This window comes from Rickettsia rhipicephali str. 3-7-female6-CWPP, from assembly GCF_000284075.1.
GTDB classification, from domain to species: domain Bacteria; phylum Pseudomonadota; class Alphaproteobacteria; order Rickettsiales; family Rickettsiaceae; genus Rickettsia; species Rickettsia rickettsii.
In genome coordinates, this window is record NC_017042.1 from 865073 (window position 1) to 980415 (window position 115343).

The window sequence follows — 115343 nt, forward strand, 5'->3', positions numbered from 1 at the left end:
GCCGAATGGTTAGATAAGCTCAACAAAGTATATAATATTGCCGATATAATTGTTGCAAAACATCGTAACGGACCAGTTGGAAATGTTCCGCTTTATTATGATAGTCAATTTTCTAAATTTGGTAATTTGGAGACAAGAACTTTTAACTCTAATTAAATCAGAATTGCTTTACGTCATTATTGCGTGGATACCAAATCGTCATTGCGAGCGAACGTTAGTGAGCGTGGCAATCTCAGGCATTTTCCCAAGATTGCTTCGTCAGTTACTTCGCGTACCTTCCTCGCAATGACGATGTTTATCTTTTATTTTTTTCTGTCCATCCTATTGCTTTATCAAGCATCTCGTTATTATTGTTCCTATAAAGCCACATCTCATTATCAGGAATGAACTTACCTGGCTTTATTATTTTATAGTACCGTCACTTAAGGTTAAAACTTGTATCTGTTTTCATGCATATTTCTTCCCCAGGGATATTTGTCCGTTATTTCCTACATGTTTGATTGTTTCTATATTATTTCCTATTATCATAATATTTATATTTACAAAATTCCTATTTTTCAAAATTACTAGTATATTTATAAATAATAAATAGCCTTATTATTTAGTTACTATATTAACAAGTTCATAGCCCATTATAAGCATTTCGACAATTACGCATATAATAATTAGATATTGTTTTTGTAATTCAAGATAATAAATTATTTATCTTTGCTTTATATAACAGATAAACCGGTAATAAAATTGCAATAATTACAAGAATCATACCAGCAAATCCTAAAATTGTAATAAAAGCATTAGGTACTACTACTGCTACAATATAAGCTGGTAATATAGTAACAATAGAAGCGGTCATATTACGCATTACTACATTCGGTATCGAATTCATAAACATAGTTTTAAGGGCATCACATAGCCCTACTCCTACTCCGAGTATTGATGTAACGATAGCAAGAGCTGAAATTATCTAAACTAATAATTGTACGGACGGCCATTTTGCTATATTACTTAATTAAATCTCCGACTTCTATATTACTGGTAATCATTTGTTGATAAAATGTCGGATTATTATGATGTGCTACAATAAGAATACTACAAGTCCAAATTATATATACTATTGCAGGAATTAAGCTTCCAAATAAAAACGCCGTCTTTAGCATTTTTATTACAATAATTAGTTAAGATATGGAAGATTACTTGGAAACCAAATGAAGTAAAAACTACCGGAGTTACTTACACCCCATATATAGATATTTCTTTATAATTTGGTGAGAATAACGGTAAATTATCCCACTGAATCATAGAACCAAGTCCAATAACTAAAATTGCAATTATTATAAGCAATCCGATTAAATAGTACCCGATTTATATAATCTACTAACTTTAGAGGTAATAATAATATTAGAATATTAATAATAATACACCATGCTCCTATATAAGTTATACTTTTAAAGCTAATAACTTCTGTAATATTGAAGAGCCTCCGTATATAAATACTGCAAGTAAAGCATATGAAAGGAGCTTAAGGCTTACCGTACCGATGATTTGAGCAGTATGTCCTGAAAAATATTTTCCCAATGCCCAAGTGTTAAGCCTTTACCCGCTTAAAGATTAAGCTCTAGGTTAATTAAAGAAGTATAATACATTATAAACCAAATTATAAACATCAATATTATACTAGGTATTATACCTAATTTTGCTAATACCATGGGTAGTGCTATCACAAGTACCTGAAATTAACAGTATTAAACCAATAAGTTTTTGCATAATTTAATGAAGTTTAGATTAAAGCAAAGGACTTAATTTTTGCTAAAAAGAAAATCAGCTAAAAAAAGAAGATAAGAATTTTAAAGAATAAAAAGTTTTGATAAGTAAAATTAACATTCGTATAATTTTGTTAAAACATATGTAGCGGTATAGTATAATTATATTAATAATTTATGTAAAATTATTAATATTGCTTTTTAAGGGTATTTTTATATATTCTTATTAGACCTCTGCCCAAACCAGCTTATAGAGAGGAATTTAAAGGAGACACGGAACACAGCACCACAGCATATATAGAAATACGTGAAGATGCGAGTACCGGATCGACGTATAAATTACCTCTAGAAGCGACGCTTGGGAAGAGGTCTATTGAAATTTACTACATTTAAAAATGCATAGATTAGCTAAAATAATTAGTAATGCAGGAGTTTGTTCTAGGCGTGATGCTGAAAAGCTGATAGTTGAAGGACAGGTAAAAGTAGACGGCATTACAATTTTATCACCGGCTACAAATGTTGATATTAGTAATCAAATTGAAGTATCAGGCACATTAATCAATAATATACACAAACCAAGGCTTTGGATTTATTACAAACCTGTTGGTTTAATTACCACTCATAAAGATCCTTTATCTCGTAAAACGGTGTTTGAACAGCTAACCGGTTTACCTCATGTTATTTCAATAGGTAGGCTGGATTTAAATAGCGAAGGTTTGTTATTACTAACTAATAGCGGTGATTTAGCTCGTCAGTTTGAGCTCCCCTCAAGTAGGTTAAAGCGAGTATATCATGTTAGGGCGTATGGGAAGTCTGATATTCTACTAAAAAGCAATTATAAAAATTTAGAAATTGACGGGATATTTTATAACCCTCATTCGATAAAATTACTTAAGCAAAATAAGAGTAATTCTTGGTTTGAAGTAGTTTTATTTGAAGGAAAAAATCGTGAAATTAGAAGAATATTCGAGTATTTTGGACTAAAAGTTAACAAATTAATTAGGATTCAATATGGTAGTTTTACAATAGATAATCTAAAACCCGGAGATTATAAAGAAATAAATAATAAAATATTGGAAAAATAATTAGTAATGTGTTATTATTAATGTATTTTAACTAATAATATAGAACACATATGACAAATCTTAATATATATAAATGTGAAGAAAAAGACCTAAACGATTACCTTGGTTATATAAAAGATAACCCTAGTGTCTTGCTAAATGATTTTATCAAAAATAAATATTTCGCTGAAGATAATGATAAAATTATCATTACTAGTTTAGAAAATATGGAAATTAACGCAGATTTAGCCAATGCTAATTTCCAAGGTACAATACTAACAGATACCGTATTTAATAATTGTGACTTAACAAATACCATATTATGTGATTCAGATTTAACAAATGTAAAATTTAATGATTGTACATTTATCGGTACCGACTTTAGAGGAGCAAATCTTCATTATACAGATTTTAATTATAAAGATTATGATAACTATAAAATCCCCAATCTTAAAGATAAAATACGAGATATAAAACTATCTTTTTCAGATCTTGAAAGATTAAATCAATATATAGATAAAGATTTAGAAAAAGAACATATCAAAGAAATAGTAATAGATGAAGCTACGAAGAAAAAGAAATATATTTTGGCTGGAGAAGACGAAAAAACTTTATGGGAAATCAAATCAAAAGAGCTAAAGACTAAGCAAGAAGAGTTAGAAACTCTAAAGCAAAATTTAGATAATCCTGGGATTGCTACCAATCTTTTAAATGCTTTTTGGAATAGTGCAGAAACTATTGCTAGAAACCGACAAAACGAACTAGAAAAAATCAACAAGTTACAGCATGAAGTAAACAAATTAGAAACTGAAGTATATGCTTTAGATAATCTTAGAATGTTCTGCGGTAAGGGTTTAGATGGTATTTTTGAGCAGTTAAAAGACGAAGAAATACAAATAAAACTAGACCCATCATATATTATAGGTTCGACTGCAAAAGAGCGAGATATACCGAAAGAATATATAAAATTAACTTCTGCAGAATTTGATCTATATTTAGCTGAAGCAGCAAAACAATCCAATACAAAATTATCTCTTACCGAATTTGTTAGAAAGCAAAAAAATCTTTCAGAAGATTTAAATATAGTTCCTGATCTTTCAGCGACTAATTTATCAGGTAAAATTCTTACTAATCTTAACCTGAAGAATACATTATTTGCTTCAGCCAACTTAGAGAATATCAAAATCTCAAATTGTAATTTAGATTTTACTAATTTTGAAGGAGCTAATTTACAAAATGCCATTTTTCAAAATGTTACAGCTCGTAACGCAGGATTTCTTTTTGCTGATCTTAAAAAGAGCAAAATTGAAAATAGTGATATGTCGAGAGCTTACATGCCTAAAGTAGATTTATCTGAAGTAGAGGTAACAAATAGCAAATTTAATGCGGTTATGATGGTTAATGCCGATGCCGAAAAGTTAATTATTAAAGATTCAGAATGGAAAAATTCTAATCTTACCGGTATATCGCTTGCTTATGCAGATATGCAAAGAGTTCAAATGCAGGGGGTAGTTTTAAATAATGCACTTCTAGATCAAGCAAATATCGTTTCCACTGATCTTGAAAATGTTTTTATGAATAAAACACATGCATTAGAAGCAAAATTTAAAGAGCAATGTAACATGCAAGGCATAACTGCAAGAAATGCCTATTTTAGCGATGCTGAATTTGAAAATATACTATCTTTAAAAGAAGCTGACTTAAGAGAAGCTATAATGCAGCGTGTTAAACTTAAGAACGCTGATTTAACAAAAGCACAGCTTGATAAAGCAAATCTTGAATATGCCGATCTTACAAACGCTACGCTTACTAATGCAACTGCACAATTTGCTAAGTTAAGTAATGCTACTTTAAAAAAAGCAGAAGCCGAAGGATTAAATATTTCGGATGCTATTGCTAAAAATATTAATGCTAAGGAAGCTAACTTTAAAAATGCAATTATGCAGCGTGCCGATCTTACTAAAGCCAATTTCACTAAAGCAGTGTTGGAAAATGCCGATATGCAAGCAGTGGAAGCAGCTGAGGCTATAGTTAAAGAAGCAAATCTAAAACAAGCGAATCTAAAAGCAGCAAATCTAGCTGGAATTAATAAAGAAGGAGCAGATTTTGATAAAGCAGAAATCAACAATGCTACAAAGATGCATGATACTAAAGGTGAGGCTAAAGGGAATTTAGATCATCAAGATAAAGACGGTAAAAAAACATCTGTCAATGTTAACGAACATGCTAAATTACAAGATAAAATTCATGCAAGAGAGAAAAGCGGTTGGTTTCTGAAAACCGGAGTAGGACAGCTTTGTACAAAACTTGCTAAAAGTACTATATCAGGAATTAGCCGCGTAACAAATTTTTTAGCAAGTAAAAAATTTTTAGTAGGACTTGCCGTAGTAGCGGGTCTTGCAGTAGCAGCTACACCTTTCGTAGCAATGCCTGTGTTATTGGTCACCGGCACAGCCCTTACTACTAAAGCTGTCATTCTAGGAGCAGGTATTTTGGCCGGAGGGCTAGTCACTGCCGGAACTTATAAACTTACTCAAAAACCTTTACGCAATCTTCAGAAATCATGTGAAAACTTAACTAGTAGTATAGCTAAATATATCTCACCGCCTCCTGAAAATATTGATGAATTAGTAACAGCAAAACAACAAGCAAGACAAAAAGCTGAGACAGAAAAATCTAAAGAAAGGGAAGAAAATTTAAATAATGTAAATAATAATATTGATAAAGCTAAAGAACAAGATCTTTTAAAACAAGCACAAAATAATTTAAACCAAGAAACGCCAAAAGTAGAAATAAAAGAAAAGAAAGATAAAACTGTAGAAAAACAACAAGCAAAATCTAATACATTCGCAGCAAAATTTAAGCCTAACACTAAAGGCAAAGGATTTGCCACAAAAATAAAAGACGAAAAAAAATCAAGCTTAACAAAAGCAGCATATAACTAAATAAGTGTTAAAAATAATATCCGGTAAATATAGAAACCAAATTATACCTACCGCTAAAAATATCAAATATCGACCTTCCACCGGTAAGCTCAAAGAGGCAATATTTAGTATATTAACCTCCGGTGAGTTTACCGGTAATAAATTATTTAACGAAAATACTCACATTCTCGATTTATTTGCCGGTAGCGGTAGCCTTGCTTTTGAGAGCCTATCAAGAGGAGCAGGTTTTGCTACCTTAATTGATATTGATACATCCTCATTAAAAATAGCAGAAGGATTTGCTAAATCTCTAAACATTGAAAATAATGTTAATTTCGTTAATATTAATGCTTTAAATCTACCGAAAACTACTAGACATCTTTTTAAACCAGCTTATAGAGAGGGATCTAAAGGAGACACGGAACGCAGCACCGCAGCGTACACACTAGTACGTGAGGATGCGAGTACCGGATCGACGTCTAAATTACCTCTAGAAGCGAAGTCTGGTAAGATGTCTAATAAATCATTTGATCTTGTCTTTATAGACCCCCCTTATCATAAAAATATAGTGCCTAAAGTAATGAAACTGCTGATAAAAAATAATTGGCTCAAAGACGGTGCTATTATAGTTATTGAGATGGCTAAAACAGATAATTATGTTTTAGATGAAAATATTGAAATTATACGCGAAAAACTATATGGTAAGAGTAAGCTGTTGGTTTTGAGCTTTACCGTCATTCCTGCTTTCGTGGGAATGACATAGAACCGCGTAACAAAACATTAAAAAACAAACATGACCAAAAAGCATTACATATGTTCTAACTGTGGAAATATTAGTCCTAAATGGTCAGGGCAGTGCTTTGATTGCGGTGTATGGGGTAGTATTGTCGAAGAGATAGTAAGTGCAAATCAAGCAATTGTTAAAGTCGGTAGCAAGCAAGACTTCGATAAGCTTTCAGGGCATGTAACCGAGCAGTTACGCATCCCTACCCCTATAGGTGAATTAAATAGAGTACTAGGCGGCGGTTTAGTGCTTGGTTCTGCTATATTAATAGGAGGAGACCCTGGTATAGGCAAATCTACTTTGTTACTACAGCTCGCAGCAAGTAACTTTGCATCAAATATGAATTGCTTATATATAACGGGCGAAGAATCGTTAGACCAAATAAAATTAAGGGCCATAAGGCTAAATCTAACTAACTATAATACCGATATTTTAGCAGCTACTAATTTGGAAGATATTATTGCGAGTATAGAAGCTAATAAAAATAATATTGATTTAATAGTGATTGATTCTATTCAAACAATTACCACAAAAGAATTATCATCGCCTCCAGGTACTGTTGCGCAAATTCGTACATGTGCAAATGAGCTTGTTAATTATACTAAGCAAAATAATATAATTATTTTATTAAGCTGCCACGTCACTAAAGACGGACAACTAGCAGGTCCTAAGATACTTGAACATTTAGTTGATACCGTGCTATATTTTGAGGGAGATCATAATAATCATTTCCGTATTTTACGCTCATATAAAAATCGTTTTGGCGGTGTGGGTGAAATAGGAGTATTTGAGATGAGCGGCAGCAAGCTTATTGAAGTAACAAATCCGTCTGAACTATTTTTAATGAAGCGAGAACAAAACGTTATAGGTACGTCTATTTTTGCAGGAATCGAAGGTTCAAGACCGTTACTTATGGAAGTACAAGCCCTTATAGTACCCTCAAATATGGTAACTCCTAGACGCTCTGCGGTGGGCTGGGATGCTAATAGGTTATCAATGATACTTGCCGTGCTTAGTAGTAGGATAGGACTTAATCTTGCTAATTATGAGGTATATTTAAGCATTGCGGGGGGACTTAAAATTGCCGATCCTGCTTCTGATTTAGCAGTAGCCGCAAGCTTAATATCTGCTGCAACCAGCAAACCTGTACCCGAACATAGCGTCTTTTTCGGCGAAATAAGCTTATCGGGTGAAATAAGAAAAACCGCAAAAGCAGAAACAAGAATAAAAGAAGCCGTAAAACTTGGATTTAATAAGATTATCTGCTCTAAATTTGAAAATTTAACGTATGACTTTATATATTCCGTCTCACATTTAAAGGACCTAAAAGAGATAATTAAATGAGTATAGTTTATGAAATAAGAAATTTGGAAGAAGCACGTAATTTTTTATCTAGTGTAGAAGAGCAGCTGATATTAACAAATCATGCCTCTAGCGTAAAATATTACGGTATACTAGCAATTGATTACATGTTTAAAACTCTAAGTAAAGAATTTCCGGAAAAAGTTTTAGATCTTACCGTAAATGTAGGAGAGGATCACGCCGCTTTATTTACTGCAATCAAACTAGGGTATAAGAATATATCATATACAGGGAATTCTGAGGAAGCTAGGGGATTGTTGTACGGATATCAAACCGTCATTGCGAGCGACTGAAAGGAACACGGCAATTCAGAAAATAATTAAAAAAATGCTAAAAATGAGCATTTTTAACTGGATTGCTTCGTCAATTACTCCGTAATTTTCCTCGCAATGACGAAAATTTAATAATAAAAACCATGAATATCAAAGATATAGGAGTAATAATTGCTAAAAAACCTTTGAAAGAAAATACATTTATTATTACGGTTTTTACTAAAAATCATGGTTTATATTCGGGAGTTGTAAAAGAATTTTCTAGAAAAAGTAAATTTACATATCAGGAAGGGAATATTGTAGATTTTCTTTGGCAGGCAAGATTACATGAACATCTTGGCATGGCTAAATGTGAACTCATTAAATCTTACACCGGTTATTTTATCACAAATAAAGCTAAATTATATGCCTTTAATTCCGTTATATCTTTAATCAAAGAGTTATTTCATGAAAGAGAAGAACATTCTAAATTTTTTTCATTTCTAATTAACTATTTAGATAATTTATCAAAGAATTTTTGTTTTCGTGATTATATTAATTTTGAGCTAGCTTTACTTGCCGAGACGGGTTATAAGCTTGATCTTACCAAGTGCGGCGTGAGCCACGTTACAACTGATTTAATCTATGTATCACCTAAATCAGCTAGAGCATTATCATATGAAGTAGGAAAACCTTATAAAGATAAATTATTGATGTTACCAAGATTTTTACTTTCAGATAATAGTGAGATTACATTAGAAGAAAAACGGCAAGCTTTAGCTCTAACAAACTATTTTTTTAATAGATATTTATTTCATAATAATAGACAGGTTGAAGCACGCCAAACTTTTATTGAATATACTTTAAATAATTTTTAGAGACTATATTTTATTTTTCTTATTTTATGATATACTTACTTAAGTAAGTATGTAATATGATTAGACTAAGCATAGATATACCAAACGAATTACATCATTTTCTTAAAGTTTACACTGCACATAAAAATGATACTATTATGAATTTTGTAAGAGAAGCGATATATCATAAAATAGAACAGGAAAAAGAATTAAATGCAGAATCAATAAAAATATTAGAAGAATCAGCAAAAGGTTTAAATATTAATAAATATTCTTCGTATAAAGAAATGTATAAAAAGCTTAATTTAATATGATTCTGCAAACCTCTACTATTTTATTCCATGTCATTCCCACTTTCGCGGGAAATGACATAAGGGCTTTTCAAAATTTCCCGGTATACTATATACATACCGGTACACATAGTGACTTATTCAAATAATAATCTATGAAAATACTAGCATTTGACACAGCCAATAATACTGCATCGGTAGCAATATCCGAAAATGAGAATATCCTTGCATGTATAGAAGAATTACGTCCTTCTATGCAAGCAGAAAATCTAATGCAGATGATAGAAGACGTGATGAAATCAGCTAAATGTTCATATGATGATTTAGATTATTTAGCGGTAACTAACGGACCCGGTAGCTTTACCGGCATTAGAATAGGACTTGCTAGTGCTAAAGGTATATTATTTTCCAAGGAGAATATTAAAGCAGTAGCGGTTAGCAATTTTGAATATGCTTATTTTAGAGCTATAACTCAAGTTAAAGATTATGATAAAATATATGTCTTTTTAAACGCTTATCGCTCACAGCTTTATATGCAAGTTTTTCATAAATCAGGAAAAATAGAAGAGCCGTTATTGATAGATTTCAAGTATGCTATAAAACTGCTTACAAATGAGAAAGGGAATATAGTTTGTTGCGGTAGCGGACTTGAATTTATATATCACCAAATTATGCATTTGCCGAATATAATAACCTTGCCACGTTTTGCACGAGTTAAAGCTTGGGTGACCTGTAGATATATTGCTAGTAGATTGTCGAGCGATATAAAATTAAATAGCTCTATCGAACCACTATACATACGCCCTCCTGATGCTAAAATCGCAATCAATTATGCCATTCCTAGTTAAAAGTAGGAATCCATTTACTGGATTTCTGTAATCAACGAAATGACATAAGAGCTTTATTATACGCATACTACATCATCTTCATAATTAAAGACTCCAAAATAATTGTAAGATAATTCCACCTGATAACTTATAGTAAAATCACTATTAGAGTGTTCTACTTGATTGTCTGATACTTCTATTTCATCTTCACAATCAGAGAATCCGGAATCACTATCAGATACTGCACCTGATTCTTGCTTTACACACTTCTTGTCGTGTATTAAGGCTATTATTTGCCCAACTAATGATTTCGATAAATCATGATTATCCGATTCAATAATATCAATGGATGCTTACTAGACTTTCATCTGAGGCGTGAGAAATTATTGTTGCTAGCTTATCATTTGAAATATTACTTGTGATTCTTACTAAATTTTTATGTGGAATAATATCAAAATTTTCTACAAGTGTTTCTTCTCCTGCTAAAATAATTATATTTTCAAGCTGTTCATCAGAAATATCCTCATCTGATAATTTTTTTAGTTCCTGCTCGGTAAGCTCTTCTAAAGAAAGGGTAGTATCTATATATGCATTTAATTTATCTAATGGAATAAATTTCATTAATTTTTCAAAATGCTCCGGCAAAATATAATTAACTAATTTTTGTGCTTGTTCATCGGAAATATTATTAATTAATTCTACCAATTTTTTATATGTCATCTTTTCAAAAACTTCATCTAATTCATTTTCAGACGTGTTTAAAATTTCTTCTACTAACTCATTATCAGAAAGAGTTTCAAGTCGATCTAATAAGAGATTAAATGTTTCTTCAGCGTTATTATTTAAACAAGAAAAAACTTTATTACTCACAAAATTAAAAGTTTCAGCAACTTTAGAAGAAAGAATACTAGATGTATTTTTTATAATATTAAAACTCTTTAATCCAAAATCATAAACTATTTTTAATGATGAACTAAATGTACTGAAAAAACCTTTACTTTTAGAATTATTAACTTTTTATTATATTTTACTTAAAATTGATTAATTTATCAAAAAGGGATATTCTACTAAATGTCATGCCCGCGAAAGCAGGGCATTGTTGCGTGGTTCTAACTTTTCGTCATTGCGAGGAAATTACGAAGTAATTGACGAAGCAATCTCAGGAGTTTGTTATTATTTCATGAGATTGCCATGCAGTCTACGACTACTCGCAATGACGATTTAGTAGTATCTATGCAACAACGCCGCAGTACTTGTATGATAATGTAGCCAATTTTTGAAGTTCAACGAGTATATTATAATTGTCTTTGTTCTTGAATTAGCTCAAAAACTTCAACTGTGTCTCCTTCTCTAATATCTTCGTAATTTTCAAATGCTATACCACATTCATATCCTTCTCTAACTTCTTTAACTTCATCTTTAAAGCGTTTTAAAGTTTTGAATTTTCCTTCATGAATGACTACATTATCACGTAATAAGCGTACGCCCGCTCTTTTCTTAATAATTCCTTTAGTTACATAGCTACCGGCGATTTTGCCGACTTTGATAATATTAAATATTTGTCTAATTTCTGCGCTTCCGATATACTGCTCTCTAACAATCGGATCAAGCATACCGCTCATAATGGCTTTTATATCATCAATTAAATGATATATTATACTATAATATCGAATATCGACTTTTTCTTTTTCTGCGGCAGTTAAGGCCTTTGCCCCTGCTCTAACGTTAAAGCCGACAATAATAGCCGAAGAAGCATGTGCAAGAGATAAATCGGATTCCGTTATCGGACCTACGCCGCTATGAAGTATACGAAGCTTTATCTCATCACTCGGTAATTTTAATAAGCTACCTGAAATAGCTTCAACCGACCCTTGAACATCACCTTTAATAATTAAAGGTAATTCCTTAATTTTACTATTACCGGAAGCTTTTAAAAACAAATCTTCTAAACTTGAACGCGGTGCAATAGATATTTTTTTTTCTTTAGCAAGACGCATTCTATATTCGGCTATATCTTTTGCTTGTTTCTCATTTTGTACTACGTTAAATTTATCGCCGGCAAAAGGCACCTCATTTAAACCCTGAATTTCTACAGGAACAGACGGAGTTGCTTCTAATATTTCTAGTCCCTTATCATTAATCATCTTTTTAACTTTACCGTAAGAAGTACCAGCTATTATAATATCACTGTTTCTTAAAGTACCTCGCTGAACTAATATAGTGGTTAGCGTTCCTCTTCCTTGTTCAATTTTTGACTCGATTACAACACCGGCAGCTGAACCGAAAGGATTTGCCTTTAAATCCTGCATTTCTGCAATTAATAAAATTGCTTCTTCAAGTTTATCTAAGTTAATTTTCTTTAGTGCCGAGATAGGAATCACCATAACGTCACCACCTGCTTCTTCGCCGATAATTTCGTGGACATATAATTCGTTCTTTACACGCTCAATATCAATATCAGGCTTATCAATCTTATTAATAGCTACAATTATAGGAACGCCCGCTGCTTTCGCATGATTAATTGCCTCAACAGTTTGCGTTTTGATTCCATCATCTGCTGCGACCACTATAATAACTATATCCGTTACTTTAGCACCTCTTGACCGCATTTCCGAAAAAGCTTCATGCCCCGGAGTATCAATAAAAGTAATTGCTCTACCGTCTGCAAGAGTTACTCTATAAGCTCCAATATGTTGTGTAATTCCGCCTAGCTCACCTGCAGCAATATCTGTAGACTTAAGAGCGTCAAGCAATGAGGTTTTACCATGATCGACATGACCCATTACCGTCACAACCGGAGCACGCGTTCTTAAATCCTCAACCTTATCATCACTAATTAAAACATTTTCAACATCTGACTCTTGAACTCTTTTTACCGTATGCCCTAAATTTGTTGCAACTAGTTCTGCCGTATCGGCATCTATTGTTTGGCTAGCATTTGCAAGAATACCGAGTTTCATTAATTCTTTAATTACATCAGCCACTCTTTCAGACATAGCATTTGCAAGATCGCAGACTCCGATAACTTCCGGGATCGTCACTTCTCTATATACTTTCTCAGGTGCTTGTGATACTAATTTACGCTTTTCTTTTTCTCTAGCTCTTTTTATAGAAGCAAGACTTCTAGTTCTACCGCTGCCGCTTTCGTCGTCGCTAAGCATATTGAAAAGATCGGCCTTTTTGAATTTTTTTGACTCTTCTAGCTTAATTTTTGGTGCGACTATTTTCCTATCTGTTGTTTTATCTAATTCTTTCTCTGATTCTATACCGTAACGTGTTCGCATTCCTACTAAAGGAGACTTTACAAAAATGTCTTCTTTCTTTTTAGGTATTTGTGACGGTATATCTTCATCATCTTGAACGATTTTAGCACTAACTTCTACTTTATTTTCTTCGGTATTTTGCTGTTCTGGTTCAACTTCTTTATCAGTTTCTAGCGGTTCTATTTTTGAGTTAGCAGACTGGTTAATATTTGCAAGTTTACTTAAAGTGCTTATTTTTGAAGGGTCATTTAATTTAGATTGCTCAGCAGCTTTTTTAAGAATAGATAAACGTCTGTTAAATTCTTCCTTATTAGCATCAATAACAGTTTGATCTAAACTATTCCTTTCTTTATTTAATGAAAGGGTAGTAGCACTACCGGTAGAGCTTTTTCTAACTTCTACTAGCGTTTTAGATTTAGCATTAACAAAGCTTTGAGCTCCTGTAAGAGAGTCAAAAGACTTATTAAGCGATAATTTTGAATTGCCAAGTGTCAACTTTTTGGGTTTGATTTCCTGGTTATCCGTCATATTTAAAACCTTTGTGTTTCTGTTTTTTCCGTCTACTACTTGATTATGTCATTCCTAACTAAAAGCGGTGTTGCTCGCATGACTCGTTTATGTCATTCCCGCGAAAGCGGGAATCCACTAAAATCTATAAAAAAACTTGTTTTTATAGGTTTATATCAAGGACGCCCTAATTACTAAGCTATTTATTCTGGATGCCTGCTTTCACAGGAATGACATACACCCTACATTCAACCCACTAACTATCCTTCAATGCACCATGCTGTCTAGCAGTTTTAATCAGCAATTTAATATTTTCGTCCGTTATATTAGAATTTGGAGCTAAATTTTTAAATTCATTTACGCTCATCTCTCCTAAATCTTCTATGGTCTTTATACCATATTCGGCAAATTTTAATATTAATTCAAGCGATAATTCTAATATATCTATTAATTCTTGCTCAACTCCTAGATCCTCTAGCTTTTTGATAATCTGTTCATTCTTAAGGTCGACGTAATTAATAGCTCGATTTTTAATCTCTACGGCAAGTTCTTCCTCAAAGCCTTCGATTCTTGTTAAAGTACTAATCTCACTACTAGCAATTTGTTCTACTGAATTAAATCCCGTTACCGATAAAAGCTGACCTATAACTTCTTCAACATCTAAAGCTTCCATAAATAATTCCGTAGAAGTTAAGAACTCTTCATTTCTTCTTTTTGATTCTTGCTCTTCGGTCATTATATCAATATTCCAACCTGTAAGCTGAGAAGCTAAACGAACATTCTGCCCTCTTCTACCTATTGCAATACTTTGATTTTCTTGCGAAACTACTACTTCTACCTTATGCCTATCCTCATCAATCAAAATTTTTGTGATTTCCCCAGGTGCAAGCGGTGCAAGAGCATTAACTATAAACTGTGCAAGATCATTACTCCATAATACTATATCAATTTTCTCTCCGTTTAATTCATTTGTTACGGCTTTTACTCTATTACCTCTAATACCTACGCATGAGCCTACGGGATCTATACTACTATCCGAAGCAAATACCGCTATTTTTGCTTTTGAACCGGGATCACGTGCTACTGATTTTATTTGAATAATAGCTTCAAGAATTTCAGGTACTTCTAGCTTAAATAGTTTAACTAGCATCTGGTTATCTACTCTAGACAAGAAAATCTGCGGTCCTTTTGTTTCTTGCCTTACATCCTGTACATATGCTTTTATACGATCATTAGGTTTAAAATTCTCACCCTTAATTAATTGATCTTTTTTTATTATTGCTTCAGCACGACTCAAGTCAACTATTATATCACCGTATTCTATTCTCTTAACTATCCCGTTTATAATTTCGCCTTTTCTATCTTTAAAGTCATGATATTGTTTTTCACGTTCAGCTTCTATAACACGTTGAGTTATAACTTGTTTTGCAGCTTGAGCCGATACTCTAGCATGATCAATCGGCGGTAAATATTCATATATCTCATCACCGATTTTAGCTTCCGGATTCTTTATTAAAGCTTCTTCAAGTGAGATTTGCGTTAAGTAATCTTCTACATCTTCTACTATTTTTAAGATCCTTAAAAGATTTATCTCACCGGTTTTCCTATTTATCTGAGCTTTAATATTATATTCATTACCGTATTTTTTTCGTCCTGCTGCTTGTACCGCTTGTTCAACCGTTGAAATCAAAATTTCTTTTGATATTCCTTTCTCACGGGCTACAGAATCTATAATTTGTAAAATTTCTACATTACCTATATTAGACATACATTATCTCTTATTGCTTTAGCAATTTTTTAAATACTTCTTCAGTTAAAACTAGATTAGCATTTTTAATTAAATCATAATCTATTAGTACTTCTTGTTCTTCACATTTTAAATATATTTTATTATTTTCGGCTTTAATTATTTTACCCTGATAACGAGTTTTGCCGTTCAATAATTCTTTAAGTTTGATTTTAACTTCTCTTTCTAAAAATCTATTATAATTTTCAAATTTTACTAACGGACGTTCAAGACCGCTTGATGCTACCTCTAAAGAATATGCAGCTTCTATTAAATCTTCAACATCTAGAATAGCGGAGATAGTCCTACTTGCTTTAGTACAATCTTCCACAGATATTCTTTCGCCGTTTAAGCTATCAATCAATATCTCGACTACTTTAGGGTTAACACCTTTAAACTTAACAAGAACTAACTCAAACCCCATATCCGTCAAGGATTCTTCTATTACGTTTGTTATTTGTTGTTCAATAGTTTGCATATTTGATATTTATAATAAAAAAGGTGGGATAAACCCACCTATCTATAATTTTTATAATGCTTATCCGTAGCAAAAATACACTAATTAGAATATATAAGCAATATTTAACTTTATATTTTTGTAAAACTACATATTCATAAATGGGTAAATACTCGATAATCCCTCTTGTCCGCTCAGAGATGGATCATAGTCTCCTTCTGATAAACAAAATGCTTCTACATGAATTTGAGTATACATAACCCCCACTTTCGCTTCTAATATATGCTACACATGATCGTTAAAAGAATGAGGACCACAAATTTCATCAGTTTCACCTTTTAAAAGGCCTAATAAAAATTCTTCAGCTATTTCTACCGGTATGATAATGTATCACTGTTTTTATTTCTAGTAGAGTGAATAATGTGCATAACGGCAGGAAGCTTAACATTTTCTTCATTTGTTATACTATTAATTCTAGAAATAGAATGGCTTTCTCCCGACCAGCTGCTGATAAGAACGAGATCTTTATTGTTTTCTATATCCGATTCAATATATGAAGGGTGTACTTTTACCAGCTGATTTTCAGAATCAAATAGATAATTTGTTACAGTTCCATTAGGATTTTTCTTTATTAAGCATTCATAATAATGACTTTCTTCATCATGACAGGTTTTTATAACTGTAAATTCACTGTATTTTTCTCCTACTTTAACAGTAATAATTTGCCCATGTTTGTGTGGTATTACTTTTTGTTCATTTTGTCTATAAAATTTTATTTTTGCCGTATTTTTATCAGCACTTTCTATTTCGATTTTTATTTTATGACTTTCAAAACTCTCTATATTATACTTTGCTTTTAATTCATTATATTGCTTCTTTTCAGCACTTACAAAATGCTTTCCTACTATATTTAATATTTCCGTTACCAACTTGTTACCCTCATCTACATTTGATATAAGCTCTTCAGCAACAGGTTGATATAACGCTGAAGGAATATTACGCCCTACATGTATACCAACAATTTTTGATACCGCCCTTTTAAACTTATGATCATTCTCTAATGCTGATTGGATCACTCCTAAAAGATCTACTTCATCTGTTGCGCTATATGAACTTAAAACCTTTAGAATACTACTGCTGGTAAGATTTAAAAAATTTTTCATTGCATTTGGCTGTATTCCTTTCTCAGGTTTTTCAGTATTAAAACTATTACTATTAAAAAATTCATTTACCACTGCTTCATATTTAGTTGCTAAATTTCCATAAAAATTTAAAGATTTAGTAATATCAAAATTCTTAAATAGCTCAGCAGCTTTTCTTATTTCTCTCACTATAGTTGTTCTAGACATTATTACTCCTTTTTTAATAATATAACTTTTACTAAAATATGCATTTAAAATACATATTATGGTAACTAGACTTATATAGACGTTTTTTTATATATTCAAGGTAAAAATAAATAAAATTTTTATGCAGTTAACAAGTTTTACCGACTACGGGTTACGTAGCCTTATATATCTTGCTTCAAAACCGGAAAGAATTTGTAGTGTAAAAGAGATATCAGAGTACTATAATATTTCCCTTAATCATTTGATAAAAGTGATTCATAGATTAGCACAATTAGGATATATTAATAGTAGTAAAGGAAAAGGAGGAGGAATTAAGCTAGCATTTAGCCCTTCTGCCATGAAGTTGGGAGATATAATAGAAAAATTAGAACCTAATATGGATATAGTAGAATGTTTCAATAAAAATACTAATAGCTGCAGAATTACAAATTCATGCCAATTTAAACATTTTATTAAAGAAGCAAGTGAAGCATTTATAAAAACATTGAATAATTATACATTAGAAGATGCAATGATTACTAAAACAATTCAAATTAAGGATAAACTATAGAAAAATAACCGTTTTTCTTTTTCCGCATATTAAAAACTCTTGATTCCCCTTAGCTCCTAGTATTGGACTTGCTATTATACCGAATATTTTAAAATTATGCTCTTTCTCAAGCCAATCTTTGATTTTATCGCATACTTTTTGATGTAAGAGAGGATTTTTAATAATTCCTCCCTGCTCTACTTCATGCTTTTCGACCTCAAACTGCGGTTTTATTAAAGCAATAAGCATGCAATCTTCTTTAACTAAATTTAGTGCAGTCGGTAATATAGTAGTTAAACTAATAAAGCTGGCATCGCAAACAATTAAATCAGGCTTCGTTATTATTTGTTTATCGGTTAAATATCGTGCATTAGTCTTCTCAAGCACCTTAATGTGTGGATTGTCGCGTAATTTAGGATGAAGTTCGCCATAACCAACATCTACGGCAAAAATTAATGTTGCTTTACGCTCAAGTAACACTTCCGTAAAACCGCCGGTGCTACTACCGATATCAATACACACTAAATTTTCGGGATCAATTTTAAAATAATCCAAAGCGGCAATTAATTTTAATGCCCCTCTTGAAACATAATTATGCTTCGGTAGCTTTACCTTAATGTCGGTGTTATTTATATTAACCTGTATCCCAGGCTTAATTAACTGCTCATGCTTATTATGTACTTTACCTTGGATAATCAAGCTTCGTGCTATGGTAATATCTGTTACAAAACCTTTTTGCAGCAAATATTCATCAAGCCTTATTTTAGTCATTACTGTTTCAATTTGAATTTAACTTATGTTATAAGGGCTCATGAGATAGAAAATATACAATTTGTCTAATTGAAAGTTGCAGTTTCAATTAGACATAATATATTTGAGCCATACAATAATGCTGCAACTGAAGGGAACATGGTAATCTAGACAAATATTCAAACCCTAACCAATATATGTCTTTTCTTACCGGCAGAGAGCTTTATCACATTTTTATCGAGTAAGAAATTAGTGTTAATTATCATATTTTCATCTTCGACTAATCTATCATTTATCTTAGCACCATTCCCTCTTATAAGCTTGCGTGCTTCCGATTTAGAGGTAGCAAGCCCTGCTTCATGAAATAATTCATATGCACTAATACCTGCTTGTAATACTTCCTGCTCTAAAACAACGGTAGGTAAATTCTCATCGATTTGTCCTTCTTCAAATATCTTTACTGCAGTTTCTAGAGCTGATTTTGCTGCCTGCTCCGAGTGACAAAGCTTAGTTAGCTCATAAGCAAGCTGTTTTTTAGCTGCATTAATATCTTCTGCCGCTAAACTCTCAAACCTATTAAGCTCTTCTTGAGTGAACTCGCTATATAATTTGGCAAATCTAACTATGTCGGCATCTTCGCAGTTACGCCAATATTGGTAATAATCATACGGGCTTAGCAAATCTTCATTAAGCCATACCGCTCCTGCAGCAGTCTTGCCCATCTTAGCACCGGAGCTAGTCGTAAGTAGCGGTGTCGTCATACCGAATACTTCTTTGCCGCTTATTTTACGAATTAAATCCGCTCCCATTACGATATTGCCCCACTGATCACTACCGCCAAGCTGCAAGCTGCAATTGTAATGCTTGCTTAAATAGTAAAAATCATAGGCTTGCAATAACATATAGTTAAATTCTAAGAAGCTTAAATGCTGCTCACGCTCAAGCCTTAGTTTTACCGAATCCATAGTCAGCATACGGTTTACCGAGAAATAGCTACCGAAATCCCGTAGAAAATCTAGATAATTGAATGAATCTAACCACTCTGCGTTATCCAGCATAATAGCATCACTTTTACCGTCACCGAATTTGATAAACTTCGACAAAGATTTTTTAATGCCTTCGGCATTTTTAGCTATATCTTCTTTGCTTAAAATTTTGCGCACTTCGTCTTTCCAAGTAGGATCACCGATTTTACTTGTACCGCCGCCGATAATTACAATAGGCTTATGCCCGTACTGCTGAAGCAATCGCAGAATCATTATCTGCATTAAACTACCGATGTGGAGTGATGTAGCAGTACAGTCAAAGCCTATATACGCAGCTATTTTTGTTTCTTTCGTTATAGCAGTTAACCGATCCAAATCGGTACATTGATGAAAATATCCTTTATTTATAAATTCTTCTATAAAACGCATATATTATTTCTTATTTTTTAAAAATTCCTTTTTGGCTTTTCTGCTAGGAAATAAAGTGTTAAGGAAAATAGCATCTTTATCACCTTTTATATAAAGTACTGCATATACTTGCGCAATCATTCAAACATATAAAATTTTTTGACCTTTATATTTCTCTTGATTATGATGTAATTTAATATCTAATAAATTACCATCAGCAATCGACTGTATTATTTCTTCAAAGCCTATACCACGCTCATGCAATAACTTAACGTTCTTTTCATGATTATATCTATACTTGGTCATAATATTTAGAGTTTAGTAGCGTCTGAATGAATTAGCATATTAAGATAGGTCTGATAAGGCAAACCATGCTTAGAAGCTTTAATTTTTATTGCTTCTATGTCATGTTCTGCAATCCTAATAGTAACAGATCTTTTTTTACTAAGATGTGCTTTTGCAAATTTTTAAAGCAAAGCTATTTCACTTCTATCATCAATTTTTTGCTGCTTTTCAAAATTATCTTCAATATCTTGTTCGTAAGAATCTAGTTTGATACTCATAATACAACCATTTTCAATGTTATATTTATAATAAAAAATGTATGTACTTTGTCAATACTTGATATATTAGATTATCATGCGAATAGTTATAAATCTGTACATTGGATTTGGTGAAAGAAATTTAATTTAATCTATTTTTAGTTCTCTTTGCATCATAGGAAGTAAAATATAAATCAAAACAGGTAATAAAGCAAATTTAAGCAAAAGTGTAAAATTAAATAATATTGTTGAATTTTTTATTATAGGAAAAGTTTTATAAAAAAGAATAACCAGAATGAAACTAATAATTATACCTATAGTTTTTTGAGCATTATTTAAGATCAAATCAGTATTTAAAACAAATATATACGATACCATAACCCAATATAAGTTCCTATTGGTAATAAAAGCAGTAAGGGAAAAGGACTGTCTTTCCATAAAAAGAAACATATACCTATCACAAAAGCTAATATACAATAATAAGATTTAGCACTATTTCCCCATCTACTTATTTGTGCTTGCATAAAATTACTTCTATAAACTAAAACAATTAACACTCCAAAAATTATACCGCCTTATAACATCATATATACTATGTACTCCAAGATATAGGCGTGAAAGCATAATATTAATAATCATTGTGATAGATATTATTTTTAACGTTTTTGAATTAAATGATAAAAATATTATCATAAAGAAAATAGTAGCCACCTGTACATCTCCACTAGGGAAACCAAATGCTCCATCATTAATAGGTAACATATGTAATATACTAGGCGGACGAGGAATAGAAAAAGCCTTTTTAATAATAACATTCAATAATATTGCAAATGATATAAGCCAGCCTAAATCCAAAAATAATCTCTTTCTTGGATTTAACCAGTAAGCAATCGCAATAATTGTAATGTAAAAATAATCACTAGCGAAAAAGGGAAATATTTTAAACCAGCTAGTTAAATTTCACTTCTAAAATTCAATATCCATTCAGGATTTATTTTAAATAACATCATTACATATAATATTTTTTAGAATAGTATAGACATAACCACATATGAGATAGACGGTCAATGATAGAATATGGTTGTTAGGTATAGTAATAAAAATTTATTTTTTAAGAAATAATTAATATTTTCTCTTGACATGCGACAGTCTATTAGTGCGTAATGCACTTAAGACAAAAAAAGGAACTATCAATAACGCATTATAATATTCAGTTAGAATATATTAATTGATTATTACTTTTTTAGGTAAAAATTAAATTTAATCAAAATTTTTAAAGGGGAAAAATTATGTTTAGCTATCTATTTAAATACAGTTTCTAATAACATATCACCTGAAAAAGTAGTAAATAATTCGACTACATATGCAGGAGTAAAAGTGTCTGAAGCAACATTTGAGTATTTTGCTAATGCTACAGAAGCTGCTGTAGGTTGTGCTGCTACAGCAACCGGTTACGGTTATAAAGTACTTGGTAGTGCTTTTATGGGTGCTTGTGCTTATAAAGTAGTAGCCGGTAAAGTAATGACAGGACACGCTTTTGGATGGGCTATATCTACATTTGTAAAAGCAGCAATATCAACGGCTGCATGGAGATTTTATGCTCATCCTACAGTTGCCATGGGGATTTGTATTGGAGCAGCTCTTGCATATTCGCCGGAGAACACATTTGAGTTATTAAAAAATACGACTTATACAGGAATAGAAGCAGCAAAATTTGCTTATGCAAATACAGCAGGGATAGTGTAAACGGAATAGCCGACTTAGCTCATCTTGTGTATGATAACTTACCAAGCTACAGCGAAACTCCTCAAGTGGATCTAACCGGTAGCATAGAAATTTCATGGGTAGATGCTGTTGCATAAATCTCTAAAATAGCCAATAACTAAAAAAGCTGATTATGTCATTCCTGCAAACCAGGGACGTTGTTACATAAATCGGCGTCATTCCCGCAAGACATTGTTGCGTGAATCAGTAAAATCCACTGTGTCATCCCGTGGTTTGACCACGGTATCCAAAAAAAATAACTTAAAACACTGGGGGTTCCCGCTACTGCAGGAAAACATTGCCTGTGTGGATCGATTCCACCATTGTCACCCCGTAAGGCTGTACCTACTGGGTCCAGTTAAAAATACTAGTATTTTTTTATCATATTTATGGATCCCGTGGTCAAGCCACGGTATGACAACAGGAAATCGATCCACACAGGCAATGCTCCACGGGAATGACATAGAATAAAAACTGTCTTGTTACCTTACTGATATCTGTTATATTTTATAATAATAAAATTTTATTTCGTTGTTTTTAAATGCGTCTTTTTTATTCCTAAAACCCTTTTTCAAAGAGCTACAGTAATATTACCGGCTTGAGCCGTGTCCGGTCCTTCATTTTTTATTTTCTCTATATCCTTACTACTTGGTACTACAACTGCAATATGCCCTGCTCTTTTTGGATTAGAGCATTTTTATATACGGATACCACAAAATATCCTTGATTAGCAAATTTTTGTGCTTGAATAAAACTATCATCACGATTTCCTGCTTTAACAAAATTCCATCCGTTCTTTATTCCGTCTGTTTCAAGCCACTCAGCTTGCTTATTTGATAAAGTAGGTATAAATTCTTTATCGCTTTCAGGATGAGGAAGTCAAGACTGATTTGGAAGCCCCAAGGCTGCACTAGCAACATACGCAAAACAACTACAATGAGTCAAACGCTTTAACTTAGGAGAGTTATATTTTTCTGTTTCTTCTAATAAAGTTTCTCCCAACTTACAATTTATTACATTACCTTTCTGCCACTTTTCCTCAACATTTAAAGAGTTAATTACCGCTAAATTTTTTTTAGCACTTTCCGATATATTGTCTGCTTGTGCAGTCATATTAATCCAAAGTAAGTAAATTATGATTAATTTTATTTTATTCATTTTTTTCTCATATCAATTTATGCACCTCTATATACAATATATAATATGATAATTTATGATAATTCAACTATTAATTGATATTTTATTATTCAGAGAAACATAAAAGAACACTCTATGTTTCTTGACAAATGCTATGCTTTTATATATGCTTCTTCGTATGTTAGCAACAAGAAATAAGGCTTAGAAATAAGTACTTCAAACTTAGCACCCGTAGCTCAATTGGATAGAGTATATGACTACGGATCATAAGGTTAGGGGTTCGACTCCTCTCGGGTGCGCCATTCTTCAATTTCTTTCACTTTTATGAATAAATCAAACGGCGGACGTAGCATAAAATCAAGCTTTTCAGGTTTAAGTGTTAGGTTAGCAAAAACTAATAAAGGTGGTAGAAAAACGATGCGGGCAGCATTATATATGGCAGCTGTTACGTCTGTAAGATATAAATTCTGCAGTTAAACCTTTTTATAAAAGACTTGTAGAAAAAGGAAAAGCCAAAAAGTTAGCTCTTATCTTGACTTCTTAAACACAATTACCTATGTAAAGGATAAAGAACTTAAAGGCTTAGTGAAATGCCGTAAGCTGGAACGGGCTATATTTTGAGCGAGGTGGATTTAGCTTTACCAAGTGAAAAGAAACACATTTATTCCCGGGAAATAAAGATTTTTCTTCTATATAGAGTTATCTCCCAGTTGAGATATTTCTTTTTGACTGATCGTTTAAAGCTTTCCGTTGTACCATACTATTACCTTTAGTGCTTGCCCTTATGTTAACCATTCCTGTTGAAATGGCACTTCCCATATTTAAAGCTTTCTGTAGTATTTTCTAAGTATGTGACTAAATCCTATATCATGTTTTTACTGTTTTCTAAGTTTTTCTCTAAATTAACCAGATGACTAGAGCCGACACTTGCAATTACATTATATCCTTTACCACGCATCTCATTAATTACGCTCGTCATATATTGTTCACGATTCTCATTATAAAGCGGTGTATCTTTTAAGTGTTTTAGATTTTTACCTTCTAAACTGATAATTTTAATTTTATTTTCTTTAGCTATCTTATATAAAAGAGCATCTTGTAATATAGGTGTATTTTCTAGTTCTGCAGGTAGTGTTGTAGGAGTATCAGGATTTTTTTCATTATACTCTAATATAGTTGTTATTTTAATTACGTCTTGCATACCGAGATTTTCGCCATATTGCTTACGTTCAATAGCTATTACCGTATTTTTATTAATAGTACCTGCTTGAATTTCAGCGATTAGTGCTTTAGTGTTATTAGTATGATCAGTTAAATGATTATGTTCTGCTCTACTTTCTACTGAGCCTGTTTTTGCAGCTGCTTTTGTATCAATTGCTTTAAAATCTATATTTGCCGTAATTACCGCTTCCCTATCAAACTTATTCAGTAACTCTTTATTATCATTTACAGCCGCTAAACGCTCGGTTCAATTATATTTTCCATTTACATTTAGCTCTTCTTGTAATAATAAATTAGTAAGGTTTTCTTTTTCGACGCGAGTAAGATTACTAAACTGCAAGTTTTTGACTAGATCAAAAAGTATGGGCATCACCTCATCAAAGTTGCTTACTTTAAGTTTTTTACTTAACTGCTTCTTAACACTGCTATTAAGTGCCTCATCTTCGCTATCACTTAGCGTTAACTCTTCATTCTCACTGGCACTATGTTTGCGTTTATTTGTATTTATGCTAGAACTTTTACGTGGCGACTCATTATCCGGTAGGTAATATGTTCCTATTAAATATTAGTTCTTCCTCACTACTGCTGCTAGATAATAAGTCTTGAGAAGCGCTAGAGCTTTTACTTTACAACTCCTCAATACTGTTAGGTGTAGAGCTCATTTCATCACTTTCTACATCATCAGTAGCAACAGAGCTTGGAGTATCTTGAGGTGAGCTGCCAAGTGGTTGAAAACGGGAAGAAGTAGGATTTAGGCTTTTTGAAGGGACTGCCGTAATGTTATCATAAAAATTTATAGGTTTACGGATTATACTTAGTTCTTCGTCGCTGTTATTATCTTTTTTTAGGTTTATTTTGTGCTTCAGCTTCACTAGAAGAAGTGTCAGCAGTCAATTTCTTTTGTTTCTGTTTTTTCAAAGGTTCATTTTCTTTATCTTTGCTATGTTCTTTCTCCGGGTTTATTTTAAGCGGGGCGTCCTTAATCTTGAATTCCCCTTTTCCTATATATCTTACTATACCGTTAATTGCTATTTTCTTCTCCTGTTCTGATAAAGCGTTATATTTTTCATATGCTGTTTTACCTAGAAAATCTTCTAACCAGTCAGGATTTTTTCTTATAGCATCTATTAAAGCCCATTCATATCCTACTCCATTTCCTCCGCTAGTAGTAATATTAAGCGGTATTAAGTGTTTTTGTTTACTCTTATCAGTAAAATGCAAATCTACATTTTTCTTTATTTATAATTAAATCACAACTAATATAACAAAATTTAGACAATCCTATGTATATTTCCGCACTTAATTGATTATCATGATCTGGAAGTTGTGCTTTTATTACTGTATTATTCTCATTTCATCAAATCTCTTCTAGCTCTAGCTACTGCCTTAACTACTTTTGGACTTGCACTGGTTACATTACAGACTTTTTGTTGAACCTCTTGATTATTTATTCGGATATTTTTCTAGCTCTTGCAAAATGCGTGGTAATATACCCTTATGGTCACTATTATTTTTATAATAATATTGTGCAGCATCTAGAAGTAGCGCTTTTCGTTGAGTAGGAGTAGATAGATTTTGTTGTTGTAGAAAATTTTTTTTCTCTTCTGTAGGTAAAGCTGTGTAAGTAGCATAATCGTGTAAATATTTAAAAACTTTTGTGGTATGTGTCTCAATTTGTTCAACTTTATTTGTGTTCACAACTAGAATTATGTAATTCGTTGAACGCTACTAAAATTTGTTTGCCGTCAAAACATACGGCACTACATTGGCTATTATATTGAATTAACCTACCTAAGGCATCAAAGCGTCTATTTTGTAAAGGAGTATCATTTTCTTTTATAATCTTTGAGTTAAGTCGAGTACGGAAAGCATATGCAAAATTCTGCAGATTTGAGTTGTTGTTGTCATTTAATAGCCCATGGGTAGGATTCTCGTCAGCAAATCCAACATGAAATGCCATATAAGAAACAAGTTCTTTTGGAATAATCTTTTCTGTTTTACCTGCTAAAACCGCTAGAACTGCTAATTTTTTAAAACTTTCATCAAGGGCTTCACTATTATTTTTGTGTATTTTCTTATAGTGTTCAGTAAGGATTTTTAAGGTAGATATAGATTCGTTTAATATAATACTTTTTAATAAAGCCTCTCTCGATTTTTTATCTCTTATGATATCCTCTACTGTCTGGCTATCTACATATTTAACAAACTCTACTGTTAACCTTTCATTCTGTGCATTTGTTAGATTTGCCATATAAATATTATTTTATAATTTTAATTATTTTCTCCTAAAGCCTCAACGCTTTTCTCAAATATTGAATTATCAAATTACCGTCTACTAAAATCGTCATGTTACCTGGAATGCTTTTTAAGCTTTCCGCACCAAAATTGGTTATGTTATTATCTCTTAGATCTAATTCCTTTATATGTTGTAGGTGATCTTTGTGATAAAGAAATACTGTAGCAAGATAGATAGGCGGCTCCTAAATCTCCTAATTTAATGTTCATAAGAGCTAATTTTTTTAGAGAATTGTTTTTTGTAGCATGTTCGCTATTACTTCAAAACCTAGATCTCCTATTTCAATATTATTGCTTATTAGTAAAGTTTCTAACGCTTTATTTTCGGTTAATGCAGTAGTAAGTTCTTTTATATTATTATGGGTTAAATTATTGTTATTAAGATTTAGAGTTTTTAACCATGGCTTTAATTTTAAAGGAGATGCTATATATTTTATTCCATCCCCTAAGTTATTTGTTTTAAATCTAAAGTATCAATAGCTGTTGAGGTTAAAAACTTCTAATTACTTCTACACTTTTTTCGGAGATTCTTGTTTCATTTAATATTAATTATATTTTAGCCATTAAAGCATGAAGTAATTTTATGACTCCCTCGTTTCTAAGGTTATTATACCCTAAATTTAACGACATTAATTTTGCAATGCTAATATTATTTGCGATAACGTCTATCCCTTCGGCAGTAATATTAATTTGTCCTATATCTAAGGATTTTAACGGTAGTTTTGAATGAAACAACTCACTAATAATTGCTGCTCCTTTATTTCCTACTTCACTACTACCTAATGCTAAAGAACTTAAATTAGGGTGGTTTTTAATAGCATCTATTAATATTCTTAAATCTTCTATTTTCAGCGAAATAGAATTTAAAGATAAATATTCAAGAGAGGTATTATAATATCTAAAGAAGTAGAATTCAGGTTTAAATGTGATATTTAATTTAACTTTACAATTTTGCTTAGATTTTTTATATCATCGTTACTAAGGTTACTGCCATATAAATCAATTTCTTTTACTACAGTATTTTTCTCTAAAGTTTTAATTACAATTGACAAAAAACTACTATCTTCTTCATAAGGTAAGTTCTACACGAACAATTTCAGGATCATTATTCTTACTGCAACAATAAATCATTTCGACTGAGGTCAATTTTTTGTCTTTTGGGAGACTCATCTTTCTTAACATCATCTATGCTAGGTCAAACTGTTTATTCCAAAGGACGTTTTAAATCTTCTCTCTTCTTTAACTCTTGTACCACTTCTCTCATATTAAACTCTTGTTTTAAATTAATAATATTTTTCTAATTCTGTATTTCTATTTTAGAATTATTAATAAATTACTAAATTTTTTATATTTTTCAACTTATATTTTATGTTTATGAGATTATACTGATCATCTCTTCTAATATATTTAAGTAATGAAGTTAGATATGGTTTGAGAATTGTACGAAATTTTTAATGTTGCAGTGAATGGAAAATATGTTCTAATTAGCAACCAACGTAAATTGATCTTTCATGATAAGACTCCATATTACGCACTAATAAGCCAAACATAACTATAAATGTTATTGCCATTACAATTATAATTAAATCATAATCTGACAACAAAAATAATAATTTATTCTGACTTTATACTTTACTAGGAAGCTAAGCTAGATGAGTATTTATTTTTAAAAAAATTATAAGATATTTATATAAGTTAACACATAAATTAAATATTCTCAAATGTAATCTAAATAAAAAGTAATATAATTTAATAAACTGTAACTTTTTTAGCCGGTGGCTCCACTTCCAATGATGAAATGCCTTTAATTGGGTAAGCGGTACCACCATATATAGTACCGGACAATTTTTAAAAAGCCTTCGATGTCATCCCCGCAAAAGTAGGGAATGCAGAGAAAAAGCTTAATAGAAAAAAAGCAAATAACAAAACAGAATGAAGTTGCTTCAATATAAGGTAACCAATAGTTACTAATATATTTAAAGTTAAAAATTATTTTGTTATTACAATTTTATAATTTTTGCTTTAATTATAATCAACTATTATTAATAACAATAGACTTATTGCATAACTTGTTTCTAAAGGTAATTTGTACGTCAATCCGATGCTCAAATCCTCACGTACTATATAGTGTACGCTACAGTGCTGTGCTTCGTGTTTCCTTCAAATGCCTTTTTATTAAAACTACGTTATGCAATAAGTCTAATAAAAAATAACTTTTTACGGAAGATATAAACTCTTGGAAAGAAAAGTTTGAAGTTTGCGTTTATGCTAAGAAACTACTTGATAAACTTGAATATTTAAACACTAAAGCAAAAAACCCCGTCGATATAGAGGAAGTTAAAAAAGGCATTTTCTATACTCGTAAATATCACGGCTCACAAATGCGTCAGTCGGGCGATCCGTATTATTCGCATCCAATCGAAGTGGCGATTATGGTAGCAGAGTTTACAGCTTATAAAGAAACAAAATTTTTCACAGCCGATATTATTATTACTAGTTTACTACATGATACTATAGAAGATACTAATCTTACTAAAGAGATGAAACTGAAATTTTTAATAAAGATATCGCTCACAATGTAGAAGCATTAACAAGAATTAAAATTGATACTAAAATTAGTGCTGCAGATACGATCAACTTTTTGTATTGTAGTGCTAAAATAGAATTAATTATTGTAAAACTATTTGATCGTCTTTATAATTTACAAGCTTTAGGAGCAAAATCTATAGAAAAACAAATAAAAATTATTAAAGAAACACTTATTGCATTTTTACCTATTACTATAAGTTATCAGCTAGAAAATAAAATTGTTCATCTTTATTTAAATGTCTTAAGCGCGTTAGAAAATCATTATGATTTTTATTCTAATAATAATTTCCAGCATTTATCTCTAACTTTTTAAAATGATTTATACCAAAACCATAACCCACGAGAACAGGCAAAATTATAATTAATAGCCCCCAGTAAGCAAAATAATTTGTTAGGAAAACAATGCCAAAGCATACATTAAAGCACGTGAAATTGCAAAAATAACGCTAGTATATAAAAAACGTTTAAAAACAGGAAAGTTCATACAGAAAATAGCAAATGCTGTAAATCCTGTAGGAGCACATACCCCAATAAATGCTTGAAAAATAAATAATTGGTAAGCAGTAGTTATATTATTTAATAAAGTAGGGATAACTAAGGAAAAAAAAGCTAAATATAATTATCAAAAGTCTTTTTAATTCTTCTTCTAGCATCGACAAATTCAGGAGTTTCTCTTAAATTTGTTCTAGCTATAGAACCAATAAAAGCAACAATAGCACCACAAAAAATGCTAAACGCTAGTTTAAACTATAAGAGGTAACTAAGGCTACTATTCCTAGAGCAAATTTTGCTCCTAATGTTCCAAAAACTCCGATAATAGATACAGCCATGTATCTTGCAGGTAGCTGTATAGTTTCTGCTAAATATAATTCCGCACCTACTATTTCACCCATAGAAGCCATTCCTTGAATAACTCGACAAGCTGTTACTAAACCATACAGCTTTAATTCCTATTACTTCATATGAGGGCAAAGTAGCCATAATTAACAAGATATAGACATTATAGTAGTAATAATTGTTGTTTTACGTCCTATAGTGTCTCCTATCCAACCAAATATTAAAGCTCCAAAAGGTCTTAATAAATATGTTAAACAAAAAGCAGATGTAGAATAAATAATTAACATATTCAATCAAAGCTACTGAAGCGACAATTATAGCTAAATTAATAAAACGATTTAATTTTGATTGAGGAAAATCAAAATATTTAAACAGTCCCCCAGAAATAGTAAAACCGAGTAATCCCCAAAATACCGTCCATACCCAAGCAAGACAATTCACATCAATAATTTTAAGATAAGCTACCATCGGTACAGTTAATAGCCATAAAAACGCTCCAAACATATAAGGGTATTTTTGAATAATCTCTTCTTTGGTTACACTATATATAACAGCAATAACCATTATTCCAATTGTTATAGATGCAATAATATCAACCGGATAATGATAGCCCTTATTATAAATCAGCGAAAATCCCATACCGGTTAAAATCACTACTATTATTATTCTTAATAAGGAATATCTAATATTTGCAAAAAACCAACCGTAAAATACTACGCCGCTGCTCATATGACCGCTAGGGAAAGCAAAACCTTTAATATTTAGAGCAGGATTCAAAGGTATTTCAAATGTATATTTTAACAATATGAGTAGTAACTACTAACTCTGCTTGCTTCACATAATTAGCTTTAATATTTTCTAAAGTTTTTTTCTTTCTATCTAAACGCTTATCTTCTTTTACTTCTAAAGTTTCTTTTCCAACATTGTAAGCAACGGCTAATAAAGAAAGTGCAGCAAGCCCAACCCCGACGGGAGTGGGATTAAGGACTAACGATACTGCGATGCCGCCAATTCTAGCCGCACGTCTTACTGCTTTACTACCTAATGTTTTATATGTTTTCTCTAGAACATTTGCTGCAGTTTCACCACCGGGTAGTGTCCTGATTTTATTTAATGCCTTATCGGCTAAACCGGGACTTGGGGGACCTTTTTCTTTAATTTTTGCACCTTGCTGAAGTTTATCAACCGGATCATAAGCTTTTGCTACTTTTTCTCCCACGTTAATTACTCCTTCTACTAATATGAGTAGGACTAGCGATAACTTTGCTGCCCTCCTGTACCACTTCGATTGCTACTCCACTTGCAGCGATTCCAGCACGAGCAACTCTACTAGCACCGTAAAGTGCCGTATCCTCTTGCAGCGTTCTTTTTCCTGCTGGCTTATTTTACAATTGCCGTTCCTGTGGAGGCTCAGAAGCTTTTGTTTGTGCTGCTTCTAAAAGCTCTACTCTTTCAGGGGTATTTATTGAAGATTTAAGCTTATTATCTTCTGCTGCATTTTTTATTCCTTCTTCAGGAGTATTAATAGATGATTTACTGCTTAAATTTTCTTTACTCATGCATATCTCATAAAATTATGTTCTATGTTATTTCACATTCTATGTCATTCCCGCGAAAGCGGGAATCCATCTTTTAAAAAATATAAACAAACAATGCTTTTATCGATTCTTGATTACTGGATTCCCACTTTCGCGGGAATGACATCAGCACTAGCTAGAAATGATACAAAAGAACACTCACCTCTTCCCCATCGCATAGCTAGTAATCAAGTTTTTTACAGGTTTAAAATTATTTATCACCTTAAATCCTATTTGTCTTAAACATCTTAAATTTTTGGAATAATTTGAAAAAATATTATTTAACTCATCAGTCAGCTTATACATAATAAAATTATCCTCTTGCCTTAGCTTTTGATATTCTTGTAATGTGCCATTATTACTAACTATCATACTCAAAATCTCTATATCCTTTATGCCCTGATTAAGCCCTTGTCCGGCGAGCGGATGTACTGTGTGGGCAGTGTCGGCAATAAGCACTATACGGTTATGAAAATATCTATTTGCTATACGGGCTTTTAGTGGAAAGCTACTAATCTCACTATCAATAGTAATTTTACCTAGGGAATTACCGGCATTTCTTTGAGTTAAAAATCTAACTTCTTCTACAGGCAAATTAACAATTAAAACAGCCTGATCAGAAGAAGTGGACCATATTACGGATGAAGCATATTGATCTTTTAAAGGCAGCAAAGCAAAAGGACCAAGCGGCAGGAAATGCTCCATAGCACAATTTTCATGCGGCTTTTCATGCTTAATATTAAATGTAAGAGCAGTTTGATAAGGTTTCTCAATTTCATTAGCAAAGTAATAAGACCTCACTTTTGAATTTGCTCCGTCACATATAATTAATAAATTACACTTAATTTGTTTATCATCAAATTTTATAATCGAGTAGTCATTATGGCTTATAACCTCTTGATATTGATTATTATCAATTAATGTTATCAACGGATTATTAGTTATTTTTGACAATAGCATTTTTTTAAAGTCGCTATTCTTAACCACATATCCAAGTACAGCGTCAACGTCATTTCGTAAGTCTAATATCTCTGAATCCTTATTATCTACTACATATATGTCTTGCATTTCTGCTACACACTGCTCAAGCTCTTCCCATATATCAATAGAGAATAAGAAATTTTTAGAATGCGGCGTTAAAGCAGTAGTTCTTATATCTTTAAAAAACTCTGGGCTTTTTACCGATTTACTCTCAAATATAGTAGTTTTTATACCCTTTTGTGCAAAAGAAAGCGCCGTTAGCATACCGCTAAGACCGCACCCTAAAATTACCGTATTAGACATCTTCCCAAACTCTACTTCTAGAGGTAATTTGGAAAGATGTCTATCAATCTGTTTTTTTTTCATTCGATTCATTTATGAAATATTTTAAATATCCGTTTGTTGCTATAAAGCTTAGAAGAAAATAAATAATTGCTATATCCAAATATGAACTATTGCCTGAGTATAAACCTAAACAACAAATAAATAAACTCGCTAAAGTCGTAAAGCTATTTAAAATCAATAAATTTGTAAAAATATCCGTTTTGCTGATAAAGAGGTAGGTTATTAAGCAAATAAATAATGAAATAATAATTAAAAAGATGTTAAGCATAATTTTTAAAATCGGTTTTACTGTTGGATACACAATCGTCGTCGTCATTGCGAGGAAATTGCATAGCAATTAACGAAGCAATCTCAGGAGCTTGTCATTATTTCATGAGATTGCCACACTCCCTACGGTCGCTCGCAATGACGACTTGGATATCCTACCCCTCTCATTATATATAATCATTTATAACACTACAAACTGCAAATAAAATTAATTAAAATTCCTTAAATAATTTTAATATTATGTAATCTTAGCCAACCTTTACATTATAAATAGCTATTGTGACAAAAATGTTATAAAAAAATGTTGCTTTCTTTTACATTCGGCATTAACGTATATATATTTAGGTTCTTGCGTATGATTTCTAATTGATTTACTATTTCACGATATTTTTTGCTGCAATTATAAGATTTTTTTGAAATATGAATAACTAATTTTTTCAAAAAAATCTTATAATTTGCAGCAAAAAATATCGTGAAATAGTAAATCAATTAGAAATCATACGCAAGAACCTAATATTAATATTTTTAAGGTAAATTGTAATGTCACAACTAGATGTTTTAATAGTAGACGATGAAGAGAGTATACGAAATCTCATTGCTGCAAATTTGAAAGATGAAGGTTTTAACCCTAAGGTTGCCGCTAATAGTACTCAAGCCCTTAAAATACTTTCCGAAAAACCGGTCTCTGCAGTTATACTTGATATTTGGCTTCAAGGAAGCGAAATTGACGGGCTTGGAATTTTAGAGATAATTAAAAAACGCTATCCTTTAATGCCGGTAATAATTATTAGCGGTCACGGTACTATAGAAACAGCAGTAAATGCTATAAAAATGGGTGCTTACGATTATATAGAAAAACCGTTTAATAATGATAAATTAGTTATTTTACTTACAAGAGCTTGTGAAGTAACAAAGTTAAAACGCGAAAATATAGATTTAAAATCAAAGGTTATAGATAAAACTGAATTAGTAGGCGGATGTTCGGTAACTTTAAAATATAAAATGGAAATAGAAAAGGCAGCTAACTCTAGCAGTCGTATAATGATTCACGGTAAAGTCGGTAGCGGTAAAGAACTTGCAGCAAGATTAATTCATAAACAATCTAAAAGGGTTAATAATCCGTTCATTATTTTCAGCCCTACCTGTATGACTACGGAAAAAATCAATCAAGAATTATTCGGCGAATCGGAAAAGCAGGCAAATAATAATAAACGACGCCCTACTATCTTAGAATTTGCCAATAACGGTACTTTATATATAGATGAGGTCAGTAATATTCCTATTCCTATCCAAGTAAAATTATTAAAATTCCTTAAAGATCAAACTATTACAAAACCTTGCGGAAAAAATATTAAAGTTGATATAAAAATTATCACCGGTACTTCTAAAAATATCCAAGATGAAATTAATAACGGCAAATTCCTAGAAGATCTATATTATCGCCTTAATGTATCCTCTCTAAAAGTACCTTCATTATATGAAAGAAAAGAAGATATACCGCTACTCGTTAAATATTTTGTTAAGCAACTTTCAAAATTTTCAGGTTTAAAAGAACGTAGCTTTGCCGATGAAACTATCTCTGCTCTTCAATCCTATGAATGGCCAGGCAATATTAGACAATTACGTAACGTTGTTGAATGGACTTTAATTATGAATCCGTTAACTACAGGTAGTAAGGAAATTATCAAACCTTATATGATACCTTCTGAAATATTAGCAAATAGTACTAATCTTACAAAACTTGAAGATAGCTTTGATATGTTATCTATGCCGCTTAGAGAAGCTAGAGAAGTTTTTGAGCGTCAATATCTATCGGCACAAATGAGTCGTTTTAATAATAATATTTCAAAAACATCCTCATTTGTCGGTATGGAAAGATCGGCTTTGCATCGTAAATTAAAATTATTAAGCTTACATATACCTCCTACAAATAGAATACATGAAGAAGAATATGAGGAAGCAAATGCTTAAAGTCATATCAATAATTACTATTTATTTGTTATTAAGCAACTGCTCCGAATCTACTCGTGATGCGAACGGATTACTTACGGATAGCCAAAGCACGGTAATTCGGAATTATATAATATCGCAAAATGCTAAAAACCTTAAAGTGAACCTTAAAGAGAAGTTCGGTTCAAATTTAAAAGGAGTAAAATTAATAGGAGTAAAGCTAATAAATGAAGATTTATCAGGAATAGATTTGACTTCCTGCGAAATATTACGTGCTGATTTTGCAGGTAGCAATTTAGAAAAAGCAATACTTACAAATGCTATAATTCAAGAAAGTAATTTTGCAGATTCGGTAATAAAAAATATTTCCGGATATAATTCTGACTTTCAAGGTTCAATTTTTCACAATATAACATTACAAAATACAAATTTTGTTCAATCAAATTTTAGCGATACTGCTTTTAATAAAACTACTATAATAAATGTCAACTTTGAAAATTCTAAATTTAGTCATGTATTATGGAGCAATAATACTATCGACGGTGTTAATTTTCAAAAAGCTAACCTAAAGAATAACAGCTTTAAAAATACTAATATAACAAATTCAATATTTTACGGTACGAATTTAGAAAAAAGTGTAATAAATAATACCAATTTTACTAATAATTATTTTGAATCTAGCGACCTAAGTCAAACGAAATTAACAGCAGTAATAATTAAGGATTCTAACTTCACACAAAGTATTTTTAATGAAGTAAATTTTAATAACGTACAAAGTAATAACTCTTTCTTTTCATACACTTCCTTTCAAGATTCAACATTACAAAATATTAGCCTTACTAAATGTGATTTACAAAATAGTACAATTAGTAGTTCAGTTTTAAATCATTTTAAAATCGATAATGCTATATTAAATAATATGAGTCTAAACGATAATAAATTTAATAATTTATCAATAAAAAATAGTAATGCTAATTTTGTAAGGATTAATAAAACTAAAGGCTCAAATATTACTTTAGATAATATTAGCTATACTAATAATATTTTTAGCAATAATGATTTTAAACAATTTATAGTGATTAATAGTGACTTAAATAGCAGTGAAATAATAAACTCAAATATAACTAACGGACAATTTAATAATATAAATTTTTCTAAATCTTTAATACAAAACGTAAATTTTTCAGATGTTAAAATTACTTTAGGCAATTTAAACCAAGTAGCTCTAATAAATTCCAATCTAACAAATACTGTGGTTATTAACTCCATCCTTTCTAATTCGCAAATAAATAATATTAACTACCAAGCGTATTCCGGTTTTATTAATACTAATGTTTCTAATAATATTATTTTAAATAGTGATAATTCGAGCAAAATTCTACCAAATAATATAGTAATAAATTCGGTAAAAGATTTGCAAAAAATAACTCACTTAGCAAATATGAATTTAACAAATTTTGACTTGAGCAACTTAATATTTGATAGAGTAGATTTTTCAAATAGTATCTTTAAAAATGCTAACCTAACAAATACGGTAATAAAAAATTCCATTTTAAAAGAGGCTAATTTTTCTGCAGCAATACTTACTAAAACAGATTTTTCAAACTCAATATTAACAGATAGTATATTTAAATCAACTAAAATTGATCAGGCGCGCTTTAATAATTCCGACCTAACAAATACCGATTTTACCGAAGCAGCAATTAAAGATACTTCGTTTGATAAAGCTAAGACAAGCGGAATGAAAGGGGTAGAATAATTTTTAAATACCTTGGTCCTTATAAGAACATTCAGTATGTCATCCCCGCGTGGCATTGTTGCGTGGATCAGTAAATGCTCTTTATGTCATTCCGCGAAAGCGGGAATCCAGTAAAACATATAAAAAATTTTTTATATGCTTATTTTGTTAAAGGTATAATTTTGTCCAATATTAAGGGTTATTTTTCTAGATTCCTGCTTTCGCAGGAATGACATAGCATTTACCTTTGGTTGCTCTTTGAAGACCTTGCTTTATTAGTAGGAGTATTAGACGGTGTAAATGAATTATTATTTATAAAAGCAGTAGGACTTTGCTGCTTCATTCTATTAATAATTTGTTGTTGTTTAAGATTATTTATCTTTTGTTTTCCGGCTATCCTTATAGATTTAGTAATTTTGGCAGTTTCTACAAATATTTCCTTAGGAGTTTGTAGCTGATCAATTCGCTCATAATGTTTTTTAAGAAACTCTTCTTTTATCTTTGGCTTTATTCCTTTCAAATCAATATATGTTCTATATAACTTCTTTAATTTTATTTGTTGCTTGGAAGATTTTTGAGAAAGTGATTTAATCGAATTAACAAAACTACTACCTATTTCTTTTATAATATTAACTGCAGGCGCAGCTATTTTCTTTATTCCTTCATAAATTTTACCTAACCCACTAGCAATAACATCTAATAATTTAGGCGCATATTCTTTAGATATAGGGGGTATATCCCTAATAATATCTCTCGCTTCAGTTAGATTATTAGCTAAATGGAGTAATGCTTTTTTCTCCTCTAACTCGGTAGAGCGATTAGCATATGAACTAGCTATATCTGCCTGAGCATCTATAGTATCGGTAATTATTGATTTAGTATCATTAAAAGAAAGATCTATAGGTGTCTTTTTTTGCGTTATAGGGCTGTCTTCTCTTAATTTATCTAGCCTATCACGTATTGCTTGGTCTTTTTGATCATTAAGGCTTTTACTTTTTTGTTCTAGTTTAAGCTCAGATTGCAGCTGCTCAATTAGATCATCTACTTCATTACCGGATTTTTTCGTGGGGATATAAGGTCTATCTTGGAGCTTTGCAAACCTTTCTTCTAATTCTTCAAGTGATGGAGGAGTGCCTTTAAGTTTTGCTAGTCTTTCTTCTAATTCTTTTATTATTTGATCGTCCTGCTTTTTCTTAGACATATATACCTCTATAATAATTCCTAGGTTTTGTAAAAGAAAATTAATAAGATTTTTGCAATAATAGTTATTCCTATTTCAAAAAAATCTTATGATTTACAACAAAAAATAGATTAATTTAATTTTCCGCACGTAAAGCCTAGTTATTAATAACATAAACTACTAACTAAAATAAAGTATTTTTTGATATGAGTTAAGATATAATTATATAAAGGCTAGCATTACCCGCGTGGGTCAGTTCTACCATTGTCACCTAGTTTCTGGATCACGGAGTCTAGTTAAAAATACTAATATTATTAGTATTTTAAGTTGTTTTCTGGATACCGCACAATTCAGCTAATTCTGCACATACCTTATTTTCTCATATAACTTTAAACATTTTTCTTTTTTAACCATTCCCTAACTTCGTCAGTAGTGTAAGTTTTAAAATCAGGGGCATTAATTCTTTGCAAAGCAATTTTAGCATCTTCTGAATCTTTTTGTATTTCCTGTAGATAATATTCAATTGCTTTACGGACTATTATATACCCTTTTGATCTGTCTAAGTTTTTTGCTGACTATGTAAACTATTATTTAGTTCGTCCGGAGAACAGTTAAATTCAGTCTTGCCATCTTGTGACCTATCTTTAATTAATAACACATTACGACACATAATAGCACAAACTACAAACTGAAAAAAGCTATAAATACTTATCCAACACGTCCGACATAATTTTACGAGCTACAGGGGCGGCGGCTTTACTACCGCCTCCGCCATGATCAATAAAGACGGTAACAGAATAACTAGGATCGTGATAAGGAGCGAAGCCTAAGAACAAGGCATGATTACGCCTCTCCCAAGCAATAGATTTACGGCTTAAATCATCTTTAGCATTTAGTTTGCCTTGCACCTGCGAAGTACCGGTTTTACCAGCGAGCTGCTTATTTTTGCCTAAAATTCTATTATAATACGCCGTACCTCCCGCAACATTAACGGTATTATACAAACTTTCTTGGATTATTGTGATATTTTCGGGCTTAATATTGACATTATAAAATTCCGGATCATTTTTTAATATTCTAGGCGTATACAGTTTACCGTTACTTGCAATAGCCGTAATAAACCTTGCAAGCTGCATCGGTGTTACCCCTAAAAACCCCTGTCCGATTGCTAAATTAAAACTATCTCCTATTGACCAAGGAAGCTTTAACTTTTTCTTTTTCCACTCTTTTGACGGTACAAACCCGCTACTTTCAGGAGCTAAATCAATACCGGTTTTTGAGCCGAGGCCAAATTCTCTTGCAACTTCAAGAATTTTATCCGGACCTATTATTCTTGCTAATTCATACATATAAATATTACAAGAATGCTTTAAAGCAGACATCATATCTAACGTTCCATGTCCGCTATGATTCCAACATCTAAAACTATTAGTACCAAGAGCAGAGCTACCGTCGCAAAAAACGGTTTTATTAGGATTAATGCCTACTTCAAGAGCTGCAAGTACGGTAATTATTTTAAAAACCGAGCCTGGAGGATAAGAATTTTGTATTACCTTATTAATTAAAGGCTTATAAGGATCACTCGTTAAACTTTGCCAATAATTTTCCGATAATTTACTGAAATGATTTGATTCAAAACCCGGGGTGGAAGCACAAATTAGTACATGTCCGGTTTTAGTATCCATAACTATTGCCGAAGAACCTTTGGGATTTAAATATTGCTGGATATTTTGCTGAAGAGACGCATCGATATTTAAATGCATATCTTCACCCGATTTAGTAGGGATTCCTGCTATTTCTCTTACCTGCTTACCGTAAGCGTTTACTTCAACTTTTTTATAACCAAATTCTCCTCGTAGTTTGTTATCGTAATATTTTTCAATACCGGATTTACCGATATTAAAATTGCTTAAACTATGTATATTTAATTCCCGCTTCTCTTGCTCATTTATTTGACCAAGATAACCGATTAAATGAGAAGTAACGCTTGAAAAAGGATAAAACCTTAAATAACCTATATCAATAAATATTGAAGCGAGTTTATGCTTTTGTTCTTCAATCATTGATACTTGCTGCCAATCAAGCTGATCAAATATTATTAAAGGAGTGTGGCGACTAGATTTTTTAATTTTTTGCTTAATATAATTATATTTTTCCGGAGATAAATTTAGAATATTACTAATTATTTCTAATTCATCCCTATAATTACTATTAATGCTCCTATCTATTACTAGCTGATAACATGGTTTATTAGTAGCTAAAATATTGCCGTCTAAATCGTAAATTCTTCCTCTAGTCGGTGGAAGTACAACGAAATTAATACGATTCTTATCCGATAAAGTCTTATATTCTTCGCTTTTAATAAGCTGTAAATAAAACATTCTTATTCCAAGCAACGATAAAAATCCGAGTTTACCTAATCCAATTATAAATGCTCTTCGTGAAATTAACTCACCATGTAGTATTTTCTTATTTAGCATACTTTTTAAAGTAATTCATAGGAGAATCAAGTATAAGACGAATTATATTATAAGAAAATATAGTTGTTAAAAATTGAAAAAAAATTATTAAATATCCGTCTGCTTCTAGTTCTAGCTTCTTGATTGTTATTAGTAAATATTTAAAATTCAATATAAATAAACAATAAAGGCAAAAAATAATGAAATTTATTAAATAGTTTTTAGCTACAAAATATTTTGAAGATAATTTATAAATCGTATATGCCGATAAAAAAACTAGCGAATTTGTACCGATAGGCATACCGCTTATTTGATCTATAAATAGACCGAGAAAAAATATGCTAAAAATATTTAAGGAATATAACGACATAAAATAATAAATAAATATAATTTCCATCGCCGGAAAGATTCTGCTTTGAATACTTATTTTATAACTCACTAACGGAAATAATATTATAAAAAAACATAGCAAAGCAAACAGCAATTTTAATATTATTTGTAAGCTATTTTTATATATTTCCTGTTTTATCTTTAACATAAATAGTTTTTTGTTATATTAGTTTTGTACTGTGTCATACCATGGCTTGATCGGCAATTAGGTTGTCATCCCACGACTTGATCGCGGGATCTATATAAACAACATTTTGTGTGGTCATTTTTACTGGACCCCGTGGTCAAGCCACGGGGTGACAATAGAAAAATCGAAGCCACCCAATCACCATATCAACCGTATACAAAATATAAATTAATTTTCTATTTTGTACAGTTTTAAAAAATGAATATGGATTCTACAATAACTCACAACAACTAGAGTTAGGTCTTTTATCATTACCGCTAAGCTCTAATTCTTCTTGTTCCTCGGAACTTGTGGATATAAATAGTTGTTTTGATATAATATTATTTATTGTTGTCGTAGGATCAAATTAAGCTGTAGGATAGGTATACTAGGTTTATCTGTTATATTTTTATTTTTTGACATAAAAACCTCCTTTTTAGCTTATAAATGCGTCATTGCCAGAAAATTTAGGCTTTTTGTTGCACAGATCGTTTTATGTCATTCCCGCATAGGCGGGGATGACATCAAGTAGGTTTTACCGATCTACGCAACAATGCCTGCGCACAATGACAAAATCTATAATTATTAGGTAATATTTTAACTTTCTTCCTCACTTTGTTCTATCGGTTCTAAACCATATAAAGATATCATACGTTCAAATACTCTACCGGCAGTAGGGGCAGCCGTCCAGCTTGCGGTTGCAAAGCCAAAGCTTTCTTTAGTCGGTTTCGGCTCATCAAATCTAATAAAAATAATATATTGCGGGTTAGATGCAGGCAGCATACCTAAAAACGATGACGCTCTACTATTTTTTAGATATTTCTTTTTTCCCCCTGCCCCTTGTGAAAGTTTTTCTGCCGTACCGGTCTTACCGCCGATAAGATAGCCTTTGACCTCTGCTCTTTTACCGTTACCTTCTTTTACTACCGATCTAAATAATTTCTTCATTTGGGTAGAGGTATTTTCACTAAAAACTTTTGTACCTATTACTTTTTCATCCTTTCTTTTTAATAAAGTAAGATCATATAAAGTACCGCCGTTAACAACCGGTAACATTGCTCTAACAAAATGCAAAGGGCTAATCGAAATGCCGTAGCCGTACGACATAGTAACACTCGTTAACTCATTCCATCTTTTCTCAGAAGGAAATAATGGAGTACCTCGTTCAGGTAATTCTATTTGTAACTGATCTAATAGACCTAATTTCTTTAGGTATTTTTTAAAATTGCTTTTACCGATTTCAAGCATAATTTGACTTGTGCCAATATTTGAAGAATATAGAAAAATCTCAGGTACACTATGCCATCCTTGTCTTGGCGTATAATCCTTAAGCTGGAATCCTCCTACTTTCATATAGCTTATATCATAAGCATCATTCATATTTATTGCACCGGTATCAAAGCCGACTGCCATAGTTAATGCCTTAAACACCGAACCCATTTCGTAAATGCCGAGACTTGCTATATTAAACAGCTCTTCCGGTTTGGCTAAACTCGGATAATGCGGATCGAAATCAGGCTTATTTACTAATGCTAAAATCTCGCCATTATTTGGATCAGCAATAATGCCTACTGCTCCTATGGCCTTAAATTGCTTTAAAGTTTTATCAATCTCCTCACTTAAAATACTTTGTAATCTGATATCAATAGATAATTGAAGCGGTTCTTTCCGATTCTTTGGTTCGTTTAATTCATAATCAGAATTAGTTAAATACTTATCATAAGCGAGCTCTAAGCCACTAAGCCCTACCGAGTCTCTACCTACATAACCGACAACATGCGACAATAAATTAGAAAAGGTATAAATTCGTTTCTGCTCTTCTTCAAATTCAAAACCAAGTAACCCAAGGCTAGTTATCTTTTCTTGCTGACTAGGTAGTAAATCCCTTTTTACCCATATAAAGCTTTTATTTGACTTAAGTTCTGCAAGTAATTTAGCTTTATTAATATCAGGTAGAATTTCTGCTAGCTTTTTTACGGAAGTTTCAGGATCAAGTACTATTTGTGGATTAGCAAATAATGAGGCAGAAGGTAGGTTCACTGCTAATAAATTACCGTTTCGATCAACTATTTCTTTTCTAAATTGATGATTTTTTTTAAAGGAATTAATATTTTTATCGTAAACATTCGTAGCAACGATTATCAATCTGTAAGATAAAGTACAAAAAAGAAAAGAAAAGCCACAAATAACCATTAATAATCGGATTTTTATATTTTTACTACAAACATTCCAAATTATTAGACTTTTAATTGCAGGTTTCCATTTTTCCAAAATTTGTTTCATATGTTATTTATGGTGTTTCAAACACTAATATTTCCGCAATCCTTATGTCATTCCCGCGAAAGCGGGAATCCAGTACTTTTAAACCTTTTCAAAACTTGATTTGAAAAGTAAAAAATCTTTGAAATCAAGATTTTTTGAAAAGCTCGATTTATCTCGCTTTACCCTAGATTCCCGCCTACGTGGGAATGACATCGAACGCTTTTTCCAATCCATGCAACAATCCTACTAAGATACGAAGATCAACTTCAAAAAGAGCAAGGAATCCACAAGACGAGGAACAGAGCGTATACTTAATACGTGAGTACCGCAGTACTTGTAGGATGACGTAGCCAATTTTTGAAGTTCATCGAGTATCCTTCACTCTACTCGAAACAGTCTGTATATACTTATTATTTGTAATTCTTTTGTAACGCCATTTACTACTCTTGGAAATACTAATATTATGATTAAATTTAATATTTTGATCGATATTTGGCCCTAACGGATCTTTTATCATTTGATAAGATTTAACTGTTTCTAATTTTAAATAAGCCGCCGCAAGTTTTTCCAATCTAGCCGGCAAAAGTAGATAAGCTTGCTCTGCTTTTAAAATATGAATATTATTATTCTCACTATTTATCTGTTTTACAACGCTACTTAATTGATAATCAAGAGTTGAGACTCGCTCCTTTATGCTAAACAAACTACATATTGCTATAATTGTTATCAATAATGTTAAATAGTGAAGCTTTCTTATACTCATAATTAATTACTCATATATCGCTTTTGCTGCTCGCAGTTTTGCCGATCTCGCTCTAATATTTAGCCCTACTTCCTTATCTGACGATGCTAGAGCTTTGTTAGTAATAATCTTAAGCCATTTATTTGGATCAATCGTCATGTCGTCTTTAGCATATTTTGATCTTACTACCGGCTTTTCCGAATTTTCTTTAAAGAAATTCTTAACTATCCTATCTTCTAAAGAGTGAAAAGACACCACCACTAAACGTCCGTCTTTCTTTAATATATTTTTTACATTCACTAAAAACTGCTCTAACTCCCCAAGCTCATCGTTTACATAAATCCTAATGGCTTGAAAGGTTTTAGTTGCAGGATCAATTTTGCCTTTTCTAAATCCTATACTACTTCTAACAATCTTGGCTAACTTGCCTGTACTATCAATTCTCGCCGTTTTTCTATATTCTACAATTCTCTTAGCAATTCTGCGTGAAAAGCTCTCATCTCCGTATTTGTAAATTACGTCAGCTAGCTCTTTTTCCTCTGCCGTATTTACAAACTCCTCGGCACTAAGCCCTTGCCCGCTCATACGCATATCGAGTGGTCCATCATGCAAAAACGAAAATCCTCTATCTGCTATATCTAACTGCATTGATGAAACGCCTAAATCCAGCACTATCCCATCAAATTTTTTTTCCTTAAGCTTTGCAAAACTATCCGCAAAATTCGTTTCTACAAAATCAAATCTCTCACCGTAATTTTGCTGAATTTCTTCGGCTCTTTTAATCACGTTTGGATCACGATCCAAGGCTGTGACATAACAGTTACAGCTTTCTAATATTGCTTTGCTATATCCTCCTGCTCCAAACGTACAATCTAAATAAGACTCACCGTCTTTTGGGCTTAAGGCCTCTAACATTTCATTTAGCATTACAGGCACGTGAGATTGTATCATTAATGAGCATTCCTTAGAGTTAACCGCTTTTCATGAGCAATTTTTTGAGCGGCATTTAAATATTTCTCAAAATTCTGCGGCTGCCAAATCTCAAAAATCACCCCTTTACCTACAAAACATGCTTGCTCTTCGATTCCTGCATGCTTCATTAAAGATTGCGGCAATATCACTCTTCCCTCCCCATCAAAGGAAAGTTGTACAGCTTCCCCGAATATCATAGTCTCAAACGCATCACGCTCCTCAGAATAAGGATCAAGCGTCTCTATCATCTGCCTTAATTTCTCGATATGCGAAATACCGCACACCTCTATACAATTATTCCTAATCGACGGATAAGCAATTACACCGTTAAATAATTCTTTCCCTAGTACCGCACGGTAATTCGCCGGCACCGACACCCTATTCTTTTTATCAACACCATTTACATACTTAGATAAAAATACATTCATTGGTGTAATTTGGGTTAATTTGGGATTTAATGGAAAATTATAGGATATTATAGGAATATCAAGGAGTCAAGGGTTTTTAACAAGGATGAGTTAAATTATTAAGATGTCATACCGTGGCTTGACCACGGTATCCAAAAAAATAATTTAAAATACTAATATTAGTATTTTAGAATGGATTCCGCGATCAAGTCGTGGGATGAAAGAGGGGGAATTGATCCACACAACAACGCCATACAGGAATGACATCGAACCATACAACAAAGCTTAATCCAATGATTTTATGGATTTTTTTTAAGTGATTTTCACCTTGAAAATTCATATTATTTAATATATTAATTTAAGGTAAATGATTATAGTAATTTTACGGCTAAAGTTAGAGAAATAGAAACGAACATGGCTACTCTAATAACAGAACAAACATCTTCTTATAATACAGGTATGGTGTCTGGATGTTACCTTACTAGAGCAGACGACACCCTAACTCCTATTTCTTCTTCCAATTTTATCCCTAGCATTAGTTTATCAGCCATTCAAGAAGTACCACTGATATCTTCATCTTTTGCACAAGACTCCAGCTACATTACACTAGATAAACTATTCGAACAGTTTCACATCACTTACGGAGCTTTTACCAATCCAAGTTTTTTCAAACCGCTCAACTAAAACATCTTATAAAAAAGGCTTTAGATCAAGGTGATGATATCAATATTCAAAATTCGTTTAATCATACAGTTCTACATAAGGCTATTTACCGCAAACTTTATGATATAGCTGAATTTTTACTAGAAAAAGAAGCTTCAACAGAGTTAAAAGATTTAGATGGATATACACCTCTTCAATTAGTTATTCATGAAGGCTACACAGAAATGGTTAAATTACTAATAATATGGAGCAGATCATCGAGATAAAAAACTAATAGAATTAGTACCCGATGATAACCCTGAATTAAAAGCTTTTTTAAGCCTTGCAATAGCGTCTCAAAATAATAATTCTAGCACAATAGATAATTCTCCTGTTACCACTAAAGATATAGAAAAATTAAATGATACCACAAATTTCTATACCAGTTCAAGAATATCTAAAATTGTTGTGGTTGCTGATGAAAATCCTGAAGAGTTGGGACTTGAATTAGCTGGTGAAGTACATGAATAGGTTTCTTAAACATACTCAATAATGACCTATAGAACTATTTTAATATAGGTTAATTTAAAAAATATTGACTTATTAATTTTTATTATGTTTTATTTGAAATAATTATTGATTAATGTTAATAATGATTTTATTTTTTACATAAATAAAGGTTAATTATGCCACAACTTAAAATAGGTATTTTTAAAATACATAAATATTGTAAAAATATAAAAACTACAACTCAATCAAACGCTAACTATCCCCTAAAGAAAAAAACTACTGCAAAAAAATTAAACCCCACGGTAAGATATATAAATATGATCCCAACCAAGATATTTGGACACCGGATACTGAACTTCTTGAAACAGATTATGACACATAATTATAAATCTAGCATTCTTGCCTAAATATATATTGTGAACAAATGCTCAGTTTGAGCTTTAAAATCTAATTTATGTTTAATTTACCTATTGATAATATTATCGTATTCATATACCTAATATCTATTCTACTTATTGGTATATATTACCAAGCTAAACATAGTAGTTTTAAGAACTATGCAAATGTTGAAAGTAAAGCGCAAAATAGTAAGCTGTTATTAATAGCTACGATATTTGCAAGTTCTGTCGGAGGAGCCACCACTTTCGGCATTATGGAAAAGGCTTTTTTGGGGCATGAATATTATGCTTACGCTCTTATACTTACAATACCTATAGATATATTAATTGCAATCTATATAGTGCCTTTAATTGCCAAACATTACGGAGCTGAAAGCATCGGCGATATCCTGAGTACATATTACGGTAATATAGGTCGTTTTATCGGAGGGGTTAGTTCGGTTATCGTTTCAGTGGGGTTTTTGGCTGCTCAAATAAGCGTAAGCGGCTATATTTTTCAATATATCTTAGAAATAAATTATGTAAATGGGGTAATTTTAAGTTATAGTATAGTACTTATATATACTACAATAGGCGGTTTACAATCTATTGTTTTTACTAATTTACTACAATTTTTGGCGATGATAATCGCTATACCAACCATAACTTTTATCAGTTTAAATAAAATCGGTTTTGTAGATTTTATTAATAACCTACCTACGGAAAATGCAAATTTTGATCAGAGCAACCTACTTTCTTATACAATTGCAGCAGCTTTAAGCTTTAGCGTCATGAATCTATATCCTACATTTATTCAAAGAGCTTTAATTAATAAAAATCCTACGCAAACAACTAAAGCAATATATGCAAAATCCGCTATATATTTTTTCTTCTTGATTTGCATTACTTTAAATGGTTTAATTGCTTATAAGCTTTATCCAAACCAACCGTCAAATTTAGTATTACCTTATTTAATCAACCAAATCATCCCGACTTTAATTCAAGGGATAGTAATGAGCGGACTCTTAGCTGCCGTTATGTCTACTGCTGATTCTGATTTAAACGTTACTTCTATAGCTATTGTTAAAGATATAATCAATCCTATTTTTAAGGTTAAAAATCAGCAACAATTATTATTAATTGCTCGAATTATTAACGTTATAATAGGAAGTGTTGCAATAATTGTAGCTTTAAAATTTAGTAATGTAATTGACTTAGTAGTATTCTTCACTGGTTTCTGGGGACCGGTAATATTAATACCGTTAATAACAACGCTTTTTGGTATCAAAACATCTAAAACTATAATGATCTTATCATCACTTGGCGGAGCAGCTACCTTCTTAATATGGGAATATTATTCTTTATCGTTGCAATATTTCAACCTTAGAGGAGTGTTTATAGGGACGATGGCGAGTCTTGTGATATTTATTCTAGGATGGTGGTATTCTAATGTCATTACGAGGCAAGTCATATAAAATATATTATATATTTACTTGAAGTTTTAAATAATTTAATATATTAACTCAAGGTTAATAATTGAATTATGAGGATTTTATGTCTAAGCACAATAGTATTGAAGGAAAATATAGCATAATAATTCCTATTGAAGACGAGAATGGGAGAATAAAATTTAAGCTTAATTCACGTGATGACGTTAATGGCAGCACTTTAGCTGATAATAGCTACGTATTCAGAAAATATGCGTAATATGTATTACTCTACTAAGCAAAAAAATGATGCTGTTAACTCTTTAATGACAGGAGCTTTAAATTATTCTATTCATGGTACAATGACTCCATATTATCCTGACTTAACTAAATTTAACATTAATGATTTATCTCAGAATGATGAACCTAAATTAATAGGCGAAGCATGCCAAGAACTTAAAGATCCTATTAAGGATATAAAAAGCTAGCCTTATTGCATGAATCCAGAAACCTGCTCGATGTCATTCCTGAGGAAGCGGGAATTCAGTGACAAGTAGGATAAATCGAGCTTTTAATTTTTAAAATTTAGTATGTCTAGACTTTTTAGTGACTGGATTCCCGCCTACGCGGGAATGACATCGCAACTCATACAACTAGGTTTTTCATGAGTTATAATATTAGTTTTTTCTGTGCAAAACATTAAAAATCATCTCAGCAAGTGACTTGTTGATACCATTTACTTTAGCAAGCTCATCTATGGTTGCGTCGCATACTGCTTTATACGAACCGAAATAATGCAGTAATGCTTTTTTACGAGTTTCACCTACGCCCTCTATATCGTCAAGGCTTGATATTTTTATAGCACGTGATCTACCTAGTCTATGATTCTTTATGGCAAAATTATGTGCCTCATCTCGCAAGATTTGTAAATATTTCATAACCGGCAAATTCTTATCTAGAGTAAATATTTCCTTACCTATCACATGGAACTGTTCAAGACCGGCATTTCTATCTACTCCTTTTGACATACAAACAAAAGGAATATTCATTTCAAATTTATCCATCACCTCTTTAACGACGCCTAAATGCCCTTTGCCGCCGTCTATAATCATTAAGCTTGGCAATTTATGCGGCTCTTGCCTTAACCTTGCAAGCCGCCTTGTTAGGACTTGCCGGAGCATCTCATAATCGTCACCTTTTATGTCACCCCCGCAGTTCTTTATGCCATCATTCCCGCGAAAGCGGGGATCCATTAACCTTTTTGGATCCCCGCTTTCGCGGGAATGACATACGAGAGAGGGAGCATTGACATTAAAAACCCGATATTCTTTTTTATCAAAACCGACTTTACCAGCAACTACCATCACTCCAACCGCAAACTTACCTTGAATATGGCTATTATCATAAATCTCAATTCTTTCAGGAATTTCAGAAAGACCAAATAGCTCTTTAATTTCAAACATAATCTCTTGATTTTTTGCAAATTTCTTCAAATACTGCTCTAGAGAAAATAAAGCATTTGTCTCGGCATTTTGAACTAATTTAGCCTTACCACCTTTATTAGGTACTGTAATATTAAGCTGAAGTATATTGTTGATTTTCTTAATCGCCTCTATTACCTCTTTATCATTAATTTCATGATTAATTATAATTTCTGCAGGCACGTGTTGTTTTTGGTAAAATTGTAATAAAAAATATTCTAATACTTCTTCTTTGGTACTATTTTCAGTAGAAGTAGGAAAATAAGGAATATTACCACATGCTTGCCCTGCCCTATATAAAAACACTTCCACGCAATAATGCCCGTTCTTTTCCACAATAGCGATTATATCTGCGTCTTTAACGACATCTGAAACCCCTGCCTTAAGCTGCACATAACTAAGTGCTTTAATGCGATCTCTAATTTCTGCCGCCTCTTCAAAACGCATCTGACTACTTAGCTCTTCCATCTTTCTAGATAGGTTCTCTTGGAGTTCTTTAGTGCGACCTTGTAAGAAATCTTTAACCTGAGTTACTAAGTCTCTATAGACTTCCTTGTTTATTTTACCGACGCAAGGAGCATAACAACGTTTTATTTCATATTGTAAGCAAGGGCGAGTACGTGAATTAAAGTAATTATCCGTGCAGGAACGTAATTTAAAAATTTTTTGTAGTTCGGTCAAAGTAGTATTAACTTCCACACTCGAGGCAAAAGGACCAAAAAACTTCCCGTCACTTAGAGTTTTACCTCGATATTTTAGTAATTGCGGGAAATCATGATCTAAACGTAACTTAATGAAAGGAAAAGACTTGTAGTCCTTAAGAAGAATATTAAATTTCGGCTGAAATTTCTTGATTAGCTGTGCTTCTAAAAGTAGTGCTTCAACCTCGGAATTAGTGATGCTATACTCTAAAAAACAAGTATTTGCAATCATCCGAAGCGTCTTATTATCTAAATCGCTTTTAATGTAATTAGTAAGGCGTTTCTTTAAATTTTTAGCTTTACCGACATAGATAACTTGCTTGTTAACGTCAAACATTCGATAAACCCCTGAACGTTCAGGAGCATCTATAAGTTTAGATTTAATTAACTCACTTCCGGTAATTTCTAGGGTCATGTGTATAGTTTCCTATGTCATTCTTAGCTAAAAGCCGGAATCCAGAAAAAATAACCTTAATATTGATATAAAAATTATTTCCGCCTTTGCGGGCATGACATAGAAGAGTGAACCATGCAACAATAACCTTCAATTCCCCGTTTTATTATATGGATTATCATTTGCGACTTTAACATTCACTATTTTTCGTGTATTGTCATCAAAGAAAAAGGTTATTTTAAACTCATCTCCTACATTTAAATCTACTTTTGGGTCATAAAGCATAATATGCATGCCACCGGGCTTAAAATCAACATTAATATTACCGGCAATTGAAAATGGATAATCCACTTTTACCATTTTACTAACCCCTTGATCATTAATTGTTTGATGAATTTCTATTCCACTTATCTTATCTGAAGATATATTCACTAAATTATAACTCTTATTTCTACTATTTATTAATGTAAAATACATAGCAGAATTGCTAACTTTACCTTGCACATTTGTTGTAGGTCTTGCCCAAGGCTGTGCAAAGTGAACGGCTGCCTCTGCAGGTAAATCATCGGGCTGATCAGAAGAAGCATTTGTAGAATTAGGATTTTGAGCTGTTTGGTTATCAGCATAGCTTATTGCACAAATTAAAGTTATAAAACTAATTAGTAATGTTTTTAGCATAATAATACCCTTAATAAATTAAAATGAAATATTAGCATAGATTAAATATAAATCTAGTTTTTTAAAAGATATTTTTTGTACAATTCTTGTGGTAATCTCTCTATAGCATAACGAACTGCGGTTCTTGGCATTTGTAAACTATAGCGATCCCAAAAATCTATTAATTGTTTTTCATCTTTTTTTTCTGCTTCACGTAGCATCCAACCTACTGCTTTATGCATTAAATCATGTTTATCGTTTAAGAGTAATTTTGCTATTTCAAAAGTCGTATCTAATGTATTATTTTTGATAAAATACCAAGTAGCAACTATAGCTATTCGTCTTTCCCACAGAATTTCCGATTTTGTTAGTGTAAAGAGATAATCCTTTTCTTTATCCCATAAATAAGCTCCGATTATATGATGAGCTGATGCATCCACTAAATTCCAATTATTTACGTGTCTTCAATTATTTACGTGTCTTATATTGTTTAAATAAAAATTATACAAAAACTCTTTATCTTGTGCTGTCTGATATTGCATAATTAAAATAGCTAACGCTAAAAATCTCTCTTCATTAAATTCTGAAGTAATAAGTCGGCTTAAATCCTCCATATCCAAATTATAATAACTTTTAGCTATTGTACGTAAAGCCGGCACGGTAACACCAATAAATCGGTCATGCTCTCCATACTATACTATCCTTCTCTAGTTTTCAAGAATAGCGTTCTACGTTCTACAGGAATAGTAGCATTCTCAAGTAAAATATTTCTAATTTGTTGTAAATTTTCTCTCATGTTCAATAAGCCATTTTTTACGATGTAATCCCCCGCCATATCCTCCAAGTTCGCCATTGCTATTAATAATACGATGACAAGGAACAATGATTGCTAACTGATTCATACCGTTAGCATTTGCAACAGCTCTATAAGAAGTAGGTTTGCCCAAAGCTTTAGCCTGATTTAAATAGCTTCGTGTTTCACCGTAAGGTATATTCATTAGCTCTTGCCATACTAATTTTTGAAATTCGCTTCCTAAAAGATATATAGGAGTATTAAATTTTGGCAAAGTACCGCTAAAGTAAGATTTAAGCTCCTCTTCAATTGATATAATCGGTCTAGTGCGATCTTCAATAATAGCCGATTTTGTGTTAATCTTAAGTCTTTTAATTTTATACTCTAATCCTTTACTTTCAACAAAATCGAGCAAATAAAGCCTCTCTGTATCACTAATTGCCAGCATAGAACCAAGAGGCGTATCAAGCCAAGCGGATTTTAAACTCATTATTTTACCCTAAATTAGCTATTTTTGCTAACGTATTTATATCTTGGAAACTCATTTTATCTTGATAATGATTTGTAAAAGTATATTACTCATTTTCATAGATAAAATTAACTTTAGCATTTTGCCCCAAAGTTATAGGCATAGAAGGACATTCTTCGTCTAGTATTCTAAGAGCAATGCCTTGATATATCTTTATTACAAGAGAATCATAGGTGTTAAACTCTGCAATTTTTATAGAAAAATCCTCATCTACAATCAATTTAAAAGGTCTGTTATTAGATTTCTCAAGCTCTATTAGTTATATTAAAATTAACACGTGCATTATTTATGTCTATACTACCTAAGCCATTATAGTAATTCATAGTATCGGTGATACCTAAAAAATATTACTATTAGTATCTAAACTAAAAAGAGTGAGTAATATTATCACCTACAGTAACGCCAAGCCAACTATCAAGACCCATGCTTACTGCTCCCTTTGCATTTATATTTTTTGTTGTACCACTCATAGTCCTTATTTTTTTGTTAATTTATAAGAAAATAATATTAATAAGTCAATTAAGTTGTATTTAATAATTTATTATTCTCTTCACTACTATAATTACTGAGTTCTAGAAAAGCTTCGTGTATTTCTTTCTCAAGTAAATAGTAACCTAAGCTTTTGAGTATGTAGATTATATTGTTTTTGCCTAGATTTTGCTGTTATAAATACTTCCCATAACCAATAGTAGGTACAGAATATTTTTTTAGCAAGACATGGAGTGAAAATTAAAACAAAAGGAACATTCAAAGTTTTTACTAAATTTCAAAAAAACTTGAAATCCTTATCGGAAGTGGTGGAGGCAAAGGGAATCGAACCCTTGACCCTCTGCGTGCAAAGCAGATGCTCTACCCCTGAGCTATGCCCCCAATTATTTATTGGCGAGGTTTTTGGAAGTGAAAATATTAAGATAAGCTTTTAACTAATCCCCAAGGTAATGGCTGACCATTGCTCCCTACGACTAAATCTCCGGAAGATTCATATTCGGCAGCTAGAAAAGACTTTTGAGCAGCAATAAGCTTGACCGGTTTGATTTTCTGACCGTTATGAAAATATTCTTTAGCCTGTTCCCTAGAAGTCGGGTTATTTTTGGAAGCTGTTTTTGCTTTAGACATATACTATTAACTTTTTCTTAAACTTGTGAAGAATATAAAACTTTTTCCTAAACTTGTCAATAACTACCGTATCGATAAATAGACATTGCCTAGAAAAAGTTAATAATTTGAAAAGTTTACGTCATTGCGAGGAAAATTACAAAGTAATTGACGAAGCAATCTCAGGAGTTTGTTATTATTTCATAAGATTGCCACGCTCCTTACAGTCACTCGCAATGACGATTTGGTATCCATGCAACAGGAGCCTACAGCCGCTTACAATGACGGTATCAACGATTTCTAGACAATGCCTATAAATATGTTAAGATATCTCAAAACATCATTATTCTTCCGTTATTACTTCACTTTCACCGACGAATGCTATTTTAAATTCTACTATTTCTGATATCGTTTTTCCATCATATATACTAAACCCTACTCCTTTAAATTCTACTTTTGCGTTGATATCAGCACCATATGATACTAACAGCTCATATATTTCATCATCCTTAATATCTTTAGAAATACATCGAACGTTTTTAGCAACCGCACGCAAAGGTATTCCTCCGGATTTTCTTTGATCCACCTCAGCTCCGTTCTTAAGTAATAGTTTTGCTACATTAAAGTGCTTACCGCTTCATATAAAGGTGATCCTAGCCAAGCTCCATCGTTCCCGTTTACTGCAGCGCCTTTTGATATTAGATATTCTGCTACTTTATAATTTCCGTGACGTGCGTGCGGCTGAATTTCAAGGAGTATCCTTCAAAATATCACTACACATTAACATTTACTTTTTTTTTTCTTCAACTAACCATTTAGCAACTTTTAGTGCATTATTTGTAGATGCCAAAAATAGTTCAGTAGTAGATACTGCACGTAATTCATTTAAACTCCTTACTACGCCACTTTATCAAGAAAAATAGACTCTTTTAAAACATTTTCAAAGCTACATTGTTTTACATAATGTTCTAATATCTTGCACTACTCTATTTGACTTTAGCAACAGAGTTAAATTACTATTTAATAGTTCTTTTATCATATTCTACTTATTTATACTTTGTATTTCTTAAAGGTGATAAAGATCTCATGGTCATTCCTGCAAAAGGCTTGCTTGGATACCCAAATCGTCATTGTGAGCAGCCGTAGGCTGCGTGGCAATCTTATGAAATAATAACAAACTCCTGAGATTGCTTCGTCAATTACTTTGTAATTTTCCTCGCAATGATGATTAGACAGTCACGCAGACAATACTGAGAACTCCTACTGATTAATCCTTGCCGTGCAGATTCTTTCGGTGATTTCTTTCAACTTTTCTACTCTATCGATTAAATAAAGCAGCTGTTCTTTTGTAATTTTATAGTTTTTATCATATCTTGCGTCAACATAAGCTTTTTGAAGTCACTCAAAACCTTCTTTTTACTCAGGGATTGCTATAGGAAATACTTGCAATAACTCACTATTATAATTTTCTGCCATACTCCCTAATTCTTCTATATCATGCAATTTAGGTTTGTAATTGGAAAAAACTAACAAGATGCTACTGTAAAAACTCTCCGTAGCTTGATGAAGATAAAAAGCACTTTTGTTTAATTCCCCTCTTTCAAATGGATATTTGCAATCAATCAAAAACCCGCATCCACTTCTAAACCATTCTTCATAGTAATCTTTAGCAATTTCTTTCATCTCGCTCCAAGGGAAATCTTTAGCTTCGCTAAGTGTAAATTCCTTGCCATCATATAAAAGAATGCCTTCTTTTTTTATATCCGTATAAAAATAACGTCCTTTTTCTAACTGCCTGTTTACTTCATCTATTGATTCAAGAATTATTGATATTCGTGAGTCATATGGGATAATTTGAGGCTTTATTACTCCTGTCTTTTTTAATTTGGTATATATTGTATCTTTTAATCTTAAAGCAGTATATCCTTTATATTTACCTTTCTTCAGAATTATCAAAATATTGGTATCGCTATGGTAACCGTTAGGTAGATCACGCACCCAATCACCTCTTGCAAAAGAGCCATACAAGATAATCATAGCGATTTTATCTTGTGCAATATCTAGAATTTGCTGCACTATAAAATTAAGCCTAGCTTGGATTTTTAGAGAACGCTGAGGTAAAGTGGTTTTCATCTATTCATGTGCACCATGACAATATTTATATTTCTTGCCTGAACCGCACGGGCATAGCTCATTACGAGATACCCTACCCCAACTAGTAGGATCGTCAGGGTTTCTATCTTTTGGGTCAATGCGTGATACGACTGGTTTAAGGTCAGTCTCAAGGCTACTTCCTGCGTTATATTTACTAAATGCCGGATCTTCCCGACTCTCACGCATATTTTTCTGAAGTTTTTTATACTCAAGCGAAACATCTTCTTTTTGAACATGTTTTAAGTCAATATGGAAATGGTATACGGTTTGAATAAATAATTCTTTTAAATTATTAAGCATCTGCTCGAATAAGTTAAATGCTTCTCTTTTATACTCACTAAGAGGGTCTTTTTGGGCATAAGCTCGAAGAGATATGCCTTGTCTTAAATGATCTAAGCTATATAAATGATCTTTCCAAACTTGATCAAGGGTAGTTAGTAAAATATATTTCACGGCATTATGCATTAACTCACTACTATAGGCTTCTTCTTTTGACTTATATATATCATGAGCCATTTGTATAACGGTCTTCGTGATTTCTTCTTCCGTTACATCATTTTTACTTACTACATTATGATCAAATTTTATAGCAAAAACACGATGTAATTCTACGCTTAAATTCTCTATATCCCAATCTTCTCTATAAGAGCCTACCGGCATGAAAGTTAATACTATCTTTTTGGCGAGTTCCTCAGTAGTACTATTTAAGAAACCGTGACTATCTTTAGATTTAATAATTTCAGTACGTTGCTCGTATATTATCTTACGTTGGTCATTCATTACATCATCAAAACGTAATAAATTTTTACGCATTTCGTAGTTATGTCCTTCCACTTTTTGCTGCGCTTTCTCAAGTGAACGACTAATCATCGGATGGTGGATAGCCTCTCCGTCTTTCAATCCAAGTGTTCTCAGGACTCCTGATATACGATCTGATGCAAAAATACGCATTAAATCGTCATCAAGCGATAGGAAAAACTTAGTTTTACCAGGATCACCTTGTCTACCTGATCTTCCTCTTAGCTGATTATCTATCCTACGGCTTTCATGCCTTTCCGTACCTATCACAAATAAGCCGCCTGCCTCAATAACCTGCTTCTTTTCTTCGGCAATTTGAGCTTTTATTTTAGCTATTTTAGCTTCATAATTATGTTCCTTATCTAGCTGTTCTATTAACATTTCAGGATTACCGCCAAGCATAATATCAGTACCGCGCCCTGCCATATTAGTTGCAATCGTTACTGCCTTAAACCTACCTGCTTGAGCAATAATAAAAGCTTCCTGCTCATGAAATTTGGCGTTTAATACTTTATGAGGGATTTTTTCTTTATTTAAAACGCTTGAAAGTTCTTCTGACTTTTCTATGCTTATCGTACCGACAAGTATAGGCTGTCCACGATCGTAACAATCCTTAATTAGCTTTAAGATAGCATCATATTTTTCTTTTTTACTGCCGTAAATTTCGTCATCAAGGTCAAGCCTTGTAACTTTATTATGGGTTGGAACTGCGACCACATCGAGATTATATATATCTTTTAGTTCCGGTGCTTCGGTCATAGCCGTACCGGTCATACCCGATAATTTAGGATAATTACGAAAATAATTTTGGAAAGTAATAGATGCTAAAGTTTGGTTCTCATTTTGAATTTTTACATTTTCTTTTGCTTCTAATGCTTGATGTAACCCTTCCGAATATCTACGCCCTTCCATTACACGACCGGTAAACTCATCAATAATCATTACTTTACCTTCACGCACCAAATAATCTACATTAACAGTAAACATATTATGAGCTCTTAAGGCTTGGTTAACATAATGTACTAAAGTTAGATTCTCAAAATCATATAAACCGGTATCCGGTTTTATAATATTTTCTTTACTTAAAAGCGATTCTATATGTGTAATGCCGGTTTCCGTTAAATTGATAGTTTTTAATTTTTCGTCTTTTTCAAAATCACTTGCATTAAGCAGACGTACTATTTTATCAATTTTACCGTATAATTCTGAATTATCATTAACCGGACCCGAGATAACGAGCGGCGTTCTTGCTTCATCTATCAAAATCGAATCAACCTCATCGATGATAGCAAAATTAAAAGGACGAAGTACCCGCTCCTGCAAGCTATACTTCATATTATCCCTTAAATAATCGAAACCGAGTTCATTATTTGTTGCATGAGTAATATCGGCGTTATAGGCGGCTCGTTTTACCTCATCAGGCATACCGCCAACAATACATCCAACCGATAAACCTAAAAAATTGTAAATTTTACCCATGGAAGCAGAATCACGGCTTGCTAGATAATCATTTACGGTTACAACATGTACACCTTTTCCGGTTAAAGCATTTAAGTAAGCAGGAAGCGTTGCAACTAAGGTCTTACCCTCACCGGTACGCATTTCGGTAATCATGCCTCGATGTAATATCAGGCCGCCTATAAGCTGAACGTCAAAATGACGCATACCGCAAACTCTTCTAGCTGCTTCCCTAACTACCGCAAACGCCTCATATACTATATCGTCTAAAGTAGCTCCGTTTTTAAGCTTTTCTTTAAACTCCACAGTTTTATTCTTCAACTCCTCATCTGATAATTTTTGTATAGCAGGTTCAAGCGAGTTAATTTTTGTAATTTCGGAAAATAGTTTTTTTACAGTACGATCATTTGCAGTACCGAAAAGTTTTTTTAAAATAGAAAGCATTAAAGTCCTTATGATATTTTTAGTATTTTAGTACTTAAATATAGGTATATTTTATAAAATTATCAAATGTTATAATTTTATTTAAATGAATAATTTTTTATTGAAAGGCATTTTTTTACTACAAATATTTGCAAATTATTATTAATAAATAAAATATTCTCAAATAGCTGTTGACGGTTATATATTATTTTTATAAAATTTAAGCTTATATTTAATACAATTATGAGTCATAAATGAAAAAATTATCTGTTATATTTTTATCAGTTAGCATGCTTTCCGGTATTGCTTTTGCTGATAAAGACAAGGTAGTTGCTACCTATAAAGGCGGTGAAGTAAAAGAATCGCAAATTATGAAAGAATTTAAGCCTCAGCTTAATCTTCAATCAGGTGAAACAATCAAAAATTTTGATGATTTTCCACCACAAGATCAGGAAAAATTAATAAAAATTTATGTTAATAATCTTTTGTTAAAAGAAGAAGTTGCTAAGTCAAATATTACTTCTTCTAAAGAATTCCAAGAAAAACTTGAAAATGCAAAAAATCAATTAGCTCAACAAGAATTACTAGCAAACTACATAAAATCTAACATTACAGATAAGATGTTTGATGACGAATATAATAAATATGTCGGTAATCTTAAAGGTAAAGAACAAATAAAAGTCGCGCATATTTTAGTTAAATCTCAAAAAGAAGCTAATGATATAAAAACCAAATTAAGCAAAGGCGGAAACTTTACTAAGCTTGCAGAAGAGTTATCTCTTGATAAAGCTTCAGCTTCAAACGGCGGCGTTATCGGTTACATTCTACTAAATCAACCTGGGCAGTTAGTACCGGAATTTGAAAAGAAAGCTTTTGCTTTAAAAGTAAATGAAGTTTCAACTCCTGTAAAAACCGATTTCGGTTGGCATATTATCAAAGTGCTTGAGAAAAAACCTGTGCCTATTCCAACAAAAGAAGAAGCAAAAGTAACTATTGATAATATATTAGCTGCAGAAGTACTAAAGAAATATATTTCTGATTTAGAAGCTAAAGCTGATTTAAAAATCATGTTACCTAAAGCAGACAGCAAAGCCGGATCGTAATTTATATTTTGTCATTGCGAGAGCGGGCATTCCCCGCATACCAAATCGTCATTACGAGAAAAAACTGTAAGTTTTGACGAAGCAATCCCAGGAGTTTGTTATTACTGCATGAGATTGCCACGTCGCTTCGCTCCTCGCAATAACGGTTTGGGTATCCACGCAACAATGCCTCCGCGGGAATGACATAGGGTACACACAGTAACACCTCTACCCAAGAATAACATTATAACTACTCTCAACCACAGCAAATGCTACGCACACAGGATAATCATCAGCAAGAGAAAGGTGAATATTAAAAGGAGAGAGTTTGTTTGTATAGTTTGAGCTAACTTCTACTATAGGCTTACCTAAATCATTATTTAGTATAGTAATATCTTTAAAATTTATACCTTGACCTATACCGACTCCAAAGGCTTTACTAACAGCCTCTTTAGCAGCAAAACGCTTGGCTAAAAAAGCAGCATGGTTTATTTTCCCCAACAAAGCAAACTGTTTTAATTCCTGTGAAGTTAGAATTTTTTTGGCAAAAAGTTCCGGATATAAATGTAATATTTTTTTGATTCTAGGAATTTGTACTATATCAGTACCAACACCGATAAGCATTTACTTATCGGTTTTATAATCTTCGCCATTCTCATCAATAAAGATTTGATCATCTAAATCAGAATAATCTTCCCCAATATAAACTTCAGGTAAATACTCAAATTTTTCTTCTACATCTTCTGATTCATCTTGATTAACAAATGACTCTATCATAGTTCTTGTACGCAGACTATTTATTAAATCTTGTTCTAACTGAGCTACCGATACTTTTCCGGCAGCAATTCTACGTAATGAGATAACAGGAGGCTTATCACGCTTTTCTTTTTTGATTTGATTAGTTTCTACTTTATAGTTTAATAATTTAGCATATCTTGTTGCTAGGACAACAAGCCGAAACCTATCCGGTATAATTTTATTACAATCTTCTGCTGTAATTCTTGCCATAATTTTTCTCCGTTAAAAATAGTATACTACAAATAATATAGGAAACGAGTATACGGAGATCAACTTCAAAAAGAGCAAGGAGTTCACAAGGCAAGGAATGCAGCGTATACTTAATACGTGAGTACCGCAGCTCTTGTAGAACGACGTAGCCAATTTTTGAAGTTGATCGAGTATATTATACCCTTTTTATATCTGCACCGCAATTACTTAATTTTTTTTCTAAATCTTGGAAGCCACGATCTAAATGATATATTCGGTGTAATACGGTTTTGCTATTAGTACTAAGACCGGCGAGTATTAACGATACCGAAGCTCTAAGATCACTTGCCATAACTTCTGCGCCTTTTAATATTTCTACACCTCGAACAACCGCCTTATTACCTCGTACTACTATATCTGCTCCCATTCTACATAATTCAGGGACATGCATGAAACGATTTTCAAAAATATTCTCGGTGATCATTGAAACACCGCTACTAAGCGTCATAAGGCTCATAAATTGTGCTTGCAAATCAGTAGCAAAGCCAGGATAGGGATTAGTTTCTAAATCAACTGAATTTAATTTCCCTTCATAAGTTACTTGAACTCCGTTATTGATCGGCACGACTTTTATACCTGTTTCGATAAGTTTTAAAGCTATATTTTCTACAATATGGTAATCAATCCCACAAATTTTTACATCACCTTTAGTAATAGCTGCCGCAAACATATAAGTACCGGCTTCAATACGATCAGAAAGTACTTTATAGCTCGCTTTATTTAAAGAATCCTTGCCTTTAATTGTTATTTCGCTAGTGCCGATACCTACAATATCGGCTCCCATTGTGATAAGACAACTACATAAATCAACTATTTCCGGCTCTCGACCGCAATTAAAAAGCACAGTTTCCCCCTCTGCTAAAACAGCTGCAAGTATTGCATTAATCGTAGCACCTACGGAAACTTTATCAAAAACAAAATGAGTACCTTTTAAACGTCCTTTACTTGAAGCGTTAATATAACCGTCTTCTATTTCAATCGTAGCTCCCATAGCTTTTAATACAGCAATATGCAAATCTACTTGCCTTGCTCCAATAGCACAACCACCCGGAAGCGATACTTTTGCTTTACCGTATTTGGTAAGCAAAGGACCAAGCACCCAAATCGATGCTCTCATTTTACGGACTATTTCATAATCTGCAGTAAAGTTATTTATATTTTCGGTATTAATTATAAGCTCAAATTCATCTTGATGTTCTATTATTTCAATATCTGTCCCGTGACTTCGGAGCAAATCTTTCATAGTACTAACATCCGTTAACTTTGGAACATTAGTAATATGCAGTTTATCGGTAAGAATAGACGCTGCCATAATAGGTAGCACGGCATTTTTAGCACCGCTAATATTAATACTACCTTTAAGAGGTTTACCACCGTGAATAATTAATTTGTGCATAAATTATTTTGATAAAATTGTAACGTCATTGCGAGGAAAAACTGATTAAATTGTCATCCCGCGACTTAATCGCGGGATCCAGTTAAAAATACTAATATTAGTATTTTTAGTTATTTTCTGGATACCGTGGTCAAACCACGGTATGACAGCGATTATACTACACATCCAAATTCACGACATTCAACGCATTTGCTTGGATAAATAACCTGCGAGGTTCAACAACGTCACCCATTAAAGTAGAGAAAATGCCTTCTGCTTCATCAATTTCTGCAACTCTTACCTGAAGCAAAGTTCTTTTTGTAGGGTCAAGAGTAGTTTCCCATAGCTGGTCGGAATTCATCTCACCAAGACCCTTAAAACGCTGAATATTTATACCTCTTTTTCCGCATTCTATAATGGTATTTAACAACTGACTCGGTGTTAAAATATCGAATTCCTGACTTTTCACTATAAGCTTTAATTGCTTACTAAATATATCAAAAATCGTTAAAGCAAGCTTTGATATTTGTACAAACTCAAATGATGCTAACTGCTCTTTCAATAATATTTTACTTTCTTTTAAACCCCTACTAAAGCGGAAGAACTCTATTTTATTTTCATGTTTTAAAACTTCCAAATTAGTCTTATCAGGCGAATCTTCTAAGCTATTTAAAACATCTAAAGCTTTTTTAAGTCTTAAATCACTTTCAGGCTCAAATATTTTGTTATTAAGTAAGTCATTAATCGCAAGAATTTCGGTAATTGAGCGATTAAATTTTTTGCTAGCATGGTCAAGCAAGCCGTTAAACTTAACTACTTTATTAATTAGCTCTTCTAAATTATCACCCACTAACTGCTCTTTACAGTCTAGAATTAAGGTTGCATCATTAATAGTTGATTTGATCAAATAATCTTGCAGCGCTTGCTCATTCTTTAAATAAAGCTCGGCTGCTCCTTTCTTTACTTTATAAAGCGGTGGCTGAGCTATATATAGATAGCCTTTATTTATTAGCTCAGGCATATGACGATAGAAAAACGTGAGTAATAAAGTTCTAATGTGCGAGCCGTCAACATCAGCATCGGTCATAATAATAACTTTATGGTATCTAAGCTTTTCTAAGGAAAATTCTCGTTCAACACTAATTCCAAGAGCTGTAATTAACGTACCGATTTGGTCCGAACCGAGCATTTTATCAAATCTTGCACGTTCAACGTTCAAAATTTTACCACGCAAAGGCAATATAGCCTGAATTTTGCTATCCCTACCCTGCTTTGCAGTACCGCCCGCAGAGTCCCCCTCAACAATAAACAATTCTGAAATAGCAGGATCTTTTGCATGGCAATCTGCAAGTTTACCTGGTAAATTCGAGACTTCTAAAGCTGATTTTCTTCGAGTGAGTTCCCTTGCTTTTCTAGCAGCTTCACGAGCATTCGCAGCTTCCATAATCTTAGCTATAATTGCCTTAGCTTCTGCTGGATGCTCTTCAAACCACTCAAGAACCTTTGTATAAACGGCATTCTCAACAACCGGTCGTACTTCGGAGCTTACTAGCTTATCTTTCGTTTGAGAAGAAAATTTAGGATCAGGAACTTTAACGGAAAGCACACAACATAGCCCTTCCCTAGTATCTTCACCGCTAAAGTCATTTTTAGCTTTTTTATTAAGACCCGTAGTATCAAGATACGAGGTAATAACACGCGTTATCGCTGATTTGAAAGCACTAAGATGAGTTCCGCCATCACGCTGCCTAATATTATTAGTAAAGCATAAAATATTTTCATGATAAGAATCGTTCCAATGCATCGCAAGCTCAAAGCTCATACCGGACTCAACATTCTCCGTATTAACTACTATACATGGATGGATAGCGTGCTTCGCTCTGTCTATATATTTTACATAAGCTTCTATACCGCCCGTATAATAAAACTCTACTTTTTTAACTTCTTCAAAGCGATTATCGACGAGTAAAATCTTTACGTCTGAATTTAAAAAAGCAAGCTCACGAAGACGATGCTCTATAGTGCCGAAATCAAATTCTATATTAGTAAACGTTTCTACAGACGGAAAAAAAGTAACTTCCGTACCTTTTTTATCAATATTTTCTTTGACAACCGCAAGCGGAGCTTCCGTTATACCGTTATTAAATCTAATCAAATATTCCTTATTATTACGCCAAATACGCAGCTCAAGCCATTCAGAAAGAGCATTTACAACCGATACACCGACACCGTGTAGACCGCCTGCAACCTTATAAGCGTTCTGGTCAAACTTACCGCCGGCGTGAAGTTGTGTCATAATAACTTCAGCTGCCGATATTCCTTCTTCTTCATGAATTTCAACGGGTATACCTCGCCCATTATCGGATACGGTTACTGAACCGTTTTTATTTAATGTTACTCGTACTAGATTGCAATAACCGGCAAGCGACTCGTCAATAGCGTTGTCGACTACTTCATAAATCATGTGATGTAGACCCGACCCGTCTCCAACATCCCCGATATACATTCCCGGTCTTTTTCTTACGGCTTCAAGACCTTTTAAAACCTTTATGGAATCAGCACCGTATGATGATTCGTTAAATTTTTCTTCAATTTCCGACATATTATATATTTGGCTCTATTACTTGTTGCTAGAAACAATAAAAATGACTATAATGTAACTTATTAAAATAGTAAAGTTTCTTGATTTAAAATTAGCGAGATAACAAAATAAAGATTGATAATTTAAAAAGTTTACGTCATTGCAAGAAAATTACGAAGTAACTGTACGTCCGCAATCTCAGGATATTTGCGGGATTGCCACGCAGCCTACGGCTGCTCGCAATGACGATATCAATTGATTCTAGTCAATACCAAATTAGCGAGATAACAATGAATATATTAAAGTTAAAAAATATTTTCGACGTAATTAATGATTATGACGTGTTTTTATTCGATCTTTGGGGGGTAATAATTGAAGGGGGGCGTACCTATCCGGGCGTAGTACAAAATATCAATAAGATTATTGAACGAAAAAAAGTATATTTTGTCACTAATGCTCCACGAAATATTTTTTCACTGCATCAAACAATTAAATCTTGGGGATTAAATGCAGAACCGGAAATGATCATTAGCTCAGGCGAAATAGCAGTAGAAATGATACTAGAAAGTAAAGAGCGGTTCGGTATAGAAAAACCAGTAATATATCATTTAGGACATTTAGAAAATGATATAATAAATGGAATTCAATATCCTATCACTGATGATATTAACAAAGCTAATATTTTCTTAATGACTATTTACAGAGATGAAAACGAAAATTTAGATTTAAACGAATTCGATGAATTATTTAAAATTGTTGTACAACATAAAATGGTCAATATTTGTGCTAATCCTGACCTTGGAATAAATCAGCACGGTGTTTATAGATATTGTAGCGGCTATTATGCCGAAAAAATAAAGCAACTTGGCGGAAAAGTAATTTATAGCGGTAAGCCATATGAAGAAATATATAGCAAAATTTTAAAAGAATGTCATAATACCCCTAAGAATCGCATGTTAATGATTGGGGACACTGTTTACACCGATATACTTGCAGCAAATCGCCTTGGTATAGACTCTGCCCTAGTGTTAACCGGAAATTCTAGAGAATATCATGTTGATTTTGATAATATTGATGAAAAACTAGATAGTTTAATGAAAGCTGCTGTTAAGCAATCTATTACACCTAGTTTTGTTGTTGATTTATCTTGAATAGCTTTGCCGTCATTGCAAACGACTAAAGGTGTTGTCGCATGACTAGTTTATGTCATTCCCGCGGAAGCGGGAATGACATAGAAAGGCGGAAATGACATCAAAAGAACTCTATTGATATTTTACTCATAATCTGCTATAGAGTAAAACTTAAGCGGTCGTGGCGAAATTGGTAGACGCGCAGCATTGAGGGTGCTGTTCTGTAAAAAGATTGGAAGTTCAAGTCTTCTCGACCGCACCATTCGCCGGTTTTTCACAAAGTCAAATTTTTGTCTGTTTCGACACTTCAGATTTTATATTTACTCCTAAGTTCTTCTTGTTAGCAAATGTTAGTGCTAATTGTATACTCCTGATAAATGAAAAGGAGTTGAAATAAAAACTATTGCTTATTTGTACTCTGTGATTTATATTGATTAGCAAATTGTACACAATTCTGTGCCAAGCCTAGCTAACCAGCTTTAAATAATTATAATAAGTCTATAATAAACTATTAGGTCAATAGGCTATGCCTAATTTTAATATATTTAAAAGCATCTTACCAGATCATCACGATCAATTTGCTGAAATTTTTGATCAAATTAACGATCTGATCGAAGATCACAATTATGATGCTGCTGCAAGCAGGCTGGCCAAGCTTCATTATGCCGATTTAGCAGATTTCTTAGATAATCTTAACAATAAAACATATAAAATAATTATTCCTTTATTACAGGATGAAATTAAGCCTGAAACGTTAGTATCATTAAATGCTTATAGTAAACCTTTAATAATAGAAACTTTAGGCATAAAAAAATCTGCAGAATTAATCAATAAGCTAGTTATAGAAGATGCTATTGAAGTAGTAATCGATCTAGACGATGATATAAAAGACCTTATCCTAAGTAATCTCACTAAAGAAAAAAAACACCAAATTACCGTAGGTTGTACATATCCCGAAAATACGGTAGGTAGGGTAATTGAGCGAGATTTTATTAATCTTCAAGAAGGATGGACGGTCGAGGAATCATTAAATTTTATCAAGAACGTAAAGAATGACTTTTATGCGGCAATCGTTACGGATAATAAATTACGCCCTATCGGTATTATTTCTCTCAGCACGCTAATTAAAGGCAAAAAAAATGAATTGATAAAAGATTTGATGAGCAAAGATTTTAAGCTTGCAGATGCTTTTACCGACTTAAATGAACTAAGCTTCATTTTTAGACAATATGCTTTAACTATTGTACCGGTAGTAAATAAAAGCGGTAAGTTAGTAGGTAGCGTATCAATCGATAATATAATTTATATTATCGAAGAACAAGCCGGAAAAGATATATTATCATTAAGCGGGGTACACACTCAAGATACTTTCTTCAATGTATTTTATACCGTTAAACATCGTTTTCCTTGGCTCTTTGTTAATCTAATCACTGCCTGCATGACCTCACTTATCATTAACCATTTTAACGATACTATTGCAAAACTTGTAACGCTTGCAGCCACTATGCCTATTGTAGCTTCAATGGGCGGAAATGCCGGAACACAAGCCATGACCGTTACGGTTAGAGCCCTTGCTAATAAAGATATTCATTATAATAATGTCAATAAAGTTATATTAAAAGAAATAGCCGTATCGGCTTTTAACGGTTTTGTACTTGCAATTATTGGAGCAGGACTTAGCTTTGTGATGTTGCTTGACTTAAATCTTAGCGTTATTTTTGCTATTGCAGTTATTTTAAATTTTTTAGTAGCCGGATTATTCGGCTCTGCTATTCCTATAATACTGCATTATTTTGATATAGACCCCGCTACAGGCTCCGGTGTATTTCTAACAACCATAACCGATGCTCTAGGTTTCCTAACTTTCTTAAGCCTTGCTCATATTTTTTTAGTGTAAAATTTGGTGTTTATTCAAATAAAAATATATACACATTGCAGCAAACAGTAGCTATAGCTCTAAGACATTTACATATACCACAACTTGTATCCTGATTTTCAAAGTCGATAATATTATTAATATTATTCTCATAAGATATATTATTATCTCTTTGTATATTCTGATTATTATTAATATATGACTCTTTGAACAATAAATTTGCAACAGTTAGTATTAACTCACCCTGTGATGCAGTTAGATTAGTATTATTTAAGGAGCTAGCTTGTGCGTACTCTTGTACTTCTAAACTATTACGGTTTGACATAGTTATATTTTGACTTTAGGATTAATATTTAAAATAATATAACAATAATCTTTAGGTTCTATGAAGGGAAATTAAATTATTTATATTTTCAGATATTTTTTAGCGAAAATTAATAAGATTTTTGCAGTAATAGTTGTTCCTATTTCAAAAAAATCTTATGATTTACAGCAAAAAATAGCAAAAATAGATTAATTTAATTTTCCTTCATAGAACCTAATCTGCAGCTATTTATTACTGCAATTTTTGGCATTTCCTCGAAACGGTTGATATCGTCATGAGCTAAGCGACTGCAAAGAGCGTGGCAATGACGTAAACTTTTCAAATTATCAACTTTTTCTAGGCAATGCCTAATTTTTTGATTAATAGCCCACAAATTATAATGAAATAAGAAATAACTTTTATGGAAGATATAATAAGCTCTTGGAACGAAAAGTTTGAAATTGGTGTTTATAGTAAAAAATTACTTGATAAACTCGAATATTTAAATACTAAAGTAGAAAATCCTATAGATATCTTCGAAATCAAAAAAGGTATCTACTATACACGTAACACGGTTCTCAAATGCGTCAATCAGGCGATCCTTATTATTCGCACCCGATTGAGGTAACAATTATGCTTGCTAAATTTATAGCTGAAAAAGCACCTAAGCTTTATAACATTATTATGCTGCAAGCCGCTTTACTTCATGATAATATTGAAGACACTGAATTAACTGAAGAAGCAATTACCGAAATTTTTGGACCGGACGTAGCAAAACACGTAGAAGGTCTAACGAGAATTAAATCTTACGGGAAGATAAGTAGCGGAGAAAGCCTAAACTTATTAATTAAAGAGAAAAGATACAATACGGCATTAATAAAATTATTTGACCGAATTCATAATGTGCAAACTTTGGGAATTCAATCACCTGAGAAAGCTAGAAAAATTGTTGAAGAGACTTTAATAAATTTTCTTTTGGTCGCTGCTAATATAAATTATAAACTAGAACGAGAATTTGCTAAGTTATGCCTAAAAGTTTTTAATATTGAACTTGAAAGACAAAAAGCTTTTTCTAATAATAACTCTCTGCTTCCTCCTCTAACTTTATAAAATGATTTACTCTAAATGTATAACCAATTAGAATTGGAATAATCAAGAATAATAATCCCCAGTGATTAAAATAATCTATCAAGTAAATTGTTCCAAAAGAAGAAACTGCAAACATTAAAGCTCGTGATAAAGCAAATATAAAACTGCCGCATGTAAAACGTTTTAATACTGGAAATCTTGCATAAAACACTGCACCTGCCGGAAAAGTAGTAGGGGCAAATACTACAATAAATAATTGGAATAAAAGTAATTCTATAATAGTATTTGAAATATTATTTAGTAAGATAGGAGACATAATGGCTACAATAGAAAATATTATTAATCTTACTTTAAGGACTTTTAAAGGATGTATTTTACAAACCAAATAAGTCACAATTATTGTACTTATTAATTCTGTACCACAAACAATAAAATTTTGATGAATTACTTGAACAGCACTGTAATTAAATGAGTTTTTAGCATATTACCGCAATAAATATAAACAATATAAAACCATAACGGGGCTCCACAATGTATAAAAAAGAAAGCTATTGCTGTTGGTTTATTAATTTTTTCACTCCAAATAGGGCTTGATTTTAGCTGATTACTATCTATCCCCGTTTGTGCTACAGTTTTCTTTATTCGTCTTTTTGCATCAATGAAATCTGGAGTCTCCCTAAGATTTGTCCTTACAACAGCACCAACTATAGCAATAGCTGCTCCAAACCAAAATGCAATACGCCAATCAAGTCCAAAAGAAGTAACAAGTGTTCCTACCGCCAATACTACGGTTGCACCTAAAGTTATAAAAACAACAAGCGAAGCCACCACCCAATAACGTTGAGGAATGTTTCATTTCGGTTAGATAAAGCTCGGCACCTACTACCTCCCCTATAAAGGACATCCCCTGAGCGATACGACACGCAGTTACTACCAAAGTCGCCGTAATACCAATTGCAGCATAAATTTTTATAATTAGCCATTATAAGACAACAAAGCGACATTAAAAAAGTTGTAATAATGACCGTTACCTTACGACCTATAGTATCTCCTATCCAACCGAATATTAAAGCACCGATAGGTCTAAATACATATGTTGCACAATATGCAATGGCAGAATATAGAGAAGCCACTCGTGCATCGGCTTCAGGAAAAAATAGCTCGTTAAGTAGTACCGCCATGTGTACATAGAGCATGAGATCAAAATATTCAAGAAACGTACCTATCGATAGTAGCCCTATTGCCTCTTTTTGCTTACGAGCTAAACTTTTTTGTTCTTTTGCGTAACTTCACATACTTTTTTACAGATTAGTTAAAATTAATAAAGAACTATACTGTTTTATATAAAAATAAAAGTCAATTTAACAAAATTAGATTTTATAGCATTGCTAACTCAAGACAGGTGTCGTAATGAGCTGAGCGACTGAAGGGAGCGTATCAATCTAAAAAAATAATAATAAAAAATTCTAGTTTTACAGAGTTTTTAACTAGATTGCTTAGTCAATATACTTTGTAATTTCCTTGCAATGGCGTTAATTTATTAAATAATCTATCTTTATTTAGCAATGCCAATAAATTTCTAATTTAATACTTGCAATTCATCTTATAATTACTTATATTCAGATTCGCTTAGATTAAAAAGCACTAAAGCGTTTTATATGTAATTAATTTTGATCCCCTTAAACTTTTTACATTAAAACGCCGTTATTTTATTTAAGCGGGTGTAGCTCAGGGGTAGAGCGCTACCTTGCCAAGGTCGAAGTCGAGGGTTCGAATCCCTTCACCCGCTCCAGTGATTTTTTCCGTTTTATGTCATTCCCACGTAGGCGGGAATGACATAGAGCATGTTTTTCGAGCTAAGCAACAACGCCCTTTTGCAAATGACATCAGTAAGTTTATCATAAATTCAATCTTCCAAACCATATTTTTTCTTAATATCTTCTAATGAAATTACTTCTTCTCCTTTTTCTATACGAGACAAAGTAATTAATAAATCTGCTTTTTCTTCTATATAACTTTCTATTGCTTTACGTATAATATATCCTTTTGGTCTATCGATTTCCTTAGCAACATTAGAAAGTATAATATCTAGTTCATTCTAGTAGTTATAACTGTCATAAAAATAGCCATTTATCGGTTTTGTGATAACTTATATTAGTATAAAATACATTTAATATTATTATTTTACCCTTGCATTAAAGCTATTAGGTAGCTATTTTTATTTTATTAGACTTAGTGCATAACCTATCTTATAAAGAGCAATTTTAAGGAAACACAGCACGCAGCACCGCAGCGTACAAAAAGGTACGTGAGATGCGAGTACCGGATTGATGTATACCACAGATACTTCAAAAGTTGGAAGCCAAATAAGTGGTGAGCCTGCAGAGCGTAGAAAACTACGTGAGCAAAGGCGAAGCCCAAAATTTGACGTACCAAATCTTGAAGTATCAAAGGTATACAAATTACTTTTAGAAAGAGGTTATACAGGAAGGCTATTGCAACAATTAGGAAATTACATATGTCAGCAAATACGCAAGATAATCAGGCAAATAATAATGACACTATAGAAATACAGGAAACTGAGGTAGTGCCTGTAGAAACAAATTCTTTACAATCAGGGTTAACAAGCTTAATACCGATGGTTTTAATTTTTGCTGTATTTTACTTCTTATTATTACGTCCACAAGAAACACGACGCAAAGAAAGAGAGAAATTAGTAAGTGAAGTTAAAAAAGGCGAAGAAGTTCTAACAAATAGCGGCATTTACGGTATTGTGACTAAAGTAAGTGCAAATGACAATAATATTGAAATCGAAATAGCTAAAGACGTACGTATTAAAGCTTTAAAAAGTGCTATTATCGATATAACTAGTCGTACAAAAGAAGTAGCAGTAAAAAAAGAAAACAACAAAAAAGATAAGAAGGTAAGCGGTGCAAAATCTTCCTAAGTGGAAAATTGTTCTTTCAATTATATGTACGGTTTTTGCGGTTATTTGTGCCTTACCTAATTTCATGCAAGTAAACTCTAAGTTTCTGCCTCATGATTCAGTAAATCTAGGACTTGACCTTAGAGGAGGAGCCCATTTATTACTCGATGTTGATTTTGACACCTACTTAAATGATTCAATGGAAAATCTTGCCGACACTTTACGCAAAAATTTTCGTGAGGATAAAATCAGCTATAAAAATCTGTTAGTTAGACAAAATAGCATTCAATTAGAAGTAAGATCGCATGAGAAATTAAAGCCGTTAAAGAAAATAATTAATAAAATCGATCCAGAAATTATCGCTGAAGTAAACGAAAATAAAATAAAGCTTAGCTACAGCGAATCTAGATTAAATGACTTACTTAATAAGATAGTAGACCAATCTATTGAGATCGTTCGCATGAGAGTTGATAGTACCGGCACTAAAGAGCCGACCCTACAGAAACAAGGCGATAAGCATATATTACTGCAAGTTCCCGGTGAAGAAAATCCCTCTTACCTGAAGAATATATTAGGAAAAACTGCAAAGCTAACTTTTCATTTAGTTGATGAAAATGCCAATATCGAAGAAGCGGTAAAAGGACATGTTCCAGTAGGTTCAATGCTAGTTAAAGGAGATAGCAAAAGTCATGGGGAGTATTATGTCGTTATAAAGAAAAAAGTTGTTTTGGGTGGGGATCAGCTTACAACCGCTTCAGCTTCTTTTGACCAAAATTCGCAAGCGGTAGTTGCTTTTTCTTTCAACAATTTAGGTAGTAAAATATTTGGTGAAATAACCAAAAATAATACCGGTAAACGCCTTGCTATAGTTTTAGATAATAAATTACTCAGTGCTCCAACGATAAACGGAGCGATTATGGGCGGAAGCGGTATAATAACAGGGAATTTTACCATTGAGTCGGCAAATGAGCTTGCACTATTATTGCGAGCCGGTTCGCTTCCTGCCCCACTTAAAATTATTGAAGAGAGAAGTATAGGTCCAAATTTGGGTGCTGATTCTATAGAGTCGGGCAAAAAGGCAGGACTTATAGGATTTATAGCAGTGTGTATATTTATGGTTTGGTCTTACGGTGTGCTTGGTTTATTTGCCAATATAGCCTTAAGCCTTGCATTGTTATATATTTTAGCTTTACTTTCACTTTTCCAAGCTACTTTAACTCTGCCGGGAATTGCAGGAATAATACTCACTATGGGTATGGCTGTTGATGCTAATGTATTGATTTACGAAAGAATTAAAGAGGAACTGCATAAAGGAATTTCTAATCTTTATGCTATTAGAACCGGTTTTGAATCTGCGTTTGCCACTATCCTTGATGCTAACCTAACTACTTTAATCGTTGCTTTTTTACTTTATATATTTGGAGTAGGTGCAATAAAAGGTTTTGCCGTTGCATTAACGATCGGGATTATATCTTCAATGTTTTCGGCGATTATCATTACTAAATTGTTAATAGATATTTGGGTAAAATATTTTAAACCTAAAAAATTAGGGCTTGTGTAAAAGAGTAGACTTTGTTGTATGGTCTTTTTATGTCATGCCTGCGAAAGCGGGAATCCAGTAACCTTTAATGTCATCCCGCAACTTGATTGCGGGATCTCAGGACACGGCCTGTGATACAAGATACCGTAGTCAAGCCACGGTATGACATTTTCACTTTTCTCTGGATTCCTGCTTTCGCAGGCATGACATAAGAGCCATACAGTAGGACCAGCTAGGATGACAACGCAAAAATGGATAATATCTTAATGACAATACAGTCAAATGTTATAAAAATAATTATCGTAATTAGCTTATTAATAGGAGTAGGAGCATTATATTTGTTGTTATCTTTAAGAACGCCTGAAAAACCGCTTGCCGGTCAAGTTAATATCTATGAAGATAACGTAAAAATCGGCGGTGATTTTGAACTAATAGACCAAAATGGAGAGATATTTAATAGTGATAAGTTGAAAGGCAACTTAAGCCTCATTTACTTTGGATTTACTAGTTGTCCTGATATATGCCCAACCTCTCTAAATAAAATGACGGAGATTGTAGAAATTTTAAATAAACATAAAATAGATATTCTACCTGTTTTTATCACTATTGACCCAACACGTGATACTCCTATAGCACTTAAAGAATATCTAAAACATTTTCATCCAAAATTTATAGGTCTTACCGGTAACGAGCAGCAAATAAAAGATGTAACTGATAAATTCAAGGTTTTCTATGCTCGTGTGCATGGTGATGATGACGACCCAAACTATATGCTTGATCATTCATCTTTTACATATTTAATCGATGCAAACGGAAAATATCTGAAACATTTCTATTTAGATTCTTCACCTAAGGAAATTATGGAATTTTTAAGAAATGAATAATTATATATCGGTAGCGTATTTATTTACCTTTTTAACCTTAGCGATATTGTTAATTGTAAGTTTTTTAAATTACAATTCATTGAAAAATAAAAAGAACTTTAATGCAAAAGAGAGTAAGAAATAGATTAATAACAATAATTATTTGTTTCTGCTCAGCATGTTTAGGAATTAGTATAATACTTTACAATGTAGAGAAAAATATAGTATTTTTTTTGCCGCCGTCAAAAATTAATGAAATAGAACAAGGCAAAGAGTTAAGAGTCGGTGGGCTTGTTAAAACAGACTCAATAAATAAAATTGCTGATGATAAGATAAGTTTTGTTATTACCGATAATATTAAGGATTTAGAGATATTATATCAAGGAGCCCTTCCGGCTCTATTTCGTAAAGGACAAGGAATTATTGCCATCGGGCAATTATGGAACGGGAAATTTATAGCAAGACAATTACTTGCAAAGCATGATGAGAATTACAGACCTCCGAAATAACAACGTCATTGCGAGGAGCGAAGCGACGTGGCAATCTAGTAAAATAGGCCTGAGATTGCTTCGTCGAATTACGTTGTAATTCTCCTCGCAATGATGAAAAATAACTAAACCAACCAAATAAATAAAAACATGTTTATAGATAAAATCAAAGCAAAAGCAAATAATTACGAAATAAACGTAATTATCGAAATTCCGATGAATAGCGGTCCAATCAAATACGAATTTGACAAAGAATCAGGAGCAGTTTTTGTTGATCGCTTTATGCAAACTACCATGAGCTATCCATGCAATTACGGTTTTATTCCTCATACTCTTTCAAATGACGGTGATCCGGTAGACGTACTTGTTGTAGCTCATCATCCGGTGGTGCCTGGGTCGGTTATAAAATGCCGAGCAGTCGGCGTATTGATGATGGAAGACGAATCAGGGCTTGATGAGAAAATAATCGCAGTACCGACTTCTAAGCTCGATATTACTTTCGATCATATTAAAGAGCTAGATGATTTATGTGACATGCTCAAGAAACGTATCGTGCATTTCTTTGAGCATTATAAAGATTTAGAAAAAGGTAAATGGGTTAAAGTTACTGGATGGGAAAATAAATCAAAAGCAGACGCTTTAATCAATGAAGGAATAGATAGGGTCAGCTAGGGATAAGAATTCATGACGTTGCTTGCATGGTGCTTGATATCATTCCCGCGGAGGCGGGAATCCAGATAAAGTAGCCTTAATCCCGATCTCAACAATTACACATTAATTAACAAAATAAACCTATAAAAACAAGTTTTTATAGGTTTTACTGGATTCCCGCCTCCGCGGGAATGACCTCAGAAAAATAAGATAAAAAACAAACAGTGACCGACTTCTTGCATAACGTAGTTAATCAAAAGGAATTTGAAGGAAACACGGAACACAACACCGCAGCGTACACTTTAGTACGTGAGGATGCGAGTACCGGATTGACGCACAAATTACCTTTAGAAGCAAGTTATGCAAGAAGTCGATTGTTTCGTTCAGGAGTCGTAGTAGCTTTTTTCACATTAATTTCTCGCATATTTGGCTTAGTGCGTGAACAGTTTATCGCATCATTATTCGGCTCTACGCCTATGGGTGATAGCATTAATGTTGCTTTTAAACTACCGAATCTATTTAGAAGAATTTTTGCAGAAGGAGCATTATCAAGCGTATTCATTCCTATTTATAATGAAAAAATGCTTATTTCTAAGAAAGCCGCTAATAATTTTTCAGGTGAGGTTTTTACCCTTTTACTTCTGACATTAATAGTAATAATAGCATTAATGCAAATCTTCATGCCACAATTAATGCTGTTTATTGCTCCTGGATTTCACGGTAAAAAAGAAAAGTTTGAGCTTACGGTATTTTTATGCCGAATTACAATACCTTATTTAATATTTGTTTCATTAACGGCTCTACTTGGCGGAATATTAAATTCTGTAAAAAAATTCGCTGCATTTGCTTTTTCACCAGTTATTTTAAGTATATGCGTAATAATTTTTACTTTAACATTTGATCATTACATAGAATCTACTATCTCAATTAGCTTATCTTTAATAATGGCCGGAATATTACAAGTTTCTTTTATGTTTGTCTGTGTGAAAAGAGCGGCTTTAAACTTTCCAATAATTTTTAACCCAAGCGATCCCGATGTAAAAAAGCTTTTGATTAATATGGGACCAGCAACCATTAGCTCCGGCGTACAGCAATTAAACCTTTTCATATCCCAATCTATTGCTAGCTTTATTGAAGGTGCTATTTCTATATTATCTTATGCCGATCGGATATATCAATTTCCTCTATCAATAATAGGTACTAGCTTCTCTACTATATTGTTACCTGAGCTGTCAAAAATCTATAAATCAAATGATATAGTAGCTGCAAAAAAAATACAGAATAATGCTATTAGAATGGGATTATTATTATCGTTACCTGCTACATTCGGTATTATAATTCTATCTCATCCGATTATTAATATAATTTATGAAAGAGGAGTATTCACGAGCCAAGATACTACAAATACAGCTGAGGCTATTTCTGCGTTTGCACTTGGGCTTCCTGCTTTTATTTTGGCAAAAATTTTAACTCCTATTTTTTATGCTAATGGAGATACTAAAGCACCGCTCAAAATAACCTTATTTTCAATAATAATTAATACCGGCATGAACCTATTATTAATGGATTCTTTGAAACATATCGGTATTGCAGTCGGTACATCTATTGCAGCTTGGTATAATCTAGGTTTATTATATAGCTATACTACAAAACAAAATAAGCTTCATATAGAAGCCGGTATAAAACTTTTCTGCGGTAAAATTTTGTTATGCTGTACATTAATGTCTATTATAATTGCTTTAATAAAGCATTGTTACTTAGAATATTTTTATTCGGAATATTTACTGATTAAAGTCTGTATGCTAGGTAGTACAATTGCAGTTGGAATGGGAGCATTTTTCGGCACGGCATATTTATTAAAAGCGGTTAATTATGATAATAACAAGAAATAAGAACCAATCAAATTATCAGGATTGGCTAAAAGCCTTAGCTATTATAGCCATGATCATTGATCATGTAGGTTTATATCTATATCCTGAATTAACGATTATGCGGATCATAGGGCGTACAGCTATGCCAGTATTTTGCTTTTTTGCCGGTTATAATTTTCATGATAAACCAAAAACCCATATAATAATATTCGGTGTTTTATTGCAAATATATACCACTGTACTATTTAAACAGTTGCTTACTACAAATATTCTAATCTCTATCTATTTAGGGCAATGGTATATTTATTATTTTCGTAATTCTTTAACTCACTTTTTCTATAGCGGTTATTGTCATGCAATTATAATGGTACTATTGTGGTATATTAGCTGGGCTTTGACTGATTACGGGACTTTTGTAATTGCTACAATGATACTTGGATTTATTTCAAAACATGAGCAGGCAAACTTAAAACTTTGCTGTTTTATAGCACTTTTTGCTTCTTTCGTGCATTCAACTCTTTTTACTCTTGCGATTTCCTTTAATGAGTTTAATTTTTCAAATACTGACTTAATTTTAAACCTCACTTTCTTAACAATTACCTATATATTAATGATCCTAAGCGATTATTCACAAAAAATAGCTATAAATCTAAAATGGATAAGTCGCAATGTTTTATATATTTACTGCATACAAATTATGATCTTACAATTCATATTCATCTATAAATACACATATGGTTTTAAAAATTGGTAAATAAACATTAATAATTAGTGACAGCGTAATTTAGTTAATATTAATATATTTAAATAAATTGATAATTAAATATATGAATATAATAGATAGTTTAATTTTGTATAATAAACAATATAAAGAGCAATTTAAAAAAAACAAACTATTTAAAATCAAGTTAGATAGTACGCTACGAAAAAATAAATTTCTTAAACATTTTCGGATTTGGTCAGACAAATTTCAAAAAATGGTATTAGCAAGAGTAGTGTTTTCTGAAACAAAAGAATTTCAACAACTTGCATGGGAGCATCTTACCAATGAATTTGGACATAATATAGAATTATTCCAAAATCTAGAAAATAATGAAGAAACTACAGATTCTATTTTTGAGGCCTTAGGTTCTTGGTTTACACTCAAAATGATGACTCTTGGAGATAGTGAAAGAGCCGTCCTTGTCCATTTAGTAATAGAGTCTTGTGCTACTATATTTTATGCAAAACTAGGATCAATATTTTTTAATCATAAAGCAGCAAAACATTTCAAAACACATATGCATCTTGATCCTGAACATGAACAAATGGGAATAGATTTATTAAAACAAATAAACATTAATGATTCTTCTTTACTCACTATTCAAAAAAAAGGCTGGGATATGATTGACGCTCTGTTTACTAGACTTGCTGAAATCACACAGGATTAACTTTAACTAATAGTATTCTAGATTTTCATTTTACAAAAAAGCTTGCTTGCACGGTGCGGTTTTTCGTCATTGCGAGCGACTGAAAGGAACACGGCAATCTCAGGACTTTGGCACGAGATTGCTTCGTCGAATTACTACGTAATTCTTCTCGCAATGACGGTAAAAATCGAACCACGCAACAACGCCAATGCCAAGCGGGAATAGCATATTCAAACTAAACCAACTCGCTTACTTGAGATTTGGCGAAGAGCTTTATCTGAAAGTTAACAAAATTTACATTACCTTTTGAGCCTATTTCCGCAAATTTATGCGCTTTAAGAAGTAGGTCATAATCGTCCGCTAAATCGGCGAAGAAAAATTCGATTTCGCCGCTTTGTTTTACTCCTAAAATCTCACCGCTACCTCGAAGTTTTAAATCCTGCTCAGCTATATAAAATCCATCATTAGTTTGTTTCATTATCTCAAACCTACCTCGTGCAACTTTTCTAAGCCTTTTAGGATTGTATAACAATATACAATATGACTGCAAACTACTCCGCCCTACTCTACCTCTAAGCTGATGAAGTTGAGCGAGACCAAATTGCTCAGCATTTTCAATAATTATCAAAGTGGCTGCAGGTATGTCTATTCCGACTTCAATAACGGTTGTTGCAACTAATATCTTAATTTCACCTTCCTTAAATTGCTTCATTATTTGGTCTTTCTGCTCGTTCTTCATCTTACCGTGAATAATACCGGTATAACCTTGATAGATATTGTCGATAGAGTTAAAACGATTCATCACATCCATCAATAAACTATCCTCTTCCGGCGTTTCTTTCTCTCCCTGCTCTATCAATGGACAAATCCAATATACCCGCTCACCTGCAATAAGCTTCTTATTTATCGCTGCTATAATATGCTCTATATTATTAACGGACATGGTATTTGTAGCGATAGGTAAACGACTTTTCGGCTTACCCATTAGCTTTGAGATAGTCATATCACCAAACATAGTAAGTGCAAGACTTCGAGGAATCGGCGTTGCAGTCATAACTAACACATCGGGATTTACTCCTTTATTTATTAAATTCAAACGCTGTTGCACCCCAAATCTATGCTGCTCATCAATAACTATATAACCTAGTTTCTTAAAACTTACTTTTTCTTGAAATAAAGCATGAGTGCCGACTAATATATCAATCTCATCGTTGTCAAGTTGTATCATAATATTTTTACGAGCTGCCCCCAGTATCTTACCTGTAAGTAATCCGACTCTTATATTAGTATTTTTTAAAGCTTTAACAAAAAACTCATAATGCTGATTGGCAAGCAAATCAGTTGGAGCCATAAGCGTTGCTTGAAATCCAGTGACTACCACATTTACCATCGTCAGCAGAGCTACCAAAGTTTTACCGGAGCCAACATCGCCTTGCAACAATCTCATCATTTCTATTTTATCGCTTTGATCACACTCTATTTCTTCTATGACTTGCTTTTGATAAGAAGTTAACTCAAATCCTAGCTCATTTAATATATTTGCTTGAATAGATACAGCTTTAGGGTAAATATTACCTTGTCTTCTACTTATTTGCGTACGTACATTTAAAAGAGATATTTGATTAGCGATAAGCTCCTTAGCTGCTAGTTGTTTTTTGGCGTTAGTATATAAATCGTCATTGCGAAGCCCCTTTAGGGGCTGCGGCAATCTAGAATTTATTAATTTTACATTACTGGATTGCTTCGTCGGCATGCATGCCTCCTCGTAATGACGGAAAACATGCAACATTTGCAAATTTTGCAATATAATATCTAAATAATCTTTTACTTCTTTATCTTCTATACTCTTACACTTCTCTTCAAATATCTCTATTGCTTTTATGATATATGAATATAACTGCTTGTTACTAAGTAAATATGTCAGGGAATAAATCGGCTCTATTTCTTTTGCGAGTTTAGGATTTACAATAAATTCAGGATGTGAAATTTGTAAGTAATGATCAAAAAATTGTACCTTTCCGCTGATAATATGAGAAGTACCAACTTGCAGCTTATTAAAAATAAACGGTGGGGGTTTATGAAAAAACACTAATAACAAAGAACCAGTATCATTGCTAGCTGTAATTTTTAAAGGCTGACTACTTTTCTTTGGTAAATTAATGCTCTCAACTACAATTTCTGTTTGGATTATGTCACCGTCTCTAACTTCAGTTAAATTAGGCGATAATATTTTATTTTGATATGAAACAGGTAGATAAAATAATAAATCACGAATATTGTTAATACCAAGCCTTTTAAGAGCAGATACGGTATCTTCACGTATATTGATGAACGTTTTTACAGAAGAGAATAAGAATTTGTCTAAAATAGTTAGCATATAATAATTATCTTACAAATATATATACTTTATAATAAAAGAAGAAGAATAAAATATACAAATTATGACTAATATGTCATTCTTGCAAAAGCGGGAATCCAGTAATTAAACGGTGCATACACAGTAAGTTTTTAAAATTAAAAGCTCAATGTATCGCGCTTTTTTCTGGATTTCTGCTTTCGCAGGAATGACATATTAGTCATGCAACAAAGCCTTCTTTTATAAATCTAATTTTAACCCTGCTCTAACTATAGCTGAGGATTTTAAAGGCATACCTTCTATAAATCCCGCTGTTTTGTAACCGTTTGAGCCGACTATCTTAAATGTTTCATTTAAGCTAAGCTCAAAATTAACGGCTCCAAGTCCACCTTGCTTACAACTTTCTTTTAAAGGGGTAGCGGTTAACATTTTAGGCTGATTCCAAAATGTCGCTTCTAAACCTAAACCGATAAATTCAACTTTGACTAAGTTATTAGCTTTAACTCCGACACCGTAAGACTTAAATTTTTGATTTTTGCCATAATTAATATTAACTTGAATATATCTTGTTATCAACAACAAAATGGTTAACTAAACCACGCTCTAAACCGTATGGAGCAAGTATCGCTCTAGTAGCCGGTAAATATTTAACCGGTCCTAATTCAATCATCGGAATATCATTTAAGTTAGTATTCATTATAAATGAATATCCTGAATAGAATAAAAACGGAAATCTAAATAAGCATATGAACGAATTTTATTTTTAGTAATATAATTTTTACCGTATATGGAGTTAATCGCTTTTACATATGCATTTATATCATTACCGCTTTTATCTTTGCCATCAAACTTAGTACTAAAAATATAACTTGCTTGATCTAGTCTTGTCCATAAATAACCTATACCGTAAGTAGGATTAATTTTGTTACTTGCCATGTATCTATCTTTAATATTTTCAGATAACAAATAACTTGCTTGCATTCCCCCTGTATCTATAGCAATTTGCTTATGAACTTGCAAAAAATTAAAATCTTTAGTTTTAAAATATGTTGTACCCTCAAAAGGATCTACTTCATATTTTGTTACTTTTAAATCAAATTCTTTGCTCTTGCTCCATGACCTCCTATTTCGTGATTACCTACCATAATCCAAGATGTAGCAGTAAATCTTGTAATATGACTTAAGATCTTCATAACTATATTATCTGAATCGGCAAACATAGCATCATCTAATTGACGGTAACCTTCAATTAATGACATAGCAGCATCGCTACTCGCTCTTAAGGACATATCTTTATCATAAGTCACTACATAACTATAATTTTTTTAGAATTTTCTTGAATTGTTATATCGTCATCAAGATTTGATACAGTTACTAATACTGTTGATGAATACAAAAAAACAAGCAGCAATGGTTAAATTTAATTTCTTGTAAAGTATTTTTTTAATATACCAAACTTGTGTATGTCCTTGACTTCTTTTGAAAATCCTCCTAATTTCTTAAATAATAGATATTAAATAATTTAAAATTTATGAATAAAATCTATCCTTCGGCTGAAGCTGCTCTTGAAGGGCTTCTTTATGACGGCATGACTATAATGTCGGGCAGATTCGGTCTATGTGGTATATTTAATAAATGCACTTCTTAAAAGCAATGTTCAAAATTTAACAGTTATAAGCAATAATTGCGGTGTTGACAATTTCGGACTTGGGCTTCTTCTTCAAACTAAACAAATAAAAAAAAATAATTTCTTAGTATGTCGGAGAAAATAAGATTTTTGAGCAACAATATCCTGATAAGATTTTAGAGCTTGAGCTAAACCCACAAGGAACTTTAGCTGAACGAATTAGGGCTGCTTGTATGGGAATTCCAGCTTTTTATACTAAAACAGGTATAGGTACAATTGTAGAGGAAGGTAAAGAAACAAAGGAGTTTAACGGCAAAAAATATATAATGGCAACTGCCCTTCAAGCTGACCTTGCTATTATTAAAGGCTTTAAAGCCGATAAAAGCGGCAACGTGATTTACAATAAAACTGCACGAAATTTTAATGCAGTCATGGCAGGTGCTGCTAAAGTTACAGTTTGTGAAGTAGAGGAAATAGTTGAGGTGGGAGAGCTTGACCCTAACAATATTCACACACCTAATATTTTCATACAGCGATTAATAGTAGGTGAAAAATATGACGTATTGAGCAATTAACTGTCAGGGAAAAATAAGATATGCCTTGGAGCAAAGAAGAAATTTATCAAATAACCGCAGAGGAACTTAAAGACGGATTATATGTCAATCTTGGTATAGGTATGCCTACGCATGTAGCAAATTATATACCTCAAGGAGTGAATGTAATATTTCAAAGCGAGAACGGTATGCTTGGTATGGGACCATTTCCTTACGCAGGAGAGGAAGATCCTGATTTAATTAACGCCGGTAACAAACTATTACTGCTATTCCTGAAAGCAGCTATTTCGACAGTAGCTTTTCATTTTGGATGATTAGAGGTTCGCATGTCGATTTAACTATTTTAGGTGCTATGCAAGTCTCACAAACAGGCGATCTTGCCAACTGGACTATTCCGGGTAAAATGGTTAAAGGTATGGGAGGAGCTATGGATTTGGTCGCTAACACCAAAAGAGTAGTTATTATAATGGAACATAACGCAAAAGATGGCGGTGCTAAATTATTAAAAGAATGCAGCTTTCCGTTAACAGGTAAAAAAGTAGTTAACAGAGTAATTACTGATCTTGGAATTTTTGATATTGATAAAGATGAAATGATATTAGTTAGACAAGCTGACGATGTTACTATTGAAAAAATAAAGTCTAAAACTGAAGCCGAGTTTATAGTTAATTTATAATATGGAGAATAAAATAGTTAAAGTAGCTATCGTATATTATAGTGGATACGGTCTCATACTGCAAAAGTAGCTGAAGAACTAAATAAGAGCGTAAAAGAAGCAGGAGCAAATGTTTCTATTATACAAATAAATAAAGATAAACCTGATAATCTCGATTGGGATTTATTAGATAATGCAGATGTTATCATTTTTGGAGTCCCAACCTATATGGGTAGTTTAGCCGGATCGTTTAAAATATTTATGGAAGCTATCTCAACTAGATGGGCACAACAAAAATGGAAAGATAAAATAGCTGCAACTTTTCTGCTGCTTATTCAGGTGATAAGTTATGCAGTATTCAGCAGCTATTTCACTTCGCTATGCAGCATTGTATGATTTGGGTCGGGCAAGCTAAAGCTGCTCCGAATTTTTCCGATCATGAGATGCCTGATCCCGATAAAATTAACCGCTTAGGTAGCTGGTTAGGACGTATGACTCAATCTAACCACAAATCTTCTCCTGATATTACTCCTACTCAAAGCGATTTAAAAACTGCTAATTTCTTTGGTAAAAGAATAGTTGAAATAACTAAGAAGTTTAAAGGGTAGATTTATATGGTGTTTTATGTCATTCCCGCGGAAGCGGGAATCCAAAAAATAATTTTAATACTGCTATAAAATTACCATTAATTGATAAAATAAACCTAAAAAAACAAGTTTTTTTATAGGCTTTACTGACTTCCCGCTTCCGCGGGAATGACATTTATTATCTAACAAATGATGGTTTTTGTGAATGCCTATTATTTAGAATTTTTTGAGCATGCGTAGTCATTTTAGCATCTCGTTCTCCTTTAGTTTTTAGACTTTTTGATTTATTCCTATTAACACTAACATCACTCCAGTTACCACTATCGCTTTCACTGCCACTACTGCTACTACTATCACTCATCTCAATAGCAACTCTTCGTGCTAAAATTGATGCAACTCCATTAGGTTTGTTAATATTCTGAGCAGGCTTACTATGAGAATGTGCAACCGGTTTTCCTGTATTAGGATCAAATTCAACTTTTTTTAGTTTGTGTTCACCTCTTATGGACTGCAGCAATAAATCTCTAGAATCTTGTGCCTTAACATCCGTTTTTTCAACTTTTCTTAGTTTTTTTGGTCCTACTATTTCTCTCATTGAATCAGAAGTATCTATAGAAGGACGTAGTTGATTTTCCGGTTTTTTAACCGTAGTAGCTTTTACAGGCTTAGATAATATCTCAGTCTGAGCCGAAACTGGAGCCATAGTAGGCATAGGCGGGGGTGGCGGCGGGGGTGGAATGTTATTTTCCGGTAAAGGAGGCGGCGGTGTTATATTATTTTCCAAAGGTTTAGCTAGGGACGAATTTGCTAATATTGGTTCTTTTTTTGAAGCCATGTGATTTGTAAGGTTACTTACTATCTTTTGTAACTCCTCATTGTCAGGTAATTTTGCAATTATATCATTAATATTTCTTTCTTTATTTTCAATTAATTCCTCAAATTTATGCTTCGTTTTATATAATTGTTCATCAATCTTTCTAATTGTTCTAGTATTACTCTCTTTGTTTTTTGCTAAAACCTGCTCACTATTATTTACAAAAACATTTTTAACATTTTGCCAAATATTATTTAATTTTTCAAAAAATGTATAAGGTACTTCTTCCCTAATTTCAGCAACCTGTTTTTGTATTTCTTTAAGTTCTTTGATATTAGAATTTTCGGATATTAAATTTTGGATGTTTTGTTTTGTAGCATTTAAAGAATTATATTGTTTCTCTAGTTCTTCAGCATTAATGAATTGTAAGGGATTTGTCATATGTAGAGCTGAGAATCTTTCAGATTTACTCTTATAACTAAAAAATACTTCCGATACTCTTTCTCTTTGATCTTTAGATAAATCTTTCTTTGTTAAATCTTTAAAATTTTTTTCGATTTCTTCTTGTAATGCTTGCTTTAAAGGTGCAGATTTTTCCGCTATATTATATATCTTATTATCAATATCTTTTAATATTTTATTATTATACTTTATTGCTTCATTTGTTAACTGTTCTTCACTTTTTATAAAAATATACTTTACATTAGAAACTGTTTTTACAAATCTTTTAAACCAAGGCAGCGATCTATTATGTTCTTTTTCTAGCTCTTTAGTTTCATTTTGTATTTCGATTAAACCTTGCAACTGCTTATTTTGTTCGCATAATTCATTTACTTGGCTTAATATAGTATTTAAAGCATTATTTTCTTGTGCTAATAATTTATTTATATCTATTTCTTTAGCCACGCCATACACCTACTATAAATTAATGTCAGCATTGTAGTAAATTTCTTGTACAAAAGCAAAGAGAAAGTTAATTTATGTTAATGTATTTTTGATAAATAAAAGATGGATAAACGAATATAGTTAACGTAGTTTTAAGGATGATAAGCCTATAAGAGCAAATATAACTGAAATAATCCAAAATCTTATTACGACTTTTGATTCTGCCCAGCCGTGTTTTTCAAAATGATGATGGAGCGGTGCCATTTTAAATATTCTTTTTCCTTTAGTAGCTTTGAAGTAATATACCTGTAAAATTACGGATGCCGTTTCAATAACAAACAAGCCGCCGACTATAGCTAAAACTATTTCATGCTTAGTAATAACGCTAATAATACCAAGCACACCGCCAAGACTTAGACTACCGGTATCGCCCATAAAAACTTCTGCCGGTTGTGCATTAAACCATAAAAATCCAAGGCAGCTACCGACTAATCCCGCACATAACACCGTTAACTCTCCGGTATTCGGTATATAGGTTAGCTGTAAGTAGTTCGAGTAAATTAGATTTCCTACTAAATAACTTATTAAAGCAAAAGAACCGGCAGTAAAGGCAATAGGAACGGTAGCAAGACCATCAAGCCCATCCGTTAGATTCACGGCATTAGAAGAGCCGACTATAACAAATATAGCAAAAACTATATAAAAATAACCAAGATCCAAACTTAAATTTTTAAAAAACGGTACGTTAAGTAAATGACTTGGACTTTTATCTAGATATTCTAGTAACACACATATAATGAAGCTAATAATTCCTTGAAGTAAAAGCTTACTTTTTCCTCTTACCCCGTAATGATTATTTTTAGTTACCTTAGCATAATCATCCATAAATCCTATAATACCGAAACTAATAAAACCAAATAACGTAATCCAAGTATATTTATTAGTTAAATCAGCAAGTAATAAAGTAGAAAGACAACTAGACAAAATAATCATAATGCCCCCCATTGTCGGAGTACCTACTTTTGTTTGATGCGATTCAGGTCCGTCTGAGCGTATAGGCTGACCGTTTTTTTGAAGAGATCGCAGAAATTTTATTAATATCGGACCCGTGATAAAGCTAAGGCTTAGAGTTATAATAATAGCAAGACCGCTACGAAAAGTAATATAGTGAAATAAATTAGCTATATGTGAATTATGGATATGAGGAAGTAAAAGATTGTATAACATTTGTAGATTTAAATTTAAAAGTATATTTTGATGTTATTCATTGTGCATGGATACCACATCGTCATTGCAAGCAGTCGTAGACTGCGCGCGGCCATCTCGTCAAACATTCTGAGATTGCTTCGGCAATTACTTTATAATTTTCCTCGCAATGACGGACAACCAAACCACACAATATTAAGAATATCCTAGTGTATTTATTTATAATAATCAACAATCTTATCAAGTTTTACACCTCTTGACCCTTTTATTAGAATAAGCTCATTACCTTCAAATAAATCCGTAATATGCGTAATTAATTCATCAACATTTTTAAAGTATTTTTTAGCTATTTTGGAAGGTAGTAAATCATCAATATATTTAGTATTTACTCCTACTAAATAGACCTTAGAACAAGCGGCATCTAATATGTACTGCACTAGTTTCTCATGTAATCGTTTAGAATTTTCCCCTAGCTCTAGCATATCGCCTATTATAGCAGTTTTATTCTCGGCAGGTACTTGTTTTAAATATTCTAATGCAGCTTTCATTGACTGCGGACTTGCGTTATAGTAATCACAAATTACACGACAATTTTGTATATTAATAATTTCCCCTCTTCCTTTAGTAGGAGAAATATTTGCTAAGTGATTTGCAGCTATCTCTATATCTTTACCTAATATATCGATAATTAAAAGTACACCGGTATAATTTTCGGTAAAATGCCAAGGAATAAACGGTATCGTTACATCTAAGACTTTATTATTTATCTTATACTTTAAGTAGACTTGCTCTCCTAGGTTCTCATATACAATTAATTCTGCTGAAGTTTTAGACGATCTACCGAAGCTATGTATATCGGTGATAGAAAGGTTTTTTAATATCGATAATATTTTGTTATAGCAATTAGTATCGGCATTAATAACGGCAATATCATTTTTGCTAAAATTTGCAAAAATCTCACATTTAGCTTCAGCTATCTCTTCAAGCGAGTTAAAAAATTCTAAATGAGCCTCCGAAATATTAGTAATCATGGCAATATTCGGCTTTAATATTTGAACCAGCTCTCTTATTTCACCTTTATGATTCATGCCAAGCTCAAAAATAGCATATTCCGTATCATCAGCCATTGAAGCAAGATTAATAAGCATACCGAGTTTGTTATTGAAGTTACCTCGGCTAGCAAAAACTAGAAAATCATGTTGTAATAATACTTTTAGTGCTTCTTTGGTAGAAGTTTTACCGACGCTGCCTGTTATAGCTATAAATTTAGCTTTTGAATTCTCTCGTTTATATAAAGCTATTTTTTGTAGAGCTTCAAAACAATCATCGACTAAGATAATTTTATATTTATCATTGATCTCTACTCGCTTACTAATAATTACGGCTGCTGCTCCTTTATCTATTGCATCTAGAACATAATCGTGACCATCTCTATTACCTTGAAGTGCTATAAATAAATCACCTTTTTTAACGTCTTTGGAATTAAATTGCACTTCATTACAATTTATAGAATTAGAGATTGTTATACCGAGAGCAGCACTTAAAGTTTTAGAGTTCCAAATCATATGTTTTTGTTATTTTTGTTGTATGGCTTGTTTATGTCATTCCCGCATAGGCAAGAAGCCAGTAAACATATAAAAAGCAAGCTTTTTATATGTTTATTTTATCAAATATGTAACTTCTGTATTAATATTGAAGTTATTTTTTTGGATCCCCGCTTCCGCGGGGATGACATCAAGGTTTTTTTTAAACTGTCCGGTATATGGGTCAAGCCACAGGATGACAAACTTTTACACACTTCCTCACAACCTCAGCATCATCAAAAGGTAATTTCTTATCGCCTATAATTTGGTAATTTTCATGACCTTTGCCGGCAACTAACAAGATATCATCTTGTTTTAAATTATTTATACCGTATTTAATAGCCTCTTCTCTATTTGCTATTTCTGTATAATCTGCTTTCTCTATACCGCTTATGATTTCAGCTCTAATACGCTTTGGGTCTTCATTGCGTGGATTATCATCTGTAATTATGATGGTATCGGCGTGTTTTGCGGCTATTTGCCCCATAAGACTTCTCTTTGCATTATCACGATTACCGCCACAGCCAAAAACTACGCTTAGCTTACTACCACGTAATTTAATATTTTTCAGTTCTGTTAAAGCTTTTTCAAGAGCATCCGGAGTGTGGGCATAATCAACGAAGATATTAGTGTTATCTATTCTCTCCATTCTGCCTTTTACTGCTTTAACTTCTACTAAAGAATCTATAACATCATCAAAAGCAAAACCAGTATAATGAATGCTAAGAACAGCAATTAATAAATTACTAGCCTGAAAGCTACCAATTATCAGGGTATTAAAATTATATTCTCTATTATTAAATGTAAAATTAATATTTTGTCCTTTTAAAGAACCGTTAATTCTAGTTATTTCTAAATCACCTTTTTTCCCAACGGTTATAAATTTAATATTATGATTATGTAGATAATCTTTAACAAACTCTATTTCTTCTATATCAGAATTTAATATTGCGATGCCGTTCGGTAATAAATGATTTATAAATAATTTCAGTTTGGCTAATAAATAATTTTCTTTTGTATGGTGGTAATCTAGATGATCCTGACTAAAGCTAGTAAAACATGCAATATTTACTTTTATTTCCCTAAGTCTTGCTTGATCAAGACCATGACTAGAAGCTTCAAAAACTAAATATTCTATACCATTTTCAGCTAAATTATGAGCAATTTTTCTAAAGCTTAAATAGTCTAAAGTTGTTAATTCCGTTACATCATTTATAAGATTATCGCAGCCAAATATTTCTACCCCTATCGTACCTATAGATGCTGCTTTTTTCCCAAGTAATGAATATGTTTGAGCTATATAGGATACTACCGAGCTTTTACCATTAGTACCGGTTACGGCTATTAGATTCTTTGGTGTTTTAGGATAGAATATTTCTATGGCTTCATATAAAGCTGCCTGCACATCTTTTACGTAAATTACTTTATCTATAACAATATTTTTTTTATTGTCCGTAATTACTAATACTGCACCTTTGCTTAAAGCATCCTTAATAAAATCATTTCCATCAGTATTCCGTCCTTTAATCGCAAAAAAGACGTCTTTATCCTTAACGGTTTTAGAATTAATCGACAAACCTTTTACGTTATGTTGTTGAAATAATTGCTTTAGGTTATGGGACATATTTATTATGTTCAAAACGTGTTACCGTCATTGCGAGGAAATTGCATAGCAATTGACGAAGCAATCTCAGGAGTTTGTTATTATTTCATGCGATTGCCATGCAGCCTACGGCTGCTCGCAATGACGGAGCAGGAATGACATCGAGTCTACACCTCCGATAAATTCCAAAGTAGTTGATTTACCTCAACAATTATATTTTTATCTACTAATTTCTTGATATATACTAATTTATTATCTGGTTTGATTTTTGCCTGATTAGAGTAAGTACTAACGAATTTTAAAATTTTATCAGTCATATCGGCATTTTTATAAAATTTAATCACAAATCCGTTATCTCCTGAATCTAGATTTTCAATATTTAACTTAAAGCATAATAGTTTTATTTTTACAATATCAAGTAAATTATTAAATTCAATCGGTAGTAAACCGAATCTATCAATCATCTCATCTTTAAATGTCTCTACTTCTATCTCATTACTTAAATTACCTATTCTTCTATATAGTCCAAGTTTAAGAGCTGCATCGGCTACATAATTATCTGGAATAAAGACGGATAATCCCAAATTAATAGTCGGGATAAAGGGTTGTTCTGAAACAATCGGTGCATCTTTTAAAATAGCTATTTGTTCTTCCAGCATTTCTTGATAGAGTTCTGTACCTACTTCTTTAATTTGTCCTGATTGTTCTTCACCTATCAAATTACCGAAACCTCGTAAATCCATATCATGGCTTGCAATAGTAAAACCTGAGCCCAAAGCACAACTATTTTGTATTATCTCTAAGCGTCTTAAGGAGTGAGATGTCATCTTTTTATGACTTGCTACCGTTAGATAGGCATAACCCCGCATTTTACCTCGACCTATTCGACCACGCAATTGATATAGCTGACTAAGCCCCAGCATATCAGCCTTATGTATGATCATGGTATTTGCCTCGGCTATATCAATTCCTGATTCTATAATAGTAGTTGAGACTAGTATATCGAATTTACCGACATAAAACTCGCTCATAACCTCATCAATTTTACTCGGAGTCATTTTTCCGTGAGCTATTTTATAGCTTAATTCCGGCACGATTTGTTTTAATTGTTTTTCGATATCCTCTATATCTTTAATTCTTGGAACTACATAAAAGCTTCTTCCGCCTCTAAAATGTTCGCGTAATAATGCATCTCTGATAATAACGGGATCAAACGGCATAACCGAGGTACGAACTTCCAGCCTGTTTAGAGGCGGCGTTGCAATAATGCTAAGTTCTTTTAAACCGGTCATTGACATTTGCAGCGTTCGAGGAATAGGTGTTGCCGACATTGCAAGTACATGGGAAGAGGATTTTAGCGATTTAAGCAATTCTTTTTGACCGACGCCGAAATGTTGTTCTTCATCGATTATTAACAATTTCAAATTAAAGAATTTTATATTTTTATGTAATAAAGAATGAGTGCCTATTATTATATTTATTTTACCGCTTTCAAGCTCCGATCTTATAATTTTTGCTTCTTTAGAACTAATAACTCTAGATAATTGCTTGATATTTAAACCAAAACCTTTGAACCGTTCTATGAATCTTGAAAAATGTTGACTACATAAAATAGTTGTCGGTACAACTACGGCTACTTGAGGTAAATGTTCATTTAGAGATTTTGCTACCATAAAGACGGCACGCATTGCTACCTCTGTTTTACCAAACCCGACATCACCGCATATTAACCTATCCATTAACATACCGTTTCTTAGATCTTCTTTAATATCGTTTATAGCGGTTAATTGGTCTTCCGTTTCGCTGAAAGGAAAATTAGCACAAAATTTATCATATTCTTCAAGGTCAAATTCAACGGAAGCACTACTATTAAGTTTCCTTTTAGCTGCTATTTGTATTAAATGCAGTGCTATCTCTTTTATACGATTTTTAAGCTTTGCCTTACTTCTTTGCCATGAAACGCTACCAAGCTTATCAAGCTCCGCATTATCATTGCCGTATTTTTTTATTACCTCTATACTTTCAACTGGTATATATAATTTATCATTGCCGGCATATAAAATCTTTAAAAAATCATGTGGTTTGCCTTTGATTTCTAAAGCTTCTAGCTTTAAAAACTGCCCTATTCCATGATCTTTGTGCACAACAAATTCGCCTTCAGCTAAATTATCAAGCTCCAGCAAGATATTTTTAAGTTTTTTGTTAGTGTTTGTAGAGCTAGGTTTTTCTTCTAATAATTCGCTAGCGGTAATAAATAAATATTCTTTCGTATAAAAGCTTTGATTTAAAGGAATTATCCCGACATTTATTATTGAAGCCTTAGCCTCATCTAATTTATTTATCTCATTATATTTATATTCATAATTTTGAATTATGCTTTTGATTCGCTCACAACTACTTAAAACGCTTGAGCCTATAATAATTTTCTTATGAGAATTTGCTTTAATAACCTCAAATAATTTATCGAAAACCGTTTTCTTTTCTATAAAACTTGTAGCAGATATATTTTCAATTAAGCTAGCTTGCTCTGAGTTTTCAAAAGTAAGTAGTATATTATTTTTTCGTTCTAGTAATTCCGTTATTTCAGAAGCGGTAAAATATAAGCTAGTCGGTGAAAGGGTGGGATAGAAACTATTAAATTTAAGTTTATTTGCCTCTGACCTTGCCGAATAAAAATTGTTATAACTATGTTCAAATTCTAAAATGGCTTGTTTTGACAAATTATCGAATATGAAAATAGGATCGTTTAAATAATCTATTAAGTTAGAGCAGGAATCGTAAAATAACGGGAGTAATTGTTCATATCCTGTGAATTTTCTTCCAGATATTACCGCCTCATATAAAGGATTATCAGTATGATTAACTCCAAAATTTCGTAAGTAATTATTCTTAAAATTACCTATAGTTTCACTATTTAAAACTATCTCATTTGCAGGACTAATAATAAGCTCCCTGCAGGATTTAGTCGAAATTTGCGTATCAATATCAAATTCTTTTATTGATTCAATATAACCCCAGCTAAAATGAATTCTATAAGCCTTAGGACCGGGCAATATTATATCAATGATTTCGCCTCTAACCGCAAATTCCCCAGCATCGATGCTAATCGCATTTCTTGTAAAACTATTTTCTACTAGAAACATAGCAAGCTCATCCGTAGTAAATTTCATTTTAGGGGATAATTTCAAAAAATATTTAGAAAAAAAATCTTTCGGCGGTAATTTGTTTAATAAGTTCACTGTATGAGTGATGAGTAATTTGCTATTACTATTATTTGTTGTTAGCTTGGTTAATGTTTCTGCACGTGTAGATAAGATATTTGCATTTGGTGACGTATGGTCATAAGGGATGGTATCATAGCTTGGAAAGTAATAAATATTTTCATTAGAAGAAAAAAATAAAGCTTGCTTGTATAATTGCAACGCCTCCTCTTCATTACTCGCACTCAAGATGAAATCTTGCTTAGGATTCTTAGTAAAATTATCAATTGCAAAGAAAGATTTGGCAGCCGCCGGGAATTTTTGTTGTAACATTCTACAGGAGTTTATATTTTTGCTATTTTGCGTAATTTATCAATTATTTCGGCATCTAGATAAGAAGGAGCAGAAGATTTATTATTAATCCAATTATAAAGATCATTATCATTTTGATCAAGTATTAAAGAATAGCTTCCAAGTTTTTTTTCATCCATTAAGGATAGGTACTTTTCGGCAAAGCTACCGAGTATATAATCCATTTCTCTGCAACCGCGATTTTTACTACGGTAGAAAAGTTTCTTTTGTAAAGAGTTTTTATTTAATTTATTCATCTATAACATCTTGCAAAATTTTTTTATAATAATATTATTAACATTATCAGATACCAAGATCATTTTAAAATGCTTTATAATAATTCAGCACTCTAATAAATCCATTCTACATGGGTAAAATTCTATTAACTTTTATTATCAATAACAGCAAAAAAGCGTAAATATGTCGGTTCAAAATATCTGTTCTACAAAAGCTTATGATATGCTAATTTCAAATGATAATGCTTTTCTTGTAGATGTTAGAACTAGAGAAGAGTGGCAGCAAGTGGGGATACCTCATTTAGATAATAAAAATAAGGTGATCTTTCTAAGTTGGCAATTGAATAAAGATTTTGAAGATAATTTTTTATCTATCGTTAACGATAAAATGTATGCAATAATATTTTTTCTGTGCCGTTCAGGATATAGGTCATTTATCGCAGCAAATTTTATAACTAATATAGGTTATCAAAATTGTTATAATATTAGTGACGGCTTTGAAGGAAATAATCAAGATAAAGGCTGGAAACAAAATAACTTACCGTGGCAGTTTTAAGTGAGTACTAATCAAATAATTTTAACGGATCAAGGTGATAATTATGTAAATGTCTGGAGTCACGTGGCTCAAGATCTTTACAATCATTACGGTGAAACTCTATATAATAGCTGGTTTAGTAAAGTCAATTTTATAGAGTCTTCATTAAATACCGTTATTCTTTGTGCCCCTACTAACTTTGTTAGAGATTGGATAAAATCCAAGTACTCTATGGTCATATTGCAACTATTTCAACATTATAATAATACCATTAAGTCAATTGAAATAATTACTAAAGAGTTACCTGGAATAACCCAAACAGTTATAGAATTGCCTACTAAGACTTTTGCCGATATCGGCAGCAGTGAGCTTAATACGGGAAATATCTTTTCAACCCTTGACGTACGTTTTACTTTCGATAATTTTGTGGTTGGAGCCCCAAATGAGCTAGCTTATGCAGCAGCAAGAGCGGTTGCGGAATCATCAGGTGCGGTTTCTGAGTCTAATCCGCTTTTTCTATATGGCGGCGTAGGACTTGGTAAAACTCATTTAATGCATGCAATCGGTTGGTACATCAAGCAGAATAACCCAAGTCGCAAAGTGATATACATGTCGGCAGAAAAATTTATGTATCAGTTTGTTAAAGCTCTGCGTAACAAAGAAGTAATCTCGTTTAAAGAGAAATTTCGTTCGGTTGACGTGTTAATGATTGATGATATTCAATTTATTTGCGGTAAAGATAGTACGCAGGAAGAATTTTTCCATACTTTTAATACATTGATTGATAATAACCGTCAAATGGTTATTTCTTGTGATAGATCGCCTTCAGATTTAGATAATATTGAAGATCGGATAAAATCTCGTCTTGGATGGGGCTTAGTTGCCGACGTTCATAGTACTACTTATGAGCTACGACTCGGTATTCTAGAATCTAAGATTGAGCAGATGAACGTTAAAATACCAAAAGACGTAATTGATTTTTTAGCATCTAAAATCGTTTCAAACGTTAGAGAACTTGAAGGAGCTTTAAATAAGGTGATTGCTCATTCTAATTTTACTTTAAAAGAAATTACACTCGAAAACACACAAAATATTTTGCGGGATTTACTGCGTTCTAATGAAAGAATAATTACCGTTGAAGATATTCAGAAAAAGGTAGCTAGCCGTTATAATATTAAGTTATCCGATATGTCTTCATCACGGAGATTACGAGAAGTTGCAAGACCGCGTCAAATAGCCATGTATCTTAGTAAAGCATTAACGCCGAAAAGTCTTGCAGATATCGGTAAAAAATTCGGTAAAAAAGACCACACGACGGTTATGCATGCTATTAAGAAAGTAGAAGAATTACTGGAAAACGATATAGAATTACGCGAAGAGATTAATTTGCTAATGAAAATATTGCAGAACTAAATGTCATACCGTGGTCAAGCTGACTTTGTTGCATGGTCCGAAAAACCGACTCGATGTCATTCCCGCTTTCGTGGGAATGACATAAACAGCCATACAATAAAGCCAAAACGTCGCAGGAATGACATAGATATATATATATATCAAATGCTCTCAAAAAACGATTCAGTAAAAGAAATTTTTTCAAGATTCTCCGGAAAATACCGAATTAACAGAATTATAGATAATTATGGTTACGGTGAGGGGGTAGCATATTTCTTACTTAAAAGTTTAAATGAATTAATCTATAAAGAGGAATTACAAATTCACTATCACGACTACGATTATCAAATCTACGCTAATCAAGAATATAGATATATTTTTAAGAATAGTAATATTACAAAATATTTTATTGCTCCTGAAAAGAGCTTATTTTATCAATTAAAATTTGTTGATGCAGACAGGGTATACTCAAATGATTTGGAGAATTGGGATATAAAACGAGGAGGCGAGTACGCACAGCCTATACTTAATAGGTGAGCATGCGAGTCCTCCGAAGTTTTGCAAAAACAATTCTTCAAATCATTTGAGTATACCAGCTACAGGCAGTCATCTATGTGGTAAAGATCAATATAATGCTACCTATGTATTTTTAAATCCTGATTCATTTACTCTTAGCTACCAAGTTCTAGGACCTCAAAAAGACCATAATATTTACTGTTTTTAATCGTATATAGATTAGTATGTTCTCCAATTAGTTTAAAATATTTTTTCATACTATTGTCTATATCAGTTGTTTCCAAAGTTTGATTATTATCATCATCATTTGCATCATATATATCTTTTCTTTTAGAAAAGGAAAGTTTTAATCCCTTTTGAGACGAGGTAGGAGAAATAGTTTGATTAAATTTGTGGGTAATATCTTGTAATACATTCTTAGCATATTCAGGTGCATCAATATCATAACCATTCTTTTATTTTAGCACATAAAATTTGTAGAATTTCAGGTAGGATTTTTTTAATTTCTTTCTTGAGAGATGCTTGTTTTTGAGCTAAAAACCCTGCAATATTTTTTAAGCTTTCAGTAAATTCCAAGTAGATTATCTCAATTAAATCCTTTAAATCTTGAGAAAAATCCTTTTTTTTTAAGCAATTTAGTTTTTGTAAGCTTTAAATTGCGTTCTCCTATATTGTTTACTTTAAGAATTAAAGCAGTTAAATTTTGGTCTAATGAATTTATAGGACAATTCTCTAATTTATGAACTTTTTCTAAAAAAGATTTTATATCATTGCTTTTTACATTATCCATATTTTTGTAAAGTTACATTGAAGCTAAGATGTCAAATATTCGTGCTATATTTGCTAGTTTATAATTATTTAATTTTTTACTAAGCCATTCTATTAATATATTACCTTCTTTAATAAGTAATAGAGTACCATTTTGTACATTTGTAGTGTCATAATCTATTGGACAGGAATTTGGTAACACATATTTATAGTTTTTCAGTATACCTCTTGTTTGAGCAACGGCATGCTCAGCAGACATAAGGAAAAACTCCTTATATGATAAAAATATACTAATAAGTTCTAAAAACATAGGAGTCGTAAATAAGGTTGCATTATTTCTATGCGTTGCAAGCATAAATAACAAATGTGTTCACTTTTCCGCAAAGTAATTTAGTTTTCGCGGTAATTCTTCTATATTTTGTGTCGATGCTTTAGCATGCACAACTTCAAATATACGTTTTATAATAGCATGTTTATATTCATGTTCTTGCTCAAATTTAGATAAAATTTCATCATACTTTCCTAAGCCAGGTACATCTGTTTGTACATTACCGGTTTTATAATGTACTATATGATTAATTGTAAAATTTTCTTCGTAATTAATCATTATCTACAGCTAATATTTCAGATTTAATTTTTTTATAAAAATTTTTAATAGTAGAATATTTACAGCTAAATTATGTAATACTAAACCTAGTTTAAGTTTAAAATCTTCAGAGTTATATATATAATTAATATCTAGTATATTTTTAAGTAAAAAATTAAGGTACTTAGGTAAAGTATAATTTTCTTTTAACTCTTCATCAGAAGAACTATCAAAGTTTTCGTATTTTAGCATTATTATTTATAGTAGAATTAGTGTTAAATTATTTAGAAAAAAATATCCCTATAAGGGGGGTTAAAGTATCTAGTGTCTTCGTAAGAGCGCTGAAATCAGCTCTATATGATAAATCATTTGTAGTACATAATTCTTTAATATCTAAAGTTTGTCCAGTATTTCCCTCAAAACAATACATAAATGCCAAAACTTCCATAATTTTCTTATCTTTAACAAATTTAAATAATCGTTCTTTTCCATAAGTTATTGTATCTTCAACATCAGCTAAATCTTTCTCTACTAAGGGCATCATTGTATTTACTGCTTGAGCTAATAACTGAAGATTGATATTACTAGGATGACTTAGCATATCTCATACCATTATAGTTATATAATATTAGCTATATACTAAAATATTAATTATTAATCAAGTTTTCTTTACTAATAGTTACAATTTATTTTATAAGTTAAATTTTCAGCTTATACAGATAAGTTTATTGACAAAAGTTAATTTTTATTGTATTTTTCTCTCTTCAAGTATTTTTGAAAGGTGGTTATGGTAGATATAAACAATAATAAGATTAGCTTAGCACTATTTGAAGGCGGTGGGGTAAAAGGAAATATCCATTTAGAAAAATTAAAAATAATAGAGCAAACAACCGGTAAGCCTACTTGTGAGATATTCGATTTTACTGGAGGGACCAGTGTTGGAGGACTTATTCCTATTTTGCTTAATTTACCGGATCCTAATAATCCCGGAAAACCTTTATTCAGTGCAGAGCAAGCTCAAGAACTGTTTGAAGAAATGGCACACGATATTTTTCCGGTAGGATTAACTTTTAGAAAATTTTGGAGTTTTAATGGCTTATTCAGCCATAAATTTTCTCCTGAACCATTAGTAAAATTATTGAAAGAATATTGTAAGGATTATACCCTCAAGGATTTAATCGGTAATGTTGTAGTTACAGGTTATGATCTAAATAATAAACAAAATCCTCTTATGACCTTCTCTACTATAGAGGCTAGACAAAGTGAAGAGAATGATTATTACCTTTCAGATATAATACAAGGCATCACTGCAGCACCTGGATATTTCCCCAGCCACAATTTCAGTAATATAACCAATACTAAATTACATAAAATTATTGATGGTGGAGTATATGCTAATGACCCAACCTTACAAACATGGCAATTATTAAAAGCAAATAACTATCACATAGACAACGCTTTGTATTTATCATTAAAAGAAGAAAATAATGATGATTACCAAACTGTTTGTTGCGGCGGAGGAATAATAGAACTATTAAAAAATAATATGCCCGGTAAAATATTAGCAGCAACACAACAAGCTGATGAAATAACCGCTCAAAGCATTTTTGGTGATAAATTAATAGAAATAGCTACTAATATTCCGGCAAAACATGCTGAGATGAGTAATTCTAGTACTGAAAATCTGCAAGCACTAAAAGAATTTGCTAAAAAATCTATATATGAAAGCTCCACCTTTAGAGATGCACCTTATAATGAAAAGTTTAAAGAAGCTATTGATAAAATAATAAATAATTATAATGCAAATAACCCTAACGATCAAATTGTTATGAATGATTTTTATAAAGAGTTATTCCATATTAATACTTCTAATAACGCACTTGATAAAAGTTTTGAAAAGGAAGAGGATACAAACAACGAGGATGCAGTTAATACACCGATAGCTCAAGCTCTAGATTCTGAAGATATAGAACCTGGAAAAGAAGAATTATTAGCAGGTATCAAGGAGTTTCTTAATCCATTCATCGAAAAAAATCCAGAAGCAAAAGCAGATATAGAGAATTTTTTACACGAAATAAAAAATTTGACATTAGCAGAAATTAAAAACGGTATTATTAGTTTTAAAGAAGCTAGCTTAAAATGGCAAGCCGAGCAGAATAACCTTGATGTATTTAGTAGCTGTAGTATGGCAGCCTTAAAAGAGGATATGACTCTTGAGGGTGAAGAGCATACAGATGATGTATTAGGTTATCTCTAACTTTCTTAATGTCATTCCCGCGTAGGCGGGAATCCCCCAGTCAAAAAAGTATAAATATGCTAGACTTTTAAAACTAAACGCTCGATTTATCTCTCTTTACCCTGGATTCCTGTTTTCGCAGGAATGACAGCGAACGCTTTCTTCAAGCCATACAACAACGCCACAGCTGCTCACAATGACGACACCTGACGTAAGCTTTTTCTAGTAATTCAAAACATTCTTTTTGTTCGGGAGACGATTGCGGAAATACTTTAAGTAGTTCAACATTATAATTTGCACAATATCCACCTAGCTTTCTTATATCGTGTAACTTTGGTTTGTAACGGGAAAAAACTAATAAAATGCTACTGTAAACACTTGCAGTGGCTTGATGCAGCTCAAAAGCACTTTTACTAAAATCACCTCTTTCTAATGGGTATTTACAATCAATAAAAAAAACTCTTGCCTCTACCAAACCAGTATTCATAATCTTCTTTAGCCATTTCTTTTACTTCACTCCAAGGCAAATTTTTAGCTCGAGAAAGCTGCAACTCGCCACTATCATATAAAAGAATACCTTCATTCTTAATGTCGATATAAAAATAACACCCTTTTTCAAGCTTATCATTTACCTCACTTATAGATTCGCATATTATAGATATCCAAGGTTCTAGCGAACAAACCTCGGCTTTTCTTAAGCCTGTTTGTTCTAACCTTTTTTCTATCTTAGCTTCTACCCTTAAAGTAGCATGCTCCTTAAATTTACCTTTTTTTCTACTAAAAAGTCAAAATTACTTGTATAACTATAAGTAATATGATCTTCCGTATACATATCTTTAACCCAATCACCTCTAGCATAGCCATACAAGATAATCAGGGCAATTTTATCCTTGGCAACAGCCAAAATATGCTGCACTATATAATCAAGCCTATCTTGAACTTCAAGAGACCGTTTTGGTCAAATTGTTTTCATAGCTGATCGTTATTTAAACGTTAAATCTAAAATGTACTATATCTCCATCCTGCATTTTATATTCTTTACCCTCTAAACGCATTTTACCTACTTCCTTGGCTTTTGCTTCACTACCGAGATTTATGTAATCTTTATAGCTGATAACTTCCGCTCTGATAAAACCTTTTGCAAAATCGGTATGAATAACACCGGCAGCAGCCGGTGCAAGTGTGCCGTCTTTAAAAGTCCAGCTATGGGCTTCCTTTGGTCCTATAGTAAAAAAGCTTTTAAGATTTAAAAGATTATACCCCTCTTTAATGACTTTACTAAGCCCTGTTTCGTCTAAACCTATAAATTTTAAAAACTCTTCCTTTTCTTCCATGCTTTCAAGTAAAGCAATTTCAGCTTCTATTTTTGAAGAAATTACAACACTTTTAGCATTTTCTTTCTTTGCTCTTTCCGCTACTAATTTTGTAAATTCATTACCTATAGCTGCATCTTTTTCAAGTACGTTACATATATATAAAACGGGCTTAGAGGTAATTAACTGCAATTGTTTTAAATTATCAACTCCTAAAGCTTCATTTAGCACTCTTGCAGGTTTATCCTCACCTAATACCTTATAAACCTCTTTTAACCACTCTATCTGCTCTGCCATTGCTTTATCGCCTGACTTCAAGCGTTTTTCACTTGTAGCTAAACGCTTTTCAACCGATTCTATATCGGCAAGTATTAATTCCGTTTCAATAATCTCGAGGTCATGCAGCGGATCAACTTTGTTATGTACGTGCGTTATATCCTCATCTTCAAAACAACGCAGTACGTGCAGTATTGCATCGACTTCCCTGATATAAGATAAGAACTTATTACCTAGCCCCTCCCCTTTGCTTGCTCCTTTAACAAGCCCTGCAATATCGACAAACTCAATATAAGACGGAATAATTTTACCGCTTCCGGCTAAGCTTGCTAGTTTATGCAAACGCTCATCAGGCACTAAAACTTTGCTGCTATTAGGCTCAATAGTACAAAACGGATAATTAGCGGCATCTGCAGCCTGACTTGCCGTTAAGGCATTAAATAACGTCGACTTACCGACATTCGGCAACCCAACAATTCCAAGTTTTAGTGTCATAAATTTTTCCGTAAATAATACATTATAGAATCTTTTTCGTAACCGTGCATAGCAAATTCAATTTTATACCCCAGTTTCTCATAAAACGATTTTGCTTGGAAGTCCATAGTAACAAGAGGAATAAAATTACAGCCTCGTTCACGTGCTAAATCTTCAGCCTTTTGCATTAGTACAGTACCATAATTTTAGTTCCTTATATTTTCATTAACAAAGAGTGAATCAATATAAAATCCCCCTAAGAACTCATACCGCTAATTCCTACAACAAAATTTTTATCCTGATCTAAACAGGAAAATGCAAAAGATTCAATATCTCCTACTCCCCCCTTTTGTTTTCTAGCATCTTTATTCAAAGCCTCAATAATTATTAGTTCTATGAGTTCTATCCATTTCATCAGTATAAACAATTTCAAAATTTTGAATCTTTGCTGTTTAGTTTTAATATCGTTTTCCCGTCATTGCGCGGAGATGCATAGCATCGACTTGGCAATCTCGTGAAGTAGTATAGAATTCTTGAGATTGCTTCGTCAAAACTTACAGTTTTTCCTCGCAATGACGAGTTGGTATTCACGCAGCAACGTCGATCAAGTCGTAGGAATAACATTGAATATATCAAGCTATCTTATTCTTAAATTCTTCTAACTTATTCTCTAATATTAAACCAAAGTTACTAGTGATTCTATCTATAGCTTGCATTACTGTTTCATACTCCGGTTTAGAGAAATTATTAAGTACGTAATCTACGACATCCTGATTATTTTGTGGTCTACCGACTCCAATCCTAATCCGGTTATAATTATTACCTATAACCCCATCAATCGATTTTAAACCATTATGCCCGCCATTACCGCCACCAGTTTTAAATTTTATTCTACCTGTTTCTAAATCAATATCATCATGAATAACAAAGATTTTTGCGGGGTGGATATTATAATATGTTTTCACCGATATCACTGACTTACCGGACAAGTTCATATAGGTGGTGGGCTTTATAAAAATTATCTTTTGTCCATCACTAATAGTTTCAGCAATTTCACAATTGAATTTTTTCTTTGTACTAAATGATGAATTATATTGGTTTGCTATTTTCTCTACAGCAATAAAGCCGACATTATGCCTCGTATATTGATACTCTTTTCCTGGATTACCAAGACCAATAACAAGAATCATAATAATTTACCTAATAAATAGTAATGGAAAATTTTTGAAGAAATATTGATTTGCAAGAAGTACAGAATAATGTGTTCTTAGCTCAGCATTATTGCGTGGATCGAAAAACCTACTCGATGTCATACCGTGGCTTGACCACGGTATCCAGAAAAAAAATTAACAAAGATTGGATACCGCTACAAGCTCACAGTATGACAATTAAAGATTACCGAATTCCCGCTTCTAAGCTAGGAATGGCATAAAACGCGCCAAACAACAACACCTACGAATCCTCGCAATAACGATTTAAGTATCTAAGCAAGTCCTTATCGTGAGAATGATCTTACTTCCCTGCTTCAGCGGCTTGTTGTTCCCCTTCAGCTTCAGTTTTTGCTCCTCTACGTCCTATAATAGTTGCAAGGACAAATTCTTTTTTTGTAACAAAACTACATCCTTTCGGTAATTCTATTTTTGACGATTTTAGCGAAGTAGCAATAGGCATATTAGTAACATCTATAGTTACGTTTCTTGGGATGTTATTAACATCACATAATAAAGTAACTCTTCTTTTTACTATATTAAAGTATCCACCTCTTTTAACGCCTAAAGCTCTTTCTTTCCCTTCATATACTACAGGTACTTCCATTTTTTGGGTTTTCTCTTCTAAAAAGACAAAATCAACATGGCGTACTATATCCGTAACAGGATGTAATTCTACAGCCTTCGGCAATACTTTATATTTTTTCTTATCAATTGTTAAATTAATTAACTGAGAGATAAAAGCCGGCTTTCTATAATATTTAGTTATTTCCTTTTCTTCCAAAGAAATACTAACAGGTATTTTACCCGCTCCATAAATAATAGCCGGAACACGCCCTGCTCTTCTTAATGCTCTTGCTGCTCCCGTACCGAATTCCGTACGGGATTCCGCTTCAAGTTCTAATATTTCACTCATTATTACTCCATATGAACTTATTATAAATCTTCATTATCATACTTAAGTACAATTAAAAATTCAAGTAAATTAATTTTTGACTAGAATATAGGAGTAATATATTCCTTAGTTAAAATTCTTTAATTTATTGGATAAAGAAATTTAGTTCTAACCGAAATTATTTTGTAAGGAAATTATGAAACAGATATAACCTAAGCGTATTGCTGTAAATCCTTCAAACTGTGGAGAAGAACTTGCTGCCAAGGATATAATAAGGATTTTCTCCTTGAATCTATTATGTACTCTTCTGACACTGACTATATTGGGAGTGACAGCGAGAGTGAAGATAGTGAAGATGACGATTCTTATGCATCAATACTCTTGTTAAAAATTAAAGAACCGGAATGCAAAATTCACTTAGATTTAGTTAGTATATTACGTATGTACTACCAAACAAATGTTAGAGAACAAGCAGACAATGCGGAGGTTTCTAATTTAGACAATGAAAAGCAGATAATTACATGTAGCACAACTCCAATAATTCTGTACCGAAAGTTCAATTGAATCTATGATAACATCAATATCAAAAAGCAACATAGATGCTGACAAAATTATTTTACCTTTCCCTTCTGTAGAACAACAAAGACAATTAGGGAAATTATATCGTTCTGAAAGTGATGGAGCCGGTGAAAATATAATTAAAATTTTTCAAGAGCTTTACCCTTCTAATTCTGACAATGGTAACGTTGGAATAGTAATATTATTAGGTGATGAAAAGAGGTCATACGGTGACCTAAATCTATGGGATATTTAAAAATTTATGAGTTTGCAGAGATAATCTAGCACCGCTTTCTAATGCTAATTTTACTGCTAACTCATTATTTTCGCCATTGAGTCTTTGGTCGTTTTGATCCATAGGTTGAATAAAAACCGGTATATTATAAGAGGTTTGCCCTACTTCCGGTATGAGACTATATTCTAAAATATTTTTAGCAACGATAAATTTCACCGCACTAATTTTAGGCAATAACTCTTCTCTTATTTTACTATAACCGGTTTTACCTGCCTTCGGCGAACAAATTATAGACACTTCTTGTGGCAAAGAACGATATAACGTACCGTTAGTCTCTATTTGAACTTTAACATCTCGGTCTAATAACTTCTGACATAATAACTCTATAGGTTGACGCATTGGCTCACCGCCGGTTATTACTACTAAATTAATCGATTTTTCATTTTTAGAATTTAATGCCAGGCTTTCTACTTTATTCAAAATCTGATCTATATCTACTAAATCAAAATCTTCAAACTCCGTATCACAAAAATTACAAGCAAGATTACATCCTCCAAGCCTAATAAAGATCGCAGGACAACCTACAAAAATGCCCTCCCCTTGTATAGTCTTAAAAATAGACTGTACCTCTAACTTAGTACCGTCACCGTTTAATATGCTTCTTTTAGGATTTTGTCCAAACATTTTTAAATTATTATCGATTGATTAAAAACATTATAGTACATTTTTATAAAAAAATCTTGCAATAACTAATAAAAAAACTATTATTTAGGTTTCATCGGTAATATGGCTTTGGTATGCCTAATGTTTTACCGTTTAAACCTAGAAATACCAATTATAAGGAACAATATGCCTAAATTAAAAACAAAATCTGCCGTAAAAAAACGTTTTAAACTTACTGCTAGCGGTAAGGTTATTGCATCTCAAGCAGGTAAAAAACATTTTATGCGTCGTCGTACTAAAGCTCAAATTCGTAACCTTAGAGGAACTACAATACTTTGTCCTCAAGACGGATATAATATTAAAAAATATTTTTTACCGTACGGTATAAATTAATTAACTAGGAGCTAAAACAATGACACGTGTAAAATCAGGAAAAATTTCCAAAAATCGACATAAAAAAATCCTTAAATTAGCCAAAGGCTATAGAGGTAGAGCAAATAGCTGTTTTAGAGTAGCTATTGAAAAAGTAGAAAAAGCCCTCCAATATGCTTATAGAGATCGTAGAAACCGTAAACGTGATTTTAGAGGCTTATGGATTCAAAGAATAAATGCAGCAGTAAGAGAACATGAGCTTGTTTACTCTCAATTTATGGGAGCTCTTAAAAAAGCAGAAATCGATATAAATCGTAAAGTACTTGCAGAACTTGCCGTCAATAACAGTGACGGATTCGTAAGTATCGTAGAAAAAGCAAAAGCACATATTTAAGTATTTAATGTCATCCCGTGGTCAAGCCACGGGATGACATATTTATAATAATTAATTTTTATTTTCGTTCGGTATAAATATTATGAAACGTACATTTCAACCTAGTAATTTAGTTAGAAAAAGAAGACATGGTTTTAGATCTAGAATGGCTACTCCAAGCGGAAGAGCAATCTTAAGGAAACGTCGCGCTAAAGGTAGACATAAATTATCTGCTTAAAATAATCTGACTTATCAAAGTGTCTATTACCTCTTTAAAAAATCAAAAAGAATTTGAACTTATAAATAAGCTTGGAAAGAAGCTCCATGAGAGATATTTTATTTTGGTAATCGCCAAAAAACTTCCAAAAATCTTCCTTGAATCAAAATATAACACCTTTTTAGGAATCAAAGTTAGCAGAAAGCTAAATAAAAAAGCTGTAGTTCGCAACAAAATTAAAAGGCGTATACGACATCTAATTAGAATTATTGTTAGTGATTCTAGCTTTAAGGCTATAAAATTTGCAATGATTATTATTCCGAGAAAAGGATTTGAAGAGATACACTTCTCACACTTGAATTATGAATTAAGTAAAGTAATTCTAAGAAATATTTAGATTTTATTAAACCTCTTCGGAAACTCGCTTATAGAGAGGAATTTGAAGGAGACACGGAAACGCAGAACCGCAGCGTACAAAAGTACGTGAGGATTCGAGTACAGGATCGACGTACAAATTACCTCTCTATAAGCGAGTTTCCGAAGAGGTCTATTGAATGACTTGGCATTACTCGCGTGGATTGGTTTTGCCATCATTACGAGGAAAAATTGAGAATTTTGACGAAGCAATCCAGTAAAAAATTCTGATTTACAGATTTTTTACTATTTTTTATAGATTGACACTCTCCTTGCAGTCGCTGGGTTGTTGCATGGCTCGTTTTATGTCATTCCTGCGAAAGCGGGAATGACATCGAGTAGGTTTTTCGAGCCATGCAACAAAGCCTTTAGTCGCTCGCAATGACGACTTGGATATTCATGCAAGCAAGCCTTCCACGGGAATAATATTGAATTTTATTACTTATACTCCCTCTATCCCCTCTCCTAATGCCGGTACTTCTTCTACTACAGTAAGTGTTATATCTATAGTATTTTCTTCAGACGTAATAGTATTTATAGTAGAATTATAATATTTTTTTACTAATTCGATAACTTCTAAATTATGCGTCTCTTCTGCCGTATAAATATTATAGCTACTTACCTCTATAGTAGGATGCTCAAGTACAGCTTTTAGAATAGCTACATCACCTTTCTCTATAGCTTGATTAATATTATATAATTCTATTTTTGTAGTACTATGCTCAAGTACAGCTTTTAGAATAGCTACATCACCTTTCTTTATAGCTTGATTAATATTATATAATTCTATTTTTGTAGTACTATGCTCAAGTACAGCTTTTAGAATAGCTACATCACCTTTCTCTATAGCTTGATTAATATTATTTGATTCTATTTTTGTAGTACTATGCTCAAGTACAGCTTTTAGAATAGCTACATCACCTTTCTTTATAGCTTGATTAATATTATATAATTCTATTTTTGTAGTACTATGCTCAAGTACAGCTTTTAGAATAGCTACATCACCTTTCTCTATAGCTTGATTAATATTATTTGATTCTATTTTTGTAGTACTATGCTCAAGTACAGCTTTTAGAATAGCTACATCACCTTTCTCTATAGCTTGATTAATATTATAGGAATTTACTTTAGTATTACCATAATTAAGTAAACAAATTAATAATTCAGAATTCCCTTTCTCTATAGCGTGCCCTATACTAGTATCAGTGTATAATCCTTTCTGATTTAACATAGTCTCTATCTTGCTTAGAGAAAATTTATTAAAATTATATGTTTCTAAGGTTAAAGCTCTACTAAATACCCTGATTAAGTCAGCGTATTTTAATTCTTTCGGCTTTGTTTCTATATTTGAGTTAAATATTTTAGGATATGATTCATGATATTTCGAATGAATATTTTTATAAAATTTTACAAAAGCTTTATATTCTTTATGTAGAAAAGCCGGCAACTCCTCTATGCTTTTCATATTTTTAATTTTATTAGCACTTAAAGAAAAACTATAAATTTGCTCGTCTAATTTATAGCTTATACTAAAATCTGACGCTGCTAATAAATGAAAATTATCTCTTATATATTCAATCAATGAAGAGTCATTTTTTGTTCTAGCATCGTAATTACTTTGAGCTAATCGTATAATATTTCCATCGCTGGCCTTATTATAAGTGCATAACACCACATTGCCCTGTATCCAATCTAAATGATGTTGAGCGGCTCCTGAATGACAAGAAAATATATGAACAATATTACATTGATTTGCAGTGGTATTATTTTGTATTTTATTAAGCAGTGTAATATCTAACACAGAAGTTGTACCTTCATCAGAAAATATACTCATTGATAAGTAAGAAGGCTTAGGCATAAAATATGATTTAATTTTTCCCCATAAACCTAAATTAATAGGTTTATAGAAAAACTCTGATCCATGTGCATTTATAAAATATTCACTACCTGTACCTGAAGGTAAGTCAGCTAAGGTTTTTATTTCCTGGATATCAGGATTTTCATTTTTCATACTTATATCCGGGCCTTTAAGCAATATTTTTTGCATATTTATATCCTTATATAATTAACTTGATTACCATATTCTATGGTTACCATATAATATGGCAATTTTTACAAAAGTCAAGATAGAGTTGGTATTTTATTAATAGCTGTTAAGTTTTTAATAAGAAAAAATCATATAAAGCTATATAGTATTTATAAAAATTTAGAGTTGATAATTATAGATAATAGCATTGAAAATAAGGCTATAAAGTAACCGGCAAAAAAGGGATAAGATTTAAAAAATCTTATCCCTAGTTGCGAATAAAAATAGAGTTTAGAAAGAACTTGCAATATTATTTATTAAATCTTCGGATCAGTATTTCCCAATATTGTTGTATCTGAATTACTATCCGTATTTTCTTCCATAAAATTTAAATTGAGTGCAATAGTATTATTTAAAAGAATTTCAGAAGTTACGCCTTTGTGAATTACTGATTGACCATTATTTATATTTTCTATTATACCTTTTGGAACAATATTTGACCCTAATGTACCCTCACCAGATATATTTAAAGTACTGCCTGATACTAGATTTAGTGTACCAACGATATTCAAAGACCTCCCTGCTTCTATAATTACGGTAGTATCAGAATTGAATGAGATATTACTAAGAATCACATTTGATGCTATAATAAGTTTAAGAGTATTCATAGAGTCTAAATGAATATCTAAACAATCTTCAACCTTTATTGCTTTTAAATAATTTTCTTATGCTTCTTTTGACATCTCAAGTAACTCATTTTTAGAAATAGTCATTTTTTCTGTTAATTTATATAAATTTCTATCTTTTAAGAGATCTAATAAAAATTTTTACTAAGTAACAACTGCAATAGTTCCTTATAAGTTATGGTATCGGAACACCATTTTATTAACCTCCAATTTTCAAAAAAGAATTTTTTATCATTTTCTTCTGTTAGTGTTCTATAGAATTTTATCCGCTCATCATTTACCGTAAAATCATCAGCTAACTTTTTGAGCGTTTCTTCTAACCTATTCTAATATTGCTAAATCAAAAAAATCATTACTGTTATGTATTTGATCATTATTAAAAGTAAGGATTGCACTATTTCCTGCTATTAACTCACATAACTTATCTAACTCATGACCAACTACGTAATCAATATCTTTAAAACTAAGTTGCTTTTGTTTAAGTAATTTTTAAATATTTTCATTAAGAAGATAAGTTGTTTTTGTATCGTTTATTGCTCCAAGTTCATTTATGCCTTTGTGCTTATCATCTTCATAATAATTACGAGCAATTTCAAATAATTTTGTTACTGCATTTGCACTAGCCATATCGTTATAACTAGCTAATGTATTTAATAATTCATAATTTGAAATAATAGCTTTCATTTCTTCTGCACTTAATATTTTCTCTTTAACTAAAAAATGCTCTTCCATCTTTTCTATTGATGATTTAGCTCTTACCGCTTGTACCCTTGCCCCTAATGGTTTATAACTATCTATACTTTCCTTATCTTGTTTTTTCTTATACACCTCTTCTATTGCTTTTCGCTCTAATTCATTACTCTTATTCCACTCACAAGCCTTTTTTCTTCATTTTCAGGTTGATCGTTTTTAATACGCTCTATTTTTGTATCTATTTCTACAATTTTCTCTTCTATAGATATACTTGATTTTTTATATATTTCTGCAAAAAATTCATCCTCTATTGTATAATTTTTATCTTTAATATATTTCCTAAATTCTGATTTTAATCTAAAGAATTCTTGCATGACTCCAGAATTTCTAATAATCTCAGGCAATTCAAAATTATTTAAATCACCTTGGATACATTGAAAATTTTCTTTTTGCTTTTCATAGTCAAATAAAAATTCTGCTTTTATATATTCTTCAATAGCATCAATAACGCTTACTACAAAACTTGTCTTTTCTACTTCAAAATCTAATTCGTTCATATTTAAATCCTAATTACTATTAAATTGAAATTTAAGAAATTTTAACTTTTGGTAGTATAATAATTAAGATAGTGTCAATGTCATATAGTCAATGAGATTGGCATAAAAGGAGCAAGGCGCGAAGCCTATAACTAATAGGAAAGCGACGAGTAATGATGTAGGTGAGTCCAAATCAATTGACTATAAAATACGGTCATTGATTTTTATGCAAAATTCTATCGAACTATTCTCAAGAAAAACTTACAACCACTTCCGTTTCTTAAAATATTTATAGGTAATAATTGTAGATAATAGCATTAAGAATAATGCTATAGGATAACCATACGGTGATTTAAGCTCAGGCATTACGGTAAAATTCATGCCGTAAATACTAGCTATTAAAGTGGGCGGGAGAAAAAATATAGTAACCAACGAGAAAATTTTAATAATATTATTTTGTTCAATTGCAATCATACCGAGTGCTGCGTCTAGGGTTCTTGCAATCTCACTAGATATAAATTGTGAAAAATTAATTATTGAGTCTACGTCTCGAAGCAATGTATCTAATAGATCCTTAGATGCTTTATTTTGAGTTATGTGTGGAGATTTTAAAATATATTGAATAGCCATAGTTAAAGAAAATAAACACTCACGGCTTTTAGAAAGTACATCACCTTTTCGACCTATTTTCTTTAATACATTGGTATGATCTATACGCAAATCATTAATATTATTATCAAGTATTAAACGTCCATAATCATCAATATCCATACTAATCGACTGTACAATATTCGATAATCTTGTTACCATATTACGAAGTAACATAAATAAAATATTTTCTGCATTATGTGTGTTATTAAGCTGCTTAGCAAATTTATTTATACAGTCATTAAAGGGTATTAATTCTACGTAACGAACTGTTATAAGACAACATTTATGCAAAATAAATACTATAGAATGTGTTTCAGGAAATTCTTGCTCTTTATTAACGAGTTCCGTAATAGTTAAATATAACACCTCATTTTCAACATATAACCTCTCAGAAATCTCAATTTGAGATATGTCCTTTAAAGTCGGTATTTCTATATTTAATGTATTTTTTACTATTACTTTTTCTTCATCTGTTATATTGAACAAATCAATCCATAATGTGGATTCATTAATAATATATTCTTCATTTTTTACTATAGAATTATTTTCCTTTAAATATGTAGTTATCATATAATCTCAAATATGTTTTTGTAGAGATTAACAAACTTCACTCTTTAAAGCAACTTAAAGCTTTTATTCTCGTAGATGATTCTTCCTATTATTAGACTTCTTGCATAACTTATCTTAGAAAGAGGGACTTGAAAGAAAGACGGAAGCACTTGCCACCGCAGCGTACACGCAAGTAACGTGAGGATGCGAGTACCGGATTGCCGTACAAATCGCCTTTAGAAGGAGGTTATGCAAGAAGTCTATTGTCTAAATAACAAATAATATACAATATAAAACCATCCAAAAAATCCATGAATGATAGCCCATAATATTGATTTATTCACATTAAATGATATTACTATTGCAAGTATTGTTCCAAGAGCAATACCACCATATCCTAAGTAATTCATATATTTTATCCTTAATATTTTTTAATATTATTGTAGGGTATTTATTATATTTTATTAAGATACTTTATGAATTAAAAATAATTAATTTATATATTATTGCTTAAAAACTACTTTATGGGACTGTTAACAAAATAACTTTCATTGATAATTAAAGAAATTTTTTAGCGAAAATTAATAATATTTTTGAGAGGATATATTCTATTTCAAAAAAACCTTATAATTTATAGCTAAAAAGAGCAGAGAAGCCACAGACGAGGAACGACAGCAGTTATGAAATGTTCGGCATGCGAGGGTTTACAAAGACATTGCGGCCAATTTTTTAAGTTCTATCTGAATATATACGTTCCTTACAAAAGCAGCACTTTATATATTAATTATTTTTTTGCAGTAAGATTCCAAATTTTCTCTGCTTTACTTCCAAGCCACCAAAAGCTTATTCCTAGAATTGTAAAAAATACTGCTTTATGAGTTGTATTCAAAAAATCTTGTATATAAATTAATAAATAAAAAAGTAACCCCGAATCCTTTAGTTACCGAATTATCTTGTTTTGGAACCGTGATAAATAGCTGCTCCAGACATTAAGGTAAATAATAAAGACCAATGAAATAATTCTATCGGCTTTACCGGCTTTAAGTAATAATCTTCAGGATCATAATTTTAACCACATTGCAATAAATGAGTATAATAAACCAACTACAAGAGTTACTTGAGTAAAATGATTGAATGTTTTATTTTCTTCTAGTGCAAGAGCAGAGAATGTTAATATTCCTCCAAATAATATAAAACGTAATGGATAATTCATACCTAATTAACGCGAGTTTCGAATTAACAGAGCATAGAATTTAGACTAGCAAGAGAGATGTAATAGAAGGTTTATTATCAGACATTTGATAATTTATCAGTGCTGCAACCATATGAACAAAGGCATTTGTAACTGATCTATGCCTTGAATGCTCAAACTTACTCAATAGTTTAATTTTGCTAAAAACAGATTCTATCAATGATCTTTTAAGCAATAATATTTTATCCAACATAGACATAAGCTTATTTTTCATATTTTTCTTTACTCTAGTTACTATAAAAACTCCTTGCTCTAAAAGTTGTTGAAATAATTTTTGTGAAATATAATCACGATCTCCAAATATTTTACCAAAAAGATTTTTTATCATCAATTCTAGCTGTTTTCTATCATCCTTATTACCAGGACTAAAAGATGCTTTAACTTATACCACCAGCTCTATTAATTATTAAATGTAGTTTGAGTCCATAGAACCAACCTTTTGTTGTTGCACCACGTGCTGCTATACTAGCAAACACTTTATGCATTGAAATACGATATTTCTTGCATACCTCTATACTACTTGAATCTACAAATAGATAGTCCGTCACACTGATCCAAAATAGAATTTAATATTAATACTAATAGTGGTAAATGTGGACCTATTATTTTTATAAAT

Annotated in this window: 115 protein-coding genes, 4 tRNA genes and 24 pseudogenes (2 of these 143 running past the window's edge); 54 read left to right on the forward strand and 89 right to left on the reverse strand. The window is 32.1% G+C overall.

Features of this window, described 5'->3' with window-relative positions:
• Positions 1–156, forward strand: the 3' end of a protein-coding gene (locus tag MCC_RS04730) for a replicative DNA helicase (protein WP_014408765.1). The gene continues 1332 nt to the left of window position 1, outside the view; 156 of the gene's 1488 nt are visible here — the last part of the coding sequence; its start codon lies off the left edge, out of view; its stop codon occupies positions 154–156.
• Between the two features lie 139 nt (positions 157–295).
• On the opposite strand, the pseudogene MCC_RS08200 reads toward MCC_RS04730, so the two are convergent.
• From MCC_RS08200 to MCC_RS10455, 4 genes and pseudogenes are all read right to left on the reverse strand, one after another.
• Positions 296–528 (reverse strand): annotated as a pseudogene (locus MCC_RS08200) (hypothetical protein).
• Between the two features lie 157 nt (positions 529–685).
• Positions 686–934: an aromatic amino acid transport family protein gene (locus tag MCC_RS04735; RefSeq protein WP_231288777.1), complete on the reverse strand. Its 249-nt coding sequence runs from the start codon at positions 932–934 to the stop codon at positions 686–688.
• 503 nt (positions 935–1437) lie between these two features.
• On the reverse strand, positions 1438–1575 hold the full coding sequence (locus tag MCC_RS10450; RefSeq protein ID WP_014408766.1) for a hypothetical protein: 138 nt from the start codon (positions 1573–1575) through the stop codon (positions 1438–1440).
• 26 nt (positions 1576–1601) lie between these two features.
• A complete protein-coding gene (locus tag MCC_RS10455) occupies positions 1602–1706 on the reverse strand; it encodes a hypothetical protein (protein WP_231288778.1) in 105 nt (34 codons plus the stop codon).
• A 279-nt stretch (positions 1707–1985) separates the two neighbouring features.
• Here MCC_RS10455 and MCC_RS08220 point away from each other — a divergent pair.
• The 9 genes and pseudogenes from MCC_RS08220 to tsaB form a co-directional block, all read left to right on the forward strand.
• Positions 1986–2138, forward strand: a pseudogene (locus MCC_RS08220) (palindromic element RPE1 domain-containing protein); the annotation flags it as partial.
• A 17-nt stretch (positions 2139–2155) separates the two neighbouring features.
• On the forward strand, positions 2156–2845 hold the full coding sequence (locus MCC_RS04745) for a pseudouridine synthase (protein ID WP_014365685.1): 690 nt from the start codon (positions 2156–2158) through the stop codon (positions 2843–2845).
• Positions 2846–2895: 50 nt separating this feature from the next.
• Positions 2896–5769 (forward strand): pentapeptide repeat-containing protein, encoded by a 2874-nt coding sequence (locus tag MCC_RS04750; protein WP_014408767.1) that lies wholly within the window; start codon positions 2896–2898, stop codon positions 5767–5769.
• Between the two features lie 4 nt (positions 5770–5773).
• Entirely contained in the window at positions 5774–6511 is a 738-nt protein-coding gene (locus MCC_RS04755; protein ID WP_014408768.1) for an RsmD family RNA methyltransferase, read from the forward strand.
• Between the two features lie 30 nt (positions 6512–6541).
• Entirely contained in the window at positions 6542–7876 is a 1335-nt protein-coding gene (gene radA, locus MCC_RS04760; RefSeq protein WP_014408769.1) for a DNA repair protein RadA, read from the forward strand.
• On the forward strand, positions 7873–8187 hold the full coding sequence (locus tag MCC_RS04765) for a hypothetical protein (RefSeq protein WP_014408770.1): 315 nt from the start codon (positions 7873–7875) through the stop codon (positions 8185–8187). Before radA ends, MCC_RS04765 begins: the two co-directional genes overlap by 4 nt.
• A 122-nt stretch (positions 8188–8309) precedes the next feature.
• Positions 8310–9023, forward strand: a complete 714-nt coding sequence (gene recO, locus MCC_RS04770; RefSeq protein ID WP_014408771.1) for a DNA repair protein RecO — start codon at positions 8310–8312, stop codon at positions 9021–9023.
• A gap of 56 nt (positions 9024–9079) precedes the next feature.
• Positions 9080–9316, forward strand: a complete 237-nt coding sequence (locus MCC_RS04775; RefSeq protein ID WP_014408772.1) for a hypothetical protein — start codon at positions 9080–9082, stop codon at positions 9314–9316.
• Positions 9317–9447: 131 nt separating this feature from the next.
• A complete protein-coding gene (tsaB, locus tag MCC_RS04780) occupies positions 9448–10140 on the forward strand; it encodes a tRNA (adenosine(37)-N6)-threonylcarbamoyltransferase complex dimerization subunit type 1 TsaB (RefSeq protein WP_014408773.1) in 693 nt (230 codons plus the stop codon).
• 56 nt (positions 10141–10196) lie between these two features.
• Here tsaB and MCC_RS04785 read toward each other — a convergent pair.
• Positions 10197–11130: pseudogene (locus tag MCC_RS04785) on the reverse strand (hypothetical protein); the annotation flags it as partial.
• 284 nt (positions 11131–11414) lie between these two features.
• Positions 11415–13910, reverse strand: coding sequence for a translation initiation factor IF-2 (gene infB, locus MCC_RS04790; protein WP_014408775.1), 2496 nt, complete (start codon positions 13908–13910; stop codon positions 11415–11417).
• A gap of 45 nt (positions 13911–13955) precedes the next feature.
• Between infB and MCC_RS10910 the strand changes: the two genes are divergently transcribed.
• The gene (locus MCC_RS10910) at positions 13956–14087 is read left to right on the forward strand and encodes a hypothetical protein (RefSeq protein WP_269208670.1); all 132 of its coding nucleotides are present in this window, start codon (positions 13956–13958) and stop codon (positions 14085–14087) included.
• Positions 14088–14145: 58 nt separating this feature from the next.
• Here the strand turns inward: MCC_RS10910 and nusA are convergent, their stop codons facing one another.
• The 3 genes from nusA to MCC_RS09560 all read right to left on the reverse strand — a co-directional run bounded on the left by nusA (position 14146) and on the right by MCC_RS09560 (position 17481).
• On the reverse strand, positions 14146–15657 hold the full coding sequence (nusA, locus tag MCC_RS04795) for a transcription termination factor NusA (protein WP_014408776.1): 1512 nt from the start codon (positions 15655–15657) through the stop codon (positions 14146–14148).
• A 10-nt stretch (positions 15658–15667) separates the two neighbouring features.
• Positions 15668–16153 carry a ribosome maturation factor RimP gene (gene rimP, locus MCC_RS04800; RefSeq protein ID WP_014408777.1) on the reverse strand — a complete coding sequence of 162 codons (486 nt, stop codon included), beginning with the start codon at positions 16151–16153 and terminating at the stop codon, positions 15668–15670.
• A gap of 350 nt (positions 16154–16503) precedes the next feature.
• The gene (locus tag MCC_RS09560; RefSeq protein ID WP_014408778.1) at positions 16504–17481 is read right to left on the reverse strand and encodes a hypothetical protein; all 978 of its coding nucleotides are present in this window, start codon (positions 17479–17481) and stop codon (positions 16504–16506) included.
• Between the two features lie 121 nt (positions 17482–17602).
• Here MCC_RS09560 and MCC_RS04810 point away from each other — a divergent pair, with 121 nt between their 5' ends.
• Positions 17603–18031, forward strand: a complete 429-nt coding sequence (locus MCC_RS04810; RefSeq protein ID WP_014408779.1) for an Rrf2 family transcriptional regulator — start codon at positions 17603–17605, stop codon at positions 18029–18031.
• On the opposite strand, the gene MCC_RS04815 is transcribed toward MCC_RS04810, so the two are convergent.
• The 5 genes and pseudogenes from MCC_RS04815 to MCC_RS10460 form a co-directional block, all read right to left on the reverse strand.
• Positions 18026–18781 (reverse strand): TlyA family RNA methyltransferase, encoded by a 756-nt coding sequence (locus MCC_RS04815; RefSeq protein WP_014408780.1) that lies wholly within the window; start codon positions 18779–18781, stop codon positions 18026–18028. The two genes, MCC_RS04810 and MCC_RS04815, sit on opposite strands and share 6 nt — an antisense overlap.
• 158 nt (positions 18782–18939) lie before the next feature.
• Positions 18940–20175, reverse strand: coding sequence for a tyrosine--tRNA ligase (tyrS, locus tag MCC_RS04820; protein ID WP_014408781.1), 1236 nt, complete (start codon positions 20173–20175; stop codon positions 18940–18942).
• A 3-nt stretch (positions 20176–20178) separates the two neighbouring features.
• Positions 20179–20460 (reverse strand): annotated as a pseudogene (locus tag MCC_RS09015) (hypothetical protein).
• A 5-nt stretch (positions 20461–20465) separates the two neighbouring features.
• A pseudogene (locus tag MCC_RS04830) lies at positions 20466–20717 on the reverse strand (CopG family antitoxin).
• A gap of 513 nt (positions 20718–21230) precedes the next feature.
• The gene (locus MCC_RS10460) at positions 21231–21551 is read right to left on the reverse strand and encodes a phosphatase PAP2 family protein (RefSeq protein ID WP_014408785.1); all 321 of its coding nucleotides are present in this window, start codon (positions 21549–21551) and stop codon (positions 21231–21233) included.
• Positions 21552–22244: 693 nt separating this feature from the next.
• Here MCC_RS10460 and MCC_RS04845 point away from each other — a divergent pair.
• A pseudogene (locus tag MCC_RS04845) lies at positions 22245–22558 on the forward strand (hypothetical protein).
• A 781-nt stretch (positions 22559–23339) separates the two neighbouring features.
• On the opposite strand, the gene MCC_RS10465 reads toward MCC_RS04845, so the two are convergent.
• Positions 23340–23618 (reverse strand): hypothetical protein, encoded by a 279-nt coding sequence (locus MCC_RS10465; RefSeq protein ID WP_014408786.1) that lies wholly within the window; start codon positions 23616–23618, stop codon positions 23340–23342.
• A 204-nt stretch (positions 23619–23822) separates the two neighbouring features.
• Here MCC_RS10465 and MCC_RS04855 point away from each other — a divergent pair.
• Together MCC_RS04855 and MCC_RS04860 are read left to right on the forward strand one after the other, a co-directional pair.
• Positions 23823–23899 (forward strand) — tRNA-Arg (locus MCC_RS04855).
• Positions 23900–23921: 22 nt separating this feature from the next.
• The gene (locus MCC_RS04860; RefSeq protein WP_014365665.1) at positions 23922–24074 is read left to right on the forward strand and encodes a transposase; all 153 of its coding nucleotides are present in this window, start codon (positions 23922–23924) and stop codon (positions 24072–24074) included.
• A 385-nt stretch (positions 24075–24459) separates the two neighbouring features.
• On the opposite strand, the gene MCC_RS04865 is transcribed toward MCC_RS04860, so the two are convergent.
• The 6 genes and pseudogenes from MCC_RS04865 to MCC_RS11215 form a co-directional block, all read right to left on the reverse strand.
• Entirely contained in the window at positions 24460–24798 is a 339-nt protein-coding gene (locus MCC_RS04865; protein ID WP_014408787.1) for a hypothetical protein, read from the reverse strand.
• 646 nt (positions 24799–25444) lie between these two features.
• The gene (locus MCC_RS04870) at positions 25445–25690 is read right to left on the reverse strand and encodes a hypothetical protein (protein ID WP_014408788.1); all 246 of its coding nucleotides are present in this window, start codon (positions 25688–25690) and stop codon (positions 25445–25447) included.
• Positions 25653–26097 (reverse strand): annotated as a pseudogene (locus tag MCC_RS04875) (hypothetical protein). Before MCC_RS04875 ends, MCC_RS04870 begins: the two are co-directional and overlap by 38 nt.
• Before the next feature lie 164 nt (positions 26098–26261).
• Positions 26262–26516 carry a hypothetical protein gene (locus tag MCC_RS10470; protein ID WP_041405432.1) on the reverse strand — a complete coding sequence of 85 codons (255 nt, stop codon included), beginning with the start codon at positions 26514–26516 and terminating at the stop codon, positions 26262–26264.
• A complete protein-coding gene (locus MCC_RS10475; protein ID WP_231288664.1) occupies positions 26503–27069 on the reverse strand; it encodes a hypothetical protein in 567 nt (188 codons plus the stop codon). The genes MCC_RS10470 and MCC_RS10475 overlap by 14 nt, the downstream gene beginning before the upstream one ends.
• A gap of 34 nt (positions 27070–27103) precedes the next feature.
• Entirely contained in the window at positions 27104–27289 is a 186-nt protein-coding gene (locus MCC_RS11215; protein WP_408005721.1) for a hypothetical protein, read from the reverse strand.
• Positions 27290–27359: 70 nt separating this feature from the next.
• Here MCC_RS11215 and MCC_RS11220 point away from each other — a divergent pair, with 70 nt between their 5' ends.
• Entirely contained in the window at positions 27360–27593 is a 234-nt protein-coding gene (locus tag MCC_RS11220; protein ID WP_014408790.1) for a hypothetical protein, read from the forward strand.
• 69 nt (positions 27594–27662) lie between these two features.
• Here the strand turns inward: MCC_RS11220 and MCC_RS04895 are convergent.
• A pseudogene (locus MCC_RS04895) lies at positions 27663–28260 on the reverse strand (hypothetical protein).
• A gap of 1081 nt (positions 28261–29341) precedes the next feature.
• Between MCC_RS04895 and MCC_RS04900 the strand changes: the two are divergent.
• A pseudogene (locus MCC_RS04900) lies at positions 29342–30015 on the forward strand (HD domain-containing protein).
• A gap of 424 nt (positions 30016–30439) precedes the next feature.
• Here the strand turns inward: MCC_RS04900 and MCC_RS10480 are convergent.
• The 6 genes and pseudogenes from MCC_RS10480 to MCC_RS04930 form a co-directional block, all read right to left on the reverse strand.
• Positions 30440–30604: a hypothetical protein gene (locus MCC_RS10480; protein ID WP_014408791.1), complete on the reverse strand. Its 165-nt coding sequence runs from the start codon at positions 30602–30604 to the stop codon at positions 30440–30442.
• Positions 30605–30725: 121 nt separating this feature from the next.
• Positions 30726–31343, reverse strand: a complete 618-nt coding sequence (locus MCC_RS04910; protein WP_014408792.1) for a phosphatase PAP2 family protein — start codon at positions 31341–31343, stop codon at positions 30726–30728.
• A gap of 61 nt (positions 31344–31404) precedes the next feature.
• Positions 31405–31698: pseudogene (locus tag MCC_RS04915) on the reverse strand (hypothetical protein); the annotation flags it as partial.
• Positions 31699–31924: 226 nt separating this feature from the next.
• Positions 31925–32098 (reverse strand): hypothetical protein, encoded by a 174-nt coding sequence (locus MCC_RS11225; RefSeq protein WP_014365659.1) that lies wholly within the window; start codon positions 32096–32098, stop codon positions 31925–31927.
• A 177-nt stretch (positions 32099–32275) separates the two neighbouring features.
• The gene (gene ubiH, locus MCC_RS04925; RefSeq protein WP_014408794.1) at positions 32276–33463 is read right to left on the reverse strand and encodes a 2-octaprenyl-6-methoxyphenyl hydroxylase; all 1188 of its coding nucleotides are present in this window, start codon (positions 33461–33463) and stop codon (positions 32276–32278) included.
• Entirely contained in the window at positions 33444–33710 is a 267-nt protein-coding gene (locus MCC_RS04930; protein WP_014408795.1) for a monovalent cation/H+ antiporter complex subunit F, read from the reverse strand. Before MCC_RS04930 ends, ubiH begins: the two co-directional genes overlap by 20 nt.
• 539 nt (positions 33711–34249) lie before the next feature.
• Between MCC_RS04930 and MCC_RS04935 the strand changes: the two genes are divergently transcribed.
• The gene (locus MCC_RS04935; protein WP_014408796.1) at positions 34250–35680 is read left to right on the forward strand and encodes a sigma-54-dependent transcriptional regulator; all 1431 of its coding nucleotides are present in this window, start codon (positions 34250–34252) and stop codon (positions 35678–35680) included.
• The gene (locus MCC_RS04940) at positions 35673–37418 is read left to right on the forward strand and encodes a pentapeptide repeat-containing protein (RefSeq protein WP_014408797.1); all 1746 of its coding nucleotides are present in this window, start codon (positions 35673–35675) and stop codon (positions 37416–37418) included. Before MCC_RS04935 ends, MCC_RS04940 begins: the two co-directional genes overlap by 8 nt.
• A gap of 220 nt (positions 37419–37638) precedes the next feature.
• Here the strand turns inward: MCC_RS04940 and MCC_RS04945 are convergent, their stop codons facing one another.
• The 8 genes and pseudogenes from MCC_RS04945 to mraZ all read right to left on the reverse strand — a co-directional run bounded on the left by MCC_RS04945 (position 37639) and on the right by mraZ (position 45996).
• The gene (locus MCC_RS04945) at positions 37639–38598 is read right to left on the reverse strand and encodes a hypothetical protein (RefSeq protein WP_014408798.1); all 960 of its coding nucleotides are present in this window, start codon (positions 38596–38598) and stop codon (positions 37639–37641) included.
• A 677-nt stretch (positions 38599–39275) separates the two neighbouring features.
• Positions 39276–41057, reverse strand: a complete 1782-nt coding sequence (gene mrdA / locus MCC_RS04950) for a penicillin-binding protein 2 (RefSeq protein ID WP_014408799.1) — start codon at positions 41055–41057, stop codon at positions 39276–39278.
• Positions 41047–41574 (reverse strand): hypothetical protein, encoded by a 528-nt coding sequence (locus MCC_RS04955; protein ID WP_014408800.1) that lies wholly within the window; start codon positions 41572–41574, stop codon positions 41047–41049. The genes mrdA and MCC_RS04955 overlap by 11 nt, the downstream gene beginning before the upstream one ends.
• A 250-nt stretch (positions 41575–41824) precedes the next feature.
• Positions 41825–42015, reverse strand: a pseudogene (locus MCC_RS11230) (hypothetical protein).
• Between the two features lie 174 nt (positions 42016–42189).
• Positions 42190–43875 (reverse strand): peptidoglycan D,D-transpeptidase FtsI family protein, encoded by a 1686-nt coding sequence (locus MCC_RS04960; RefSeq protein WP_014408801.1) that lies wholly within the window; start codon positions 43873–43875, stop codon positions 42190–42192.
• Positions 43876–44218: 343 nt separating this feature from the next.
• Positions 44219–44617 carry a cell division protein FtsL gene (gene ftsL, locus MCC_RS04965; protein WP_004998104.1) on the reverse strand — a complete coding sequence of 133 codons (399 nt, stop codon included), beginning with the start codon at positions 44615–44617 and terminating at the stop codon, positions 44219–44221.
• Between the two features lie 6 nt (positions 44618–44623).
• Entirely contained in the window at positions 44624–45547 is a 924-nt protein-coding gene (rsmH, locus tag MCC_RS04970) for a 16S rRNA (cytosine(1402)-N(4))-methyltransferase RsmH (protein ID WP_014408802.1), read from the reverse strand.
• Positions 45547–45996: a division/cell wall cluster transcriptional repressor MraZ gene (gene mraZ, locus MCC_RS04975; RefSeq protein WP_014365648.1), complete on the reverse strand. Its 450-nt coding sequence runs from the start codon at positions 45994–45996 to the stop codon at positions 45547–45549. The genes rsmH and mraZ overlap by 1 nt, the downstream gene beginning before the upstream one ends.
• 707 nt (positions 45997–46703) lie before the next feature.
• Here mraZ and MCC_RS10485 point away from each other — a divergent pair.
• The 4 genes from MCC_RS10485 (at position 46704) to MCC_RS04985 (ending at position 49419) form a co-directional block, all read left to right on the forward strand.
• The gene (locus MCC_RS10485) at positions 46704–46904 is read left to right on the forward strand and encodes an ankyrin repeat domain-containing protein (RefSeq protein ID WP_231288780.1); all 201 of its coding nucleotides are present in this window, start codon (positions 46704–46706) and stop codon (positions 46902–46904) included.
• Between the two features lie 677 nt (positions 46905–47581).
• On the forward strand, positions 47582–48979 hold the full coding sequence (locus MCC_RS04980; protein ID WP_014408804.1) for a sodium:solute symporter family protein: 1398 nt from the start codon (positions 47582–47584) through the stop codon (positions 48977–48979).
• A 79-nt stretch (positions 48980–49058) separates the two neighbouring features.
• Entirely contained in the window at positions 49059–49211 is a 153-nt protein-coding gene (locus tag MCC_RS09570; RefSeq protein ID WP_014408805.1) for a hypothetical protein, read from the forward strand.
• Positions 49204–49419, forward strand: coding sequence for a hypothetical protein (locus tag MCC_RS04985; protein WP_014408806.1), 216 nt, complete (start codon positions 49204–49206; stop codon positions 49417–49419). The genes MCC_RS09570 and MCC_RS04985 overlap by 8 nt, the downstream gene beginning before the upstream one ends.
• A 189-nt stretch (positions 49420–49608) precedes the next feature.
• Here the strand turns inward: MCC_RS04985 and uvrC are convergent, their stop codons facing one another.
• The 11 genes and pseudogenes from uvrC to secA form a co-directional block, all read right to left on the reverse strand.
• Positions 49609–51528, reverse strand: a complete 1920-nt coding sequence (gene uvrC / locus MCC_RS04990) for an excinuclease ABC subunit UvrC (RefSeq protein ID WP_014408807.1) — start codon at positions 51526–51528, stop codon at positions 49609–49611.
• A gap of 129 nt (positions 51529–51657) precedes the next feature.
• Entirely contained in the window at positions 51658–52185 is a 528-nt protein-coding gene (locus MCC_RS04995; RefSeq protein WP_014408808.1) for a copper chaperone PCu(A)C, read from the reverse strand.
• Positions 52186–52238: 53 nt separating this feature from the next.
• Positions 52239–52805 (reverse strand): annotated as a pseudogene (locus MCC_RS11495) (DNA alkylation repair protein).
• Positions 52791–52960 (reverse strand): annotated as a pseudogene (locus MCC_RS11500) (DNA alkylation repair protein); the annotation flags it as partial. The pseudogenes MCC_RS11500 and MCC_RS11495, both read right to left, overlap by 15 nt.
• The gene (locus MCC_RS05010; protein ID WP_014408809.1) at positions 52935–53447 is read right to left on the reverse strand and encodes a methylated-DNA--[protein]-cysteine S-methyltransferase; all 513 of its coding nucleotides are present in this window, start codon (positions 53445–53447) and stop codon (positions 52935–52937) included. The pseudogene MCC_RS11500 and the gene MCC_RS05010, both read right to left, overlap by 26 nt.
• Positions 53448–53457: 10 nt before the next feature.
• Positions 53458–53809 (reverse strand): annotated as a pseudogene (locus tag MCC_RS11680) (hypothetical protein); the annotation flags it as partial.
• Between the two features lie 472 nt (positions 53810–54281).
• A tRNA-Ala gene (locus MCC_RS05020) sits at positions 54282–54356 on the reverse strand.
• Positions 54357–54392: 36 nt separating this feature from the next.
• On the reverse strand, positions 54393–54602 hold the full coding sequence (locus MCC_RS05025) for a hypothetical protein (RefSeq protein WP_004998070.1): 210 nt from the start codon (positions 54600–54602) through the stop codon (positions 54393–54395).
• A 322-nt stretch (positions 54603–54924) separates the two neighbouring features.
• A complete protein-coding gene (locus MCC_RS05030; protein ID WP_014408812.1) occupies positions 54925–55167 on the reverse strand; it encodes a hypothetical protein in 243 nt (80 codons plus the stop codon).
• A gap of 830 nt (positions 55168–55997) precedes the next feature.
• Positions 55998–56714 carry a HEPN domain-containing protein gene (locus MCC_RS10495; RefSeq protein ID WP_014408813.1) on the reverse strand — a complete coding sequence of 239 codons (717 nt, stop codon included), beginning with the start codon at positions 56712–56714 and terminating at the stop codon, positions 55998–56000.
• Positions 56715–59435: a preprotein translocase subunit SecA gene (gene secA / locus MCC_RS05045; protein ID WP_014408814.1), complete on the reverse strand. Its 2721-nt coding sequence runs from the start codon at positions 59433–59435 to the stop codon at positions 56715–56717.
• 233 nt (positions 59436–59668) lie between these two features.
• On the opposite strand from secA, the gene MCC_RS05050 reads away from it, so the two are divergent.
• Positions 59669–60517: a foldase protein PrsA gene (locus MCC_RS05050; protein WP_014408815.1), complete on the forward strand. Its 849-nt coding sequence runs from the start codon at positions 59669–59671 to the stop codon at positions 60515–60517.
• Positions 60518–60724: 207 nt separating this feature from the next.
• On the opposite strand, the gene acpS is transcribed toward MCC_RS05050, so the two are convergent.
• The 4 genes from acpS to gyrB all read right to left on the reverse strand — a co-directional run bounded on the left by acpS (position 60725) and on the right by gyrB (position 65520).
• Positions 60725–61120, reverse strand: coding sequence for a holo-ACP synthase (acpS, locus tag MCC_RS05055; protein ID WP_014408816.1), 396 nt, complete (start codon positions 61118–61120; stop codon positions 60725–60727).
• Positions 61121–61504, reverse strand: a complete 384-nt coding sequence (gene rpoZ, locus MCC_RS05060; protein ID WP_014408817.1) for a DNA-directed RNA polymerase subunit omega — start codon at positions 61502–61504, stop codon at positions 61121–61123.
• Positions 61505–61679: 175 nt separating this feature from the next.
• Positions 61680–62939 carry a UDP-N-acetylglucosamine 1-carboxyvinyltransferase gene (gene murA / locus MCC_RS05065; protein WP_014408818.1) on the reverse strand — a complete coding sequence of 420 codons (1260 nt, stop codon included), beginning with the start codon at positions 62937–62939 and terminating at the stop codon, positions 61680–61682.
• A gap of 157 nt (positions 62940–63096) precedes the next feature.
• Positions 63097–65520: a DNA topoisomerase (ATP-hydrolyzing) subunit B gene (gene gyrB, locus MCC_RS05070; RefSeq protein WP_014408819.1), complete on the reverse strand. Its 2424-nt coding sequence runs from the start codon at positions 65518–65520 to the stop codon at positions 63097–63099.
• A gap of 269 nt (positions 65521–65789) precedes the next feature.
• On the opposite strand from gyrB, the gene MCC_RS05075 reads away from it, so the two are divergent.
• The 3 genes from MCC_RS05075 (at position 65790) to mgtE (ending at position 68526) form a co-directional block, all read left to right on the forward strand.
• The gene (locus MCC_RS05075) at positions 65790–66650 is read left to right on the forward strand and encodes a TIGR01459 family HAD-type hydrolase (protein ID WP_014408820.1); all 861 of its coding nucleotides are present in this window, start codon (positions 65790–65792) and stop codon (positions 66648–66650) included.
• A 154-nt stretch (positions 66651–66804) separates the two neighbouring features.
• A tRNA-Leu gene (locus MCC_RS05080) sits at positions 66805–66891 on the forward strand.
• A gap of 264 nt (positions 66892–67155) precedes the next feature.
• A complete protein-coding gene (gene mgtE, locus MCC_RS05085; protein ID WP_014408821.1) occupies positions 67156–68526 on the forward strand; it encodes a magnesium transporter in 1371 nt (456 codons plus the stop codon).
• 10 nt (positions 68527–68536) lie between these two features.
• Here mgtE and MCC_RS05090 read toward each other — a convergent pair whose 3' ends face one another.
• Positions 68537–68830 carry a hypothetical protein gene (locus MCC_RS05090; RefSeq protein WP_014408822.1) on the reverse strand — a complete coding sequence of 98 codons (294 nt, stop codon included), beginning with the start codon at positions 68828–68830 and terminating at the stop codon, positions 68537–68539.
• A gap of 400 nt (positions 68831–69230) precedes the next feature.
• On the opposite strand from MCC_RS05090, the pseudogene MCC_RS05095 reads away from it, so the two are divergent.
• Positions 69231–69919 (forward strand): annotated as a pseudogene (locus MCC_RS05095) (HD domain-containing protein).
• Here MCC_RS05095 and MCC_RS10500 read toward each other — a convergent pair.
• From MCC_RS10500 to MCC_RS10510, 3 genes are all read right to left on the reverse strand, one after another.
• The gene (locus tag MCC_RS10500) at positions 69882–70226 is read right to left on the reverse strand and encodes a hypothetical protein (protein ID WP_041405527.1); all 345 of its coding nucleotides are present in this window, start codon (positions 70224–70226) and stop codon (positions 69882–69884) included. The pseudogene MCC_RS05095 and the gene MCC_RS10500 sit on opposite strands and share 38 nt — an antisense overlap.
• A gap of 116 nt (positions 70227–70342) precedes the next feature.
• The gene (locus MCC_RS10505) at positions 70343–70729 is read right to left on the reverse strand and encodes a proline/betaine transporter (protein ID WP_231288665.1); all 387 of its coding nucleotides are present in this window, start codon (positions 70727–70729) and stop codon (positions 70343–70345) included.
• Positions 70702–71094 carry an MFS transporter gene (locus MCC_RS10510; RefSeq protein ID WP_331270628.1) on the reverse strand — a complete coding sequence of 131 codons (393 nt, stop codon included), beginning with the start codon at positions 71092–71094 and terminating at the stop codon, positions 70702–70704. Before MCC_RS10510 ends, MCC_RS10505 begins: the two co-directional genes overlap by 28 nt.
• Before the next feature lie 521 nt (positions 71095–71615).
• Here MCC_RS10510 and MCC_RS05115 point away from each other — a divergent pair.
• Positions 71616–71690 (forward strand) — tRNA-Gly (locus tag MCC_RS05115).
• A gap of 114 nt (positions 71691–71804) precedes the next feature.
• Here MCC_RS05115 and MCC_RS08295 read toward each other — a convergent pair.
• Positions 71805–72028: pseudogene (locus MCC_RS08295) on the reverse strand (antitoxin of toxin-antitoxin stability system).
• 197 nt (positions 72029–72225) lie between these two features.
• On the opposite strand from MCC_RS08295, the gene MCC_RS11510 reads away from it, so the two are divergent.
• The 9 genes from MCC_RS11510 to MCC_RS05155 all read left to right on the forward strand — a co-directional run bounded on the left by MCC_RS11510 (position 72226) and on the right by MCC_RS05155 (position 79667).
• Positions 72226–72465 (forward strand): palindromic element RPE5 domain-containing protein, encoded by a 240-nt coding sequence (locus tag MCC_RS11510; protein WP_014408827.1) that lies wholly within the window; start codon positions 72226–72228, stop codon positions 72463–72465.
• On the forward strand, positions 72417–72845 hold the full coding sequence (yajC, locus tag MCC_RS05120) for a preprotein translocase subunit YajC (RefSeq protein ID WP_014408828.1): 429 nt from the start codon (positions 72417–72419) through the stop codon (positions 72843–72845). The genes MCC_RS11510 and yajC overlap by 49 nt, the downstream gene beginning before the upstream one ends.
• Positions 72829–74385, forward strand: a complete 1557-nt coding sequence (gene secD, locus MCC_RS05125; protein ID WP_014408829.1) for a protein translocase subunit SecD — start codon at positions 72829–72831, stop codon at positions 74383–74385. The genes yajC and secD overlap by 17 nt, the downstream gene beginning before the upstream one ends.
• A gap of 245 nt (positions 74386–74630) precedes the next feature.
• The gene (locus MCC_RS05130; protein ID WP_014408830.1) at positions 74631–75248 is read left to right on the forward strand and encodes an SCO family protein; all 618 of its coding nucleotides are present in this window, start codon (positions 74631–74633) and stop codon (positions 75246–75248) included.
• Positions 75249–75349: 101 nt separating this feature from the next.
• Positions 75350–75736, forward strand: a complete 387-nt coding sequence (gene ccmE / locus MCC_RS05135) for a cytochrome c maturation protein CcmE (RefSeq protein WP_014408831.1) — start codon at positions 75350–75352, stop codon at positions 75734–75736.
• Positions 75737–75865: 129 nt separating this feature from the next.
• A complete protein-coding gene (gene ppa, locus MCC_RS05140) occupies positions 75866–76387 on the forward strand; it encodes an inorganic diphosphatase (RefSeq protein WP_014120980.1) in 522 nt (173 codons plus the stop codon).
• Positions 76388–76740: 353 nt separating this feature from the next.
• A complete protein-coding gene (murJ, locus tag MCC_RS05145) occupies positions 76741–78258 on the forward strand; it encodes a murein biosynthesis integral membrane protein MurJ (RefSeq protein WP_410526333.1) in 1518 nt (505 codons plus the stop codon).
• A complete protein-coding gene (locus tag MCC_RS05150) occupies positions 78239–78991 on the forward strand; it encodes a TraX family protein (RefSeq protein WP_014408833.1) in 753 nt (250 codons plus the stop codon). The genes murJ and MCC_RS05150 overlap by 20 nt, the downstream gene beginning before the upstream one ends.
• A 73-nt stretch (positions 78992–79064) precedes the next feature.
• On the forward strand, positions 79065–79667 hold the full coding sequence (locus MCC_RS05155; RefSeq protein ID WP_014408834.1) for a hypothetical protein: 603 nt from the start codon (positions 79065–79067) through the stop codon (positions 79665–79667).
• A gap of 214 nt (positions 79668–79881) precedes the next feature.
• Here MCC_RS05155 and MCC_RS05160 read toward each other — a convergent pair whose 3' ends face one another.
• From MCC_RS05160 to MCC_RS05175, 5 genes are all read right to left on the reverse strand, one after another.
• Positions 79882–82023, reverse strand: a complete 2142-nt coding sequence (locus tag MCC_RS05160; RefSeq protein ID WP_014408835.1) for an ATP-dependent DNA helicase RecG — start codon at positions 82021–82023, stop codon at positions 79882–79884.
• Positions 82024–82242: 219 nt separating this feature from the next.
• Complete coding sequence (locus MCC_RS10515) at positions 82243–82578, reverse strand: hypothetical protein (protein ID WP_231288668.1); 336 nt, start codon at positions 82576–82578, stop codon at positions 82243–82245.
• Positions 82553–82699: a hypothetical protein gene (locus tag MCC_RS10520; protein WP_231288669.1), complete on the reverse strand. Its 147-nt coding sequence runs from the start codon at positions 82697–82699 to the stop codon at positions 82553–82555. Before MCC_RS10520 ends, MCC_RS10515 begins: the two co-directional genes overlap by 26 nt.
• On the reverse strand, positions 82699–83022 hold the full coding sequence (locus tag MCC_RS10525; protein WP_231288670.1) for a hypothetical protein: 324 nt from the start codon (positions 83020–83022) through the stop codon (positions 82699–82701). Before MCC_RS10525 ends, MCC_RS10520 begins: the two co-directional genes overlap by 1 nt.
• A 68-nt stretch (positions 83023–83090) precedes the next feature.
• Positions 83091–83309, reverse strand: coding sequence for a hypothetical protein (locus MCC_RS05175; RefSeq protein ID WP_231288671.1), 219 nt, complete (start codon positions 83307–83309; stop codon positions 83091–83093).
• 224 nt (positions 83310–83533) lie between these two features.
• Here MCC_RS05175 and MCC_RS09060 point away from each other — a divergent pair.
• The 4 genes and pseudogenes from MCC_RS09060 to MCC_RS10535 all read left to right on the forward strand — a co-directional run bounded on the left by MCC_RS09060 (position 83534) and on the right by MCC_RS10535 (position 85446).
• Positions 83534–84221: pseudogene (locus MCC_RS09060) on the forward strand (CoA transferase subunit A).
• A 3-nt stretch (positions 84222–84224) separates the two neighbouring features.
• Positions 84225–84859: pseudogene (locus MCC_RS05185) on the forward strand (3-oxoacid CoA-transferase subunit B).
• A gap of 45 nt (positions 84860–84904) precedes the next feature.
• Entirely contained in the window at positions 84905–85234 is a 330-nt protein-coding gene (locus MCC_RS10530; protein ID WP_081498437.1) for a flavodoxin family protein, read from the forward strand.
• On the forward strand, positions 85231–85446 hold the full coding sequence (locus MCC_RS10535; RefSeq protein WP_014408839.1) for a hypothetical protein: 216 nt from the start codon (positions 85231–85233) through the stop codon (positions 85444–85446). The genes MCC_RS10530 and MCC_RS10535 overlap by 4 nt, the downstream gene beginning before the upstream one ends.
• Positions 85447–85603: 157 nt before the next feature.
• Here MCC_RS10535 and rickA read toward each other — a convergent pair whose 3' ends face one another.
• The 6 genes from rickA to MCC_RS05225 form a co-directional block, all read right to left on the reverse strand.
• Entirely contained in the window at positions 85604–87145 is a 1542-nt protein-coding gene (rickA, locus tag MCC_RS05200; RefSeq protein ID WP_014408840.1) for an Arp2/3 complex-activating protein RickA, read from the reverse strand.
• A 120-nt stretch (positions 87146–87265) separates the two neighbouring features.
• The gene (mraY, locus tag MCC_RS05205) at positions 87266–88351 is read right to left on the reverse strand and encodes a phospho-N-acetylmuramoyl-pentapeptide-transferase (protein WP_014365610.1); all 1086 of its coding nucleotides are present in this window, start codon (positions 88349–88351) and stop codon (positions 87266–87268) included.
• Between the two features lie 194 nt (positions 88352–88545).
• Positions 88546–89895: a UDP-N-acetylmuramoyl-tripeptide--D-alanyl-D-alanine ligase gene (locus tag MCC_RS05210; RefSeq protein ID WP_014408841.1), complete on the reverse strand. Its 1350-nt coding sequence runs from the start codon at positions 89893–89895 to the stop codon at positions 88546–88548.
• 202 nt (positions 89896–90097) lie between these two features.
• Entirely contained in the window at positions 90098–91537 is a 1440-nt protein-coding gene (locus MCC_RS05215) for a UDP-N-acetylmuramoyl-L-alanyl-D-glutamate--2,6-diaminopimelate ligase (protein WP_014408842.1), read from the reverse strand.
• Positions 91538–91683: 146 nt separating this feature from the next.
• Entirely contained in the window at positions 91684–95049 is a 3366-nt protein-coding gene (mfd, locus tag MCC_RS05220; protein WP_014408843.1) for a transcription-repair coupling factor, read from the reverse strand.
• Positions 95050–95060: 11 nt separating this feature from the next.
• On the reverse strand, positions 95061–95324 hold the full coding sequence (locus tag MCC_RS05225) for an FAD assembly factor SdhE (RefSeq protein ID WP_008580148.1): 264 nt from the start codon (positions 95322–95324) through the stop codon (positions 95061–95063).
• Positions 95325–95487: 163 nt separating this feature from the next.
• Here MCC_RS05225 and MCC_RS05230 point away from each other — a divergent pair, with 163 nt between their 5' ends.
• The 4 genes from MCC_RS05230 to MCC_RS10920 are packed head-to-tail and all read left to right on the forward strand — an operon-like array spanning position 95488 to position 97954.
• Positions 95488–95859, forward strand: coding sequence for a rhodanese-like domain-containing protein (locus MCC_RS05230; RefSeq protein ID WP_014408844.1), 372 nt, complete (start codon positions 95488–95490; stop codon positions 95857–95859).
• Entirely contained in the window at positions 95860–97251 is a 1392-nt protein-coding gene (gene dnaA / locus MCC_RS05235; RefSeq protein WP_014408845.1) for a chromosomal replication initiator protein DnaA, read from the forward strand.
• Positions 97252–97767, forward strand: a complete 516-nt coding sequence (locus MCC_RS10915) for a DUF6314 family protein (RefSeq protein ID WP_014408846.1) — start codon at positions 97252–97254, stop codon at positions 97765–97767.
• A gap of 46 nt (positions 97768–97813) precedes the next feature.
• Positions 97814–97954: a DUF6314 family protein gene (locus MCC_RS10920; RefSeq protein ID WP_197407958.1), complete on the forward strand. Its 141-nt coding sequence runs from the start codon at positions 97814–97816 to the stop codon at positions 97952–97954.
• Between the two features lie 233 nt (positions 97955–98187).
• Here the strand turns inward: MCC_RS10920 and MCC_RS10925 are convergent, their stop codons facing one another.
• The 6 genes from MCC_RS10925 to MCC_RS05265 are packed head-to-tail and all read right to left on the reverse strand — an operon-like array spanning position 98188 to position 99701.
• Complete coding sequence (locus MCC_RS10925) at positions 98188–98322, reverse strand: hypothetical protein (RefSeq protein WP_269208672.1); 135 nt, start codon at positions 98320–98322, stop codon at positions 98188–98190.
• A 10-nt stretch (positions 98323–98332) separates the two neighbouring features.
• Complete coding sequence (locus MCC_RS10545; protein ID WP_231288672.1) at positions 98333–98536, reverse strand: hypothetical protein; 204 nt, start codon at positions 98534–98536, stop codon at positions 98333–98335.
• A 12-nt stretch (positions 98537–98548) separates the two neighbouring features.
• Entirely contained in the window at positions 98549–98869 is a 321-nt protein-coding gene (locus MCC_RS05250) for a hypothetical protein (RefSeq protein WP_041405434.1), read from the reverse strand.
• A 15-nt stretch (positions 98870–98884) separates the two neighbouring features.
• On the reverse strand, positions 98885–99121 hold the full coding sequence (locus MCC_RS05255; protein ID WP_041405435.1) for a hypothetical protein: 237 nt from the start codon (positions 99119–99121) through the stop codon (positions 98885–98887).
• A 9-nt stretch (positions 99122–99130) separates the two neighbouring features.
• Positions 99131–99352 carry a hypothetical protein gene (locus MCC_RS05260; RefSeq protein WP_014408847.1) on the reverse strand — a complete coding sequence of 74 codons (222 nt, stop codon included), beginning with the start codon at positions 99350–99352 and terminating at the stop codon, positions 99131–99133.
• Between the two features lie 28 nt (positions 99353–99380).
• Positions 99381–99701 carry a hypothetical protein gene (locus tag MCC_RS05265; RefSeq protein WP_014408848.1) on the reverse strand — a complete coding sequence of 107 codons (321 nt, stop codon included), beginning with the start codon at positions 99699–99701 and terminating at the stop codon, positions 99381–99383.
• A gap of 186 nt (positions 99702–99887) precedes the next feature.
• Here MCC_RS05265 and MCC_RS05270 point away from each other — a divergent pair, with 186 nt between their 5' ends.
• Positions 99888–101357 carry a patatin-like phospholipase family protein gene (locus MCC_RS05270; RefSeq protein WP_014408849.1) on the forward strand — a complete coding sequence of 490 codons (1470 nt, stop codon included), beginning with the start codon at positions 99888–99890 and terminating at the stop codon, positions 101355–101357.
• A gap of 142 nt (positions 101358–101499) precedes the next feature.
• Here the strand turns inward: MCC_RS05270 and MCC_RS05275 are convergent, their stop codons facing one another.
• The 7 genes and pseudogenes from MCC_RS05275 to MCC_RS05300 all read right to left on the reverse strand — a co-directional run bounded on the left by MCC_RS05275 (position 101500) and on the right by MCC_RS05300 (position 105523).
• The gene (locus MCC_RS05275) at positions 101500–101823 is read right to left on the reverse strand and encodes a HEPN domain-containing protein (protein WP_014408850.1); all 324 of its coding nucleotides are present in this window, start codon (positions 101821–101823) and stop codon (positions 101500–101502) included.
• Between the two features lie 252 nt (positions 101824–102075).
• A complete protein-coding gene (locus MCC_RS09075) occupies positions 102076–102240 on the reverse strand; it encodes a hypothetical protein (protein ID WP_014408851.1) in 165 nt (54 codons plus the stop codon).
• Positions 102241–102322: 82 nt separating this feature from the next.
• A complete protein-coding gene (ychF, locus tag MCC_RS05280) occupies positions 102323–103420 on the reverse strand; it encodes a redox-regulated ATPase YchF (RefSeq protein ID WP_014408852.1) in 1098 nt (365 codons plus the stop codon).
• Positions 103417–103587, reverse strand: a complete 171-nt coding sequence (locus MCC_RS05285; RefSeq protein ID WP_014365599.1) for a GNAT family N-acetyltransferase — start codon at positions 103585–103587, stop codon at positions 103417–103419. Before MCC_RS05285 ends, ychF begins: the two co-directional genes overlap by 4 nt.
• 26 nt (positions 103588–103613) lie before the next feature.
• A pseudogene (locus MCC_RS05290) lies at positions 103614–103809 on the reverse strand (acetyltransferase).
• A 222-nt stretch (positions 103810–104031) separates the two neighbouring features.
• A complete protein-coding gene (gene pth, locus MCC_RS05295) occupies positions 104032–104589 on the reverse strand; it encodes an aminoacyl-tRNA hydrolase (RefSeq protein ID WP_014408854.1) in 558 nt (185 codons plus the stop codon).
• A 322-nt stretch (positions 104590–104911) separates the two neighbouring features.
• The gene (locus tag MCC_RS05300) at positions 104912–105523 is read right to left on the reverse strand and encodes a 50S ribosomal protein L25/general stress protein Ctc (RefSeq protein ID WP_014365596.1); all 612 of its coding nucleotides are present in this window, start codon (positions 105521–105523) and stop codon (positions 104912–104914) included.
• 276 nt (positions 105524–105799) lie between these two features.
• On the opposite strand from MCC_RS05300, the gene MCC_RS05305 reads away from it, so the two are divergent.
• Together MCC_RS05305 and MCC_RS05310 are read left to right on the forward strand one after the other, a co-directional pair.
• A complete protein-coding gene (locus MCC_RS05305) occupies positions 105800–106066 on the forward strand; it encodes a hypothetical protein (protein ID WP_014408855.1) in 267 nt (88 codons plus the stop codon).
• 4 nt (positions 106067–106070) lie between these two features.
• Positions 106071–106316 (forward strand): hypothetical protein, encoded by a 246-nt coding sequence (locus MCC_RS05310; protein WP_014408856.1) that lies wholly within the window; start codon positions 106071–106073, stop codon positions 106314–106316.
• Here MCC_RS05310 and MCC_RS05315 read toward each other — a convergent pair.
• Positions 106302–106979 (reverse strand): 7-carboxy-7-deazaguanine synthase QueE, encoded by a 678-nt coding sequence (locus MCC_RS05315; protein WP_014408857.1) that lies wholly within the window; start codon positions 106977–106979, stop codon positions 106302–106304. The genes MCC_RS05310 and MCC_RS05315 overlap by 15 nt on opposite strands.
• Before the next feature lie 165 nt (positions 106980–107144).
• On the opposite strand from MCC_RS05315, the gene rpmI reads away from it, so the two are divergent.
• The 4 genes from rpmI (at position 107145) to rnpA (ending at position 108317) form a co-directional block, all read left to right on the forward strand.
• Positions 107145–107351 carry a 50S ribosomal protein L35 gene (gene rpmI / locus MCC_RS05320; RefSeq protein ID WP_004997924.1) on the forward strand — a complete coding sequence of 69 codons (207 nt, stop codon included), beginning with the start codon at positions 107145–107147 and terminating at the stop codon, positions 107349–107351.
• Between the two features lie 19 nt (positions 107352–107370).
• Complete coding sequence (rplT, locus tag MCC_RS05325; protein WP_014408858.1) at positions 107371–107724, forward strand: 50S ribosomal protein L20; 354 nt, start codon at positions 107371–107373, stop codon at positions 107722–107724.
• A gap of 82 nt (positions 107725–107806) precedes the next feature.
• Complete coding sequence (gene rpmH, locus MCC_RS05330) at positions 107807–107941, forward strand: 50S ribosomal protein L34 (protein WP_014408859.1); 135 nt, start codon at positions 107807–107809, stop codon at positions 107939–107941.
• A 19-nt stretch (positions 107942–107960) separates the two neighbouring features.
• On the forward strand, positions 107961–108317 hold the full coding sequence (gene rnpA / locus MCC_RS05335) for a ribonuclease P protein component (RefSeq protein ID WP_014408860.1): 357 nt from the start codon (positions 107961–107963) through the stop codon (positions 108315–108317).
• A 185-nt stretch (positions 108318–108502) separates the two neighbouring features.
• On the opposite strand, the pseudogene MCC_RS11520 reads toward rnpA, so the two are convergent.
• The 5 genes and pseudogenes from MCC_RS11520 to MCC_RS05355 all read right to left on the reverse strand — a co-directional run.
• Positions 108503–108697 (reverse strand): annotated as a pseudogene (locus MCC_RS11520) (MFS transporter); the annotation flags it as partial.
• 79 nt (positions 108698–108776) lie between these two features.
• A complete protein-coding gene (locus tag MCC_RS05340) occupies positions 108777–110381 on the reverse strand; it encodes a hypothetical protein (protein WP_014408861.1) in 1605 nt (534 codons plus the stop codon).
• A gap of 410 nt (positions 110382–110791) precedes the next feature.
• A pseudogene (locus MCC_RS10555) lies at positions 110792–111028 on the reverse strand (hypothetical protein); the annotation flags it as partial.
• Between the two features lie 507 nt (positions 111029–111535).
• Complete coding sequence (locus MCC_RS05350) at positions 111536–111778, reverse strand: hypothetical protein (protein WP_196793003.1); 243 nt, start codon at positions 111776–111778, stop codon at positions 111536–111538.
• A 191-nt stretch (positions 111779–111969) separates the two neighbouring features.
• Positions 111970–112296: pseudogene (locus MCC_RS05355) on the reverse strand (hypothetical protein); the annotation flags it as partial.
• 106 nt (positions 112297–112402) lie between these two features.
• Between MCC_RS05355 and MCC_RS10560 the strand changes: the two are divergent.
• Positions 112403–112484 (forward strand): annotated as a pseudogene (locus MCC_RS10560) (palindromic element RPE2 domain-containing protein); the annotation flags it as partial.
• A gap of 52 nt (positions 112485–112536) precedes the next feature.
• On the opposite strand, the gene MCC_RS05360 reads toward MCC_RS10560, so the two are convergent.
• The 3 genes and pseudogenes from MCC_RS05360 to MCC_RS11685 form a co-directional block, all read right to left on the reverse strand.
• Positions 112537–113496 carry a magnesium transporter CorA family protein gene (locus MCC_RS05360; protein ID WP_014408865.1) on the reverse strand — a complete coding sequence of 320 codons (960 nt, stop codon included), beginning with the start codon at positions 113494–113496 and terminating at the stop codon, positions 112537–112539.
• 1039 nt (positions 113497–114535) lie between these two features.
• Positions 114536–114688, reverse strand: coding sequence for a hypothetical protein (locus tag MCC_RS09090; protein ID WP_014408868.1), 153 nt, complete (start codon positions 114686–114688; stop codon positions 114536–114538).
• Between the two features lie 40 nt (positions 114689–114728).
• Positions 114729–115343: pseudogene (locus MCC_RS11685) on the reverse strand (IS982 family transposase); it runs 240 nt beyond the window's last position.

What these genes read in the sequence shown, in the direction of transcription:
- MCC_RS10455 (WP_231288778.1), bottom strand. Translation starts at nt 1,706, where the DNA reads ATGGTATTAGCAAAATTAGGTATAATACCTAGTATAATATTGATGTTT.
- MCC_RS04745 (WP_014365685.1), top strand. Translation starts at nt 2,156, where the DNA reads ATGCATAGATTAGCTAAAATAATTAGTAATGCAGGAGTTTGTTCTAGG.
- MCC_RS04750 (WP_014408767.1), top strand. Translation starts at nt 2,896, where the DNA reads ATGACAAATCTTAATATATATAAATGTGAAGAAAAAGACCTAAACGAT.
- radA (WP_014408769.1), top strand. Translation starts at nt 6,542, where the DNA reads ATGACCAAAAAGCATTACATATGTTCTAACTGTGGAAATATTAGTCCT.
- MCC_RS04765 (WP_014408770.1), top strand. Translation starts at nt 7,873, where the DNA reads ATGAGTATAGTTTATGAAATAAGAAATTTGGAAGAAGCACGTAATTTT.
- recO (WP_014408771.1), top strand. Translation starts at nt 8,310, where the DNA reads ATGAATATCAAAGATATAGGAGTAATAATTGCTAAAAAACCTTTGAAA.
- MCC_RS04775 (WP_014408772.1), top strand. Translation starts at nt 9,080, where the DNA reads ATGATTAGACTAAGCATAGATATACCAAACGAATTACATCATTTTCTT.
- tsaB (WP_014408773.1), top strand. Translation starts at nt 9,448, where the DNA reads ATGAAAATACTAGCATTTGACACAGCCAATAATACTGCATCGGTAGCA.
- infB (WP_014408775.1), bottom strand. Translation starts at nt 13,910, where the DNA reads ATGACGGATAACCAGGAAATCAAACCCAAAAAGTTGACACTTGGCAAT.
- MCC_RS10910 (WP_269208670.1), top strand. Translation starts at nt 13,956, where the DNA reads ATGTCATTCCTAACTAAAAGCGGTGTTGCTCGCATGACTCGTTTATGT.
- nusA (WP_014408776.1), bottom strand. Translation starts at nt 15,657, where the DNA reads ATGTCTAATATAGGTAATGTAGAAATTTTACAAATTATAGATTCTGTA.
- rimP (WP_014408777.1), bottom strand. Translation starts at nt 16,153, where the DNA reads ATGCAAACTATTGAACAACAAATAACAAACGTAATAGAAGAATCCTTG.
- MCC_RS09560 (WP_014408778.1), bottom strand. Translation starts at nt 17,481, where the DNA reads ATGTCTAGAACAACTATAGTGAGAGAAATAAGAAAAGCTGCTGAGCTA.
- MCC_RS04810 (WP_014408779.1), top strand. Translation starts at nt 17,603, where the DNA reads ATGCAGTTAACAAGTTTTACCGACTACGGGTTACGTAGCCTTATATAT.
- MCC_RS04815 (WP_014408780.1), bottom strand. Translation starts at nt 18,781, where the DNA reads ATGACTAAAATAAGGCTTGATGAATATTTGCTGCAAAAAGGTTTTGTA.
- tyrS (WP_014408781.1), bottom strand. Translation starts at nt 20,175, where the DNA reads ATGCGTTTTATAGAAGAATTTATAAATAAAGGATATTTTCATCAATGT.
- MCC_RS10465 (WP_014408786.1), bottom strand. Translation starts at nt 23,618, where the DNA reads ATGAATAAAATAAAATTAATCATAATTTACTTACTTTGGATTAATATG.
- MCC_RS04860 (WP_014365665.1), top strand. Translation starts at nt 23,922, where the DNA reads ATGAATAAATCAAACGGCGGACGTAGCATAAAATCAAGCTTTTCAGGT.
- MCC_RS04865 (WP_014408787.1), bottom strand. Translation starts at nt 24,798, where the DNA reads ATGCAAGACGTAATTAAAATAACAACTATATTAGAGTATAATGAAAAA.
- MCC_RS10475 (WP_231288664.1), bottom strand. Translation starts at nt 27,069, where the DNA reads ATGGCAAATCTAACAAATGCACAGAATGAAAGGTTAACAGTAGAGTTT.
- MCC_RS11220 (WP_014408790.1), top strand. Translation starts at nt 27,360, where the DNA reads ATGTTCGCTATTACTTCAAAACCTAGATCTCCTATTTCAATATTATTG.
- MCC_RS10480 (WP_014408791.1), bottom strand. Translation starts at nt 30,604, where the DNA reads ATGGCTTCTATGGGTGAAATAGTAGGTGCGGAATTATATTTAGCAGAA.
- MCC_RS11225 (WP_014365659.1), bottom strand. Translation starts at nt 32,098, where the DNA reads ATGAGTAAAGAAAATTTAAGCAGTAAATCATCTATTAATACTCCTGAA.
- ubiH (WP_014408794.1), bottom strand. Translation starts at nt 33,463, where the DNA reads ATGAAAAAAAAACAGATTGATAGACATCTTTCCAAATTACCTCTAGAA.
- MCC_RS04930 (WP_014408795.1), bottom strand. Translation starts at nt 33,710, where the DNA reads ATGCTTAACATCTTTTTAATTATTATTTCATTATTTATTTGCTTAATA.
- MCC_RS04935 (WP_014408796.1), top strand. Translation starts at nt 34,250, where the DNA reads ATGTCACAACTAGATGTTTTAATAGTAGACGATGAAGAGAGTATACGA.
- MCC_RS04940 (WP_014408797.1), top strand. Translation starts at nt 35,673, where the DNA reads ATGCTTAAAGTCATATCAATAATTACTATTTATTTGTTATTAAGCAAC.
- MCC_RS04945 (WP_014408798.1), bottom strand. Translation starts at nt 38,598, where the DNA reads ATGTCTAAGAAAAAGCAGGACGATCAAATAATAAAAGAATTAGAAGAA.
- mrdA (WP_014408799.1), bottom strand. Translation starts at nt 41,057, where the DNA reads ATGCTAAATAAGAAAATACTACATGGTGAGTTAATTTCACGAAGAGCA.
- MCC_RS04955 (WP_014408800.1), bottom strand. Translation starts at nt 41,574, where the DNA reads ATGTTAAAGATAAAACAGGAAATATATAAAAATAGCTTACAAATAATA.
- MCC_RS04960 (WP_014408801.1), bottom strand. Translation starts at nt 43,875, where the DNA reads ATGAAACAAATTTTGGAAAAATGGAAACCTGCAATTAAAAGTCTAATA.
- ftsL (WP_004998104.1), bottom strand. Translation starts at nt 44,617, where the DNA reads ATGAGTATAAGAAAGCTTCACTATTTAACATTATTGATAACAATTATA.
- rsmH (WP_014408802.1), bottom strand. Translation starts at nt 45,547, where the DNA reads ATGATACAATCTCACGTGCCTGTAATGCTAAATGAAATGTTAGAGGCC.
- mraZ (WP_014365648.1), bottom strand. Translation starts at nt 45,996, where the DNA reads ATGAATGTATTTTTATCTAAGTATGTAAATGGTGTTGATAAAAAGAAT.
- MCC_RS04980 (WP_014408804.1), top strand. Translation starts at nt 47,582, where the DNA reads ATGTTTAATTTACCTATTGATAATATTATCGTATTCATATACCTAATA.
- MCC_RS09570 (WP_014408805.1), top strand. Translation starts at nt 49,059, where the DNA reads ATGTCTAAGCACAATAGTATTGAAGGAAAATATAGCATAATAATTCCT.
- MCC_RS04985 (WP_014408806.1), top strand. Translation starts at nt 49,204, where the DNA reads ATGCGTAATATGTATTACTCTACTAAGCAAAAAAATGATGCTGTTAAC.
- uvrC (WP_014408807.1), bottom strand. Translation starts at nt 51,528, where the DNA reads ATGACCCTAGAAATTACCGGAAGTGAGTTAATTAAATCTAAACTTATA.
- MCC_RS04995 (WP_014408808.1), bottom strand. Translation starts at nt 52,185, where the DNA reads ATGCTAAAAACATTACTAATTAGTTTTATAACTTTAATTTGTGCAATA.
- MCC_RS05010 (WP_014408809.1), bottom strand. Translation starts at nt 53,447, where the DNA reads ATGAGTTTAAAATCCGCTTGGCTTGATACGCCTCTTGGTTCTATGCTG.
- MCC_RS05025 (WP_004998070.1), bottom strand. Translation starts at nt 54,602, where the DNA reads ATGTCTAAAGCAAAAACAGCTTCCAAAAATAACCCGACTTCTAGGGAA.
- MCC_RS10495 (WP_014408813.1), bottom strand. Translation starts at nt 56,714, where the DNA reads ATGAAAACCACTTTACCTCAGCGTTCTCTAAAAATCCAAGCTAGGCTT.
- secA (WP_014408814.1), bottom strand. Translation starts at nt 59,435, where the DNA reads ATGCTTTCTATTTTAAAAAAACTTTTCGGTACTGCAAATGATCGTACT.
- MCC_RS05050 (WP_014408815.1), top strand. Translation starts at nt 59,669, where the DNA reads ATGAAAAAATTATCTGTTATATTTTTATCAGTTAGCATGCTTTCCGGT.
- acpS (WP_014408816.1), bottom strand. Translation starts at nt 61,120, where the DNA reads ATGCTTATCGGTGTTGGTACTGATATAGTACAAATTCCTAGAATCAAA.
- rpoZ (WP_014408817.1), bottom strand. Translation starts at nt 61,504, where the DNA reads ATGGCAAGAATTACAGCAGAAGATTGTAATAAAATTATACCGGATAGG.
- murA (WP_014408818.1), bottom strand. Translation starts at nt 62,939, where the DNA reads ATGCACAAATTAATTATTCACGGTGGTAAACCTCTTAAAGGTAGTATT.
- gyrB (WP_014408819.1), bottom strand. Translation starts at nt 65,520, where the DNA reads ATGTCGGAAATTGAAGAAAAATTTAACGAATCATCATACGGTGCTGAT.
- MCC_RS05075 (WP_014408820.1), top strand. Translation starts at nt 65,790, where the DNA reads ATGAATATATTAAAGTTAAAAAATATTTTCGACGTAATTAATGATTAT.
- mgtE (WP_014408821.1), top strand. Translation starts at nt 67,156, where the DNA reads ATGCCTAATTTTAATATATTTAAAAGCATCTTACCAGATCATCACGAT.
- MCC_RS05090 (WP_014408822.1), bottom strand. Translation starts at nt 68,830, where the DNA reads ATGTCAAACCGTAATAGTTTAGAAGTACAAGAGTACGCACAAGCTAGC.
- MCC_RS10510 (WP_331270628.1), bottom strand. Translation starts at nt 71,094, where the DNA reads ATGCTCTATGTACACATGGCGGTACTACTTAACGAGCTATTTTTTCCT.
- yajC (WP_014408828.1), top strand. Translation starts at nt 72,417, where the DNA reads ATGTCAGCAAATACGCAAGATAATCAGGCAAATAATAATGACACTATA.
- MCC_RS05130 (WP_014408830.1), top strand. Translation starts at nt 74,631, where the DNA reads ATGACAATACAGTCAAATGTTATAAAAATAATTATCGTAATTAGCTTA.
- ccmE (WP_014408831.1), top strand. Translation starts at nt 75,350, where the DNA reads ATGCAAAAGAGAGTAAGAAATAGATTAATAACAATAATTATTTGTTTC.
- ppa (WP_014120980.1), top strand. Translation starts at nt 75,866, where the DNA reads ATGTTTATAGATAAAATCAAAGCAAAAGCAAATAATTACGAAATAAAC.
- MCC_RS05150 (WP_014408833.1), top strand. Translation starts at nt 78,239, where the DNA reads ATGATAATAACAAGAAATAAGAACCAATCAAATTATCAGGATTGGCTA.
- MCC_RS05155 (WP_014408834.1), top strand. Translation starts at nt 79,065, where the DNA reads ATGAATATAATAGATAGTTTAATTTTGTATAATAAACAATATAAAGAG.
- MCC_RS05160 (WP_014408835.1), bottom strand. Translation starts at nt 82,023, where the DNA reads ATGCTAACTATTTTAGACAAATTCTTATTCTCTTCTGTAAAAACGTTC.
- MCC_RS10520 (WP_231288669.1), bottom strand. Translation starts at nt 82,699, where the DNA reads ATGAATACTAACTTAAATGATATTCCGATGATTGAATTAGGACCGGTT.
- MCC_RS10535 (WP_014408839.1), top strand. Translation starts at nt 85,231, where the DNA reads ATGATTTGGGTCGGGCAAGCTAAAGCTGCTCCGAATTTTTCCGATCAT.
- mraY (WP_014365610.1), bottom strand. Translation starts at nt 88,351, where the DNA reads ATGTTATACAATCTTTTACTTCCTCATATCCATAATTCACATATAGCT.
- MCC_RS05210 (WP_014408841.1), bottom strand. Translation starts at nt 89,895, where the DNA reads ATGATTTGGAACTCTAAAACTTTAAGTGCTGCTCTCGGTATAACAATC.
- MCC_RS05215 (WP_014408842.1), bottom strand. Translation starts at nt 91,537, where the DNA reads ATGTCCCATAACCTAAAGCAATTATTTCAACAACATAACGTAAAAGGT.
- mfd (WP_014408843.1), bottom strand. Translation starts at nt 95,049, where the DNA reads ATGTTACAACAAAAATTCCCGGCGGCTGCCAAATCTTTCTTTGCAATT.
- MCC_RS05225 (WP_008580148.1), bottom strand. Translation starts at nt 95,324, where the DNA reads ATGAATAAATTAAATAAAAACTCTTTACAAAAGAAACTTTTCTACCGT.
- MCC_RS05230 (WP_014408844.1), top strand. Translation starts at nt 95,488, where the DNA reads ATGTCGGTTCAAAATATCTGTTCTACAAAAGCTTATGATATGCTAATT.
- MCC_RS10915 (WP_014408846.1), top strand. Translation starts at nt 97,252, where the DNA reads ATGTCATACCGTGGTCAAGCTGACTTTGTTGCATGGTCCGAAAAACCG.
- MCC_RS10545 (WP_231288672.1), bottom strand. Translation starts at nt 98,536, where the DNA reads ATGGATAATGTAAAAAGCAATGATATAAAATCTTTTTTAGAAAAAGTT.
- MCC_RS05250 (WP_041405434.1), bottom strand. Translation starts at nt 98,869, where the DNA reads ATGCTTGCAACGCATAGAAATAATGCAACCTTATTTACGACTCCTATG.
- MCC_RS05255 (WP_041405435.1), bottom strand. Translation starts at nt 99,121, where the DNA reads ATGATTAATTACGAAGAAAATTTTACAATTAATCATATAGTACATTAT.
- MCC_RS05260 (WP_014408847.1), bottom strand. Translation starts at nt 99,352, where the DNA reads ATGCTAAAATACGAAAACTTTGATAGTTCTTCTGATGAAGAGTTAAAA.
- MCC_RS05265 (WP_014408848.1), bottom strand. Translation starts at nt 99,701, where the DNA reads ATGCTAAGTCATCCTAGTAATATCAATCTTCAGTTATTAGCTCAAGCA.
- MCC_RS05270 (WP_014408849.1), top strand. Translation starts at nt 99,888, where the DNA reads ATGGTAGATATAAACAATAATAAGATTAGCTTAGCACTATTTGAAGGC.
- MCC_RS05275 (WP_014408850.1), bottom strand. Translation starts at nt 101,823, where the DNA reads ATGAATACTGGTTTGGTAGAGGCAAGAGTTTTTTTTATTGATTGTAAA.
- ychF (WP_014408852.1), bottom strand. Translation starts at nt 103,420, where the DNA reads ATGACACTAAAACTTGGAATTGTTGGGTTGCCGAATGTCGGTAAGTCG.
- MCC_RS05285 (WP_014365599.1), bottom strand. Translation starts at nt 103,587, where the DNA reads ATGCAAAAGGCTGAAGATTTAGCACGTGAACGAGGCTGTAATTTTATT.
- pth (WP_014408854.1), bottom strand. Translation starts at nt 104,589, where the DNA reads ATGATTCTTGTTATTGGTCTTGGTAATCCAGGAAAAGAGTATCAATAT.
- MCC_RS05300 (WP_014365596.1), bottom strand. Translation starts at nt 105,523, where the DNA reads ATGAGTGAAATATTAGAACTTGAAGCGGAATCCCGTACGGAATTCGGT.
- MCC_RS05305 (WP_014408855.1), top strand. Translation starts at nt 105,800, where the DNA reads ATGTACTCTTCTGACACTGACTATATTGGGAGTGACAGCGAGAGTGAA.
- MCC_RS05310 (WP_014408856.1), top strand. Translation starts at nt 106,071, where the DNA reads ATGATAACATCAATATCAAAAAGCAACATAGATGCTGACAAAATTATT.
- MCC_RS05315 (WP_014408857.1), bottom strand. Translation starts at nt 106,979, where the DNA reads ATGTTTGGACAAAATCCTAAAAGAAGCATATTAAACGGTGACGGTACT.
- rpmI (WP_004997924.1), top strand. Translation starts at nt 107,145, where the DNA reads ATGCCTAAATTAAAAACAAAATCTGCCGTAAAAAAACGTTTTAAACTT.
- rplT (WP_014408858.1), top strand. Translation starts at nt 107,371, where the DNA reads ATGACACGTGTAAAATCAGGAAAAATTTCCAAAAATCGACATAAAAAA.
- rpmH (WP_014408859.1), top strand. Translation starts at nt 107,807, where the DNA reads ATGAAACGTACATTTCAACCTAGTAATTTAGTTAGAAAAAGAAGACAT.
- MCC_RS05340 (WP_014408861.1), bottom strand. Translation starts at nt 110,381, where the DNA reads ATGCAAAAAATATTGCTTAAAGGCCCGGATATAAGTATGAAAAATGAA.
- MCC_RS05350 (WP_196793003.1), bottom strand. Translation starts at nt 111,778, where the DNA reads ATGGAAGAGCATTTTTTAGTTAAAGAGAAAATATTAAGTGCAGAAGAA.
- MCC_RS05360 (WP_014408865.1), bottom strand. Translation starts at nt 113,496, where the DNA reads ATGATAACTACATATTTAAAGGAAAATAATTCTATAGTAAAAAATGAA.
- MCC_RS09090 (WP_014408868.1), bottom strand. Translation starts at nt 114,688, where the DNA reads ATGAATTATCCATTACGTTTTATATTATTTGGAGGAATATTAACATTC.